The organism is Paenarthrobacter sp. UW852, from assembly GCF_024608385.1.
GTDB lineage: Bacteria > Actinomycetota > Actinomycetes > Actinomycetales > Micrococcaceae > Arthrobacter.
This window is the reverse complement of sequence record NZ_JAMSGY010000002.1, coordinates 171489-286831: the sequence shown is the minus strand read 5'-3', so window position 1 is coordinate 286831 and position 115343 is coordinate 171489. Positions and strand designations below refer to the sequence as shown.

Below are 115343 nucleotides of genomic sequence, written 5' to 3'. Positions count from 1 at the left end.
CCGCCGCGATCCTGCACCGCCGCGATCCGGAGACCATCATGGGTTCCTTCGCCGCAGACCAGGTCATCAGCCCGGACGACCTCTTCCAGGAGGCCGTGCGTGAGGCGATCCACACAGCTGCCAAGGGCAAGATCGTCACCATCGGTATTAAGCCCACGCACCCGTCAACGGGCTTCGGCTATATCCGCTCAGGCGCGGCCCTGAACGTCGAGAGTGCTCCGAATGCCATGGCTGTGGCCGAGTTTGTTGAGAAGCCCAGCCAGGAAGTGGCCAACAAGTACTTCGAAGCCGGGGACTACGTGTGGAACGCTGGCATGTTCGTTGCGCCGGTCGCACTAATGCTGAAGCACCTCGAAGCGAACCAGCCGGTGCTCTTCGCGGGCCTGCAGGAGATCGCCGAAGCGTGGGACACGCCCCAGCGCGACGAGGTCAAGGCCCGTGTCTGGCCAACCTTGCCCAAGATCGCCATCGACTACGCCGTGGCTGAGCCTGCAGCGGAAGCCGGGGACGTCGCCGTCGTGCCTGGCACTTTCCGTTGGGACGACGTCGGCGACTTCGCCGCGATCGGTCGACTGAACAACGCCGGCGACGTCGACGAAGTCACCGTTCTGGGCGAGGGCGCCCGCGTCTTCGCGGAGAATGCCAGCGGCGTGGTGGTTTCTGACACCAAGCGCGTCATTGCCCTGATCGGCATCAAGGACGTGGTCATCGTGGACACCCCGGACGCCCTGCTGGTGACCACGAAGGAGCACGCGCAACTGGTCAAGGGCACCGTTGACGCCCTTAAAGCCAGCGGCGACACGGACGTGCTGTAACGCATCTGCTTATACCGTGAGCCACCTCTTTGGTTGCCCTGCGTCTGAACGCAGCGTAACCAAGAGGTGGCTTTCGTTCTTCGGAGGCCGCGCATGGCTAGAGTTGTGACGTGCGCAATTACACGACTGAAACCGAGCCCACCCCTGTTGTCGGTCCCTGGGTTGACGAATTCCTGCCCGGACTCATTGAATTCCGGCGTGACCTCCATGCGCACCCTGAACTGTCCTTCAAGGAGTTCAGGACGACCGACAAGCTCGTAGAGCGCCTCGAGGCAGCGGGCCTGAAGCCACGTCGGCTCGAGGGCACCGGGCTCACTGTGGATGTCGGCGAAGGGCCCATTGCCACAGCACTCCGCGGCGACATCGACGCCCTGCCGATCATCGAGGAGACCGGCCTTCCGTTCGCTTCGAAGAATCACGGCGTCACCCATGCCTGCGGGCACGACATCCACACCACCACCATGCTGGGCATTGCCCTGGTGCTGCACCGGATGCACAAGAACAACCCGTTGGGCGGCACGGTACGCATCATTTTCCAGCCCGCCGAGGAAACCATGCCCGGAGGCGCTTTGTCCTGCATCGAGCAGGGTGTGTTGGAAGGGGTTCCCCGTATCCTGGCCCTGCACTGTGATCCCCGGATCAACGTGGGCCAGATCGGCACCCGCATTGGTGCGATCACGTCGGCATCGGACACCATCAAGATTGAACTGTCCGGGCGTGGCGGACACACGTCACGGCCGCACCTTACCGAAGACCTGGTCTTCGCTTTGTCGCAGATCGCCATCAACGTCCCGGCTGTACTTTCCCGTCGGGTGGATGTCCGCAGCGGTGTTTCCGTGGTGTGGGGCCAGATTTCTGCCGGATCGGCTCCCAATGCCATCCCGGCGTCGGGCTACATGGCCGGCACCATGCGCTGCTTGGACCGGGACGCCTGGCACAGCGCCGGCGAATTGCTGGACGACGTCGTCAAGCAGGTGGCAGCACCCTACGGCGTTGATGTGCACCTGGAGCACACCCGCGGGGTGCCGCCGGTGGTCAACTCCGAGCATGAGACCGCCCTGATCGAGGCTTCCGCGAGGGCGGAACTTGGCGAGAACGCCGTGGTCCTGACCCCGCAGTCCATGGGCGGAGAAGATTTCGCGTGGTTCCTCGCGGATCTTCCCGGAGCCATGATGCGGCTTGGGACGCATACCCCTGGCGGCGAGGAGTATGACCTTCACCGCGGGGACTTCATCGTGGATGAGCGCGCGCTTGGGTACGCGGTGCGGGTGCTTACCGGCGCTGCCCTGCGGACCATCCGCGACCTGGAGTCCTAACCCCGACCAAGCCGTCAAGCGCGTTCTTTCCCCTCAAAAACTCGCTTATCGGCAACCTGTTCTGCTTAGTGCCGGCCAATTGAGTTGTGCACAATTGAATTGTGCACTATCGTTTTATCCATGAGTGATGCACCCCGCCTCCGCCACCAGGTCTGCTTTGCGCTGTATTCGGCGTCCAAAGCGGCCACAGCGGTCTACCGCCCCGTGCTGGAGGACCTGGGCCTGACCTACCCGCAGTACCTGGTCATGCTGGTGCTGTGGGAGCAGGAACCGCGCAGCGTCCGCGAACTGGGCGCCGAACTGGGCCTCGATTCCGGCACGCTTTCGCCGCTCCTCAAGCGCCTTGAGGGCCTGGGTCTGGTGGAGCGTAAGCGGTCCTCACAGGACGAGCGCCGGGTTGACGTTGTGCTGACCGACGCCGGCAGGGAACTCAGCGCCCGCGCCCAGGCCGTGCCCCAGGCATTGGCCGATGCTGCGGGACTGTCCGCCGCGGAGATCCAGCAACTCCACGCCACGCTCGGCAAGCTCACCACGGCCTTGAACAGCTCACTCTAAGAATTTTCCCAAGCCACCCATTACCGAAGAGAAACGGAACCACCATGAAGACTCTTTACACTGCTGAGGCCCTGGCCTCCGGCGAAGGCCGTGACGGCAACGCCCGCACCAACGATGGCAAGCTGGACGTCGCCCTCGCCAGCCCCAAGGAGCTTGGCGGCAATGGCGAAGGCACCAACCCGGAGCAGCTCTTCGCTGCCGGTTACGCTGCCTGCTTCCACTCTGCCCTTCGCCTGGTGGGCCGCAAGGAGCGCGTGGACCTGACGGACTCTGCTGTCGCGGCCAGGATCCACATCGGCGCACTGACGGACAGTGAAGGCTTCGGCCTCGCCGCTGAACTGGAAATCGCGTTGCCCGCCCTGGACCGTGAAACGGCCGAGCAGCTCATGCACAAAGCGCACCAGGTGTGCCCCTACTCCAACGCCACCCGTGGCAACATGGCCGTAGACCTCAAGCTCGTGGAGTTCGCAGCATGAGCGCCGTTTCCACACCCGTAGAGACCCGCGAAATCCAGCTGGCATCCCGTCCCGTAGGCCGCCCGGCACAGGAGAACTTCCGCCTGGCCACGGCCGGGCTGCCTGAACTCGGCGAAGGACAGATCCTGGTCAAGAACCAGTTCATGTCCGTTGACCCCTACATGCGTGGCCGCATGAACGACGTGAAGTCCTACTCGGCTCCGTTCCAGATCGATGCAGCGCTCGACGGCGGTGCCGTGGGTGAGGTGATTGCGTCCCGTTCGGACGCGCACAAGGTGGGGGACGTCGTCGTGCATTCCCTCGGATGGCGCGAACATGCAGTGGTGGATGCCGCAGCGACCACCCCGGTTCCCGGTGGGCTTGCTCCCACCTCCGCGTTCCTCGGCGCATTGGGCATGACCGGCCTGACTGCCTACTCCGGCCTGCTGAAGGTGGCGGAGTTCAAGGAAGGCGACGTCGTGTTCGTCTCCGGCGCGGCAGGGGCTGTTGGTTCCATGGTGGGCCAGATTGCCAAGGCCATGGGCGCGTCCAAGGTGATCGGTAGCGCTGGGTCGGTCGAGAAGGTTGCCCGGTTGCTGGAATTGGGCTTCGACTCTGCGTTCAACTACAACGACGCCCCGGTGCTTGACCAGCTCCGCGAGGCGGCGGGGGAGCGCGGCATCGACGTCTATTTCGACAACGTTGGTGGCGAACACCTCGAGGCAGCTTTGGCCACCCTGACGGTGGGCGGACGTGTGGCCATGTGCGGCGCGATCGCCCAGTACAACTCGACCGAGCCGCCGGTTGCCCCCCGCAACCTGGCCGTCGCTATCGGTAAGCAGCTGACCTTGCGCGGTTTCCTGGTGGGCGGACAGCGCCAGCACGCGGCTGAGTTCGCGCAGAAGATGGCCGGTTGGCTTGCCGATGGCAGCGTCAGCTACGACGAGACGATTGTCGATGGCCTGGAAAACGCACCGCAGGCCTTCATTGACCTGCTGGACGGAGCAAACACCGGAAAGATGCTCGTCCGGCTCTAGCAACGAGGATTTACCAAGCAGTAGCCGGGTGTGACTTGCGCACCCGGCTACTGCTTGGTAACAAAAGGTCAACAATCTGACCTCGGGGACCGCGATGTGCTATCCGGGTGTGTTTTAGGACACTAGTGTTGGTTCCATCAATGCGCTTAGGCGCAGCTGCGAGCATCAGTGAAAACAGAATTTCTGCCTCAGGTATAGGAAACGGACACTCATTGACCATCCGTCGTAGCGCCAATCACTTTCTTCCTGGAGGAAAATTGAAGAAACCACTGCGTGCCACCCTGAAGCGCGGTTCAATGGCCGGTGTTGCAACCGTCGGCGCAGCAGCGCTCCTGCTGACCGGCTGTGGCCAGGCTCCCGACGCCGGATCCGGCGCGGCCACCAAGAGCGACTATGTGGGATGCATCGTGTCCGACTCCGGTGGATTCGATGACCAGTCCTTCAACCAGTCCTCGTTCGAAGGCCTCAAGAAGTCCGAGAAGGACCTTGGCATCACCATGAAGTCCGCCGAGTCCAAGGCCAACAGCGACTTCGAGACCAACCTCAACGGCATGATCTCCGCTGGCTGCAACCTTACGGTCACCGTCGGCTTCCTCCTGGGCGATGCCACCAAGGCCGCTGCAGAGAAGAACACTGACAAGCACTTCGCGATCATCGACTACACGTACGAGACTCCGATCGCCAACGTGAAGCCGGTTGTCTACGACACCGCGCAGGCCGCCTACCTGGCCGGCTACGCTGCTGCGGCCACCACCAAGACCGGCAAGGTCGGTACCTTCGGCGGCATCAAGATCCCCACGGTCACCATCTTCATGGACGGCTTCTACGACGGCGTCCAGGCCTACAACAAGGCAAAGAACAAGTCCGTCCAGGTTGTCGGCTGGGACAAGAAGACCCAGGACGGCTCGTTCACGGGAGACTTCGAAAAGCAGGACACCGGCAAGCAGGTCACCATCAACCTGCTGGACCAGGGTGCGGACATCGTGATGCCCGTTGCCGGCCCGGTCGGCAAGGGTGCAGGCGCTGCGCTGAAGGAAGCCAAGGCAGCCGGTAAGGACGTCAAGCTCATCTGGGTTGACTCCGATGGCTACCTCACGGCTCCCGAGTACAAGGACCTCATGCTGACCTCCGTGGTCAAGAAGATGGACGAAGCTGTGGAGACCGTGGTGAAGGACGACAAGGACGGCAAGTTCAGCAACACGGCCTACGTTGGCACGCTGCAGAACGACGGCGTTGCCATTGCTCCGTTCCACGATCTCGACTCCGCTGTTTCCGCTGACACCAAGAAGGAACTCGATGCCCTGAAGGCGGACATCGTCTCCGGCAAGCTGGTTGTCGAATCGGCAGCGAGCCCCAAGAAGTAAACAATTCCTGAACGCGCCGCCAGTACCGTGCCCCGGTACTGGCGGCGCGTTTTTGCCCTGACTAGGCTGAACCCAAGCCACGGCTTGTGGGCAGTAAAGTCCCTCGGACTCACAGAACGGTGGAGTTGTGAAACTCGAATTGAAGGGGATCTCGAAAGCCTTCGGGACCTTCTACGCCAACCAAGACATTGACCTCGTGGTCGAATCCGGACAGATCCATTGCCTCCTGGGCGAAAACGGGGCCGGCAAATCGACCCTCATGAACGTGCTCTACGGGCTCTACGAGCCCACTGCCGGCCACATCCTGGTGGATGACAAACCCGTCAGCTTCCGCGGCCCCGGCGACGCCATGGCGGCGGGCATTGGCATGGTGCACCAGCACTTCATGCTGGTTCCCGTCTTCACGGTCGCAGAAAACGTGGCCCTCGGCGCTGAACCAACAACATTCGGCGGCGTCCTGAGCATCGACGAAACCCGCAGGAAGATCCGGGAGATCTCCGACAGGTACGGTTTCGATGTTGATCCCGACGCCCTCGTCGAGGACCTCCCAGTAGGGGTCCAGCAGCGCGTTGAAATCATCAAGGCACTGGTGCGCGAAGCCAAGGTGCTCATCCTCGACGAGCCCACGGCAGTGCTGACACCCCAGGAAACCGATGAACTCCTGGACATCATGCGGCAGCTCAAAGCGGGCGGCACGTCCATTGTCTTCATTTCGCACAAGCTCCGCGAAGTGAAGGCTGTTTCGGACGTCATCACCGTCATCCGCCGCGGCAAAGTGGTGGGCGACGCCCCTCCCACGGCATCCGCTACCGAGCTGGCCTCCATGATGGTGGGCCGGCCTGTCAGCCTGAGCCTGGACAAAGCACCGGCACAGCCGAAGGAAACCACGTTCGTCGTGGAGAACCTGACCGTGCGTGCAGCCAACGGCACCAACGTGGTGGATGGCATCAGCTTCGACATCGCCCAAGGTGAGATCCTCGCCGTCGCCGGCGTCCAGGGCAACGGCCAAACCGAACTGACGGAAGCGATCCTGGGCGTGCAGGAGCACGTGACCGGATCCGTGACACTGGACGGCAAGCAGTTGCTTGGCTTGCCGGTCAAGGATGTGCTGCGGTCCGGCGTCGGCTTCGTCCCGGAAGACCGCACCGTGGACGGACTCGTAGGTCCGTTCTCGGTGGCCGAGAACCTGGTTCTTGACCTCTACGACCAGGCCCCGTTCGCCAGTGGCATCAGCATGAAGCCCGCCAAGGTCGCAGAGCACGCCAAAGCCAAGATCGAGGAGTTCGACATCCGGACCCCTTCGGCCGGTTCGGCGGCAGGAACACTGTCCGGTGGCAACCAGCAGAAGGTCGTCATGGCGCGGGAACTGTCCCGCCCGTTGCGCCTGTTCATCGCAAGCCAACCCACCCGAGGCGTGGATGTGGGCTCCATCGAGTTCCTGCATAAGCGCATCGTTGCCGAGCGGGATGTCGGAACACCGGTGATGATCGTATCCACTGAGCTTGATGAAGTCATTGAGCTCGCAGACCGAATCGCGGTGCTGTACAAGGGCAAGCTCGTGGGCATTGTCCCCGCGGGCACTCCCCGGGACACCCTCGGCTTGATGATGGCCGGCGTCGGCCCGGAAGGAGGCTCAGATGACTGAGAAGGATCAGGCTCAGAGCGATCAGACCCCCGCTGAATCCACGGCGGAAGTACGTGCCGCGGACGTCTCGCTTGATACTGCCGGCGGAATGCTGGAACCGTCCATTGTTCCGGTGTCCTCCCAGAGCGGAGACTCGGGCCACCAGCAGGGCAGCGTGTTGCGTCGCATCGTCATGGGCAACGGCTTCGTCTCCGTCCTGGCGGTCATCGTCGCGCTCTTCCTGGGTGGCCTGCTGATTGCCAGCACAGACAGCCAGGTCGCCAAGACCGCCGGCTACCTCTTCGCGAGGCCCACGGACTTCCTGAGTGCCTTGTGGGCTGCAATGACCGAGAGCTACGGCGCACTCTTCCAAGGCTCCGTTTTTAGTCCTCGCGAAGGCTTCAAGCCCATCCTGGAAACCATGACCGTTGCCACCCCGCTGATCTGTGCGGGCCTCGGCGTGGCCTTGGCGTTCCGTGCGGGCCTGTTCAACATCGGTGCCCAGGGGCAAATCATTATCAGCGCCACCCTGGCGGCTTACGTGGGCTTCGCATGGCACCTGCCGTTCGGCCTGCACCTGCTGGTGGTCCTCATCATGGGTGTCCTGGGCGGCGCAGTGTGGGGTGCGATCGTTGGCATCCTCAAGGCCCGGACCGGTGCGCATGAGGTGATCGTGACCATCATGCTGAACTACGTGGCGTTGTTCCTGTTGGACTTCCTCCTGAACACGGCGGCATTCCGCCGTCCGGGGGACAATAGCCCCATCTCGCCGCGACTTGACGAGTCGGCTACCTACCCTGTGCTCATCCCGGGCTCCAGGCTCCACCTTGGCTTCCTCGTGGCAGTGGCACTGACCTACGGCGTGTGGTGGCTGCTCAACCGGTCAACCATCGGCTTTGAATTCCGTGCCGTCGGTGCGAACCCAATCGCAGCAAGGACCGCCGGCGTCAAGGTATCCCGCGCCACCATCCTGGTGATGGCCATGGCCGGCGCGTTGGCTGCGTTCGGCGGCGTCGCCCAGGTTGCCGGTACCGAAAAGGTACTGACAGGGGGCGTTGCAGCCCAGATCGGCTTCGATTCCATCACCGTGGCCCTGCTTGGCCGCAGCACGCCGTGGGGGACATTCTTCGCTGGCCTGCTGTTCGGTGCGTTCCGCGCTGGAGCCGTGCAGATGCAGATCCAGACTGGCACACCCATCGACATCGTGCTGGTGGTGCAATCGCTGATCGTCCTGTTCATCGCGGCGCCGCCGCTGATCCGGTCCATCTTCAGGCTTGAAGCCAAGAAGAAGACCAAGACACCCAAAGCGGCCCCCGAAGGCTGCCCTTGCCAACGCCACCGGAGGTGCCAAGTGAGCGCTACGACCACCGCTCCCAGGGCGGGAGCAACAGCCCTGCCCGCGTTCAGGCCGTCCATGAAGGTCCCCATCTCACTTGGCGTCCTGGCGCTGATAGCCCTGGTCTTCTTCGGATTCCTGGGCCCGGACAAGACCGCCGAGATGAAGATCAGCGACTCCGGGGATGCCGTAGTCGTACCGGCTTTGATGATCCCGGGCCAGGTGGGCGGGGTTGTCCTGGGCATTCTCCTGCTCGCCATGGCGGCCTACTCGATCTATTTGTGGACGCGGGGCGAGCGGTCACCAAAGTGGCTGCCTATCGCGTTTGCCGTGGTGTTTGTGTTCGCGTTGCTGGTGTGGATCGTGGCCGGTGCACGCCAGCCGTCCATCTCGTTGGCCGGCCTCGTCGCCGGTTCGGTGACGCTGGCCGTACCCTTGGTTTTCGGTTCGTTGTCGGGCGTCCTGTGTGAGCGGGTCGGCGTGGTCAATATCGCCATCGAGGGCCAACTCCTGGGTGGCGCATTCACCGCGGCCTTGGTGGCAACCATTACCGGCAGCCCCTACATCGGCCTGATCGCCGCCGCTGCCGCAGGTGCCGCAGTGTCCATGGTCCTGGCCGTGTTCAGCATCAAATACCTGGTCAACCAGATCATTGTTGGCGTGGTGCTGAACGTCCTGGTCTCCGGGCTCACCGGCTTCCTTTTCGGCACCCTGATGGTGCCCAACAAGGAGCAGTTCAACACCCCGGGCCGCCTGGACATCCTTCCGATCCCGCTGCTTTCGGACATCCCCATCATCGGACCGATCCTGTTTGAGCAGTCCATCGCCGGCTACCTGATGTATGTTGCGGTGGCCGTGGTCTGGTTCGGCCTGTTCAAGACCCGGTGGGGGCTTCGCGTCCGCGCCGTCGGCGAACACCCGCAGGCGGCGGACACGTTGGGCATCAACGTCAACGCCACCCGGTTCTGGAACGTCACCCTGGGCGGTGCCATCGCCGGTATCGGGGGTGCCGTGTTCACGCTGGTCACCATCGATTCCTTCACCAAGGACATCTCCGGTGGCCGTGGCTTTATCGCCCTGGCCGCGCTGATCTTTGGCCGGTGGAATCCGATCGGTGCCTTCCTGGCTTCGCTGCTGTTCGGCTTTGCCTACAACCTGCAGTCCATCCTGGGCATCATCGGTACTCCCGTTCCGAGCCAGTTCATGGCCATGCTGCCGTACCTGGTGACCATCTTCGCCGTCGCCGGTTTGGTGGGTAAGTCGCGGCCACCGGCCGCAAGCGGCATACCGTACGTGAAGGGTTGACCATGCCGGCAAGCAACGTCGACTGGGCCGCCCTTGAAGATGCCGCGAAGCGGGCCATGGAGCATGCCTACGCGCCGTATTCGAAGTTCCCGGTGGGCGCTGCGGCCCTTACCGAGGACGGGCGGATTGTCAGTGGCTGCAACGTGGAGAATGCCAGCTATGGCCTGACCCTTTGCGCAGAATGTGCTCTCGTGGGACAGCTCCACATGACCGGTGGCGGCAGGATCGCCGCGTTCTACTGCGTGGATGGCGAGGGCAACGTCCTCATGCCGTGCGGGCGTTGCCGCCAGCTGCTCTACGAATTCCGGGCACCGGGCATGCAGCTCATGACAACGCAGGGCATCAAATCCATGGACCAGGTGCTGCCTGACGCCTTTGGTCCCGAACATTTGGAGGAAACCGCGTGACCACAGAAGCGTTTGACGCCGTCCAGATTATTTCCATCAAGCGGGACAAAGGGACGCTCACTCCCGAGCAGATCGACTGGACCATCGACGCCTACACCCGTGGTGTGATCGCCGATGAACAGATGGCGGCCCTGAACATGGCCATCCTGCTCAACGGCATGGATCGCGCCGAGATTTCGCGGTGGACATCTGCCATGATCGCCTCGGGCGAACGGATGGACTTTTCGTCGCTGACAACGCCCGACGGCGGCCGGAAGGCTACCAGCGACAAGCACTCCACCGGTGGGGTGGGGGACAAGATCACCCTGCCGCTGGCACCGCTTGTCGCGGTCTTCGGCGTCGCGGTCCCGCAGCTCTCGGGCCGCGGCCTGGGCCACACCGGCGGCACGTTGGACAAGCTCGAGGCCATTCCCGGCTGGCGGGCCAACTTGAGCAATGACGAGATCATGGCGCAGCTCCAGGACGTGGGTGCGGTCATTTGCGCGGCAGGTTCCGGACTCGCGCCGGCGGACAAGAAACTGTACGCGCTGCGCGACGTCACGGGGACCGTGGAAGCCATTCCACTGATTGCCTCGTCGATCATGAGCAAGAAGATCGCGGAAGGCACTGGCTCGCTGGTGCTGGACGTCAAGGTGGGCTCGGGTGCCTTCATGAAGGATGAAGCACGGGCACGGGAGCTGGCTGAGACCATGGTGGCCCTGGGGAAGGATGCCGGAGTCCACACCGTGGCACTGATCACCGACATGTCCACTCCGCTGGGCCTGACCGCGGGCAACGCGATCGAGGTCGAGGAGTCGGTGGAGGTCCTTGCCGGCGGCGGTCCGGAAGACGTCGTCGAACTGACTGTCCGGTTGGCCGAGGAAATGCTCGCCGGTGCGGGCATCCACGACGCCGATCCGGCAGCCGCCCTCAAGGACGGCCGGGCCATGGACGTGTGGAACAGGATGATCGAAGCCCAGGGCGGGGATCCCCGGGCTGCGCTGCCTGTGGCCAAGGAATCCGAGGTTGTCTACGCACCCGCTGACGGCATCCTGATGGAGCTGGATGCGCTCTCTGTGGGTGTCGCCGCTTGGCGCCTTGGTGCCGGACGGGCCCGCAAGGAGGACCAGGTCCAGGCCGGAGCAGGCGTCCGCTTGCATGCCAAGCCGGGTGCCCTGGTGCGCGCCGGCGAGCCCCTGATGACGCTGCTCACAGACACCCCGGAAAAGTTCGACCGCGCCAAGGAAGCACTCCAGGACGCGGTGGTGATTGCGCCCGAGGGATCACGTCCGGCGCATCAGCTCATCATCGACCGCATCGCCTAGGCTTAATTGTTCCGGGCTGGCCCTCAGGATCAGCCCGGACAATTGAGTCATCCGGCGCTACGGTGAGCCGGCTACCTTAAGGACACAGTGCAGGGCATCAACGATTTCATCCTCGCCGCGGCAGGGCAGCCTTGGGTGTTGTTCCTGGTGTTGGCCTGCTGCGTGATCGATGGCTTCTTTCCACCGATCCCCAGCGAGTCGGTGGTGGTGGGCCTGAGCGCCGTCTCCGGCAGCAGCGGCGTGCCCAATGTGTGGCTGCTGGCCTTCATGGCGGCCCTGGGGGCTTTCGCGGGGGACAACATCGCCTACCTTATTGGCCAACGCATTGGCGTCCAGCGCTGGCGATGGATGCGTACGCCGCGCATGCAGGGCGCCTTCCTCTGGGCGGGCAAGGAACTCCGACGTCGGGCAGCCTCCCTGATCATGGTGGCGCGGTTCATCCCGATCGGGCGGGTGGCGGTCAACCTGACAGCGGGTGCCACGCAGTTCAACCACCGGCGCTTCGTCGGCCTGACGGCTATGTCCGCGATCCTGTGGGCCTCGTATTCTGTGGTGCTTGGCTACTTCTTCGGAGTGTGGTTCGAGCACAACCATCTGTTGGGCGCTGTCATAGCGATCGTCGTAGCCGTGATCCTGGGCGTCATTATCGATCGCATCATCAGCAGGGTCCGCGGATCCGTGCCGCTGGACCGGAAAAACATCCCCGGGGAAGGCGCTCCACCTCCACCCACGGTATGACGTTGGCGGCTCCCCAAGATCAGTCCCGCGGCTGACGCAGGAACGAGCAGCCCACCGGTAGCGTTAAACGCGTGATCCCAAGGCTGGGACGTAGCGAACGACGTCCCGGCCGTGGGACACTAATAGCGACTTTGGTCACAGTGTCAAGTCATATTCATCTAGGAGCTACCACCGCGTGGAGTCTTTGAACCAAATGCTCGAGCATGCAGCCGGGCAGCCCTGGATTTACCCGGTACTCCTTGTCTTCTTCTTTATTGACGGATTTGCCACCATCCTCCCCAGTGAAACGGCCATCGTTGGCCTCTCGGCGCTGTCCCTTCACAGCGGAGAGCCCAACCTGTGGATCCTCGGGGCTACAGCACTGATCGGTGCCATGGCGGGCGACAACATGGCCTACATGCTGGGCCGTAAAATCGGCCTCACCCGCTGGAAGTGGATGCGACGACCCAAAGTCCAGAAGATGTTCGCCTGGGCCCAATACGAGCTGGATAAGCGCGGAGCGGTCCTCATCTTCACGGCCCGCTACATTCCGTGGGGACGCGTCGCGGTGAACTACGTTGCGGGACAGACCGGCTTCCGCCACCGGACCTTCTTCCTCCTGGACGCCTTTGCGTGCGTCACGTGGGTGGGATACTCCATCGGCATCGGCATCCTCGCGGGCCAGTGGGTACACAACAACCCGCTGCTCGGTGTGGGCATTGCCGTGGCATTCGCGGTGGTCCTGGGCATCGTGGTGGACCACGCATTGCGCTGGTGGCACAAGTACTTGGAGAAAAAGGATCATGCCCGCGAGGCAGCGGCACCTGCGCAGGCACCCAAGCCGGACTCACAACACAACGCGGTTGCCGGCGTCGACCTCTCCAAACCGACCGGCTAAGCGGCCTGCGCTTGCCGGTGGGACTAGTCTTAGTACGTGACTGAGCCCATACTTGACGCCGCCCCTGCCCTTGACTTCGACCTGAAGAGCCTGCCAAAGGTTTCCCTCCATGATCACCTGGACGGAGGACTTCGCCCAGGCACCATCATTGAACTGGCCGAAGCCGTCGGCCACACCCTGCCCTCCACCGATCCCGTGGCATTGGGCGCCTGGTTCCGCGAGTCCGCCGACTCCGGCTCGCTGGTCCGCTACCTTGAAACGTTCGACCACACCATTGCCGTCATGCAGACCAAAGAGGGCCTGTTCCGGGTCGCCAAGGAATTCGTGGAGGACCTCGCCGAGGACGGCGTGGTCTACGGTGAAGTCCGGTGGGCTCCTGAGCAGCACCTCCAGAAGGGCCTGACCCTCGACGAAGTGGTGGAGGCCGTCCAGACTGGACTCGAAGCCGGTGTTGACGCGGCCGAGGAGCGCGGGCAGCAGATCCAGGTGGGACAGCTGATCACCGCCATGCGCCATGCCGACCGCGGCCAGGAGATCGCCGAACTCGCCGTCCGCCACCGGGCCAACGGCGCCGTGGGCTTCGACATTGCCGGCGCGGAAGACGGTTTCCTGCCGTCCCGCTTCAAGGACGCCTTCACCTACCTCGCCGAAAACAACTTCCCCGCAACCGTCCACGCCGGTGAAGCTGCAGGCTTGGACAGCATCCAGTCGGCACTGGTTGACGGCCGGGCCCTGCGCCTCGGCCACGGCGTCCGGATCGCCGAGGACATCTCGGTTGAGTTCGAGGACAACTCCGACGACGACGGCGAGGACGTGATCGGCATGGTCACCATCGGCAGCGTGGCCGCCTGGGTCCGCGACCGCGGCATTGCCTTGGAGGTCTGCCCGTCATCGAACCTGCAGACGGGTGCGATCGCAAGCTTCGGAGAGGGCATCGAAAGCCACCCCGTGGACATGCTGTTCCAGCTCGGTTTCAATGTGACCATCAACACGGACAACCGGCTCATGAGTGGCGTCACCCTGACGGACGAGTTCGAGCTCCTGGTGGAAACGTTCGACTACGACCTCGACGATTTGCTCGAGCTCACCCTCAACGCAGCGGAGGCAGCTTTCCTGCCGCTGGACGAGCGTGAAGCCCTGGTCGAGTACATCAACGATGCCTACGCCAACCTCGCCTGATTCTCCCCTGAACCAGCTGCTGGGCAGCGTCGCCGCGCTCCGGGAGCATTGTCCCTGGATGGGGGCGCTGACCCACGAGTCGCTGGTGGAGTATTTGATCGAGGAAGCCTATGAAGTGGTGGACTCGATCGAGGCCGGCGACTCACCTGTGAGGGACAGCGAACTCCGCGGCGAGCTGGGCGATGTACTGCTTCAGGTAGTACTTCACGCCCGGCTCGCCGAGGAGCGCGGCAGTTTCACCTTCGACGACGTAGCCCGGTCCATCAACGCCAAGATGGTCCGGCGCAACCAGCACGTCTTTAAGGCCGACGGTTCCCTGCAGGAGAGTTTCCCGGCCAGTGTCGAGGAAATCATCGTGAAATGGGACGCCGCAAAACGGGCCGAGAAGCCCGAAAGGAAGGACCCCTTCGAGGGCATTCCGCCGCACCTTCCTGCGTTGGCAGCGGCGCAGAAGTCCTTGGACAGGGCTGTCCGTGCGGGGCTGGACGTCGACGCGGAAGGCGCGCTGGCCGCCGTCGGACTTCCTGTTGTCCCGGCCTCGGAAGAGGCGCTCGGTGAGTTGCTGCTCGCCATCGTCACCGCGGCCCGGGAGCAAGGTCTCGACGCCGAACGGGCCCTCCGCGCCACGGTTCGATCGTTTCAGAACAACCAGGCCCAGGGTTCATGACGTGAAAGGTTGGAAGTCGTTCCGTAACCTGAGCCACTCTGGACTACGCTAGTAGCGACGAGGACGTTGAGAATTTCCCTCCTCATTCCTGTAATTTGCCCATAAGGAGCACATCCATGGCGCTTATCGATGCCATCCACGCACGCGAGATCCTTGATTCCCGCGGAAACCCGACCGTTGAAGTTGAGGTCCTGCTCTCCGACGGCCAGATCGGCCGCGCAGCAGTTCCGTCCGGTGCTTCCACCGGCGAGCACGAAGCTGTCGAACTCCGTGACGGCGACAAGGGCCGTTACCTCGGCAAGGGTGTCCAGAAGGCCGTTGACGCGGTCATCGACGAGATCTCGCCGGCCCTGATCGGCTTCGACGCCACAGACCAGCGCAGCATCGACCAGGCCATGATCGACCTGGACGGCACCCCCAACAAGGGCAAGCTCGGCGCCAACGCCATCCTGGGTGTCTCCCTGGCCGTGGCCAACGCCGCAGCAGCTTCGGCCGACCTGCCGCTGTACAAGTACCTCGGCGGCCCCAACGCCCACGTACTGCCCGTTCCGCTGATGAACATCCTCAACGGCGGTTCGCACGCCGACTCCGACGTGGACATCCAGGAATTCATGATCGCCCCGATCGGTGCCGAGACCTTCTCCGAAGGCCTGCGCTGGGGCGTTGAGGTCTACCACAACCTCAAGTCCGTCCTGCAGGAAAAGGGCCTCTCCACGGGCCTCGGCGACGAGGGTGGCTTCGCTCCCAACCTGCCGTCCAACCGTGCGGCCCTGGACCTGATCACCGAAGCCATCAAGAACGCCGGCTACACCCCGGGCACGGACATCGCCCTGGCCCTGGACGTCGCCTCTTCGGAGTTCTACAAGGACGGTGCCTACCAGTTCGAGGGCAAGGCCCTCTCGGCCACCGAGATGAGCGCTTACTACGCCGAGCTCGTTGCCGACTACCCGCTGGTTTCCATCGAGGACCCGCTGGACGAGAACGACTGGGAAGGCTGGAAGACCCTCACCGACACCATTGGTGACAAGGTCCAGCTGGTGGGCGACGACCTCTTCGTCACCAACCCGGTCCGCCTGCAGCAGGGCATCGACGCCGCAACGGCCAACTCCCTGCTGGTCAAGGTCAACCAGATCGGTTCCCTGACCGAAACGCTCGACGCCGTTTCGCTGGCTCAGCGCTCCGGTTACACCACCATCACCTCGCACCGCTCCGGCGAAACCGAGGACACCACTATTGCTGACATCGCCGTTGCCACCAACGCGGGCCAGATCAAGACCGGTGCCCCGGCCCGCTCCGAGCGTGTCGCCAAGTACAACCAGCTGCTGCGCATCGAAGAAGAACTCGACGACGCCGCACGCTACGCCGGCCGCAGCGCGTTCCCGCGTTTCAAGGGCTAGCATTCCGCGAAAACAGCTGACCGGTGGCTATGGTGGAAAGACCATGGCCACCGGTTCTGTTTAACGCTGGCCACCTCAAACAAGCAAGCGCAGCAACCCGCCAGGCAAGCACCGGGCATTACAGGAGTGTCATGGCTACCCGTCGACCGAAGGTACCCAGGGCCGACGCCTTGGGCTCCGGCTCCAGCGCAACCCGGCCGTCCACCCCGGCTCCCCGTCCCGAGGCGGCCGGGGCAGCAAGCGCGGACAAGGGCGGGGCCGACGTCATCAAGGCAGAGTTCGGTGCCACCCGCACCGCTTCGAAACCGACGACGGCGGCGACGCCCGCCAAGGCGGCCGGCAGTGGCAGCAAGAGCCCAAAGAAGCCCACGGAGTCCGGGAAAGCCCCCGCCACCGGAAAGAAACCGGCTGCCTCCACCAAAGCTGAGTCCGGCGGCTCGGGACGGTCGACTCCGTCTGCCCAGGACGGGCGTGAGGCCGATCCCGTTCCTGCGAAGGCATTCTCCGGTCGAATGCTTGCGTTGGCCGTGGTCATGATTGCAATCACCATCATGTTGGCTCCTACGGTGAAGATCTTCCTGGAGAAACGTGCCGAGATTTCGGCGTTGGAGGGCGAAATCGCCAGCCGCAAGGCCGAGCAAACCGAGCTGAACAAACAGATCTCACGGTGGCAGGACCCCAACTATGTGAAACAGCAGGCCCGCGACCGCATTAACATGGTTATGCCGGGTGAAACGGGCTATTGGGTGTTTGGCGGGCAGGAAGCCGCTGGCACGCCGGGTGGCCGCACCGGCTCCGGCTCGTCTGCAAACCCGGAGAATCTGCCCTGGGTGGATGCTCTTTGGGAGTCAATCAGACGGTCGGCAACTGACTAGACGCGGCGCCCACCGCCGTCGTTCCCGCCTGGGACACGACTAACGGGCAGGAAGGTTGGCAACGCACGTGGAAGAGTACACGGCAGCCCTGCCCCAGGAATCCCGCCAGCCGTCGGCACACGATCTCGAGGTCCTTAGCCGCCAGCTCGGCAGGCCGGTCCGGGACGTCGTTGAGATCCCCGCGCGGTGCGTCTGCGGCAACCCACTGGTTGCAGCCACAGCGCCCCGGCTGAGCAATGGAACACCGTTTCCCACGACTTTCTACCTGACCCACCCGGTCATCACCTCCGCGGTGTCGCGGCTGGAAGCGGGCGGGCTCATGAACCGGATGAACGACCGGTTGACCGTGGACGGGGAACTCGCCGAGTCCTACCGCGGGGCACATGAGGCGTATCTCCAGGCACGCAACGATATTGCCGACCGTTCCGGAACCGGGGCCGTGCCCGAAATCGATGGAATCTCCGCCGGTGGCATGCCCACGCGGGTCAAGTGCCTGCACGTGCTGGTGGGTCATTCCTTGGCTGCCGGATCCGGCGTGAACCCCTTGGGGGACGAGGCTTTGGAAGCCATCTCCGAGTGGTGGACCAAGGACCGCTGCTACTGCGATGGCGCCTGGGATACGGCGGGGGAGGCCCCTTCCCGTGATCTCAGCCGCCATGGTCCGCAGGGCCTGCCCGACATTGTGGGCCGGCCGGCACCCGTGCGGAAGCCGAAAACCGACACTGCCGGCGAACAGGCCGGCAGTGAGCAGTCCGGCAGTGAGCAGGAGGGCACCGCATGAGCCGCGTCGCCGCGATCGACTGTGGAACCAATTCCATCCGCCTGCTCATCGCGGACACCGCGGCCCAAGGAGCTCCGGGGCCCTTGACGGACGTTGTGCGCGAAATGCGCGTAGTGCGGCTCGGGCAAGGCGTTGATGCCACCGGCGAACTCGCCCCGGAAGCCCTGGAACGCACGTTCGCTGCAGCTGCGGACTACGCAGGGCTCATCAGGGAACACGGTGCCGGACGCGTCCGTTTCGTGGCCACATCGGCAACCCGCGATGCCCGCAACCGCCAGATTTTCGTGGACGGGATCCGGGAGCTGCTGGGCGTCGAGCCTGCAGTGATTTCCGGAGATGAGGAAGCTGCGCTCTCGTTCGCGGGGGCCAGCAGCGTCCTTCCCGCAACGGGTGAGGACGCCATCCTGGTCGTGGACCTGGGCGGAGGCAGCACAGAATTCGTCCTGGGGGATTCCACCGGGGTGATTGCTGCCCGTTCCGTGGACATTGGATGCGTGCGTCTGACTGAACGCCACCTTCGCAGCGATCCGCCCACTGCCGCGCAGATCGCCGCAGCAGAGGCCGACGTCGATGCCGCCCTTGCGCTTGCGGCCCAGGCTGTGCCGCTGAACCGCGCCACCGCCGTCGTCGGCGTTGCCGGGTCGATCACCACCATCACCGCGCACGCGCTTGGCCTGAGCGAGTACCAGCCAAGCCGGATCCACGGTGCCTCCCTTGACCTGGAAACGATCAGCGACGCCGCCACCAACTTGCTCGAAATGACCCGTGCCGAACGGGCAGCGCTTCCCTACATGCATCCCGGTCGCGTAGACGTCATCGGTGCCGGCGCCTTGGTGTGGCGCCGCATCCTGGCGCGGCTGGCCGAGGTCAGCGACGGTGCCATCAGTGCCGCTGTTTCCAGCGAGCACGACATCCTGGACGGCATTGCGCTGAGTATCCGGGGAGCCGAATGACGTTGCGACGCCGCTCCCTTTCGGTTGCGCTGGCCAGCACCCTGGCTGGCGGGACCCTCGCGGGTGCGCTGCTCACGGCTCCGGCCGCCAACGCCGATGCCTGGCGTGACAAGGAGTTCTGGCTCAAGGACTCCGGGATCACCAACGCCTGGCAGGTTTCCAAGGGTGCAGGCGTCAAGGTCGCGGTCATCGACAGCGGCATCGACGGCAGCCATCCCGACCTCAACGGCGTCGTGGTCGGAGGCACCGATGTATCCGGTGCCGGGGCACCCAACGGGCAGAAGAGCATTGGCGCCAAGGCCGAGCATGGGACGTTGGTGGCAAGCATGTTGGCTGGCCGGGGACACACTACGCCCACGGCCTCGCCTTCAGCATCCGCCTCCGCGCCTCCCGCTGCGCCACCTACCACCCCTCCCGCAGGCGGGCCTGACGGAATCGTAGGTGTCGCGCCTGAGGCGCAGATCCTTTCGGTCTCCACCTGGCTCGGCTCCCCGAACCCTGGCGGCAAGACGGACCAGGAACAAATCCCGGACGCCGTTCGCTGGGCCGTGGACAACGGCGCCAAAGTCATCAACATATCGCTGGGCAGCACCTCGCCTGACTGGCCACAGAGCTGGGACGCGGCGTTTCTTTATGCCGAGCAAAAGGATGTTGTCATTGTGGCTGCCGCCGGTAACCGGGTTGGCGGCAACATCCAGGTCGGCGCCCCCGCCACCATTCCCGGTGTCCTGACCGTAGCCGGGCTTGACGGCGAGGGACGCGCCAGCGTGGACTCCTCCTCCCAGGGGATCAGCATTGGGGTGGCGGCCCCTGCCGAAAAGCTGGTGGGTGCGATGCCGGGCGCGGGCTACGCCGAGTGGGCCGGGACGTCCGGGGCGGCACCGATCGTCTCCGGTGTTGCCGCACTGATCCGTTCCAAGTGGCCTGAGATGAGCGCCAGCCAGGTCATCAACAGGATCGTCAGCACGGCAAAGGACGCAGGTGCTCCGGGTAAGGACCCGCTGTACGGGTACGGCATCCTCAACGCAGAAGCTGCCCTCAAGGATGATGTGCCCGCAGCGGCCAGTAATCCCTTGGGCTCCATCGCGGACTGGATCCGCGTCCATCGCCGCGGAGATCTCAGCGTGCCGTCGCAGGCACCGGTCGCGAGCCCTACCAGCGCCGCGCCCACCTTGGCTGATCCCACCGTCCCGGTAGCCAAGACGCCGGCGACCATGGATGACGCACTCCCTGCCGCCGTCGTCCTGGGTTTTGGCGGCCTTTTTGTCGCACTGATCGTTGGTGCCGCCATTCAACTCCGAAGGGTTTCCAAGCGTCCCAATCCGGTGGTGGAGGAGGCTGAAACCGGAGTGATGGAAGCGGTGGATCCACCCGGCAAGAAGTAGTTAGTGAAGATTTTCACAAAGTGTTGTACTCTGGACTCATGGCAACCACCCCTGAGCTCATTGACCGTCCCCGGGTCCTCGTCGTCGGCGGCGGTTACGTCGGCCTGTACGTAGCCCTCAAACTGCAGAAGAAGATCGCGAACGCGGGCGGCATCGTCACCGTCGTCGATCCCCTGCCGTACATGACCTACCAGCCCTTCCTTCCGGAAGTTGCAGGCGGCAACATCGAGGCACGCCACGCCGTCGTCTCGCACCGTCAGCACCTCAAGCAGACTGAGCTCATCCAGGGCCGCGTCACCAGCATCGACCACGCCAACCGCACCGCGGTCATCGCCCCGGCCGATGGCGGCGAGAACTTCGAAATCCCGTACTTCGACGTCGTTATGGCCGCTGGCGCCATCACCCGTACGTTCCCCATCAAGGGCCTCGCGGACAAGGGCATCGGCCTGAAGACCATCGAGGAAGCTGTTGCACTGCGCAACAAGCTCCTCGAGCGCATCGAAGCCGCTTCCACCATGACCGACCCCGCAGAGCGCGCCAAGGCCCTCACCTTCGTGGTTGTCGGTGGCGGCTTTGCCGGCATCGAGTGCCTCACCGAAATGGAAGACCTCGCCCGCGCCGCAGTGCGCAACAACCCGCGCATCCGCCAGGAAGAAGTCCGCTTCATCCTGGTCGAAGCCATGGGACGCATCATGCCCGAGGTCACCGCCTCGCAGGCAGAATGGGTTGTGGAGCACCTCCGTAGCCGCGGCATCGAAGTTCTGCTCAACACCTCCCTGGACAGCGCCGAGGGCACCCTCAAGCTCATCAACCTCCCGGACAAGACTCCGGCACAGGAAGTTGAAGCTGACACGCTGGTCTGGGCTGCCGGCGTGCAGGCCAACCCGATGATCCGCTCCACGGACTTCCCGTTGGAACCCCGCGGCCGCGTCCGCGTCCTCCCGGACCTGCGCATCGCAGGCGACGAAGGCATCGTGGAAAACGCCTGGGCCGCTGGCGACATCGCCGCTGTTCCGGACCTCACGGGCAAGGGCCTGCCGGACGGCACCTGCGTCCCCAATGCCCAGCACGCTCTTCGCCAGGCCAAGAAGCTCGCCAAGAACCTGTGGGCTTCCCGCTGGGACAAGCCGCTGCACGACTACAAGCACAAGAACCTTGGTGCTGTGGCCGGCTTCGGCGAGTGGAAGGGTGTTGCAAACATCAACCTGCTCGGCCGTATCGGCCTCAAGGGCGGCCTCGCCTGGCTGGCACACCGTGGTTACCACGGCATGGCGATGCCCACCGTGGAGCGCAAGTTCCGCGTGGTCTTCGGCTGGATCCTGGCCTTCTTCGCAGGCCGCGACACCACGCAGCTGATCGACCTCGACAACCCGCGCGGTGCCTTCGTGGCCGCAGCAACGCCGGCCCCGAAGCCTGCAGCTGCCCCGGCACCCGCCGAAGCCAAGCCTGCTGCCGAGGAAACCAAGACTCCGGTAACGGCTGACGCCAAGTAGTACACGCACGACGGCGGCCACCCCCTTAGCGGGAGTGGCCGCCGTCGGCGTTTAAGCGGTCGCGATTTCGCGGCCCCTAGACTGGTGGCATGCCCGGTGAATCCGACCTGAAAACCCTCCTGCAGTCCCTCTATCCCGTGGTCCGCGACGGTGAGTACGTGTACGCGCTGTGGCCGCACGGGCGTCCCCTGGAGGGCGGGGTGGAGGCGGCCGTGCGTGAGGCCGAAGGACTGACCGTCGTCCTGCGAAGGGACGAGGCCGATCGCCTGGGCCTCACCTACGATTTCGTGGCCTCGTGGATCACCCTCCAGGTCCACTCCGCCCTCGAAGCCGTAGGTCTCACAGCAGCTGTCAGCGCGGCCCTGACGCGCGCGGGAATCAGCTGCAACGTCCTCGCTGGATTCCACCACGACCACCTGTTGGTGGCGGTTGCTGATACGGGCCGTGCCATGGAGGTGCTCCAGTTGCTGTCCAAGGGAGTGGTGCTGCGTTCGGAAAGGCCGGGGGACAGGGCTGAGATCCTGGACCTGACGGCCCGCGCATTCTCCGTCTCTCCCGTGACGGGTGAGCCGGTGGAGGGAACGCCCGTTGAGGTTGGCTTGCTGCAGGAGCTTTTCGAATGCAGCGGGTACATTCCCGAACTCAGCATTGTTGCTGAGATCGGTGGGGAGATCGTGGGTCACGCCATCTCAACAAGGGCTTGGATCGACGGCCTGCCGGTCCTGGGTTTGGGCCCCATTGGCGTGCTGCCCACGTTCCAAAGGCGCGGCGTCGGATCGGCGTTGATGCGTGAAACGACAGCGCGGGCAACAGCCCTGGGGGAGCGCGGTATAGCGTTGCTCGGCAGCACCGCCTACTACCCTCGTTTCGGTTACGTGCCGGCCTCGTCACTGGGCGTTCAAGCGCCGGAGGCGGCGTGGGGCGAGCACTTCCAGTTACTCCCCTTGCCGGAATGGCCCGACGGCGCCCGGGGCACCTTCCGCTACGCCGACCCCTTCAACAGGCTGTAGCTGGGATACCATGGTCCGGGCGCCCCAGTAGCCCAATTGGCAGAGGCAGCGGACTTAAAATCCGCGTGTTGTGGGTTCGAGTCCCACCTGGGGCACTGCGGAAGGTGAGAGCTGTTTCTCCCTTCCGCGACGCGGGTGCCGGGTTCGGCGCCATTTCCCAGCAACCTCGTAGATTTCCCACAGGCAACGAGTGTTATAGGGATGTGACCTGAATCACTTATGTTCGCCGATCAATTGCATTAGTTTGAGTCTTAATCAGGAACACCTGAGTAATCGCATCAAAGGCAGTTCGCACCTTTCGATCGAGGAGACAACGAATGTTTGATCTTTCCCCAGCGGCGCCCCGAGCCGCCAAGCTAACCGCGCTTGGCATTGGGGTCGCTCTCTTGGCCACAGCTTGTGGTGGGTCTTCGACGCCAACACAAACTGGGTCTTCATCCGCCGCGGCCGCAGCAGGAATCTCCTGCCCGGCGCCCAGCGCGGGGGCGGGAGCCGGCAACAGCGCGGCTGCCACCAACTCTGGACCTGTACCTCCCTCGACCACTACTACTTCCACGCCGCTCAAGCTTGGATCGCTCCTGCCGACAACGGGGTCGCTGGCGTTCCTTGGCCCACCGGAAATCGCCGGTGTGAACCTCGGCATCAAGGAAGTCAACGACGCTGGCGGCGTCCTGGGTGCTCCCGTATCCGTGGTCCACCGCGACTCCGGTGACACCAAGACCGACATCGCCACGCAGTCCACCACGGCACTCCTTGGACAGGGTGTCAGCGCCATTATCGGTGCTGCCTCCTCCGGTGTTTCCAAGACCGTCATCAACCAGATCACCGGTGCCGGTGTCATCCAGTTCTCGCCTGCGAACACGTCGCCTGACTTCACAACGTGGGACGACAAGGGCCTCTACTGGCGTACTGCACCGTCCGACGTCCTGCAGGGCAAGGTGCTCGGTAACTACATGGCCACCTGTGGAGCCCAGACCGTTGGCATGATCGTCCTCAACGACGCTTACGGAACCGGCCTGCAGAAGAACGTCAAGGAAGCCTTCGAGGCAGCCGGCGGAAAGGTTGTGGCCGAGGAACTCTTCAACGAAGGCGACTCGCAGTTCAGCAGCCAGGTGGACAAGGTACTGGCCGCCAAGCCGGACGCCATCGCACTGATCACCTTCGACCAGGCCAAGAGCATCGTCCCGCTGATCACCGGCAAGGGCATCAAGCCCACGCAGCTGTTCATGGTCGACGGCAACACCTCTGATTACAGCAAGGACTTCCAGCCGGGTACCTTGAAGGGCGCGCAGGGAACCATTCCCGGCACGTTCGCCAAGGATGACTTCAAGAAGAAGCTCCTGGCAATCGACCCGGCCCTGAAGGACTACAGCTACGCAGGTGAATCCTACGACGCCGTGAACCTGATCGCCCTGGCCTCCGAGGCGGCCAAGAGCACCAAGGGCACCGACATCGCAGCCAAGCTGAAGGAAGTTTCTGAAGGCGGCGAGAAGTGCAACAGCTACGCAGCCTGCGTTACCTTGCTCCGCCAGGGCAAGGACATCGACTACGACGGCCAGTCCGGTCCAGTCACGTTCTCCGACGCCGGTGACCCCACCGAGGCGTACATCGGTATCTACCAGTACCAGGATGACAACACCTACAAGCCGGTCCGCGAAGAGTTCGGCAAGCTCTAAGCTCTGAGACGGTAGCAAACGCAACAGGTCCCCTTCCTCCCGGAGGAAGGGGACCTGTTCCCGTTAAGCCATCGTGAGGACTCTTTCCACCATGGCGACTCCCTGCTGTTCAAAGGATTCGTCACCTATGCTGTGAGCCCAGACCACCGTTCCCACTGCTTGGTCGAGGTTTTCGAGCCGCCATGCAGAGGCCTCCTCAGGGTTTGTGACAGCCCTTCCCAAACCTTCCTGAAAGGCTGCGGCCAAGGCTGCATCCGCCAGGAACTGTTGGTGGGTGAGCCGGACCAGATCGTGTACCCACGGGCGCAGGTCGGCGCGGCCGAAGTCTATGACTTTCACCTCGCCGTCGTCGTACAGCCAGTTCCTTGGTTGGTAGTCACCGTGACTGGTCACCAACTCAACCGGTGAAAGCTCGACGGCGGCAACCTCCTCTGTCAGGCGCCGTACCAGGCCTCCAGCCAGGAGGCCCTGCGCTTTGCCGATCACGGCCCTGGTTCTGGCCGCCAGCGAACGCATGTAACTCCGGGAGACCCCGGCCGGACTATGCAGCCGTGCCAGAAGCGCTCCGGCCTGCCGGTAGGTATCGGGAACGTGCTCCGCCGGACTCCCTGCCACCAGAATGCCCGGCAAGAAGCGCGTCACCAGAAGGCGGGCGTCCGTGGAAGCGTGTACAAGTGAAGGCACGCGGCCTTCCAGACCTGGCATTCCACGGGAATAGGCGGCGATCTCACGGCGGATGTGGTGGCTGGTTTGGCTGGCCTTGACGATGTAACGCCCGCCATCCGGGGTGCCGAGCTGCAGGACCGTGGTGTCCTGCATGGGCCAGGAGTGGTCGCTGATGACCTCGAAGGGGCCCAGCCACGAGGACAGAAGCCGCTGCTGCTCCTCGCTGATCCCGTCTTTCACCAATCCAGCATGCCACGGGTTGCTGGCGACGCGGGTTGTGAGGCCTGCTCTGCGCGCCATGAGGGGAGTATGGGGCGCAGAGCGGGCCCCACAACAAAGCGTGGGCCCCGGCTCAGTAGCCGAGCTGGGGCCCACGTGGTGTTGGAGCGTCGTGGATCTACTAGACCTCGTCCGCCAGGGTGCCCAGGTACAGCTGGATCACCTTGGGGTCCTTCATGAGCTCACGGCCCGTACCCGTGTACGCGTCCTTACCCTGGTCCAGGACGTAGCCGCGATCGCAGATCTGAAGGCAGCGGCGTGCGTTCTGTTCCACCATGATCACGGAGACGCCGGCACGGTTGATCTCGTGGACGCGCAGGAACGTCTCGTCCTGCTTGACGGGGGAGAGACCGGCCGACGGCTCATCCAGCAGCAACACAGCCGGGTCCATCATGAGGGCCCTTCCCATGGCCACCATCTGGCGTTCGCCACCCGAAAGGGACCCGGCGCGTTGTGCGCGCCGCTTGCCCAGTTCCGGGAACAGGCTGGTGACAAAGTCGAAGCGCTCGGCGAAGACCTTGGGCCGCTGGAACATGCCCATCTGGAGGTTCTCTTCGATGGTCAAGGTAGCGAAGACGTTGTTGGTCTGCGGAACGAAGCCCACGCCTTGGGTCACCAGCTTGTTGGCCTTCAACCCGGTGAGGTCCTGCCCGCGGACCACAACAGTGCCGGAGTGCACCTTTACCAGGCCGAACATGGCCTTGAGCAGGGTGGACTTGCCGGCGCCATTGGGTCCGATAATCCCGATCAGTTCACCCTTGCGCGCCTCGATGCTGCAGCCATTAAGGATGTTGACGCCCGGGATGTAGCCCGCCACCAGGTTGGTGACTTTGACGACGGAATCGCTTGCCGGGGCGGCTGCCGAGGCGGGCATTGCAGCGGGACTGCTCATTTCCCGTCCTCCTTCTTGGGTTCTTCGATGTCGGACAGAATGCCGGCATCTTCCGTTCCGACAACCGACTCGTCATCGGCTACGAGTTCCGCTTCGAGTTCCTTGATGCCTTCAGCGTCGCCAAGATCGACGTCGTGGTGGGCGCCAAGGTAGGCGTCGATGACGGCGGGATTCTTCATCACTTCTCCCGGAGGTCCCTCAGCCACCACCTTGCCTTCGGCCATGACCACCACCCAGTCAGCGATGTGGCGGACCATGTTCATGTCGTGCTCAACGAACAGCACGGTCATGCCTTCGGCTTTGAGGTTCTTGATGTGATCCAACAGCGACTGTGTCAGGGCCGGATTCACGCCTGCCATGGGTTCATCGAGCATGACGAGCTTGGGCCGGACCATCAGCGAGCGTGCCATTTCCAGGAGCTTGCGCTGGCCGCCGGAGAGTGACGCAGCGTAGTCGTCCTTCTTGGCATCAAGCTTGAACTTCTGCAACAGGATGTCAGCCTGGGCGGTGATTTCCTTTTCCCGGCCACCCCACATGCCTTTGAAAAGGGCCTTGGAGAGTCGTTCGCCGGGCTGGTCGGCAGCGCCGAGGCGCATGTTTTCCATGACCGTCAGCTTGCCCATCACCTTGGTCAGCTGGAAGGTGCGGACCATGCCCATACGGGCCACCTTGTAGGAGGAAACACCTGCGAGGCTGTTGCCCTCGAACTGCCACTTTCCCGTGTTGGGGGTGTCGAAGCCCGTGAGCAGGTTGAACAGCGTGGTCTTGCCTGCGCCGTTGGGCCCGATCAGAGCCGTGATCTTGTGGCGGGGAATTTCGAGGTACTCGACGTCCACGGCATTGATGCCGCCAAAGGAACGGGTAACGTCCTCTGCCACCACGATCGGGTCGCGCTTCTTGCAGCCGGGCAGGTTCTCCCCGACGGCGATCGGCCGCGAATCGGTCATATAGTCGATGTCTTGTTCGTTCATTTCACTCATGCGAATGCAAGCTCCTTCTTATTGCCGAAGACGCCTTGCGGGCGGAAGATCATCAGGAGCATCAGTGCCACACCCACCAGGATGTAGCGGAGCTGGCCTGCCTGGACAGTGGTCAGCCACGTGATGACCCCCGATTCGATGAGGCCGTAAAGAAGGCTCTGGGTCAGCGAGAGCACTACCCAGAAGATCATGGCTCCAATGACCGGCCCCAGGACAGTGGCCATGCCACCGAGCAGGAGGCAGGTCCACAGGAAGAACGTCAGCTCGGTGCCGTAGTTGGATGGTTGGACAGCGCCGCGGGGCAGGGTGAAGATCATGCCGGCAAGTGCGCCAAGCACACCGCCAATGACCAGCGCCTGCATCTTGTAGGAGTAGACGTTCTTACCGAGTGATCGAACGGCGTTCTCGTCTTCGCGGATGCCCTTCAGTACGCGGCCCCAGGGGCTGCGCATGAGGAGCCAGACCAGCAGGCAGCAAACGATGACCAAGGCCCAACCCACCACGCGGATGAAGAAGTCCCTGTTGTTCATGCCCATGTAGGAGCCTTCGGGGAAAGGATTCATGGCGTAGAAATCGCCCTCGAAGGCGGCCAGGCCGTTTGCCGAACCAGTGACGCTGGTCAGCTGATTGGTAGTGACGACGTACCGGACGATTTCCGCGGACGCGATGGTCACGATGGCCAGATAATCGGCCCGTAGCCTCAGCGTCGGAATGCCGAGGATGAAGGCGAAGATCACCGAACACAGGATGGCGATCAGCAGGCCGATGAAGAACGGAGCCTTGAACGTCAGGGTGGAGATGGCAAAGCCGTAAGCACCCACGGCCATGAAACCTGCCTGGCCGAAGTTCAGCAGGCCTGAGTAGCCGAAGTGGACCGCAAGGCCCAAAGCGGCAAGCGCGTAGGCCGCCGTCGTCGGACTGAAAAGTTCGCCAAGGGCGCTGGAGAGAATAAATCCGAAATCCATGGCCCGCTCCTAACCCACACGCTCACGCCGGCCGAGGATACCCTGCGGTCGGAACAGAAGGACAACAATCATGATGAACAGGGCACCGACGTATTTGAGGTCGGCGGGGAGGCCGAACACGGTTGTCAGTTCCACGAAGACGCCGACGACGATCGAGCCGATCAGTGCGCCGAAGACGGTTCCCAGGCCGCCCAGGGTCACGCCGGCGAAGATGAGAAGCAGGATCTGCGAGCCCATGTCGAAGGTGACGCCTGGCCGGTAGTACGCCCACAGGATGCCGCCGAGGGAAGCAAGGACACCGCCAACGATCCACACAAGCCTGATCACGGAGTCGACGTCGATGCCGGATGCCGCTGCCAGTGCGGGGTTGTCCGCCACTGCGCGTGTTGCTTTGCCGAGGCGTGTTTTCAGCAGGACGATGCCCACCAGTGCGATGACCACGGCACTGATGATCAGTGACCAAAGGTTGTTCGGCGTGATGGACACGGGGCCGATCTGGATCTCGGCACTTTGGGCTCCGGGCAGCTGCTGTGTGGCACCGCCGAAGAAGAACTGGATGACATACCGGATTGCCAAGGCAAGGCCGATGCTGACGATCATCATGGGGACAAGGCCTGAGCCACGTTTACGCAGCGGGCGCCACAGTCCAGCGTCCTGGACGTAGCCGAAGACTCCGCCGCCGACCAGTGCCAGCAGGATGGCCAACCAGAAGGGCAGACCCATGCCGTTGAACATGAACACCAAGACCGCGCCCAGTGTGACCATCTCGCCGTGGGCGAAGTTGGTGAGGCCGGTGGTTCCGAAGATCAGGGAAAGGCCAACAGCGGCAAGGGCCAGGAGCAAGCCGAAGCTCAGGCCTGCGACGAGGCGGTTGAGCAGGTTCTGGCCGAAGTCCTGTTGCTGGATCACAATGCCTTTGCCGAAGGCGAAGATCACCGACAGGTTGGAGGTCTGGCTGAAGGTGACATCGCGGGGATTGTCCTGGCCTTCAGCGAGCTTGATGCCGTCCGGCAGGGTGGAAGTGTCCAGCTCTACCCTGTAAGTGCCCTGGACCGGGACGCCGATGCTCCAGGCACCGTTGGCTCCTGAAGTGGCTTCGCCCTGGAAGCCATTGCCTGAGGCCTTGATTTTGACGCCGGGTATGGGTGCCCGGGCATCATCGCGGAGGAATCCGCTGATGTTGTTTTGGAAATTTGTTGCTGATGGCGAAGGCGAGGGGGTGGTTGCCTCCGCCGCGGGGGCGGCGATCAACAGAACAGCAATGAGGGAAGCGAAAAGCGCCCCCACTACTCTCTGCAGTCCCTTGGACCGTCTGATGGACGGGTCGCGCAGTGTGCTTCTCAAAATGGAAACCTCCACAGTGGGGGTGGTCCCGGCTGCGCCATTGCGGCCGGTGCGAACGGTCATGGGGCTTGTGAACAACTCTTTTCCTAGCTGCCTCGATGTGATCTAAGTCACCCATGTGTGGCCTATGTTACCGCTCGTGGGGAGTAATGAATGCCCAGTTCGGCGGTGCGAAGATCGCGATCAGGTAACAACTGTGAAGCTGGAGGCAACAAGCAATGTAGTGCTTCTTAAGTAAACCTTTGTTGTTTGACGGTGCTACTAAACGTTCGGACGAACGCCTACGCCCATCACTGTTCCAATTCCGTGTCACGGTTGTGTTTCGGCCTCGTGAACAAGGGAACTTTCGCTGCCGGCCGGGCGTGGTAATTGGTACCGTGAACTATCACTTAGCCCTTTTTCAGGAGGACACCCGTAATGGCACTTGGCGGAAACCCAGTCTTCAACGGAAAGAATTTCCGTGGAGCAAAGCAGGCCCCGCCTGTACCGCAAAATCCCTACGGCCAGCAGTTTAACCAAGCCGGTCGAGCGCCCTCGCAGGTCATGGATGGCCAAGCCGCATGGTCGGCCCAGCAGCAGAACATGACCAACGAGCAGCTGCAGCAGATGTACAACCAGCCCTCGGCCGGCCCCGCCGACACCGGGCGCATGACGTATGACGACGTCATCATGAAGACTGTCGCCTGCCTCGTGGTTTTGGTCATCGGTGCAGGTGTAACGCTCTTCGTTGCCCCGGCGCTCTCCAGCCTGCTCATGATCGTTGGCGCGCTGGGCGGTTTCGTCCTGGCCCTCGTCAACACGTTCAAGAAGCAGCCCTCGCCCGCGCTGATCCTGGCTTACGCCGGCCTCGAGGGCCTGTTCCTCGGCGGCCTCACCCGCATCCTTGATGGCATGTTCCCGGGTGTCGGCCTGCAAGCAGTCATCGGCACCCTTGCTGTTTTCGGTGTCACGCTGGTCCTGTTCAAGAGTGGCAAGGTCCGTGCGACTCCCAAGATGGTCCGCTTCTTCATGATCGCCACCATCGGTTACGCGGTCTTCGCGCTCATTAACCTGGTCATGATGTGGACCGGCGCCGTGCAGGAGCCGTTCGGTCTCCGCACCAGCATCACGATCGCGGGCATCCCGTTGGGCGTCTTCATCGGCATCCTGGCCATTGGCCTGGCAGCGTTCTCGCTCATCATGGACTTCACCAGCATCGAGCAAGGCGTCCGCGCCGGTGCCCCGGAACGTTATTCCTGGATTGCCGCATTCGGCCTGACGGTCACCCTGGTGTGGCTCTACGTCGAAATCATCCGCCTGCTGGCAATCCTGCGGGGCGACGACTAACACCGCCGGAACAAGTAAGCGCCAAAATGCCCCTGAACAATGTTTGGGGGCATTTTTGTATTAACTGCTAGCTCAGGCGCTCGAACACCACCGCCATGCCCTGCCCGCCGCCCACGCACAAGGTCGCAAGCCCCAATGTCCCGTCACGCTCCTTCAAGCCATTCAGAAGCGTGCTGGTCATGCGGGCGCCGGTCATCCCAAAGGGGTGCCCCAATGCGATGGCACCGCCATGGACGTTGAGCTTGGCCGGGTCGATCCCCAGTTCACGGGCGCTGGCGAGAACCTGGACCGCGAAGGCTTCGTTGAGCTCCACCAAATCGATGTCGTCCATTGTCAGGCCGGCCAACGCGAGTGCCCGGCGGGAGGATTCCACCGGTCCCATGCCCATGAGCTCGGGGGAGAGAGCGCTCACTCCGGTCGAAACGACGCGCGCCAGGGGCTGAAGTCCAAGGTCGCGCGCCCGGGTGTCGCTCATGACCACCACGGCGGCGGCGCCATCGTTAAGGGGGCAGGCGTTCCCCGCTGTCACTGTCCCTGATGCGCGGAACACTGGTTGCAACGCGGATACCGCTTCAAGGGTCACCCCGGCCCGGGGCGAATCGTCGCGGTCCACCATAACCCCGTCCTTGCGTGTGTACGGTGTGATGTCGCGTGAATAGAACCCCGAGGCAATGGCGGCTTCGGCACGGTTTTGGCTTAGGACGCCCCACTGGTCCTGTTCGGCCCTGCTGATGCCATAGCTTGTGGCGACGTTCTCGGCGGTCTGGCCCATGGAGATGTAGATGTCCGGCAAACGGCCGCCCAGCCTGGGGTCGGTCCACGGGATGTTTGAGGCCGCACGGGCAGCTGTGCGCTGTGCGGCAGACTCGAAAAGGGGATTGTGGTTGGCGGTATCGGTTTCACCCGCTCCGGCCCAGTTCTGGTACCGCGATACGCTCTCCACCCCGGCCGAGACGATCGCGTGGGCTTCTCCGGATTTGATGGCGTGGAAGGCCATTCGCAGCGTTTGGAGGCTCGAGGCACAGAAACGGTTGATGGTGGCCGCCGGTACGCGGTCCAGCCCGGCCAGGACAGCAACCACGCGCGCCATGTTGGAGCCGGCCTCGCCGCTGGGCTCTGCACAACCGAGCAGGATGTCATCGAGTCCCTTGCCACCATCGGCACCAGGATCGAAGCCGGGCAGCTTGGCCAGGGCAGCCTGGACCATGGCGGTTGCGAGGTCATCCGGACGTTCGTCCTTGAGCGAGCCTTTGAAGGCCCGGCCTATGGGACTCCTTGCGGTGGAAACGATGACAGCCTCAGTCATGGCCCCAGCTTACGCCCGGCATCCGGGAGGAATTGAGGGCGCCAGCGGAGTGGAACGTCAGGCCAGGCGCCGGGCGCCCTCTGCCGGTGTAACGGTGAAAATGTCCGGTGCGGTGAAGCCCGCCTCCGCGAAGGAACGCACGACGGCGTCACGCACCTGCTGCTCCTGGCCCACCGGAGTCAGGGCAATGGCCGAGCCGCCGAAACCTCCACCGGTCATGCGGGCACCAATGGCGCCGGCGGACCGGGAAGTGTCCACGGCGAGGTCCAGCTCCGGGCAGGAGATCTCGAAGTCATCCCGCATGGAGACGTGGCTGGCATCCAGCAGTGCGCCGATGGAGGCAGGACCCTGGGTGCCAAGGAATTCAACAGTTTGGAGGACCCTGTCGTTTTCAGTGACCACGTGGCGGACCCGTCGAAGGGTGGTTTCGTCCAGCAAACCGGACGCCTCCTCCAAACGCTCCACACCGACGTCGCGCAGTGCTTTGACACCGAGGATCTCGGCACCCAATTCGCAGGACGCCCGCCTGGAGGCGTAACCGCCGTCGGCATGGGAATGCGACACTTTCGTATCGATGACCAGCAGGACCAAACCTGAAGCCTGGGCATCGAAGGGGACCAGCTCCACGTGCTGGTCGCGGCAGTCCAGGAAGACGGCCTGACCCTTGGCTCCCCGCAAGGAAGCCGACTGGTCCATGATTCCCGTGGGCGCGCCAACAAAGACGTTCTCTGCACGCTGGGTAGCCAAGACCAGTTCCTCGGCGGCGAAGCCTGCTCCCGTGAGCTCGTTGAGGGCGGAAATGACGGCGCACTCAATCGCATGGGAGGAAGAAAGGCCGGCGCCCAGGGGAACATCGGAGTCGAGGAGCAGGTCGAATCCGGGGACGTTCACGTCCCGGTCCTTCAAAGCCCAGGCCACCCCCAGCGGATACCGCGACCAGCCGTGGCCTGAACCCGGCTCCAAACCGTTGAGGTCCGCCTCCACGAGGCCGTGGCCACCAAACGTGGAGAGCAGGCGCACCGTGGAATCGCCGCGGACGCGCAGGGCCACTTTTGCCGTCTTGTCGATCGCGAAGGGCAGGACGAACCCTTCGTTGTAGTCGGTGTGCTCGCCGATGAGGTTGACCCGGCCGGGAGCCTGCCACACGCCGTCGGGAGCGGCACCAAAGACTTCCTGGAAGCGGGCGGCGAGGACGCTGGTGTCGGTGGCGGTGCTCATGCTGGGGTGCCTTCCAGGGTTTTGGCGGAGGCCGGGGCGGCAACGTTGCGCATCCGTTCGGCGACGGCCTCCGGCGTGGTGTCGTTGATGAACGCTCCCATGGCCGCTTCTGAACCGGCCAGGTACTTGAGCTTATCGGCCGCGCGGCGGGGCGAGGTCAACTGCAGGTGGAGTTGGCCCGCAGGGCGCAGGGCCGGATCCAACGGGGCCTGGTGCCATGCGGAGATGTACGGCATGGGTGTTGGGTAGAGCAAGTCCAGCCGCTTCAACAGGTCAAGGTAGACGTGCGACAGTTCGTCCCGTTCCTCCCCGGTCAGTGCAGCCAAATCAGGGACGCTGCGGTGCGGTACCAAGTGGATCTCCAGGGGCCAGCGCGCAGCGAAAGGGACGTAGGCGCTGAAGTGCTTGGCCTCCAGGACCATCCGGCTTCCATCTTCACGTTCGGCTTTGAGGAGCGAGGCCGCCAGGGTTTCCTTCGCGTCGACGTCGTCGTAGTACTTGCGGGCGACGGCGCCCAGTTGGGCCGCACGGGGCGTCACGTAGGGGTAGGCGTAGATCTGGCCGTGGGGGTGGTGCAGGGTGACGCCGATGTCCGCACCACGGTTTTCGAACGGGAAGACCTGTTTGATCCCGGGCAGGGCGCTCAGGGCTTCCGTGCGCTGGGCCCAGGCTTCGATCACGGTGCGGCCGCGCGTTTCACCCAGTTCGGCGAACGAACCGGTGTGCTGCGGGGTGAAAGCCACCACTTCGCAGCGCCCGTAGGCCACTCCCTTGGTGCCGTGGCCGCTGAGGCCCGGTGCCGGCAGGGGAGGGATGTCACCTACTGCAGGTCCGAGCGACGGGAAACGGTTTTCGAAGACCACCACGTCATAATCCGGTGCTGGGATCTCGGACGGGTTCGCAGGCGTGGTCGGGCAAATAGGGCACTGATCTGCAGGGGGCAGATGCGTCCGGGCTTGCCGATGGGCCGCTACGGCTACCCAGTCACCGGACAACGCGTCATACCTGACTTCCCCGGGCTCGCCTCGGGCGGGAAGCCCGCGGTGGTCAACCAGAGATTCGGGAGCTCGTTCCGGAGTTCCGGGGTCATCGAAATAGATCAGCTCTCGGCTGTCCGCGAGGCGGGTGCTGGTGATGCGACTCATGAATCCATCATTCCACAAGTAACCAAAAGCGCATAGTTTCTAACAAAAGCAAACATTGCCGATCGGTCCGGACCTTCTGGGATGCAGTACGGTAATGCCATGCCTGCCTCATCTGCGCCCGTTGACCAAACCGACCAGCCAGCCTCCCGTCGATTCGCCACGGGCCGGCAATTCGAGCTCCGCAGGGACGACGCGCTCGCCGTCATCACGGAGCTCGCGGCCGGCCTTCGCCTGTACTCGCGCAAGGGTATCCCGCTGACCGAAAGCTACGGCGATGACCAGATTCCGCCCGGCGCAACAGGCATCACCCTGGCTCCCTGGGCGAACCGCATCGAAGACGGTGTCTGGTACCTCGACGGAAAGAAACAACAGCTCGACATCACCGAAGCCTCCCGCAACAATGCCAGCCACGGACTCCTCCGGAATACCGGATACACGCTGGTGGATGAGTCCGAGTTTTCCGTGACCCTGGAAGCCACCGTTTTCCCGCAACACGGGTACCCGTTCCTGGCGCGGCACCAGGTTCGTTACGAGCTGGACGAAGCCTTGGACCTCCGCGTATCGCAGACCTTGCTCAACGACTCCCCATCAGCGGCCCCCTTCGTCCTGGGCGCCCACCCGTACCTGCGCATCGGCGACGTCGCGCCGGAGGACCTGACGCTGACCGTCCACGCAAGAACCCGTCTGGTGGCTGATGACCGGCTCATCCCCAGGAGCGCCGCTGCGGCAGGCGGGGAGTACGACTTTTCCGCCGGGCGCACACTGGGCGGACTCCTGGTGGACGTCGCCTTGACGGACTTGGCGTTCGACGGCGGTGTGGCCCGCCACACGCTGACGGCAGCCGACGGCCGAAGTGTGAGCCTGGAGCAGGACGAAAGCTGCCAGTACGTGCACGTCTTCGTCACCGACACCTTCCCCGGCCGTACCAGGGCGGTGGCCATAGAGCCCATGACCGGACCGGCCAACGCGTTCAACAGCGGCGATGGCCTGCGCTGGCTGGCCCCAGGCGAAGCATTCACCATGAACTGGGGCATCACGGCGTCCCTTTAGCCAGGCCCTGCCACGGCGCGGTTCGGTTTCCCATACGGCGCGGGCTGCGGAAGTATAGGTTCATGACGCCAACACCTGACGCCAGATCACGTTCTGACCGCCAAATCGCCGAAGACATCCCCTACGGGGTGCGTATTGCCGCCGCGTGGTCGTGGCGGGCAGGGTTGATCCTGCTCATGATCGGCGCCCTCGTGTGGCTGCTGGGCAAGGTCAGTTTCCTCATCATCCCCGTGATGGTGGCAGCCCTCCTGGCAGGCCTGCTTTATCCGGTGGTCGCTTGGCTGCGTCAACGGAGCATGCCCAACGGTGCTGCCGTGGCTGTCACGGTCCTGGGCTTCATCGGCGTGATCGTAGGTGCCTTGGCCCTTGTGGGCAGGCAGCTCATATCCGGCTTCGGCGAGCTTTGGCAAGAGGCCCTGATCGGAATCCAGCAGATCCAGACGTGGCTGGCAGATGGGCCGCTCCATCTCACGGCCGACCAGATCGACCAATACATTGCCGATGGTGCCAATGCCCTGCAGAACAACAGCAGCAGCATCCTGAGCGGTGCCCTGTCCTTTGGCAGCACCGCCGGGCACTTTGCGGCAGGCCTGGTCCTGGCACTGTTTATCCTGATCTTCTTCCTGCTTGAAGGCAGCCGGATCTGGGGATTCCTGGTCCGTCTGTTGCCCAAGACGGCACGCCGGGCCACGGACGGCGCAGGCCGCCGCGGCTGGACCTCGATGGTCAGTTACGTCCGCATCCAGATGTTCGTCGCGTTCGTGGACGCAGTGGGCATTGGTGTGGGTGCTGCCATCATCCAGGTTCCGCTTGCCCTGCCCCTCGCCGTCCTGGTGTTCATTGGATCCTTTATCCCCGTGGTGGGTGCCCTGGTCACCGGTGCCATCGCCGTGCTTCTCGCACTGGTAGCCAACGGACCCATCAACGCGCTGATCATGCTGGCCATCGTCCTGCTTGTCCAGCAGCTCGAAAGCCACATCCTCCAGCCGCTGGTGATGGGCAAGGCCGTAGCCCTCCACCCGGTGGCCGTGATCCTCTCGGTGGCCGCAGGCTCCTACTTGGCAGGAATTCCCGGCGCGCTGTTCGCGGTGCCGTTGCTCGCCGTAGTAAACACGGCAGTTCGCTACATTGCGGGCCGGACGTGGGAACATGATGAAGTACTGGGCGGCGTGGAGCTCCAGCAGGGCACTGCTGCAACGGCCCCGGACGCGGACGCCAACTTCAAGGACGTCAGCGTCCAAAAGCCCTCATCCCGGGCCGGTAACGGCGTCGGTGGCAAGACCAAGGTTTCAGGGAGTACCTCCGTAGAGGACCCTGCGGCCAACACCAACAAAGGAGAATAGTCAGTGAATACCCTCGAAACCCTGCCCGTCACGCTGGACGATGTCCTCAAGGCGCAGGAGCTGCTCGAGGGCATTATTACCAAGACTCCGGTGGAGTCGTCCCGTGCGTTGGGCAGCCTTGTAGGCGGAAACGTCTTTTTCAAGTGCGAGAACCTCCAGCGTGCAGGCTCCTTCAAGGTCCGTGGCGCCTACGTCCGGATGGCCCGCCTGACCGAAGACGAAAAGAAGCGCGGAGTGGTGGCGGCCTCCGCCGGAAACCACGCGCAAGGCGTGGCCGTAGCCGCTAAGAGCCTTGGCATCAATGCCAGAATCTACATGCCGCTCGGCGTTGCCCTGCCCAAACTGGCAGCAACCCGCAGCCATGGCGCCGAAGTGGTCCTGCACGGGCACAACGTGGATGAGGCACTCGCCGAGGCCCAACGCTACGCCAACGAAACCGGCGCAGTGTTCGTGCACCCCTTCGACAACGTGGACGTCGTGGCCGGCCAAGGCACCATCGGGCTCGAAATCCTGGACCAGATCCCCAACGTGGACACGATCCTCATGGGTGTCGGCGGTGGTGGACTCCTGGCCGGTGTGGCAGTGGCCATCAAGGCCCGGGCCAAGGAACTTGGCCGGGAAATCCGGGTTATCGGCGTGCAGGCGGAAAACGCCGCAGCCTACCCTCCCTCCCTTGCAGCAGATGCACTGGTGCCGCTCAAGAAGGTCACTACGATGGCGGACGGTATCGCCGTGGGCCGGCCGGGTCAGCTTCCGTTCAGCATCATCCGGGAACTCGTCGACGACGTCGTCACCGTCAGCGAAGACTCGTTGGCCCGCGCCCTGATCTTCCTGCTCGAACGGGCAAAGATGGTGGTTGAACCTGCCGGTGCCGTCGGAGTAGCCGCACTGATGGATGGCAAGATCGAAAACCCGGGGAACACCGCCGTCGTGCTTTCCGGCGGAAACATCGATCCCATGCTGATGCTCAAAGTCATCCAGCGAGGCCTGTCGGCCGCCGGCCGGTTCATGACGGTGCGCATGATGCTGGATGACCGTCCCGGTTCGCTGGCGACCATCGCGCGGATCATCGCCGAAAACGATGCCAACGTCACCGGACTCGACCACACCCGCCTGGGTGGATCCATCAGCATGGGCGATGTCTCCATCACCATCAACCTGGAAACCAAGGGCCACGAACACGGAGAACAGGTTCTCGGTGCGCTGCGTGCCGAGGGCTTCCAGCCAATCGTGGTGCACTGACAGGGGGAGCCATTGGTGCTGGGAATGCCTGAGGGGACGCCGGTAGAGGCGAAGGATTCGTTGGCCGGGCGGGCGAAGGGCGGCCTGTTGTTCATGGGCGGCTTCGTGATCCTGCTCTACGTCATCGAGTTTATTAACACGCTGATGCTTCACAGCCTCAACCGCACCTTTGGCCTGCGTTCCCGGACCCTGGATGGCGTCCTGGACATCCTGACGTTCCCGCTCCTGCACGCCAACTTCAATCACCTGCTCTCCAACACGCTGCCGCTGATCATCTTCGGATTCCTGGCGTTCATGTCCGGATTCCGTGTGTTCATCACCGCCCTGGCGTTCAGTTGGCTGGGCTCAGGACTGGCTGTGTGGCTTATCGGCGGGGGAGGGGTTACGGTGGGCGCCTCCGGGCTGGTCTTCGGACTCTTCGCATTCCTCCTTGTGCGGGGCTTCTTCAACCGCAACTGGTGGCAGATCCTGCTCTCCGTGGTGCTCTTCATGGCCTACGGCAGCATCCTTTTGGGGGTGCTTCCCACGGTCATGGGGTACATCTCCTGGCAGGCACACCTCGGCGGAGCTGTCGGCGGCGTGATTGCGGCCGTCCTGTTACGCCCTAAAGCGCAGCCCGCAGCAACTTTCTGACCGCCGGCAAGGTGGCAAAGGAAACGCCGGGCCGCCCCGGGAAGGGGCGGACCGGCGTCGTTGGTTAAGGCGTTGCAGCTTAGCCGGCGTAGGGCTTCGCGGAAACGATCTCCACCGGGATTTCCTTGCCGTTGGGGGCAACGTAGCTCAGTTTCTCGCCCTCTTTGTGGCCGATGATGGCAGCGCCCAAGGGGGACTTTTCGCTGAAAACATCAATATCCGAATCCCCGGCGATTTCGCGGGAGCCGAGCAGGAACTTCTCTTCGTCGCCGGCAATGCGGGCAACAACCAGCATGCCGGGTTCAACGATGCCGTCGTCGGCAGGTGCTTCGCCCACCTGGGCATCGCGCAGAAGTGCAGTGAGCTGTCGGATGCGGGCCTCAATCTTGCCCTGCTCCTCCTTGGCTGCGTGGTAGCCGCCGTTCTCCTTGAGGTCGCCCTCCTGGCGGGCAGCTTCGATCTTCTGGACGATATCCGCCCGGCCAGCGCCGGAAAGGTGGTCCAGCTCAGCCGTCAAGCGATCGAATGCTTCCTGGGTAAGCCAAGCTGCAGTGGCGCTGTTGGTGGTAGACACGGATTTCTCCTCTTGATCTGACAATGCAAAAGACCCCGCCTAGGTGGCCACTCGTGGAACTCAGTAACCAACTTAACGGGGTGAAGGTTTCATCCATTGTAGTAAATCCTCTGGACGAACCCAAACCGGTTGAGTCGTGGGTCACACGATTGTTATTTTCCGCTGTCCACGATCCAGCAATTATCCACGACGCCGGACACCGCCGGGGACTCGGTGCGCAGGATGGTCCGCTGTACGGTGGTCCGGCCGCCATCGGCGCTTTGCTCGGGCTGGTTGGGGCCGATTTCCACCACTTTCCACCCCACTACGGCGAACTTGGAATCCATGGCCTTGATGGCGCACTTTGCCGTGGCGCCCGGACTCTTGGTGACCTGGTAGTCCACCTCTGCCTGGGTCCCATCCACCGTGCTGTACCCGATATCTTTGAAGGTGACGGGGGCTGTGGCCGAGGACGTGGCAACCCACGCCGCGAACGCAATACCAACGATCAGTGCCACGAGGACGATGATCCGCTTGGTTTTGCGGGTCATGGCGTGCTTTTGGCCGCCGTAGCGATTGGCTAGGCTGGTGCTTGCCGGTACGTGGGTGGCCGATAGGTCCTCTGAAGTCACCCATCCAGTTTAGTGCCGATCCCGGCGCCCGCTCACCGCCCACAAGTCCGTACCACAAACCCGTTATACGAAAGAGGAGCCGTCACGTGACAGCGTCCAGCAGTTCCGACCACCAGCTGAGGCTGCTCGCCGTCCACGCCCACCCGGATGATGAGTCCAGCAAGGGCGCGGCGACCATGGCAATGTATGCCGCGGCCGGAGTGGACGTCATGGTTGCCACGTGCACGGACGGCTCGCGGGGAGATATCCAGAATCCCGCCATGGAGGATGCTCCGCACCCCAAGCGCGACATGGCCGGTGCGCGGCGCCTGGAAATGGCGAACGCAGCGGCAGTCCTCGGCATCAAGCAACGGTGGCTGGGCTTCGTGGACTCAGGCTTGCCTGAAGGTGACCCGCTTCCTGCGCTCCCTGCAGGGTGCTTCGCCCTGCAGCCTTTGGAGCGGGCCACAGCGCCGCTGGTCCGCCTGGTCCGGAATTTCAAGCCCCACGTCATCCTCAGCTATGACGAAAATGGAGGGTACCCGCACCCGGACCACATCATGGCCCACAAGGTGGCTGTGGAAGCCTTCGAAGCCGCAGGCGACGCTGACCGGTACCCGGGGCTGGGGGAGCCGTGGGCGCCGAGCAAGCTCTACTACGACCGTGCATTCAGCCCCGAACGCTTCCGGGCATTGCACTTCGCCCTGGAAGAGGCCGGCCTGCAGTCCCCGTATGCCGAGCGGCTAGCTGCTTGGCTGGAAGCTGACGCCGAGGGGCACACCCCGCCGGTACCGGCCCACCAGACAACCACCCAGGTGGATTGCGGGGACTTCTTCGAGGCCCGGGACGACGCCCTGCGCGCTCACCGAACCCAGATCGACCCGCTGGGGTTCTTCTTCGCTGTGTCACCGGAGCTGCAGCGAAAGGTATGGCCGTGGGAGGACTACACCCTGGTCACTTCGCGGGTCCCGTCCGAACTGCCGGAGAAGGACCTCTTCGCGGGGATAAGATAGGAACGCCGCCAGTTTCTATCGCTCGTAGAAATTGCATCTGCTCCCATAGAAGGTTTGAACGTGCACCACTTGCTACTCGCCCTGACCGTTACTCCGTCGCCCGATCCTACGGGCACGCTGCGGCCTGGTCTGTCCGAGGATCAGGTGACGCCGGGTACTTGGGGCTTCGTCCTGACGGCCTTCATCGTGATCCTCACGACCTTCCTGATTGTGGACATGGTGCGACGTATCCGCCGTGTCCGCTATCGGGCGCAGGTGGAGGAAGCCCGCATGGCTGCCGAGGCCGGCGACCAGGCGGACGAGAACGGCGACGCCGGGCCCGGTACCCGCTGACGCGGTAATCGCTGACGCAGGGCTTCAGGTGGTCAAATCGGGTGGCTGCGCAACCAGCTAGCTCAGTACTGCCATCATGATGGCGATGAAGTGTGCCGCGAAGGCCAGCACGGTGAAAGCGTGGAAGAGTTCGTGGAACCCGAAATGGGTGGCGCTGAAGTTTGGCCGTTTGATGCCGTAGAACACCGCTCCGGCGATATACAGCGCACCACCGACGCAGATGAGGACCGCCGCGGCGGCATTTGCCGCAAAAAACTGCGGCAGGTAGAACAGTGCGCCGCAGCCCAGGGCGATGTAGACGGGGACGTAGAGCCACCGTGGAGCTCCGGTCCAGAGGATCCGGAAAAGTACCCCGACTATTGCCCCGGACCACACGAGCCACAGCAAGGTGATGGCTTCGGAGCGTTCAAGGAGCGACCAGGCCAGTGGGGTGTAGCTGCCTGCGATCACCAGCATGATGTTGGTGTGGTCCAAACGTTTAAGGACCATCTTGACCCGGGGTGACCAGTTTCCGCGGTGGTAAACGGCGCTGACGCCAAAGAGCAGGAACCCTGTCAGCGCATAGATGGCCGAGGTGACCTTGCGGTCGGGAGTGGGTGCGACTGCCACCAAAATGATCCCGGCGGCCAACGCGAAAGGAGCGGCGACGGCGTGGATCCATCCACGCCAGAGGGGCTTGGTTTCGACGAGCTCAGCCATGGTTCAAGAATAACTTACGTTCCGGTAAGTTACCGCAGGGTAACCTGCGTCGGAGGATTTTGACCCGAGACTGCACCGGCTCGACGGCTGGGGCGGGTAGCCTTGGATGTGCGTCGTCGTCGTACAAGCAAGGAAGTCAGGTGAGAGTCCGGTGGAGCTGCCCGGTTTCCTCTATGGCTTTTACGAGCGCAAGTTGCTGCGCTCACTCAAGCAGGACCAGATCCCGCGGCATATTGGCGTAATGGTGGACGGTAACCGCAGGTGGGCCCGCCAGTTCAACGCTCCAACGAGCCAAGGGCATCAGGCTGGGGCGGACAAGATCCACGAATTCCTGGGCTGGTGCCAGGAGCTCGGCGTCAAGGTCGTGACGCTCTACATGCTCTCCACGGACAACATGAACCGCTCCGGTGAAGAACTGGACCTGCTCATGGGCATCATTGCCAACACCATGGACCGCCTCGACGAGGACGAAGACGTCTCGGTCCACGCCATGGGCGCACCTGAGCTGCTCCCGGACTACCTTGCCGAACGACTCAACAAACTGACGTCCCGGACTCCTGTCCATGAAAAGATCCACGTCAACGTAGCAGTGGGTTACGGTGGTCGACGCGAAATTGTCGACGCCGTGCGGGAACTGCTGCACGATGCTGCCGCCAAGGGACGCACCATGACGGAGGTCGCAGATGAACTTTCGGTGGACGACATTTCACGCTTCCTCTACACCCGCGGCCAGCCCGATCCGGACCTGGTGATCCGCACGTCCGGCGAGCAGCGGCTCTCTGGCTTCCTCATGTGGCAGAGCGCTTACAGCGAGTTCTATTTTTGCGAAGCCCTGTGGCCTGCTTTCCGCAAGGTCGATTTCCTGCGTGCGCTCAGGGATTATGCCGGGCGCCAGCGCCGGTACGGAACCTAGCCGCCGTCGGGTTCACCGAAAATTAACGAGACGGACATGCGACTTGCCGACGACGGATTGCGGAAATGAATGTGTCCGGGATTACGTTAATCCCATCAGCAGGCAAAACCGCCCGCTGATCGGGGAGGCCAGTACATGGAGCGGAACATCGCACCAGTTACATGGGAGGCCACGCCCGGCCTTCCGGCCGAGCCGCTTCACCATTAGGCCGGGCGACCGCCCGGGGCTGGAGTCGATGTGGCTATTTCTGAGCAACTGCCCGCAATGGTTTCCGACGGGGAAAGTGCAGCTACCTCTCGCGCCAAGCGCGTCCCACAAAAAGCGCAGACCGTCACGTCCGCCACAGGCCGCAGCTACGTGATCGACACGTCAGTCCTGCTTTCGGACCCACACGCGTTATTGCGCTTCGCTGAACACGAAGTCATCGTCCCGATTGTTGTCATCAGCGAACTCGAAGGCAAACGCCACGATCCCGAACTGGGCTACTTCGCCCGGAAAGCGCTCAGGCTCCTGGACGACCTCCGGATCGAACACGGCGGTTTGGACCACCCCATTCCGATCGGGTCCGACGGCGGAATCCTCCGGGTGGAAATGAACCACATCTCCCCGGATGTCCTGCCGGCAGGGTTCCGCGGGGGAGACAACGACAGCCGCATCCTGGCGGTGGCGAAGAACCTGGCCAACGAAGGCCACAACGTCACGGTTGTCTCCAAGGACCTGCCCATGCGCGTCAAAGCGTCTGCCATGGGCCTGAATGCCGACGAGTACCGCAACGAGCTGGTCAAAGATTCCGGCTGGACTGGCATGGCCGAGGTGGAAGCCAACGACGACGAAATCACCACGCTCTACGGACACGAGCCCGTCTTCATCCCTGCCGCGGCCGAACTCCCGGTCAACACCGGGTTGGTCCTGCTCTCCAACCGCGGCTCCGCCCTTGGCCGCGTGGGGGCCGACAAGCAGGTCCGCCTGGTCAAGGGCGACCGCGACGTCTTTGGACTCCACGGTCGCTCAGCCGAACAACGGCTTGCCATCGACATGCTCATGGATCCATCGGTGGGCATCGTATCGATCGGTGGCCGGGCAGGCACTGGTAAGTCGGCCTTGGCGCTCTGTGCGGGCCTGGAAGCCGTCCTGGAACGCCGCGAGCACCGGAAGGTTGTAGTGTTCCGGCCCCTGTACGCGGTGGGCGGACAGGAACTGGGCTACCTCCCGGGCTCCGAGTCCGAAAAGATGAACCCCTGGGCGCAGGCTGTGTTCGATACCTTGGGCGCACTGGTCAGCCAGGAAGTGGTGGAAGAAGTCATGGACCGGGGCATGCTCGAGGTCCTTCCCCTCACCCACATCCGCGGACGCTCACTGCACGACGCCTTCGTGATCGTCGACGAAGCCCAGTCCTTGGAGAAGAACGTCCTGCTCACCGTGATGAGCCGGATCGGCCAAAACTCCAAGATCGTCCTCACCCATGATGTGGCCCAGCGCGACAACCTCCGTGTCGGCAGGCACGACGGCGTTGCGGCCGTCGTCGAGACGCTCAAGGGTCATCCGTTGTTCGGCCACATCACGCTGACGCGCTCCGAACGCTCGCCGATTGCTGCCTTGGTGACGGAGTTGCTGGAAGGGGCTGAAATCTAAGTCCTGGGGCCGCGCCGTGGTTGCCAACGCGCGGCAACTGCCTCCCGCGGTCGCTTAGACACAACGCAAAAGGCCCCTTCGGTCGCTGGGCGACCTTAGGGGCCGATGCGTCCCGATGCGCTCCTTTCCGGGAGGCCGTTGCCGCGCCGTCGCGCCGTTAGAGGCCCAGGTACGTTTTCAGTGTTTCGTGGCCTTGGACTTTGAGGGTCCAATCCGGGCGTTTGAACGTGGTGGGAGTGAGCCTGACTTTTTGGACTTCCTCGACCTTCTCGCCCCAGGCATGGCGGAAGGTGCCGTTGGGTTCGTAGCCCAGGCTCGTCGAGACTCCCAAGGACTGCTTGTTCCAGACGGCGGCCTCGGACTCGGCGATCTCCGCGTTCAGGTAGTCAAAGGCATAACCCACGACGGCGGAACGCATCTCCTTGCCGAAGCCGCGGCCCTGCGCGGACTGCTTGAGCCACGAGCCTGTGCTGACTGTCCTCAGGGTGGCGAAGTCCTTGGCACCAAGGTCCTGGACGCCGAGGAACTCTTCCTCGTGCCAGACGGCGAGCAGCATGGTCCACGAATCCGGCGTGAAGTTGGCACGGCACCGCCAGTACCACTGGGCCATATTGGGTGCCAGTTCGTCCTTCGGCAGTTCGGCCCACGGGGTGCTGAACGGGCTCTTGCCGGCCTCGTGGATTCCGGAGCGGGCGGCAGCCACAGCGGAGGGGATATCCGCGTCCATAACGGCGCGCAGGGAGAGCCTCGGGGTGGTGAGGATGAGTCCGAACGGGGGCCAGATGTTTGCCAGCGATGTCATCGCCGTAGCTTAGCCCGTCGGCAATGCGTGGGCGAGTCAAGCGCTCGGATCAGGCGGCGGGGCCGATGTCCCAGGGAATGTGGCGCCTCACGTCGGTGAGGTTCATGGATTCCGCAAGGAAGAGATCGTCCAGCATGTACTCATCGACTCCCAGGATCCGGAGCCAGTGGCCCTTGCCGGATGTCTCCCCGTCGAGGCTCTGGCTGGCAACACAAACTCCCGTACCGACGTCGATCCTTAGCAGTGTCCGTCCAGGGTGGACCAGCGGCTCCTTGGGGTCCGAGGGGACGTAGGTCCGGCTGGGCGTAACGATCGTTTCCAGTGCCGGCCGGCCCTCATGGTCCACCTCCCGCGGCTCGTCCAGGAACACCCTGTTGGTATCGGGAAATTCGATCGGGACCGGAGCGTTACCGGCAAGTTCCACGGGGTCGAGCGCAGCGGCGAGCCGGCCATTGCCAAACGCAGGCTCGCCGTAGGCGGCCTCGGGGCGGCGCCGGACCAAACCGGCGTCGTCATAGACCGGCGTGACAAGGTGCGGCGGGAGCAACCACGAACGGCGCGTAGCGCTGACGTAGAAGTCATCACGGGAATCGTTGATGCCTGTGGTGCTGTGCAGCAGTTGGCCGTCAGGAGTTTCAAGGCGGAGGGCACCCGGACGCCGAAGCCAGGCCCGGACCATGGTGGCCCCGGTCCCTGGCCGCTCGAGGTATTCGAAACGGAGGGTGGTCCACCTCCACGGCGAAGAACGGCAAAGGTTCCGGAATGTGGAGGACAAGTCAGAAGCCTGTCCGCCTGCACTGAATCGCCCCATATCCACAGTTTACCTAGGTGTCCAAGCGGTCCGGGAAGCCAAAGCGGGATAGCATCACGAAGGTGATCCGACGACTCTCCGACCTCTGGGACGACAGCCCGCTGGCCTTCTGGCTGGTCGCCGTGGCATGCCTGTACTTCCTGGTGATGGCCGTGCGGCTCACGGTGATTGACGTCCGGAGCCACCTGCTGCCCAACCGCATCGTGTTCCCGTCCTACGCAGTGGCCGGGTTGCTCCTGCTGGGGGCAGCCCTCGCAGCATCCATTACCGGCACCGACCCGCATCCCACGGGCGACCTTCTTGGAGTTCCCGGCCTCGGCGTACTTACCGGGGGAGTTGGGCTATGGCTGTTTTACTTTGTGCTCCGGCTGATCCACCCGCCCGGGATGGGGTTCGGGGACGTCAAACTCGCGGGGGTACTGGGCCTGTACCTGGGGTACCTGGGATGGGCGCACCTCTTTGCCGGAACGTTTGCGGCATTCCTGCTGGGTGGGCTGTGGAGCCTGGCCATCCTGTTGAGCCGGAAGGGAAACCTGCGGTCGGCCATTCCCTTCGGACCGTTCATGCTGGCTGGTGCCGCGGCCGCCATGGTGCTGTTGCCCGCCTAAGGCTAGCCTGTCAGCAAAGACAACGGGCCTTGATGACTAAAGAAGACTGAGACCTGCTGAGGAGGATGCTGGGACAATGGGTGCACCCGAGTTCGTGCTCAAACTAAGGGAAAAGATCGGCAACGATGCCCTCTGGCTGCCCGCCGTCCGCGGAGTGGTCTTCAACGATGATGGACAGGTGCTGCTGGGCCAACGTGCCGACAATGGCCACTGGGCGCTCATCACCGGCATGCTGGAGCCCGGGGAACACCCTGCACCCGGTTTGGTCCGAGAGATCTTCGAGGAAACGGCGGTAGTGGCACGGACCGAGCGAATCATCGGTGTAGGAGTCGTGGGGCCAATAACGTTCCCGAATGGCGATGTCTGCGACTTTTTGGACATCACGTTCCGCTGCAGATACGTGTCGGGAGAAGCGCGGGTCAACGACGACGAATCCCTTGCCGTCGGCTGGTTCGGCCTGGACGAACTCCCCGAAATGAGCGCAGGGAACCTTGAAGCCATCAGGCTTGCCACGGAGCCCGAAGGCCCCGTGGCATACCAGCCGGAGGATGAGGGCTACTGACGCCCAGCGTCCGCGGTGGGACGATCGTCGTCGAGCTCTGTGGAAGCCGCCAGGCTGGCTTCGAGCTGCGCAGTCTCCAAGCGCTCCGCTTCAAGCCTCTCAGCCTCGGCGCCACCCACGGCCTCTCCACGGGCCACCATTCCCGCGGTGTCAGAGAGGGGAATCTGCTTCAGTGTGATGGCCAGGAGCAGTGCGATGGCGATGAAGGGCACGAGGTACCAGAACACGGGGGCCAGGGAGTTCGCATAAGCGTTGACGATCGCGTCCCGCAGTTGCTCAGGCAGTTGTGCCAGAGCCTGCGGATCCAGGGTGCTGGTGGACTGGGACGCTTGTTCAGTTGACGCGCCTGCGCCCTTGAATGCGTCCGTCAGGGACTCTGCCAGGCGGTTGGTGAAGATCGAACCGAACACTGCAACACCCAGCGAGGCACCCACTTCACGGAAGTAGTTGTTGGTGCTGGTCGCGGTACCGATTTGGTCAGCCGGAACGGAGTTCTGCACCACCAGCACGATGACTTGCATGATGAGGCCCAGACCTGCACCGAAGATGAAGAGCTGGACGCAGATCACCCAGATAGGCGTGGCAGCGGTCAACGTGGTCAGCCACAACATGGCCGCAATGGTCAACGACGCACCCAGGATGGGGAACATCTTGTACTTGCCGGTCTTGGAAATGCGGATACCGGAGTAGATGGAAGTGCCCATCAGGCCCACCATCATGGGCAGCATCAGCAGGCCGGACTCGGCAGCGGACGTCCCGGAGGACATCTGCAGGAAGGTGGGCACGAAGGCGATTGCTGCGAACATGCCCAAGCCCAAGGTGAATCCGATGGCCGTCGCATTGATGAAGATGGGGTTCTTGAAGAGACTGAGCGGAATGATCGGGTCCTCCGCGCGGCGTTCAGTCATCACGAAAGCCACTGCTGCCAGGACCATGCCGGCACCGAAAGCCCAGGTGAGCGGGGAATCCCAGCCTTCATCCTTCTTGCCGCCAAAGTCCGTGAAGAAGATCAGGCAGGTGGTGGCGGCGGAAAGGAATACGACACCGAGGATGTCGATCTTCTTTTCGGCCTTCTTGTTGGGCAGCGTCAGGGTAAACCAGGCGGTGATGAAGGCGGCGATGCCAATGGGGATGTTGATGTAGAAGGCCCATTCCCAGGTGAGGTGGTCCACGAAGAAGCCGCCCAGGAGGGGCCCTGCAACGGCGGAGAGGCCGAAGATCGCGCCCAGGGGTCCCATGTACTTTCCGCGTTCCTTGGCAGGAACAATGTCAGCGATGATGGCCTGCGACAGGATCATCAAACCGCCGCCGCCCAATCCCTGAATGGCGCGGAAGACCACGAAGCCCCAGAAATCCGTGGCGAACGCGCAGCCTACGGAAGCCAGGGTGAACAGGGCGATCGCAACCAGGAACAGGTTTCGGCGCCCAAGGATGTCACCGAACTTGCCATAAATGGGCATCACGATGGTGGTTGCCAGCAGGTAGGCGGTGGTGATCCAGGCCTGGTGTTCCACGCCGCCCAGCTTGCCCACGATGGTGGGCATGGCCGTGGAGACGATGGTCTGGTCCAGGCTGGACAAGAGCATGCCGGCGATGAGTGCGGAGAAGATGATCCAGATGCGTTTCTGGGTCAGCAGCAGTGGCTCTGCCGCTTTCGATAAGGTGCTCATGCGGGGTCCTTTGAGGTTTCAAGGGGGTTGGGTCCCAGCTGGTGGCTCGTGGCCAGCGGCTGGGCAAAGAGTTTGCGTGCGGCGTTGAGGTTCTGTTCGAGGATCGCGCGGTACGGGCGGGTGTTGTCCTCCGAAAAGAACTGCTGGGCTGTCTTCTTCGAGACAGCCCCGAACAACACGGTGGCCGTCATGACTTCGGGATGATCGGGTTCCAGCCCTTCACGGGCGGCAACGAGCCCGGCGAATTGGCGCTCGCGGGCTTCCCCTTCAAGGGTGAGCCGGGCCAGGAGCTGGGGCTCGGCCGTGATGGCTGCGATGAACTGTTGAACCTCGGTGCGGCTGATGGATGAACGCTCCATCAGGGTCACGGTGAGGACATGCAGCGCAGCGAGGAGCGTTTCCGAAATGCTGTCCGGCGTTCGGGACGGATTCTGGTTGAACGCGGCCAGGGCATCCGTCGGCAGCTCGTCGGAAAACGAACCGATCACAGCGTCTTCCTTGGAATGGAAGTAGTTGAAGAACGTCCGGCGCGATATCCCGGCCGCTTCGCAGACCTCTTCGACCGTGAAACCGTTGAGGCCATGCTCAGCGGTCAAGGAACGTGCGACGGCGGTGATCGCCGTCCGCGTGGCAGCCCGCTTGCGCTCGCGGAGGCCGCCGTCGATATTTGCACTATTGCTCACAAAGTAAAGTTTTGCACTCTTGTATCAAGAGTGCAAAATGTTTTCCTGTGTCATCTCCCACACGTGGTTAAACTTCCGGGGACGACGACGGCCGGTACCCTTCGTGCGGAAGGGTACCGGCCGTCGTCGTACTTCAGGGATGAACCGGAAGGCTATGCCTTGTGTGCAGGCGACGTCATGGTGGTGACGTCCAGGGCCTTGTCGAGGTCAGCCTCAGAGACCTTGCCTTCACCCTCGCCAACGAAGCCGAGCTTCTCGGTTGCCTGGCGGATGGTCAGGCCTTCCTTGACGGCGATCTTGGCGATCTTGGCTGCGTTCTCGTAGCCGATGTACTTGTTCAGCGGCGTCACGATGGACGGGGAAGCCTCAGCGAGGAAGCGTGCGCGCTCCACATTGGCGGTGATGCCGTCGATCATCTTGTCGGCCATGACGCGGCTGGTGTTGGCCAGCAGGCGGATGGACTCGAGCAGGTTGGCGGCCATGACGGGGATACCGACGTTCAGTTCGAAAGCGCCGTTGGTGCCGGACCAGGCGATGGCGGTGTCGTTGCCGATGACCTGGGCGCACACCATGATGGAAGCTTCGCAGATGACCGGGTTGACCTTGCCCGGCATGATGGATGAGCCCGGCTGGAGGTCCGGGATGGCGATTTCGCCGAGACCCGTGTTGGGGCCCGAGCCCATCCAGCGGAGGTCGTTGTTGATCTTCATGAAGGAGATCGCGATGTTGCGCAGCTGGCTGGAGCCCTCGATCAGGCCATCGCGGTTTGCCTGGGCTTCGAAGTGGTCGCGTGCCTCGGTCAGCGGAAGGCCGGTGTCGGCTGCGAGGAGTTCGATGACGCGCTCAGGGAAGCCGGCCGGGGTGTTGATGCCGGTGCCCACGGCGGTGCCGCCCAGGGGAACCTCGGCGACGCGGGGGAGTGCGGCGTTGATGCGCTCAATGCCGTAGCGGACCTGCGCGGCGTAGCCACCGAATTCCTGGCCCAGCATGACCGGTGTTGCATCCATGAGGTGGGTGCGGCCGGACTTGACGACGTCCTTGAACTCAACAGCCTTGCGGTCCAGGGATGCTGCCAGGTACTCCAGCGCCGGGATCAGGTCATTGATCAGGGCCGAGGTGGCGGCAACGTGGACCGAGGTCGGGAAGACGTCGTTGGAGGACTGCGAAGCGTTCACGTGGTCGTTCGGGTGGACAACTTTGTCACTCCCGGCTGCTGCCAGTGCACGCGAAGCGAGCTCGGCGATGACCTCGTTGGTGTTCATGTTGGAGGAAGTACCCGAACCGGTCTGGAAGACGTCGATCGGGAAGTCGCCGTCGTACTTGCCGGATGCAACCTCATCGGCAGCTGCGGCGATGGCCTCGGCGAGCTCGCCATCGAGCACCCCCAGTTCGGCATTTGCCAGTGCGGCCGCCTTCTTGACGCGGGCAAGGGCTTCGATGTGGGTGCGCTCAAGCGTCTTGCCGGAGATCGGGAAGTTCTCCACAGCACGCTGCGTCTGGGCGCGGTACAGGGCGTTCACGGGGACGCGAACTTCGCCCATCGTGTCATGTTCAATACGGAACTCAGTGGTGGAAGTCATGGGGCTAGCTTATGGCGATTGGCCGCCTCACTGAAAACCCGGGGGACAGTGCTACGTGCCCCGGCCGCATGGCCGGGGCACGTCCAACTACAGCTCGCCGATGGCGGAAACAAGGGCCGCCTGGCCCTCGTCAAGCTTGTACGAAAGGCCAATGACGGCAACTCGACCATCTTCAATGGCGTCCGAAATCACACGCGAGCTGTCCGCCAGTCGCTCGGCAGTCTGCTTGACGTGTTCCACCACCATGTCGTTGACGTCCTCCTGGCCGTTGCGCTTGGCCGTGAGCACCGAGGGGGTGATGCGCTCCACGAGGTCCCGGATGAAGCCCGGCGGCATCTCGCCGGTTTCCACCGCACTCTTGGTAGCCGTGACAGCTCCGCAGCTGTCGTGGCCCAGGATGGCGATCAGGGGAACCTTGAGTTCGCTGATGCTGTACTCGAGGGAACCCAGGACGGCATCATCAATCACCTGCCCGGCCGTGCGGACCACGAAGGCATCGCCAAGGCCGAGGTCGAAAATGATTTCGGCCGCAAGCCGGGAATCCGCGCAGCCAAAAATGACAGCAAAAGGATTCTGGCCCTCAAGGAGTGAGGAGCGACGCGAGGCATCCTGGTTGGGATGGCGCGATTCGCCCGATACAAAGCGTTCATTGCCCTCGCGAAGGCGTTGCCAAGCCAGGGCCGGAGTCAGTTTAGTAGGCACCTTATTACCTTACGATGCAGGTGCGGCGCCCTGTGAAACTGTTGCGCAGTTGTGCGCTTGTCCTACGGCTTGGGTGACCCGGTGGGAGCCGGGGCCTGGTCGGCGGACTTAACGACGGCGGCTGCCAGCGTTGCGAACTCGTCAAGGCTGGCTGTGCCGCTAAGGATCAGCGTGGTGCCGCGGTATTCCAGCACCATACTGCGCTTGTCCTTCCCGGAGTCCCGCAGTTCCCAGTCCTGGCCGCCTGCGTTGCGTGTACCGGTGACCGGCAGGTTGCCCGTCTGCTGCAAAATCCAGGTGGGGTTGGCCTGTTTGGTCTGGGTGAGGCCGATGAAAGCCTCCTTGGGAGTCAGGTAGCCCACTTCCCAAGTGGGTACTCCGCTGCCCGTACCGGACTCCCACCTGGCGTAGTTGGGAGTGAATGTGTCGCCGGTATCCGGGGTAACCGGTGTGAATCCCGCCACATCCGTGGCGTTCCTTGCGATGGAAGCCACGTCCACAGGCGGCCTGAAGCCTTCGCCTTTCGGTGCCGGGTTCATCAGGACGATCGGAAGGAATGCCAGGACGCAGACCAGCAGCGCAATGACCATACCGATGACCGAAGCGTTGGCCCGCTTGGCAGCTTTCGCCGCGATGACGGGTTTGTACGGTGCATCCGGGGCAGCCTGGTCCTGGGTTTGGTTGGCCTCTGCAGCATCGGAGGGGTTGTCCGCTGCGGGCTTGTCCTGCGTTTCACTCACCACTCAATGATCCCTTATCGGAGCAGGGAACACACATCCGGGCACCTCACCACCGTTATTGCGGTCGGTAGTCATTCAACGACCCCAAGTGGATGCGGCGACTATGATCGTTGGTAGAGGAACCCCGGGTTGCCCCGTGCAACCATGTCCGGTCCCGTGAATCGTCACTCGAAGAAGAGGTTCAAGTGTCTCCTGCACCAATGACCCAGCAGTATTCCACGATTTCGCCGTCGCTCGCCGTCGGCATCGACGAACCCGACCGCAACCTTGCGCTTGAACTCGTCCGTGTCACCGAAGCCGCGGCAATTGCCGGTGGCCACTGGGTAGGTTTCGGCGACAAGAACAAGGCAGACGGCGCGGCCGTCGATGCCATGCGTTCGTTCCTTCACACCGTCCACTTCAATGGCGTCGTGGTGATTGGTGAAGGCGAAAAAGATGAAGCCCCCATGCTGTTCAACGGTGAACAGGTTGGTGACGGCACCGGCCCCGAGTGCGACGTCGCCGTGGACCCCATCGACGGAACCCGCCTCACCGCCCTGGGCATCAACAACGCCCTGGCAGTGCTGGCAGTTGCCGAGCGCGGATCCATGTTCGACCCCTCCGCCGTGTTCTACATGGAGAAGCTCGTCACCGGCCCTGAAGCTGCCGACATGGTTGACCTCCGCCTGCCGGTCAAGCAGAACCTGCACCTGATCGCCAAGGCCAAGGGCGTGAAGGTCAACCAGCTCAACGTCATGATCCTGGACCGTGACCGGCACCGTCCGCTCGTGGAGGAAATCCGCGAAGCGGGCGCGCGCACCAAGTTCATCATGGACGGCGATGTCGCCGGTGCCATCGCCGCAGCCCGTTCCGGGACCGGCGTAGATGCCCTCATGGGTATCGGCGGAACTCCGGAAGGCATCGTTGCCGCCTGTGCCATCAAGTCACTCGGCGGCGTCATCCAGGGCCGCCTGTGGCCGACGTCGGACGACGAGAAGCAGAAGGCCATCGACGCCGGGCACGACCTCGACCGCGTCCTGTCCACCAATGACCTCGTCACCTCGGATAACTGCTACTTCGCAGCGACCGGCATCACCGACGGTGACCTCCTCCACGGTGTGCGTTACCAGAAGGACCGCGTCCTGACGCAGTCCATCGTGATGCGCTCCAAGTCCGGGACCGTGCGCTTCGTTGACGCCGAGCACCACGCATCCAAGTGGGAGACGTACGCGCGCAAGGCGTAATCCCCTCACCTAACAGAAGGACGGCGAGCATTGCTCGGCGGCTATCTCCTCGTACCTCGTCGATTTGATGCCGCTGCCGCAATACTCGCCGTCCTTCTTTGTGCGTGGAGGCTCCGGCTTCGCGCTCTTTTTGGGGGGAGGTGGAGGCTCAGCGGAGCTTGTCGCGGAGGCTTCTCGCCAGTTGGTAGGCGCTGTAGCGGAGTTTGTTCACTGGGAGGTCCCAGGTTCCGGGGTAGGAGACTTCGCGGCCTCCGAAGGATTTCTTGAAGGACGTGAAGCCGGCCCATTTGTGGTCCGGCTGGTCCTCCGGTGCCACGCCCCACAGGTCCACGTGCTTGAGGCCCTTCTCCTTGGCGTCGGCCATCAGGGTGACTAAGAGCGGGATCCCTGCGCTGAGTTTGCGGTGGGTGTCGTCCAAGGCAGCGTGGGCGTACACGCGGGTGTCCGACGAATCGTACGCGAAAGCAGCAGCGATCGGCTCGCCCTCCAACTCCGCGATGAACAGCGTACCGGCGCCGGCGGGGAGCAAAGAAGCTGCCACCTGGGTGAGGTACTCATCGCTTTGGGGCTTGAAGCCGTTGCGGGCTGCCGTCAGGTGGAGGAAGTGCAATAGCACCGAAATGTCGGCGGGATCCTGGGACGCCCGGAAGGTGACGCCCTTCTTGTGGATGTTCCGGTACAGGTTCCGGTTGGTCGGCTTCATCCCTGCCAGGACATCCTTGAAGTCACCCTCGAGGTCCACAATCCAACTCAGCTCGGGCTGCTGGTTGACCGGAGCGGGCCGCAGGCCGCGTGCGCGGAGGAGGGGGCCGGCGTCGGACGCTGTGAAACCGGCGGCAGCGGGCTCCATCCGCACGAAGACCGCACGTTCCCTCTTGGCCAGGGCCACCAGGGCTTCCGTTGCGGCATCGAAAGCTTCCACCGACTCAGCGACCGGACCGTACGGGGAGTAGATGACTTTGCCCGCGGGGTTCTTCTCCTCGATGGCGAGGAAGCTCCAGCCCGGGCCGGACTGTTCATGGACGCGACGGCCCAAGGCACGCTGGACGTCGGCCCACGCTGGGGTTTGCAGGAAAAACTCCATGGATCAGTTCCCCAGCCCCGTGGTAACGGCGAAGGCAACGCTGGTTTCCGTGGCACCCTGGATCGGGTGCACGTTCACGGGCGCCTCAATGTCCGGAATGAAGGCCGCGCCACCGCGCTGGAGCTGCAGATCGCTCTTGGGGGAATCCAGCAGTACCTCACCAGAGACCACCACGACGACGGCGGGTCCGGTCTGCGCCAGCGGCACCGGTTCTGCCCCGGGAGCAAGTTCAATGCGCTGCAACTGGAACTCCGTGAACGGCGGGCGATAGAGCTCCTGCCCGAATTCGGTGCCGCTCGCCTCGACACGGGGAACCCCCAGTGCCTCGAAGCGGACGGTTTTCAGCAGTTCCGGGACATCGACGTGCTTGGGTGTCAGCCCGCCACGCAACACATTGTCCGAGGACGCCATCACTTCCACACCCAGTCCATGGAGGTAGGCGTGGACGTTGCCGGCGGGCAGGTAGACCACTTCGCCGGGCTCCAGTGAAACGAGGTTCAGGAGGAGCGAAATGAGCACTCCAGGATCCCCTGGGAAGGCTTCGTTGATGTCCAGGAGCGCACCCAGCACGTCCTCATGGGGTTCCTTGGGCGCTCCCGAGCGGAGGACAGCTTCGACCTCGACAACGGCCTCCGAGACCTTCCGGCCACCCTCGATCAAGCGGGTAAAGGCTGCCTTCAGTGCTGCCGGTTCCTCGGACTGCCCCAGGTCGGCGATGACACCGGTGATGATGTCCGGGACATCCATGGCGGCGGAGTCCATGCACGCCGCAAGGTGCTCGAAAACCTGTCGTGCGGAGGCAGCGGACCTGAATCCGCACAACGCCCGGAACGGAGTCAACGCAAAGATCAGCTCCGGCTTGTGGTTGTCATCCCGGTAGTTCCGTTCAGCGGAATCGGCAGGCAGCCCGGCCGCGTTCTCACGCGCATAGCCCTCACGCGCTTGCTCAAGGCTGGGGTGCACCTGGAGGGACAGCGGTTGCTCGGCGGCCAGGATTTTGGTCAGGAACGGAAGCCGCGGCCCGAACGCTTCGAGGCTTTCACTCCCGAGGAAATGCCGGGGATTGGAGGCAATCAAAGCATCCAGCGGCTCGGTCACACCGTTGGGGTGTATCGCCGTCGAGGGTGAATCCGGGTGCGCCCCAATCCACAGTTCCGCTTCCGGCCCGCCCGAGGCCGGCCGACCCAACAAGTCTGCGATCGCCGTCGTAGAACCCCAGACGTAGGGCCGCAAAACATTCTCAATCTGGTACACGGAAGAAGGTCCTTATCGTTGCGCTGGACGTGGTGGTTGAACGACAGCCGGGCTTAGAGCGGTGCGCATTGCCCGTTGGTGGCCACGAGGTCGCGGATACCTTGCTCATCGCCCTGGGCCTTGAGGCCGTTCAACAACTCAATGGTGATGGGCGTGCCGTCCGGAGTGGTGGTCACCGGGGTGAAATCCGCCGACGGCGACGGCAGTTGGCTTGCCGGGAGGCGCGCCGGTACCGGGCCCGCGGCGGCGGCACCGGCAGGCGTGCCGGTGGGGGAGACGACGGCGTCATCCGCTTTGGGGCTGTTGGAGGACTTCAGGAGTTCCTGGACCTTGGAGTGGATCAGGTCGAAGTCGGGAACGGTGGAGAACGACGCATCGAAGTCCGGAGGTCCGATGGTCAGCCGTTTGACGGGCTGGTTCTTGGACTTCAGGGCAAGATCGACAAAGCTGCCGAGCTGGTTTGAAGAAATGTTCGAGTCAACCACTTTGGTGCCGGCGTTGGCGATGTCCTCGAACTTGGTCAGCAGGGTTGCAGGATCCAGTTGCTTGAGCATGGCTTGCTGCACGCACTGTTGGCGTGCGATCCGGGCGTAGTCGTCCACGAATTCGCGGGACCGTCCGTACCACAGGGCATGGAAGCCGTCCAGGTGCTGGTCACCGGCGGGGATCCAGCCGTCGGGCATGCCGTGGATACCGTGGGCCTCGTCAGTGACAGGGCCGCTGATAGGTACCCAGCCCCCGGCCTTGATGCGGATTCCGCCCATGGCGTCGATGAGTTTTGCGAAGCCGTCCATGTCCACCAGGACGTAGGCCTGCACCGTGATCCCCAAGGTTCCGGAAACGGCCTCAAGGGTGGCTTGTGCACCTGGGTCGGATACGCCCGGGTACAGGTTCTGGTAGTTGTTGGTGACCTCGGTGTTGACGGCGTTGATGAGGCATTCATCGCCGCAGTTGTAGCCGTCGGGGTAGATCTTGCGCATGGGCGAGCCCTCGCTGAACTGCGCATTCTGGAGGTTTCGGGGGACCGAGATGATGGCGCTTTCGCCCGTCTTCGCGTCGACACTGATGACGGAGAGGCTGTCCGGTCGACGGCCCGTCCGGTCATCGCCGGCGTCCCCGCCCATCATCAGAAAGTTGTAGCGCCCGTCCACGGGATCGATGGCGGGACCGGCGTCGAAGATGCTGCCGATCGCATTGCGGCTCACGTTCAGGACGTACGCGATGTATCCCAGCGAGCCACTGGCCACCACCGTGGATGCGACCAGCACGACGGCGATGATGGGCCGCATCCCCGGCGCCAGGAGGTTGGGCCTGATGATCCTCAACGTGTTGAGGAACAGATAGGCCCAACCCAGCGCCAAGACCACCAACACCACAATGACCAGCAGGGAACCAACGGGGTGCGTGACGATGCTGAGCAGCAGGGTCCGGTTTACCAGGGCGATGACGAGGGTCAGCAGCGCCACGGCCCACACAGTCAGGGTGACGCGCAACGCCATGCGGCCCAGCTTGCGGTCGCCGGCAACGATCTGCGCGCTGCCGGGGATGAAGAGAGTCAGGAGTACCAGCACGAAGGCGCGTTTGGTCCGCACCGGAGCGCTGGCTCCGGCGGGGTAGCGGACAGGATCAGTCAGTGCGTTACCCGGCTGATTCGGTGTCTTGTGCATGGTAGTCATCCGCTGCCTTCCTAGCGGATGCTCCGTGCGGAAGCGTTGGCAGGCGAGAAAACCTCTTCCACTTTGTGGCGCAGGTTTTCGCCCTTCTTGGTGGCAACGTCGTTCAGCTCCTGGGCGAAGGCCAGCAGGTCCGCGCGGAGCTTCGAGGCGAGGTCGTCCGTGCCCGATGCCAGCATTCGCACCGCAAGGAGTCCGGCGTTGCGGGCTCCAGCGATCGATACCGTGGCTACGGGAACGCCCGCAGGCATCTGCACGATGGACAGCAGGGAGTCCATGCCGTCGAGGGTTTTCAGGGGGACGGGCACACCGATCACAGGCAGCGGCGTCACCGATGCCAGCATGCCGGGCAGGTGTGCAGCGCCACCAGCGCCGGCAATGATGACCCGGAGGCCGCGTTCGTGGGCCGTCTGCCCGTACCGGATCATTTCGGTGGGCATTCGGTGCGCCGAGACGACGTCTGCCTCGAAGGGAATGCCGAATTCGGCAAGGGCGTCCGCGGCGGCCTCCATGACGGGCCAGTCCGAGTCGGAGCCCATGACGAGCCCTACCAGCGGGGCAGTTGTACCGGAGGTCATACGGTCTCCTCAAGAGTGGTCTGTTCAGGCTTGCGGCCGTCACGGATGATGTTTGCCACGGCTGTGGCACGCTCGCGGACGGAGTCGACGTCGGAGGTCGACGTGCCGACCAGGTTCACATGCCCGATCTTCCGGCCGGGCCGGACGGACTTGCCATACGAGTGGACCTTGGCGGCAGGCTCGTAGGCGAGGGCCATGGGGAAGGCGTTGAAGAGATCCTGGTTGTCGCCGCCCAGGAAGTTCTTCATGACCGTGACGGGGGCCAAGGCATCCGTGGCGCCGAGGGGAAGATCCAGGACAGCCCGGAGGTGCTGTTCGAACTGGCTGGTGATGGATCCATCCTGCGTCCAGTGCCCGGTGTTGTGGGGGCGCATGGCCAGTTCGTTGATCAGGAAGCCTGCCCCGACGCCGGGCGTTTCAAACAATTCGGCTGCCATGACGCCGGTGACGCCGAGCTCGTTGGCTATGCGGAGGGCAGCTTCCTCTGCGGCGGCAGCCACCTCGAGGGAAATGTTCTGGGCCGGTGCGATCACTTCATCGCAGACGCCATCCACCTGGATGGTGTGCACCACGGGCCACGCCCGGGACTCGCCGCTGGGGGTGCGGGCCACCAGGGCTGAGAGTTCGCGGCTGAACTCCACCTTGGCTTCGGCCAGCAGCGGGCTCATGGCCTGGAACCAGTCGCCGGTCTCCTGCGCTTCGTCCGCGGAGTCGATGATCCTGACGCCCTTGCCGTCGTATCCGCCCCTCGGCGTTTTCAGCACCACGGGCCAACCGATGCGGTCGCCGAAGGCCACCAATTCGTCAACCGTGTGCACGGCGGACCACTCGGGGTTGGGCAGTCCAAGCCGATCGATGGCGGCCCGCATGACCAGCTTGTCCTGGGCGTTCACCAGGGCATCCGGCCCGGGCTGGACATTCACGCCGGCATCCAACAGCGCCTGGAGGTGCCCGGTAGGAACGTGTTCGTGGTCAAAGGTCAGCACGTCCACGCCACGGGAGAACTCGAGGAGCGTGTCCAGATCCTTGTAGTCGCCGACCGGGGCCGAGGCCACCGCGGCAACGGCGGAAACGTCCTCGGCTTCAGCCAAAACGCGGAGTTCGAAGCCCAGTGCGGTAGCGGGCGGAGCCATCATTCGTGCGAGTTGGCCGCCGCCAACAACGCCAATTACTGGAAAAGTCACAATGTTCAGCCTACCGAACAGGCAGCGGGATCACTGATTCTGGCGCTCTATTGCCTGCCTTTTGGTGGCGCGCACGGTCTTCTATGGGTGTTCTCACAGGCTGTTCCCGGGCACCGCCGCCAAATCGGCGCTAAAATAAATTTGGCCCATCGGCCCATCTTCAACGGCCATGGAGGGTCATGATAACCACACTTGCAGATCGCATCCGCGGACTTGCCTCGCTTTTCTGGCGCGAGGTAGCCAAGTTCGGCGCCGTCGGCGGTGTTGCCTTCGTCATTGACTCGGCCGTCTTCATCTGGCTCTTTTCGGGCCCTATGCACGGCAGTGAGGTGTGGGCCAAGGCTCTCGCGACCATTGTTGCAAGCGTGTTCTCCTGGGTAGCCAACCGCTTCTGGACTTTCCGCCACCGCAAGCAGGCCAATGTTGTCCGCGAAGCCGTGTTGTTCGCCGTCATGAACATCGTTGGGCTTTTGATCGCTTCAGGATGCGTGTGGTTCGCCAAGTACATCCTGGACCTGAACGACAAGCCGTCGTTGTTCATCGCCGGCAGCGTCGTGGGCCTCATCCTTGGCACCATCTTCCGCTTCTTCGCCTACCGCTTCTGGGTCTTCAACGAGGAACTGGATGCCGAGCCGGAGTTCTCGCACGATCACGAGATCATCGAAGGACACCCCAAGCAGAGGAACGGCGAGACCGCCAGCCCTGCGACCGGCGAACTTCCCATCAAAAAAGCCTGACCGCTAGTCCTCGCGTTTCAGCGTTGTGTGACGCGTTCGTTTTCCAGCAGGTGTTCGGTGACGTCCACTGCCGGGTGAACCAGGACCACTGATCCGTCCTGCTTCCATGCACCCAACGATGCGGACAAGCCTTCTTCCAAACCGTCGGCCGCGCGTACCAGGAGGCGGACCCCCGGCTCCTGGGTGGCAGCAAATCCGTCGATCAGTTCGGCGTGCGCGTGTGCCGTTGTGCTGCGGACCGCAGGCAAATCACCGTCGGGTTCGTTATGTGCCATGAAGACGTCACCGTGGGAGCGGACTTCCGCGGCGTAGTCCACGACGCCGGCGGGCAACTCGCCGGGCCACCGCATGGCGAGTGCCGCAAGCGGGACCGCCACGACCGCGTCGAAGCCGGCCTCGGCGCCGTCGTCGGGCTTGTCCGTAACAAGAAGGTCAGCTGACGAATCGTCAAACACGACTTCCAGCCCGAGCTGCCAAGCAGCCAAGGCCCACACGAACGACTTCCAGTGGGATGGGAGGTCCAGCCGGACGGCCATGCCCGGTTCGGCGTCCAGCTCGTCCTGCAGGAGGTTGCTGGTCTTGGCCACCCAGTTATCCAAAACGCGGCCCGAAAGTTCCACGCGCTCGGAGTCCGGTCCGTACCAAGTGAGTCGGGGTGAGGTTGCGTGGCTGGACCTCAGGGCGGTCATCAGGTTCGCTGCCGGGATAGTCATAGGCCCATCTTGCCACGCTGCAATTATGTGGACGCGGGGCGTTGTGAATTGAAGCACACCACACGCGGCCGGGCTGAAGGACGGCCCTCCTTCGGTGGTCAAATTTCCGCAGAAATTCAATGAACGTTCACGTAAATCGATCCGACACTCCCAGTTTTTCGCCGCGAAACGCCGCGGCGCGGAGAAAATCTTGGGCGTGGCGCATCCCACGTTTCTACAGATTCTTGATTATTATCCCGGCGCGGCTTGACTGTCGGTAGTTACACGCGTGTAATTAGTAATCAACGCCGCTGCACAGAGGACCGGAACGCCACCGGGAATCGGAAATACATCCAAGCAGCAGCTGCAAACTCAGGAGGGACGCCATGGGGCAAGCGTTGCGTATCCAGGAAGATGCAGTCGTCGCAGAACATGCGTCGGTGAAATACCGTTCACGGGAAGTACCGGGAGACTGGTACGTCGATCCCGCAGATCCGGAAGCGGCAGACCGCTACAACCAGAATGTGCAGCAATCCCTGGAGGACCAGGCAACTGCCCTCCTGGCCGCACATGAAGCACTGATCGGGGACCTGCCTGCTGGGCCGGACGATGACGTTGACGACCCTCCTATGGAGTTGCGTCGTCCGCTGGAGACCCCGGGGCAACCCGTGTGGATCGGCCTCCCCAGCCAGGGTGACTTCGATGACGAAGGTGAGCTCGGCTGGCAGACAGATGCGCTCTGTGCGCAAACCGACCCTGAAGCGTTCTTCCCCGAGAAGGGCGGATCGACGAGGGATGCCAAGAAGGTCTGCGGGGCGTGCAATGTCCGCTCGCAGTGCCTTGAGTACGCCCTGGCAAATGACGAACGGTTCGGTATTTGGGGCGGCCTCTCTGAGCGGGAACGTCGTCGGCTAAGGAAGCGAGCGGTCTAATTCTCAAGGAAGTGCATGTTACCGCCGTCGTGGTTGCCCACGACGGCGGAAACTATCTCCCCAGGACCTTGGCGGCATTGTCGAACCAGACGCGTTCGGCAGATGCCGCCATTGGCATTGATACAGGTTCCACGGATAACTCGCAGGCGTTGCTTCGCGAAGCGTTCGGAACCGGCAACGTCACCACTTTCACGCAACCGAAGTCCGGCTTCGGCGCGGCCGTCCAGGCGGGCTTGAACGAACTTGCCCCCGCTCAGGACGCAGCCGAAGGCGGCACGCAGGGATCCGTCCAATGGATCTGGCTCCTTCACGACGACGCTGCACCTGCGCCGGACGCGCTGGCGGAACTGCTCCACGCCGTCGAACGTGCTCCGTCCGTCACGGTAGCCGGCTGCAAGCAGCTCGGATGGGATAACGAACGGCACCTTGTTGATGTGGGTCTGTCGACCAGCCGCTGGGCCGAACGCCTGACGTTGATCGACGCCGATGAAGTGGACCAAGGACAATACGACGCGCGGACTGACACGTTCGCCGTGAACTCTGCGGGCATGCTGATCCGACGTGACATCTGGGAGCAGCTGCAGGGCTTCGACCCCGCCCTTCCAGGCAGCGGCGACGACGTCGACTTCTGCTGGCGCAACTGGCTCGCGGGAAACCGTGTGGTGGTGGTCCCCAGCGCCCGCATGTTCCATGTGGAGCACAGGCCGCACGGTTTGGGTACCTCCTCCGCGGCCAGGAAAGCGCAGATTCACTTACGGCTCAAGCACACCCCGTGGTGGAACGTGCCCTTCCAGGCAATCGGTGCCTTGTTCGGTGCGGTGGTCCGGTTGCTGCTCAGCATCCTGGTCAAGGAGCCGGGTTACGGGTTCTCCCAATTCACCTCCACGGTGGCTGCCCTGTTCCGTCCCGGCGCAATCGCCAGGGGCCGCCGGGTAGCGGCCAGGACACGGCGTGTACACCGCTCCGTGATCCGTGGCCTGCAAACCTCCACGCGAGACGTGAGGGCCAACCGGCGCTCCCTGCTGGAGGCCATACGTCCCGGCGATGAGTCCTCCGCCGTCTCCGACCTCCTGGCTCCGGAGCCGAGTGGAGATGCCGCCGATGACTTCGCGGCACTGGCAACCAATGAACGCGGCTGGGTGGGCACGGGTGCCGTCGCTGCTGCGGTCCTGGCCCTTGCCGCGGCCTTGGTAGGCCTTCTGGGATTGCTGCGCTCCGGCGCGGTGGCCGGTGGGGGACTCCTGCCCCTTTCTGCGCTCCCCGGAGACATCTGGGCCAATGCGTCCACCTGGTGGATCTCCTTGGGGGCAGGGCTGCCCGGCCATGGTGATCCGTTTGGATACGTGCTGTGGCTGTTGTCGCTGTTCGGCGGTGGGGATGGAAATTCCGCCATGGTTTGGCTGCTCATCCTGGCCATGCCGCTCTCAGGGCTTGGGGCTTGGTTCGCCGCAGGCGCACTGACCACGAAACGGCGTTTCCGCACCGTTGCCGCCCTTGCCTGGTCCGCCGCGCCTGCGCTCCAGATCGCCATCAACCAGGGACGACTTGGTGCCTTGGTGGCGCACATGATGATGCCCCTGCTGCTCCTGGCGCTCTTGCGCGCCTCCGGATCCGCTATCGGTCAAGGACCGGCCTCTTGTAACTCCGCACTCACTCGGAAGCCTGCTCCGATCCTGGGTAAGCCCGGTATCAACGGAACGCCGTCCTGGACGGCCGGCGCTGCGGCTGGCCTTGCGATGGCAGTGGTCACCTCGGCTGCGCCGTCGCTGCTTGGCCCGATCGCCGTCGCAGTGATCCTCTCCGCCGTGGTTCTCGGACAGCGGGGCAAGACGCTGTGGTGGTCGCTCCTGCCCACTATTGCCTTGTTCCTGCCGTACGGAATTTCCGTACTGGACAGGCCGCGTTCGTTGCTCGCTGACCCGGGCCTGCCCCTCACTTTTGAAGCGGCACCGCTGTGGCAGCAGTTCCTGGGGCAACCGCTGGCGTTCAGTATCGACGGCGGCCTGAACGGTTTGGCCTTCTTTGGTCCGGGTTCTGTGCCATGGGCGCTGATCCTGGCTTTGCTCATCAGCGCGCCCATCCTGGTCCTGGCCGTGACCGCCCTGTTCCTTCCCGGTAAACGCAGCGCAATGGCCAGGGTCTTCTGGCTGGCGGCCTTGGCTACCTTGGCGGCCAGCTGGCTGGTCGGTCACGTCGCCACTGGCGTCAACGGCAACGTGATGGTGGGCCCTTTCACCGGCCCGGCTGTCTCCGCTGCTGGGATGTTGCTGCTCGGTGCCGGGATCATCGGTGCCGACAAACTCTTTACAGCGCGCCGCCGGACTCCTGATTCACAGCGGGCGAAGCTTCCGCTGCGCCGGATTTCCTCAGCCGTGGTCATGACGCTCCTCGTCGCCGGCCCCTTGGCGGGCCTGGGTGCCTGGGTTTCCCAGAACGTCCTGCAGCCTGCACCCATAGCAGGCGGGGCGGTCCCTAACACGGCTACACATCCGACGTCGGCCCTTGGCTCCGCTCGCCTGGTCCGGCCCGTGGACACCGGCACGCTGCCGGCCACCGCCGTCGACCGCGGGATTGGTCCGGAACGGACGCGGACGCTGGTTGTCACCAGTGGTGAGGAGGGTGCCTTCACATCATCCCTGATGCGTGGATCGGGAACCACCTTGGACAGCCTGTCCACCATTGCTTCCGCACGGACAATCATTGGTGCTCCGGGACGTGAGGAGATCACGGCTGACGACGCCGCAACCACGTCCCTCCGCAGGGCAGTAGCCACGATTGTGGCGAGCACCGGTGTGGACCCGCGGCCGGACCTGGAACAGCTTGGCGCGGGTTTCGTCGTCCTCAAGGCGGCCGACAATGCCGCCCAGCTGACTGCCAGCAGGATCGACGCCGTTCCCGGCCTTGTTGCTGTGGGGCAGACCGACGCCGGATGGTTGTGGCGCGTAACGCCGCGGAACCAGCCGGCGGCTACTGCTGCGGACACGACACACCGCGTAAGGATTATCGACGCCAAGGGGGCAGTAGTCAGTTCCTTGCCCTCCGAAGAAGTCTCCGTTGACGCCGACGTGGCGCCAGGGGACGAGGGCCGCAAAGTGGTGCTGGCTGAACGTGCCGATCCAGGCTGGTCCGCATCGCTGGATGGCCGCCAGTTGACCTCCACGACGTCCGGCTGGGCGCAGGCTTTTGAACTTCCTGCCACGGGCGGAAACCTCGAAGTGCGTTATACGAATCCGTGGGCTGTATGGTTCGGCATACTGCAGGCAGTGGTGATCGGTTTGACGCTCCTGCTGGCCGTTCCAATGCCTGCGCGCCGCACCCGAACCGGCATGTCGAGGGACGAAGTTTCCCTCCGTAAGGAGTACAGCAGTGTCTGACGACCGGAAGAAAGTGCCTGACGAAGCCACTGATGTCCCGGTGCCCAGGAAGTCCCGCGCCGATAAGGACGGCGACGCCGGCAGTTCCCGAAGCACCGGCAAGGGCGCCCGAAGCTCCAGGAAGGGCGTCGTCACGGGGGCGCTCTCCGCCGTGGTCATCCTGGCCGCTGGCGGCGGCGCGGTTGCTGCCGCGTCGATGATGCCCGAGCCGTCCGGTGGCACCACCCTGGCTTTCCGACAGGCAGATGTCCCGGCGGGACGTGCCCTGGGTGTCTGTCCTGAACCGGCCCGGTTGGTCAACGGAACGGTAGTCGGCACGGATGCCGACTTCAGCCCGGTATCCACCACAGCCACCAGCGCGCTCAATGCCGTGGTGCTGAGCAACCCGGCAGGTACCGTTCCCGGAAGCAAGATAACCTCGCTGGGCGGCGGCACAGTGGCGGAGATCGCCAAGGCGCCCACCAGCAGCCCCACGCCCACATCCGGTCCGCCGGTGTTGTCCGCCGGCGTGGCGTCCATCAGCCCCGTCACAGGAGAATCAGTGGTGGGCGCAGATGCGCTGGGGAACGAACAAGCATCCTTGGCTGCGAACCTCAGTTATTCGGCCACGGACGGGGACCTGCGTGGCTTGGCGTCTGCCCAATGCCAGCAGCCAGGAAATGATGCCTGGCTGTTGGGTGCGAACACCGCTGTCGGCCGCACCGCCGTCCTGAACCTGAGCAATGCCTCCGAAACTCCCGCCACCGTGAACCTGGAGCTCTTTGGCCACCAGGGACAAATCCAGGCGCCCGGAGCGCGGGGGCTCCTGGTAGCCCCCGGAACGACCCGCTCGGTCAACCTCGCCGGCCTTGCCCCGAATGAAGCGCAGCTGGCCGTCCATGTACGCAGCACCGGAGGTCCTGTGGCTGGGACCATCCAGCAGAGCGTGCTGCGCGGGCTCGCCCCGGGCGGAGTTGAGTACCTCTCGCCAGGAGCTGGCCCGTCCAACCTGCAGGTCATGTCCGGCGTCGACATCCAGGATCCTGCCGCTGCGAAAGCGCTGGCCGGGAAGTCGGGGTTTGCTGATGCCGTACCTGCACTCCAGATAGCTGTTCCGGGATCCACGGACGCCGTGGTGCAGGTCAGCCTTTACGGAGCGAATGGTGAACGCAAGGTACCCAACGGGGGAGTAGTGACGGTGAAGGGTGGTTCCGTGGCCACGCTGAACCTTGACGGCGTTCCTGCCGGAAGTTACACCGTCAAGGCCACCTCCGACGTCTCGTTCGTGGCGTCGACCAGGATCACGCGGGGTGCCAAGCCGGAGGACGCGACTGACTTCGCATGGTCGCCGGCGTCAGCCCGCCTGGGCAGCCAGCACTTGGTTGCTGTTCCTCGCGATGGCCAACGGTTCCTCAGCTTTGGCGTGCCCGACGGCCGTGCCACAGTGAGCTACGCTCCCGTGACGGCCGACGGAAAAATCGGCAAGGCCGTGGACGTGGATATGAGCGGCGGAACCACGTCCATGATCGAGCTCCCGGCAAAATCCGGCGACGCCATAGTGGCCGGATACGTTGTCTCGGCTTCCGGTGATCCCGTCTACGGCGCCCTTGTCCTGGGAAAGCAGGGACGTTCGGACGTGTCTGTGGTGGCGATCCAGGACGCAGCGGCGGGACTTGAAAAGGTTCCCGTTTCGGTGGGTTACTAGGCAGCGTTCCCGGGTCGGCCGTCGTCGTTATTGATTGCGGCGACGGTAGACCGGGTCGAGCGTTTCCGGTGGCACACCGAGCATTTCGGCTGTGTACTCCACCACGACGTCGTGGACCAGGTCCTGGAGCTCTTCACGCGTGCTGGCGCCTTGAACCACCACCCTGCGGTAAATGGTGATCATGGGCGCTTCGCCGCGGCCCCCGGGAGTGTAGGAGCCCATGGGAGCGGTGCCACCCGTAGCGAGCAACTGCTCCAGGTCCGGTGGGATTTCATCGACTGCGAAGAGCACTCCGTCCAACTGCTTGCCCCACATGTCCTGCAGGCGCTCCGCGGAGTCCAGCACCATGTCGTCAAAGCGCTCTGAGCGGGTACGGAAACCGGGCAGATTGGCAAGCATCAGTTCACCGCGCAGCCCCCGTCCGTGGCGGTTGCGCCTGCGGCGCCGAAAGCTCCGCACGCCCGTGCCTGCGTGTTCCCCGGCCTGGTCGCCATCCGCGTCAGTCCACCGGATGGTGAAACCGGGGATATGTGGCTGTGACTGCATATATCGACTTTAGTACCGGGCGACCGCCAGCGCGACATCACCGCCACCAGCGCGCCGCAGCTGTTCCCGGTAAACGGAGTAGGCAAGCCACGGACGGCCAATGCGCACTTTGGGTGGCACGAGGCGCTAATCTGGGATGTTGTGGGTGCTATTCGTCAATGTTCCAGGTCGGCCTGCCGCCAGTCCGCGGTGGCTACTTTGACGTACGTCTACGCGGATTCGACAGCGGTCCTGGGTCCTCTCGCCACTTATGCGGAACCCCATGCCTATGACCTGTGCTCGCAGCACGCCGAAAGCCTGACCGTGCCGCGGGGATGGGAAGTGCTTCGGCTGGCGATGCCCACCACTCCGCCCCAGCCCGGGCCCGACGATTTGCTCGCACTCGCCAACGCCGTCCGCGAGGCGGCCTCCGCAGCCCCGGAAGCGCCGGTACGCCACAACCATGCGCACATGGAACCGCCGGCCGGAACCGAAGGCACACGACGCGGTCACCTGCGGATCCTTCGCGAACCGTCCTGATCGGGCACCCCAAGGCAGGGGTCGCAAATCGTCGCGGTGCTCCAAACGGCACGAACGTGCGCGGTAGTCTGGAATCTGCAGATTAACCAGCCAGCGGCGCCGGGCGGCGCCACCCAGGGAGCATCATTCATGCCAAAGGTCAGTCCTGAACTGTTGTCCATCCTGCGCTGTCCCGTGACGGGTTCACCGCTGGTCCAGGAGGGCGACGAGTTGGTTGCCTCCGTCGCCGCGGCGGACGGCGAAAAGCTCCGCTACTCGATCGAGGACGGCATTCCGCTTCTCCTGCCGCCGGAATTGTTGGCCGCTGCCCACGCAGCGACTTCCGGCCAGCACGATTCCAAGGCGTAACACCCTCTTTTCACCAAACCCGCACGGTACCCAAAGGATTTCCATGACTTTTGATTTCAAAGTGGCCGACGTCACCCTTGCGGAGGCAGGTCGCCACCAGATCCGCCTCGCCGAGCACGAAATGCCCGGGCTTATGTCTCTTCGGGAGGAATTCGGTGCTTCCCAGCCGCTGAAGGGCGCACGCATCGCAGGGTCGTTGCACATGACCGTGCAGACGGCCGTGCTCATTGAGACCCTCACAGCCTTGGGCGCCGAGGTTCGCTGGGCTTCCTGCAACATCTTCTCCACCCAGGACGAAGCAGCCGCCGCCGTCGTCGTCGGTAAAGGCACGCCGGACGACCCGCAGGGTGTCCCGGTCTTCGCGTGGAAGGGCGAAACGCTCGAGGAATACTGGTGGACTGCCGAGCAGATCCTTACCTGGCCCGGCGCGGAAACCAACCCGGAGTTGGGTCCCAACATGATCCTCGACGACGGCGGCGACGCAACGCTGCTGCTGCACAAGGGCGTCGAATTCGAAGCAGCGGGCGCAGTCCCGACCGCTGCGGAGACTGACCCCGAGGAGTACGTCCTGATCCTCGACCTCCTCCGCAGGACCCTCGAAACCGACCCGCAGAAGTGGACCCGCCTGGCCGCCCGGATCGAGGGCGTCACCGAGGAAACAACCACCGGCGTGCACCGCCTCTACCAGTTGGCCGAGCAGGGCAAACTCTTGTTCCCGGCCATCAACGTCAACGACTCCGTCACCAAGAGCAAGTTCGACAACAAGTACGGCATCCGCCACTCCCTCCCGGACGGAATCAACCGTGCCACCGACGTCCTCATGGGCGGTAAGGTCGCCGTCGTCTGTGGATATGGCGACGTCGGCAAGGGTGCCGCCGAGGCGCTGCGCGGACAGGGTTCGCGGGTCATCGTCACGGAGATCGACCCCATCTGTGCCCTGCAGGCAGCCATGGACGGCTACCAGGTGGCCAAGCTGGAATCGGTACTCGCGCAGGGTGACATCTTCATCACCACCACGGGCAACAAGGACGTGATCCTGGCCGAGCACATGCTGGGCATGAAGAACAAGGCCATTGTGGGCAACATCGGCCACTTCGACAACGAGATCGACATTGCGGGCCTTGCGAAGATTCCGGGTGTGAAAAAGGTCGAGATCAAGCCGCAGGTCCACGAGTGGGTCTTCGACGCCGGGACCCACACTGAGCGCTCCATCATCGTCCTGTCCGAAGGCCGCCTGCTGAACCTGGGCAACGCCACCGGCCACCCGTCGTTCGTGATGAGCAACTCCTTCGCCAACCAGACAATCGCCCAGATTGAACTGTGGACCAAGAGGGACCAGCCGGCAGGGGAGCGCGAATACCAGAAGCAGGTCTACGTCCTCCCCAAGATCCTGGACGAGAAAGTCGCACGGCTCCACCTGGACGCCCTGGGCGTTGAACTGACCGAGCTGAGCAAGGAGCAGGCCGACTACCTCGACCTGGACGTTGCCGGTCCTTACAAGCCGGAGCACTACCGCTACTAAGCGGTGGTGGATCACAGATTCGCTGTTGAAAGGCCGGCACGCGTCCAGCGTGGCCGGCCTTTCGGCTAGAATTGGGTGTTCAGTATTGCTTGCCGGGGGACAGGAAGACAGGAACCATGACGGAAGTCGCCAAACGCAAAACGGGCAAGATCCTTGCCATTGTGGGGATCTGCGCGGCCATCGCCGTGGGCGGGATTGGCGTGGCTACCGTTCCAGGCCTGCTGGCTGGATCCAGCCAAAATGCCGGCTCCGCGGCCTCACCCACTCCCACGGTTGAAGCCAAGCCCGTTGAGCTGGGTATCACGCCCCTTGACGGTGCGGTGGAATGGAACCCCGTGGTTGGGCCGCAGATCAAGGCGGTCAACGGCAAGGTCAAGGACGTGGTGCTGACGCCGGTTGGCGGCGGTGCGCCTGTGCAGGGGAAGACCAGCCCGGACGGCAGTACCTGGACCACGCTTGAGGTGCTGAAGTTCAAGACCCAGTACTCCTATTCCTTCACCGTGGTGGATACTGCGGGCAAGGAAACCAAGAAGAACCAAACCTTCACCACAGTTTCCGCGGCATACGAGGCCGACGCCTCCATTTACCCGCGCAACGGTTCAACGGCCGGCTCCGGCCAGCCGATCGAAATCAACTTCAGCGAGCCCGTCCTCGATAAGGCAGCCATGGAGAAGCGGGTTGCCATCACAGTGTCCTCCGGCCAACCTGTCGCGTGGCACTGGTACTCCGACAAGAAAGTGCGGATCCGTCCTGAGGCTTTCTGGGCCTCGGGCAGCACCGTCACCGTCGACATGAAGCTCCTTGGCGTGGACTTCGGCAACAAGATGATCGGCAACGGGAATGTCGTGTCCACGTTCACCACGGGGCCCCAGCGCGTCGCCGTGGTGGACGACACCACCAAGACCATGAATGTCTATTCGGATGGCCAGTTGGTGCACACAGCGCCGGTCTCCCTGGGAGGCGAAGATTGGTTGTCGCCCACGGGGTACGCCGTCATCCTGGAACAGGAACGCAAATCCAACTTCAACGCCGGCAGCATCGGCCTGAAGCCCGGGGACAAGGGCTACTACGCGCCCATGGTGGTGGACTACGCCAACCGCCTCACCTGGTCCGGAGTGTACGTACACCAAGCCCTTGAACCTGCTTGGGGCGCCATAGGTCGCGTGAACGTCTCCCACGGCTGCGTGGGTTTGTTGCCGGATGATGCCGCCTGGTTCTTCAACAACATGAAGACCGGAGATGTTGTCCAGATCCTGAACACCGGGGCACCTGCCGTGGAGCCCCTGGAAGGCTTCGGGGACTGGAACATCCCGTGGGCCAGCTACGCCCAGCGATAGTTCCGGTTGTAGGATCAAGTCAGTGATTATTTCCTGCATGCTTTGACCCATTCCTCAGGCGCCCACCCAGTGTTGGTCCTCCATTTTGTGCTGCCCTTTGTGGTGATTCCGGGAGTCCCTGAGGGGAACCCGTAAACGGGTTCCCCGGCCTTTCCCACCGGATCCCTTTTCCCTTTGGAGCACATGTGACTATTTCACCAACCCTTCGCCCTGATTGCGGCAGTTGTTTCGCGCTTTGCTGTACCGCCCTTGGCTTCGCCCGCTCGGCGGATTTCGCCATCGACAAGCCCGCGGCTGCGCCCTGCCCCAACCTTGCCGGCGACTTCTCCTGCACCATCCATCAACGCCTGCGTCCCCGTGGCTTCCGAGGATGCACCGTGTTTGATTGTTTCGGTGCGGGCCAAGCCGTCTCCCAGCACACCTTTGGGGGTGTCAGCTGGGCCGACGATCCGTCGTCCAGGCACTCGATGTTTGCCGTATTCAAAACAGTCAAGCAACTCCACGAGATGCTCTGGTATCTGGAGGAAGCCGGGTTGCGGACTTTCGACCCTGAACTTGCCGACGAAGCGGGGCTCCTGTCCAGCCGCATTGCCACGATCGCCGGAGGCGACGCGACGACGGTACTGGGTGCCGACGTCGGACTCCTCCATGGCGAGGTGCGGAACCTCCTGATGGAGGTCAGCGGGGAAGTCCGCGGTGCTTATGGCGCCGAAGGAACTGAAACGCTCGACGGCGGCCTGCGCCCGGGTGCCGACCTCATGGGTGCGGTACTGGCCAACCGGCGTCTTTGTGGAGTGGACCTCCGTGGCTCCTATTTGATTGGGGCCGACCTGAGGGGGAGTGACTTGGCCGCGGTGGACCTGTTGGGCGCCGACCTCCGCGGAGCTCAACTCCAGGCTGCGGACCTTTCGCGTGCTCTTTACGTGACCCAGCCGCAAGTGAACGCCGCTGAGGGCAGTTCTGACACACGCTTACCAACACGGCTTTCAAGACCCGGGCACTGGGTCTAACCAGGATGCGGCTAACCGGCCCCGGGCACCGTCCGGGCCGGTTAGTTGCCGGTAAAGGGCAGCTTGCGGAGCCTTTCGCCGGTGGCGCGGTTCCGTATTTCGGCCTGCCGGAGGCGTGCCAGTTCCCGGTTGCGCCGCTCGCCAAGAACCGCGCCGATGTAATCCTCGGGGATGGTCCCGGCGGGCGGTGGCGGGGCCACGTACCGGGCGAGTTCGGAGGCCAGGGACGCGGCCATGTTGATGCGTGATGCAGGCGCCATGAGGTATGCCTGCTGTACGAAGGTTCCGGCACGGCGTGCCGTGGCGTCGGGCACCCTTCCGATGTCTGCCATGGCGATCCATGCCTGCAGGTAGGGCGGGGCGAGGGGCATGATGCGCGGCTTCGAGCTGACACGTTGCCGGAGTGAGTAGGTGCCGGCGACGATGTCCCCGAGGCGTTTGGATTTCTCGTTGAACAGGGCCACGAAGATGGCGAGGCCCCCGAAGGTCAGGTAGATCTCCAGGAAGCCGAGGAGCCCACGGATGAGGGCGTGCCGGAACCGGATGGCGCCGCCGTCGTCGCGCACTATGCGTAGTCCCGCTGCGAGCTTTCCCAAGGACCGCCCACGGGTGAGCGTTTCGACGGTGACGGGTACAACGATGACGGAGAAGATCACGCTGCTGAGGATCAGGGCCCGGACGGCAGCTTCGTCGAGGTCCCTGGCGGCGGCGGAGACCAGGATGATGAGGAGGATAGCGAGGACCACCTGTGAGATGACGTCCAGGATGAGCCCCAGCGCTCGGGAGGCGAAGGACGCCGGGCGCAACTCAAGGACAACTGCCTCACCAGTAATGATGGAACTCAAGATCGCCCCCCATGCTGCGGGCGGCGTGCCCGCACCAATGAGTCTAGCGGCGGTTCTGGCCCGGTGGGCGGATAAGGGCGTTAGGGTGGTGGCGTGGACATAGATGCCTTCTCGGCCGTGCATGGGGACAAATGGTCGCGGCTTCACTTCCTGGCGCATAAACGCCGGATTACGGGGGCTGAGGCGGACGAATTGCTTGGCCTGTACCAAACCGTGTCTGCGCACCTGTCACTGATCCGGTCCGTGGCGCCCGAGTCCGGGTTGTCAGCGTCCCTTTCTGCCGCCTTGGCGCAGGCCCGCACCAGGTTTACCGGTGCCCGCTCGAATTTCATGGAAGACCTGGCGCGCTTTTTCGTCATTTCCCTGCCGGCCGCCTTCTACCGGATCCGTTGGTTGACAGTGTGGTGCGGGGTGGCCTTCGTGCTGGTGGCAGGGGCGTATGCGCTCTGGATCGGCACCTCCCCGGAAGCGCTGAGGGCTGTGGCAAGCGACGCGAAAGTGAAGCAGTACGTCGAGGAAGACTTCATTGACTACTACTCGGAGAATCCCGCGGCGTCGTTCGCCGGCGCGGTGTGGACCAACAATGCCTGGATTTCCGCCCAGGCAGTGGCATTCGGAGTAACGGGTTTTTGGGTTCCGTTCATCCTTTTCATGAATGCGCAGGGCGTGGGCATCGCGGCTGGGCTTTTCCTGGCGACGGGGAAGTTGGACATCTTTTTCAGTTACATCCTCCCGCATGGGCTCATGGAACTCACGGCCGTTTTCATTGCCTGCGCGGCGGGGCTGAAGATCTTTTGGGCCATGGTGAGGCCCGGTCCGCGGACACGGCTGCAGGCGGTCGCCGATGAGGCCCGCTCCCTGATCACTGTTGCCCTGGGCCTGGTGCTGGTCCTGTTGGTATCCGGCATCGTTGAAGGTTTTGTAACGCCGAGCCAACTGCCGGTGTGGGCCAAAATCGGCATCGGCGCGTTCGTGCTGGCTGCCTACTGGACTTACACCCTGGTTTTGGGCCGGAAGGCGGTCCGGTCCGGTGTGACCGGAGACCTGGACGCCCACGACGCCGGCTACCGGAGTATTGCGGCATAGACCTTACGGTTGCGTTGCGATCTGGTCGCAGGCGGGGTGGCTCCGCGTGTCTGCGTCATGGCGGGCGGTAGGCTCGAATGCAGACAAGAGAGCCGGCAGTCCCCAACCGCCGCCGGTGCATGCCTACGGAAGTGAACCCGCTGTGAGCGACAAGAGCCCAAAACCACAAGAGCCTGACACGGACGTCCCTGAGGACCCCAACGAACCGGCCTTCGACTGGATGAAGCCAAAGACGTCCTCCGGTGCTTCGGCAGCGACCCCCGAACCCGCGGCAGGCCCCACTCCCAAGGCTGCCCAGCCCGCGCCGGCAACGACGACGGGCGCGACTCCCACGGCTTCAGAAAGTACCGGACAGCCGGAAACCCGCGCCGACCGGAAAGCCGCTGAAGCGGCCGACGCCGAGCCTGAACCGCCGCTTTTCGCAGACACACTTGCAAGTACTTCAGCGGATAAGGAACCGTCGCACTATTCGGAGCCTTTGCCGACGTCGGCCCTTCAGGTCCGCCCGCCTGAAGACGAAGTAGCCCGGCGCAATGCCGAACGCGAGCAAGCGGCGAAGGTCAAGCCGGTGGGTCCCCGGATCTTCCAGGTGCTGTTGGCGGTGTTCTACCCCGTGATCCTCCTGGTGCTCGCTGTCAGGGCGGTCACCAGCCCGCTGTTCCTCTGGGTGGAGTACAACCGTCCCGGTTTCCCCGGCGATGGCTACGGTTTCAGCACCGATGACCGCATGACCTTCGGGTCGTACGCGGTGGACTACCTCAGCAACTGGGCCGGTCCGCGGTACCTGGGCGGCTTGATGAACCAGGACGGGACCAAGCTGTTCAAGGACAGCGAAGTGGCACACATGGCCGATGTGAAAGTGGTCATCCTGACTTCTTTCGCGGCTGGTCTGTTGCTGATCATCCTCAGCATCATCGGCATCCTGTACCTGCGTAAGCGAAGCAACGGCGGAATCCGCCGCGGCCTGTTCGCGGGATCCATCGTCACCTTGGTCATCATCATCGGCCTCGCTGTCCTGGCCGCGTTGAGCTGGCAGCAGTTCTTTACCGAGTTCCACAGGATCTTCTTCGCCAACGGGACGTGGACGTTCTCCCTGGATGACACCCTCATCCGACTCTTCCCGGGACAGTTCTGGGTGGATGCCGGGATCGTCATCGGTGCCCTGGTGTTCCTGGTGGCGACGCTGACGTTCATCTTCACGTGGCCGACAAAGCGGCGTCGCGCGGGCATCGCTGGCCGTCAGGGCGTCGAGGCTGACGCGTCGATGCCGGAAACCGATGAGGACTCTGGCTCAGCCGGAGTACACGATGCTGAGGCGGAGTCCCGCCGCTAAGGGACCGCTAAGCGGGCACTAGCTCTCTGCTTCGGTCAGAATACGAATGAGTTGTTCAGGGCGGTTCGTGCTGGCGATGACGGTCTTGCCGCTTTTCATCTGGATATTGATCTCCGGACCTCCCACGAGGTAGCCGACCGCGCCAGGTCCCATGTACCGGACCCCGTAGCCGCTTGGACCAGCTGCATTGTCCGTGGTCACCGTTGCGATTTCGTCGCGACGCAGTGTCCGTTTGAAGATGTCGCAGAACGCGATGACCACGCTGTGTTCGTCCACTTTCACGGTCGCCGTCATGAATCCGACGAAAGAGCCCAACGGAAAGGCGATCAACGGCAGAAGTAGAAAATCGAGGCGCCGTTGAGTCAGTGAAAGCGCTATGAAGAGCACCCCGAATGCGATGATCGTGAACCCGATGGATCGGGGCAACAATGTTGCCCGCGCGCGGGAGTAGTAGAGCGCCTGTCTCGGTCCTGTTGATGGAACTGCCATTAATCCCCCCCTAAACGTCTGGTTCGTCGGGCCAACGTTATGAGGGGAGGAGGAGCCCTTAGATTGTAAATGGCTCAATTAGGTGGCAAATACGGCCGAATTAGGTGGTAGAACGGTGCAACTAGGTGGTGGTTTGAGCCTGCCTAGGTGCCGGAGCTACTTTCCGTAGAGCTTCTCCACGATGGGCGCGAAGTCGCTGACGACGGCGGCCCGCTTGAGCTTCAACGACGGCGTCAAGTGCCCGGACTCGACGCTTAAGTCGGCAGTGATGAAGGCGAACTTCCGGATGGACTCCGCTTCGGAGACGAGTTTATTCGCTTCGTCCACTGCGGACTGAACCGCGGCCTGCACCCGGCTGTCCCCGGCCGCTTCCTCGACGGAGAGGGACACCTTGTTTACGGCACACCAGTCGGCGAGCCCTTCAGGATCCAGGCTTACCAGTGCTGCGACAAACGGCCTGCCGTCGCCCACTACCACCGCTTGGCCCACCAATGGGTGTTCGCGGAGCTTCTCCTCCAAGGGAGCCGGAGCCACGTTCTTCCCGCCGGCCGTGACCAAGAGGTCCTTCTTCCGTCCCGTGATGGTCAGGAAGCCGTCGCCGTCGAGTTCGCCGAGATCGCCCGTCCGAAAGAATCCATCGACGAAAGCTTCGGCGGTGGCGGCCGGGTTGCCGTGATAACCCTTGAACACGCCGATTCCCTTGACCAGGATTTCGCCATCCGGGGCCACCCTCACGGTGGTCCCGGGCAAGGGGATCCCCACTGTGCCGATTCTTGTCATGCTGGGCGTATTGACCGTGCAAGGTGCCGTGGTCTCGGTCAGGCCGTAGCCTTCCAGCACCGGAACGCCCGCGCCATGGAAGAAGTGGTTCTCGCGCAGGCTCAGGGGACTGGCGCCAGATACGGTGTAACCCACCTGGCCACCGAAGACCTCTTGGACCTTCGGGTACAGGAGCTTGTCGAAGGTACTGTGCTTGAGGTTCAGGAGCCAACCGGGGCCTGGCCCCTTGCCGCGCGCGGCGAGGTCGACCGCCGTCGAATATTCAACAGCGGTTGCCGAGGCTGCGGCGAAGAGCGCGGACTTGCCGCTCATGGCAGCTTTGTGTCCGGCGCCGGCGTAGACCTTCTCGAAGATGCGGGGGACTGCCAGCAGGAACGTGGGCTTGAACGTTCCGAGGTCGGCCATGAGCCCGCTGGCGCCGGCGCTGTGCCCCAGGGTGATGCCCGCCGTGAGGCACACCACCTGGACAGCACGTGCGAGGACATGCGCCAGTGGCAGGAACATCAACGTCCGGGCGTCCTGCTGCATCAGCAATTCGGGCAGGAAAGGAATGACGTTGCGCGCCACCAGGACAAAGTTGCCGTGCGTGATTTCGCAGCCTTTCGGCTTGCCCGTGGTGCCGGAGGTGTAAACGATGGAGGCGACGTCGGCGAGCGTCGCGGCGCTGCGCTGCCGCTCCAGCTCGGAGTCCATGATTCCGACGCCGACGGCGGACACGCTGGTCAGGTTGGGGGCGTCGCCGTCGTGCTCCATCCGCACAATGGTGACGGGGTCGTCTCCCAGCGACGGAGATTTGTCCACCACATCGTGGACGAGGCTGGCTTTCCCTGCGTCCTCCACGAAGATCCGGCGTGCCCCGGAATCGGCCAGTATCCACTCAATCTGGCTGGCAGAGGACGTCTCGTAGATGGGCACGGTCACACCACCGGCCATCCAAATGGCAAAGTCCACCAGGGTCCACTCGAAGCTTGACCTCGACAGTACCGCCACAGGGTCGCCAGGGTTCAGGCCGCCGGCAATCAACCCCTTGGCCAAGGCCGTGACGTCGGCGAGGAACCTGGCTGCCGACACGTTCAACCAGCCGTTAGGGGTGTTATGGGCGTAGAGGATGCCGAAGGGATCCTTGGCACAGCGTTCCAGGAGGAGGTCCGTCACGTTGGTGTCGGGATCGACCTCCACCAGAAGATCCGTGCTTGCTTCCCTCACTTCTTGCCTCCTAAATCCACGACGGCATCCACATTCTCATCCGCCACTCCTGGTAGCTGATCACCTCGGCAGTCAGCACCGGGTAGAAGAACGCGGTTGCAAGAACTGCCAACACCAACACCAAACCCACAATGTAGAGCCCCGAGCGCCTCCGCCATGGAGGGTCGCTGCTGCGCCCCAGGACCAAACCAAGCACGTAGGCCAGGGCCAGGACCAGGAACGGCTCGAAGGAGACCGCATAGAAGATGAACATGGTGCGCTCGGGGTACATGAACCACGGCAGATAGCCAGCTGCCACACCGGCAAGGATTGCTCCGGCACGCCAGTCCCGGCGCCCGGCCCACCAGAACAACAGGATGACCAACGCGATGGTTCCACCCCACCAGACCACCGGGTTCCCCACCGGGAGGATAGCCGAGGAACAGGTTTCCACGACGCAGCCCGCCGTGCCCTGCTTGGGGGACTGGTAGTAGAACGACGTAGGCCGCCCCATGACCAGCCACGTCCAGGGGCTCGACTCATACGGGTGGTCGGCACTGAGGCCTTGGTGGAATTTGAACGCTTCCAGGTGGTAGTGCGCCAGGGACCGCACAGAGTTCGGCAACCAATCCCAGCCGGGAGCCGGATTGGTGGCTGCCCACTGGCGGTAGTAGGCGTCCTTGGAGAGGAACCAACCTGTCCATGTGGTCACGTAGGTGAGGGCAGCGACGGGGATGATGGTGGCGAACGCAGGCAGTCCGTCCCTGATGATGCCGGCGCTGAACCAACTGCGGATGCCGGCGACGCGGCGCGCGCTCATGTCCCAAAGGACTGTCATCAGGCCGAACGCGGCAACGAAGAAGAGCGCTGACCATTTGGTGCCCACCGCCAGGCCAAGGCACAGGCCAGCGACGAGCCGCCACCAGCGCATTCCCAACCATGGGCCAGCGACGAGTTGGCTGGGGGTGGGCATACGCCCGGGCGAAGCAGCCGCCTGCGCGGCGAGCCGGGCAGCCAGCCGGCGTCGGCCGTCGTCGCGGTCCAGCAACAGGGCGCCGAAAGCGGCCAGAATCCAGAACGCCAGGAAGATGTCAAGGAGTGAGGTCCGGGAGAGAACCAGGTGGTGGCCGTCGATCGCAAGCAGGAGCCCGGCAACAACGCCCAGGGTGTGGGAGCGGAAGAGCTTCAACGCTATGAGCGAGACAAGGAACACCGTCAGCGTGCCCGTCAGCGCTGCGCTGAAACGCCAGCCGAAAGGATTGTCGCCGCCGAAGAGCCACATCCCGAACGCGATCATCCATTTACCCACCGGTGGGTGGACAACATATTCGGGCGTGTTGAGCAGGACGTTTGGGTTGCCGGCGTTGAATGAGTCGTTGGCCTGGGCCGGCCAGCTCCGCTCGTAGCCGCTCATCAAGTAGGAGTAAGCGTCTTTGACGTAATACGTTTCGTCGAAAACCAGGCTATGTGGCTCGCCGAGGCGGAAGAAGCGCAGGATTCCGCCCAGTACCGCCGTGATGGTGGGGATCAGCCAGAACCATAAACGCAACGACGCCGGGTAGTCGCGCCAGCTCTGCACCTCGCCGATGAGGCGGGCGCGCAGCGCGGTGGCGGTGAACGCCTCCGCGGGCCGGGCTATCCACCGGTGGCGCTCCAAGCCGCGGCCAGGCAGGTGAGCGCTTGGGTTCGGCGAAGCTGGGTTTGGCGAGGCCGACGCCAACCCGTCATGGGCTGGAGTTCCGGTGTTGTCCGCAGAGCCGGACCGCTGAGTGACGCCGAGGGCCTCGGGGCCGACTGTTTCGGCGGTCGCGGAAGACGCCTCGGGAGTGCCGGAAGCTGTGGCAGGAACGGGCGACTGGTTCACCCGCCCATGCTACCTTTCGATCCTTATGCCAGCGTTGAGGTGCGGCGCGGAGGGCCGTGCGGCATTAGGCTTGGCAGGTGGACGAAGAACGCAACACCCCGGACCTGGCTCCTTTCGGCGAAGAAGATATGGACGGGGCGCCCCTTTTGGAGAGTCCACCATCCAGCGGAACCCCGGGTGTTGGCAGGATCGTACTGGCGGCGACCCCGATCGGAAATGTTGGCGACGCATCGACCCGCCTCATTGAGCTCCTTGGGACTTCGGACATCGTGGCCGCGGAGGACACCCGGCGCCTGCACCGGCTGGTCACGGCACTGGGCGTGGAGGTTACCGGCCGGGTCATCAGCTACCACGAACACAACGAGGTGGCCAAGACCGGCGAACTGCTGGACCACGTGCGTGCAGGCAAGACCATCCTCATGGTCAGCGACGCCGGCATGCCCGCGGTTTCGGATCCTGGCTTCCGTCTGGTTGAAGGAGCGGTCGCGGCCGGACTGACTGTCACCGCGGTTCCCGGCCCCTCCGCCGTGCTCACGGCACTGGCCCTCTCCGGCCTGCCCACGGACCGTTTCTGCTTCGAAGGGTTCCTGCCGCGCAAGTCCGGTGAGCGGAACTCCCGCCTGGTCGACCTCGCCGACGAACGCCGCACCATGGTCTTCTTCGAGGCGCCGCACCGGCTCGAAGTGATGCTCCGGGCGTTGCATGAGCGCTTCGGTGCCGACCGTCGCGCCGCTGTCTGCCGTGAACTGACCAAAACGTACGAGGAAGTCATCCGCGGTAGCCTCCGTGAACTCCTCGAATGGGCTGAAAACAACGAGGTCCGTGGTGAAATTGCCGTGGTTGTCGGTGGTGCGCCTGAACAGGAACCCGGCAAGCCCGAGGACCACGTTGCAGCTGTCAACGAACTGATTTCCCAGGGTATCCGCCTGAAGGAAGCCGTGGCAGCGGTGGCAGAGGACGCCCGCGTCAGCAAACGGGAACTGTACTCGGCGGTCCTGGCAGCCCGCTGATCGACGCTGTGCAGCTGCACAAATAGGCGCCCGCTTGGCAGTGCGCGAAGGCGTAGACACTCCTTCCGGCTGGGCAGTACCGTGGCAGTAATTCAAGCCACTTCTGGCAAGGAACCCTAGTGGTGCAACACTCCAAAGCACCCAAGACGAAGGAGTCGCCATGACTGTCACGGTTGAACGCGAAAGCGAACTGCTGGCTTCCGTTCCCACCGGCCTGCTGATCAACGGTCAGTGGCGCCCGGCAGGATCCGGTAAGACCTTTGATGTTGAGGACCCCGCTACGGGCAAGGTCCTGCTCAGCATCTCCGACGCCGGTGCTGAAGACGGCGCCGCGGCCCTCGACGCCGCAGCTGCCGCCCAGGCTGATTGGGCCCGCACCGCCCCACGCGAACGCGGCGAGATCCTGCGCCGTGCCTTCGAGCTCGTCACCGAGCGTGCAGAAGACTTCGCACTTCTGATGACCCTGGAAATGGGCAAGCCCCTGGCCGAAGCCCGCGGCGAAGTGACCTACGGCGCAGAGTTCCTGCGCTGGTTCTCCGAGGAAGCGGTCCGCGTCTCCGGCCGCTACTCCGCAGCACCGGATGGCAAGAACCGCCTGCTCGTGCAGAAGAAGCCGGTTGGTCCCTGCCTGCTGATCACCCCCTGGAACTTCCCGCTGGCCATGGCCACCCGCAAGGTAGCCCCCGCCGTCGCCGCTGGCTGCACCATGGTCCTCAAGCCGGCCAACCTCACCCCGTTGACCAGCCTGCTGTTCGCGCAGGTCATGCAGGAGGCCGGCCTCCCCGCTGGTGTCCTGAACGTCATCCAGACCTCCACGGCAGGCGCTGTTACCGGCCCGCTGATCAAGGACGACCGTCTCCGCAAGATCTCCTTCACCGGTTCCACGCCGGTCGGCCAGGCACTGATCCGCGAAGCCGCGGACAAGGTCCTGCGCACGTCCATGGAACTTGGCGGCAACGCCCCGTTCGTCGTCTTCGAGGACGCTGACCTGGACAAGGCCGTTGAGGGCGCCATCGCCGCGAAGATGCGCAACATGGGCGAGGCCTGCACCGCAGCCAACCGCTTCATTGTGCACGAGTCCATCGCCGACTCCTTCGCAGAGAAGTTCGCAGCCCGGATCGGCGCATTGACCACGGCCCGCGGCACCGAAGCAGAGTCCAAAGTCGGTCCGCTGATTGACGGCAAGGCCCGCGACGGCGTGCACGCGCTGGTGACCGAAGCAGTAGAAGGCGGCGCTGAGGCAGTCACCGGTGGTGCCGCAGTTGACGGTCCCGGCTACTTCTACCAGCCCACCGTGCTGAAGAACGTGGCCGAGGACGCCCGTATCCTGCGTGAAGAGATCTTCGGGCCGGTTGCCCCGATCATCACGTTCTCCACTGAGGATGACGCGGTTCGCCTGGCCAACAACACCGAATACGGGCTGGTCGCCTACGTCTTCACCAAGGACCTCAATCGTGGCCTGCGGATCAGCGAACGCCTTGAAACCGGCATGCTGGGCCTGAACGCCGGTGTCATCTCCAACGCCGCCGCTCCGTTCGGTGGCGTCAAGCAGTCCGGCCTGGGCCGCGAAGGCGGCTCCGAAGGCATCGAAGAGTACCTCTACACCCAGTACGTAGGTATCGCGGACCCGTACGCCGACTAGGCTGCACAGGATCCGGTCTGCCGCTCTCGCAACAAGAACGGCAGACACAGGCAGGGGCCCGGCCCCGGAACCACAAGTTCCGGCGTCGGGCTCTTTGCTGTCGAACGGGCAACAGTGTGGCCGGGCGCGTCAGCGGCGCTCGGGCAGCAGCCCCCGGAGCGCCCGCCACCACCGGGCCACCGTCCACCCGAGCCGCTTTCCCAGCGCCCCAACAGCCCGGAACGGCGCACCCAGGGCGTGGACCCAGCGGCGCATCATCGACGGCGGCAGCCAGTCCGCGCGAAAGCGCACCAACCAGGTAGCGTTGTTCCGCAGCGATTCACGGACGACGGCGATGCGCGTCGCCGCTGCCGGGGCGGCCTCTGCGGGGCGACCATAGCGCTGCCGTTCGAAGTCCGAGGTGAGCGAGGCAACCGCTGCGTGCGCGGCGTCGTCCATCCCGCCAACCTCGCCCAAAGCGGGACTCGAGCGGAGCTTGGCGGAGAAGTGCCTTGGCGTCTCGCTGGGCGTTGACTCCACCCCATAGTCAGTGGCGAGGTCCTGCAGTTCATCCCATGCCAGCTGCGGTGCTGTATCAAGAGCACCCGGCGGAACGCCGGGGGACTCCTCGGCAGCCTTCCGGTTGAGGCGCCGCCGGCGAAGCAGGGACCTGCTCAGCCGGGGCGAGCACAGGAAGCCGATCAGCAGCAGGACCCCGGCAGCGATGGCAACCATGGCGGGGTACGGGTTGACGCTGGCTGTCGTCGTTGCCGGCGTGTCAACGCCGGGCAGGGGCACTGGAGCGGTTGCCGGTGGGGCCTGCGTGGTGGGGACGTCTTTTTCATCCGCGTTGGTGCTGAGGTTCCCTGCGGTGGAGCTCTCCGAGGCGTACTCCGGGACGACGCCCCGCGAAGGCGTGGGTTCGAAAGGAACCCAGCCAAGGCCCTCAAAGTACAGTTCCGGCCAGGCGTGTGCGTCCCGGGCATCAACTTCGTACTCCGGGAACGACCCTTGGCCCACCAGCGCAACCGACTCGCCGGTGAGGCGACCGGGCGCGTAGCCTACGGCGATCCGGCTTGGGATGCCCTCAGCCCGCGCCATCACGGCCATGGCAGATGCGAAGTGCACGCAGTATCCGCTCTTCACGGCAAGGAAGTCAGCCAGCACCGAGAGGCCGTTTCCGTCGTAGCCGTTTTGGACGGGCGCCTGCAGCGAGTAGGTGAACTCACCGGAGCGCAGGTATTTCTGGATGGCCAATGCCTTGGCGTAATTATTCGCCGCAGGGCGTGTCACCGCATCTGCGGTCTGCCGGACGATCTCCGGCAGGCCGTTGGGAATCCGCAGGAAGTCATCGGAGATCCCCTTGGGTGTGGGCGCAGCCTGGGCCAAAGCTTTCGCCGTGACCTTGGGTGCGGCAGAGAAAACGACGTAGCGCTGGGCGCGGGTGGTTGTCTCCGAGCTCATGATGCTGAGGGTCTGCGGATCCCAGGTCCAGTTTCCGTTGAGCCCGTTCACTGACGCCGGCGCGAAGGGCACAGGGAGGTAGGGGCTGGTGAACAGGCCCGCGTTGACTGAGGTCACGGCGTTTACGACTTCGCCCTGGACCGAGTAGCCGGTCTCGATCCTGTCGGCACCGGCCCGCCTTTGCGCTGCCCGGTCATCCGGCGCCCAGGTCTCGCCGTCGAAATGGTCAATGGTGACCGAGCGCAGATACAGTGCGGAGCCGGAACTCGTGGCATACGTTATCCGACCCGAACCAATGGGGCTGCGGAGGCTGTTGCCCAACGTGATCATGGGGTTCAGGCCGTTGGAAGTGCCCCACGGGCTTAACCTCGATCCCTGCGGGAACGTACCGGTCTCGAAGCCGGGAATGGCCAGCGGGACCACCATGGCCAAAGCGAGCGCCAGCCCGCCCGTGACAACGGATCGGCGAAACTGGCCGGAACCGCGCCCTGTCCCTGTCTGGAACCGGGCGTCGGGGGCGAACCAATGGCTGCACCCGAGGATGAGGAGATATCCCACTGCCGCGCCGAGGAACCCTGGCACGCCCACGCTCTGGGGCTTGATGGTGGCCGGGACTACCATGATGGCAATCAGCCCAATTCCGCTGGCAGCCGGCATGGCCAGCGGAACAGCCAGCGCATCCACCAGGATCACCAGAAGGCCAAGGCAGGCACACATCACAAAGACGATGCCCGCGTTGGGCGCCACCGGAGCGCTCTCGGAGACTACAGTCTCGCCGGCGCGCTTGATGAGGCGCCCGACGGCGGTCAACGTACCGGGGGTGGGGATGAAACCAGCCAGGCTGTCCTGGCGGCAGAAAATGAAGCTCAGCACCCCCGCGAGGCTCGCCAAGGAGCCGAGGGTGGCCAGGATGGGCCGGGCGCCGAGGGCCCGCAGCCCGGCCAAGGCAAGGGAAACCACCACGACGGTGGTGATGAGCGGCATGAACCAGGCCCAGCCCCTCAGCACACCGTTCAAGGACAACGCGGCTCCAAGGACTGCCACCGCGATGGATCCGGCCATGACCCACGGATACAACCCAGGCCCAGGCCGCCGTGGCTGGGTCCTCCTGGGCTGGTCCTGACCGGGTGTTCCGCCGGGTTGGGTCGCGGGTTCGGGTGAGCGGTGCGAAGTGGCAGTCATCGGGGCACCGCCGCCCCACGCCGCACGTCCATGGCTGCGCCTGCGGCCGCGACGATGCCGCCCTCATCGAAGGAAGACCATGCTGCGGCCAGGGACGTCCTGGACGTTACGGCGGCGACACGCCAGCCGGCTTGCCGCAGGATTTCCAGCACGTCGTCGTTGCTGCTGCGTGAAGAGTCGGTCATGACCAAGGCGAAAGCATTCGCGCCGTAGGCTGCGGCCGGGGCGAGGGCCCGTGCCTCGGCGGCGGTCATGGTCCCGACCAAGGCCAACAACGGGCCCCGCAGGCGGTGTGCCGCGAGCTTGTCCATCAGCCGGTCATCGAACACGGAGTCCTCTGCTGCGCTGGCACCGGTCTCGCGGTGGTCAGGACCGTGGTTGCCCTGGCTCCGCTGGTCCGCGCGGGAATGCTCCATCCGATGGTGGTCGCCCCGGACGTGCCTGGGGCCGCTGAGCTCTATGGCGGCCAGCCCCTCCGCGACCGCATGCAAGCCGCCAACACCTGCGAACTCCTCCGTGTCCGGTTCCGGCGCCGAACGGGAACGGAGGAAGGCCGGGCCGCCAAAGGAATCCAGGACCCGCAGGGAATAGTTCCGCTCCGCCAGGTGCCCGGCGATGGACATGGCAGCGGTGACCATCCACTCAAAGCTGGGGCTGGTCACCAGGTCCGAGTCGTCGTCGTGGGCTCCGAACCCGGAGCCAGGGCCGCCCGAAAACGCGGTGAACCGCTGGTCCAGGATCAGGGTGGCTTCCGGTGTGGTGACGGACTCCTCCTGCCGAACCATGAGTTGGCCATGGCGGGCGGTGGCAGCCCAGTGGACGCGGCGCATCGGGTCCCCGTGCCGGTACTCGCGGGTCATGATGTCGTCGTCGCTGGGGTTGGCCCGGATCCGTGTCGCAGTTACGCCGTCGTTGCCGCGCGCGCCTGCCAAGCCCGTGGCGGGAAGTTCGACGGCGGCCGGCGTCACCGTGAGGATGTCGCCGTCGTCAATGGAATGGCGGCGCAACGACAGGCCGAAAGGGTCACTGAACTCAGCGGTGACCGGACCGATCCGGAACTGGCCCCGCTTGCCCGACCGCAAATGGTATTCATAGCGGCTGGTGCCGCCGGAAGCCGACCGGGCCGGGAAACGGAAAGCGGGAGGTTCGCCGAACCGGGGCGGGAGTTGCTCTTCCATGATTACGTGGCCGCTGGTGTACGTGGACCGGGCAACGGCCAGGCGAACCGTGGTGGTATTGGCTGTTTCCACTGTGGAGGGATTGAACTCCCGATACACCTGGAACTTCGGCTTGAGCACCCGGACGCCTGCCAGCGAGACCAACGGCAGGATAAGGAGGAGGACCGCCAAGGTCAGCAGGTCGCGCCTGCCCATGACGTACGCACAACCGAGTGCCAGGGCGCCCGCAGCCAGCAGTCCCCAGCCGCGATTGGTGAACAAGTGCTTGGGAAGCCGATCCACGAGTGCCATATGCCCGCCTCCTAAGCGGTGTGCCGGTCCCTGCGGCCCTGGCCGGGCGTTTCCTGTGCTACCGGCAGGGAAGCGAGGATGCCCCGGAGGATGCTTTGCGGTGTGTCGCCGGAACTCGCTGCCTTGCGGTCCAGGATGATCCGGTGTGCCAGCACCGACTCGGCCACATCCACCACGTCGTCGGGGAGGACGAAGTCACGACCATCGAGCGCCGCTGTGGCTTTGGCGGCACGCAACAGCTGCAACAGGGAGCGGGGGCTTGCACCCAGGCGAAGGCGGGCGCTGTCGCGGGTAGCCCGGCCGATGGCAACCGTGTATTCCTTGATGGCCGTGGACACATACACCTGCTGGACGGCAGCAATCATGGCAGCAACCTCGTTGGCCGTCACCACAGGGGTCACGTTGACCAGCGGCGAGGATGCCTGGTGCGTCTCAAGCATCTCGATTTCGGCATCCTTGTCCGGATAACCCATGGAGATCCGGGCCATGAACCGGTCGCGTTGGGCCTCAGGCAGGGGGTAGGTGCCTTCCATCTCGATAGGGTTCTGCGTTGCCACCACCATGAAGGGAAGACCCAGCTGGTAGGAGCGGCCGTCCACTGTCACCTGGTGCTCCTCCATGCACTCCAGGAGGGCTGACTGGGTCTTGGCGGAGGCGCGGTTGATTTCATCGCCGATCACGATGTTCGCGAAAACGGCACCCGGCCGGAACTCGAATTGCCGTGAGGACTGGTTATAGATGGACACGCCCGTGACGTCCGAGGGCAGGAGGTCAGGGGTGAACTGGATGCGTGAGACCGTACAGTCCACGGTCCTGGCCAATGTCTTCGCCAAGAGTGTCTTTCCTACGCCCGGCACGTCCTCCAGAAGAAGGTGTCCTTGGGCGAGCAGGACAGTCAGTGCCAGCTTGGCCGCGTCCGCTTTCCCGTCGATGACCTGGCCGATGGAGGCCAGGATGCGTTCACTTGCGTCGTGGAACCGTTCAGAGTCCATGACCTGCGGCTTGTGTCCGTTCAGGGCAGCGCCATCGTGGGGACGTTCACTGTAGGCCTGGTCATGGAGGGGCGAGGGTTCAACAGTGACTTGTCGCTTGGACTCCATGGATTGCCCTTCAGCCGTGGCCACACAGCAGCAAACCCGCTGGTGCTGGCCGCCTTTCCGTTCCAGACTACCCAGAGTTTGGCCGTCGCTGACAGAGTGCTTCCGGAATTTATGTGCCAAGTGGAATTTATCTCCTCCGTTCCAAGGACCGCGGTCCGATTAAGGTGGAAAGATGTGCAACTCCCTCGCCCCTGCTCCGTACCGCGCGCCAGCCGATGCAACCGAACCCACGGATGCCCGAAAGGAATATCCACCGGCGCCCGAACCCCTGCCCGTGCCAGTCATGGACAACCACACCCACCTGGACTTCCGGCACGGCCTCATCGAAGTCTCCGTGCGGGACGCCATGGACGCAGCCGAGGCCGTGGGCGTGCAGGGCGCCGTGCAGGTGGGCTGCGACCTTGAGTCGTCCCGGTTCACGGTGCAGGCCGTGGAGAGCGATGCGCGTCTGCTCGGAGCCGTGGCCATACACCCCAACGATGCGCCCATCTATGCAGGCCGCGGTGAGCTGGAAGCGGCGCTCGCAGAGATCGAGGAATTGGCATCCCACCCGCGAATCCGGGCCGTAGGCGAGACCGGGCTGGATTTTTTCCGGACCCACGGCGAAGGTTTGGCCCATCAACGGTACTCGTTCCGGCGCCACATCGACATAGCAAAAAGGCTGGGTCTGACCCTGCAGATCCACGACCGCGACGCCCACGATGATGTGGTGCAGGTGCTGGGGGAGGAGGGAGCCCCGGAGCGGGTGGTCTTCCATTGTTTCTCCGGCGACGCGGAACTGGCCCGGATCTGTAACGACAACGGTTGGTACATGTCATTCGCTGGGACCATGACCTTCAAGAACGCGGGGAACCTCCGGGAGGCATTGGCAATCGCCGAGCCCAGCAGGATTCTGGTGGAAACGGATTCGCCGTTCCTGACTCCCCACCCGCATCGAGGACGGCCGAACGCGAGCTACATGGTTCCGTACACAGTCCGTTCCATGGCGGAAGTGACAGGAGATGACCTCGCCGAGCTGTGTTCGCGGTTGGCCGAAAACACGCTGCGGGCCTACGGATCATGGGCCTGATGCCTGTTTGAGGGCTGGCGGAGGGCCCCTCCAATGGATACCGGGTATGCAGATGTCTTGGTCGCTTTATAACAGATCGGTTACTGTGTTAAACAAATAGCCGGGGTCGGGGAAGGCCTTCGGACAACTGGGCGGGTTGATTCCGTGCCCACAAGTTGAATGATTTTGGCGGCGCAGATGCCGGCAGCAGGAGTGGGACCAGGCTTGTAGTCTGGCCCCTCCGTTTTGCGGCTGGCATTTCTTCTGTGCTTTTCCCCGTGCCCGGATGGTCTGAGAGTAATGGGCAATCGTGATCAAGTTCTTCACAACGGATGGCAAGTTCAGCTTCCTCAAAGTCGGGACCCAGTTGCTGGTTGTTGCAGCGCTGGTCGTAGGTGTCGTCGCCTTCGTGGGCAACAACAAGACAGTCACCCTTAACGTCGACGGCAAAGTGAGCTCCATCCAGACTTTCGGCGGCACTGTAGACCAGGTGGTCAAGGCAGCCAAGGTCGAGCTGAAGGACGCAGACCGCGTTTCCCCTGCATTGGACAGCAAGGTCGATAACGGCTCTGTGGTCAACGTCAACCTGGCTAAAGCCGTCTCCATTGAGTTGGACGGTGCCCGGAAGACGGTCAACACCACCGCTCCGGATGTGGCAGGCCTGGTGAGCGAACTCGGAGTGGCAAGCTCCGCCGTAGTGTCCCAGCCCAAGGAAGCCTCACTCCAGGTGACCGGCTCCTTCGTGTCGATCTCCACTCCCAAGACCATCAGCCTCGTCGCTGACGGCAAGGACACCAGCACCACGACGACGGCGCCCGACGTCGCCACAGTCCTCAAGGACGCCAAGATCACCGTCGGAGCCAACGACCGCGTGTCCCAGCCGGACAACGCTCCGATCGTCCAGGACATGGTCATCAAGGTTTCACGCGTGGATACCAGCAAGACCGACCAGGCCACCGAAGAAGTTCCTTTCGACAGCGTGAAGACCGACTCCGCTGACCTGTTCAAGGGCGAAGAGAAGGTCACGCAGAAGGGCGTACCCGGCTCACTGACGAAGAACTTCAAGTTGGTCATGGTTGATGGCCGCGAGGCATCCCGCACACTCGTTTCCAGCGACGTCACCACCAAGCCTGTCACCGAGCAGGTCAGCGTCGGCACCAAGGCACGCCCTGTCGCCACCCCGGCCAAGGCCACCGCAGGAGCAGCCACGTCCAGCGGTCCCACCGGCGCCCCGAACGAGGCTATGTGGGACAGGATCGCCCAGTGCGAATCCGGTGGAAACTGGTCCATCAACAGTGGTAACGGCTACTATGGCGGCCTTCAATTCTCCGGTCCTACGTGGTTGGCCAACGGTGGCGGCGCTTACGCTGCCAACGCCAGCCTCGCCACCAAAGCCCAGCAAATCGAGATCGCCAACCGCCTCTACGCAAAGAACGGCCTCAGCGACTGGGGCTGCGCGCACGCAGCCTAGGTCCGCGCAGGCGATACGATACCTAGGTGACTGAACCGAATTCCGATCCCGCCGCCGTCGCGCCTTTGCTGGGCGCCACAGACATTCGACGGCTCGCCGAGGAAATCGGTGTACGCCCTACAAAAACCCTGGGCCAGAACTTTGTGATTGACGGCAACACGATCCGCAGGATCGTGGCGGCCGCCAATATCGACGCCGGCGAGACCGTTCTGGAGGTCGGCCCGGGCCTGGGTTCCCTCACCTTGGGCCTGCTCGACGCGGCCAAGTCAGTAGTAGCTGTAGAGATAGACCCGGTCCTTGCCGGGAAGCTGCCGGAAACGGTTCGGGCTTGGCGCCCGCACGCTGAAGAGAACTTCCACCTGGTGCTTTCGGACGCCATGAAAGTTACCGAACTGCCGGTGCCGCCCACGGCACTGGTAGCCAACCTGCCCTACAACGTGGCCGTACCAGTGGTGCTGCACCTGCTCCAGCATTTCCCGAGCCTGCAGCACGGGCTGGTGATGGTGCAGGACGAGGTAGCTGACCGTTTGGCCGCAACTCCCGGATCCAAGATCTACGGTGTGCCCTCCGTGAAGGCCGCCTGGTATGGGCATATGCGCAAAGCAGGTGTCATCGGCATGAACGTGTTCTGGCCGGCACCTAAAATCCACTCGGGGCTTGTAGCGTTTACACGCCATGATCCACCGCAGACGCACGCCACCCGGGAACAGGTTTTCGCCGTCATCGATGCTGCCTTCGCCCAGCGACGCAAGACGCTCCGCGCAGCCCTGGCCGGTTGGGCCGGGAGCGCAGCTGAAGCGGAGCGTTGCCTTGTTGCAGCCGGTGTGGACCCGACGGCCCGCGGCGAGGTCCTGGATATTTCCGCCTACGTCAAAATCGCCGAAGCCCGCCACCCCGTGGACGCATGACGCCGGGGACCCGTAAGCCGAGCAGCCTGCCGTTCGTGGGGGATCGCTTCCATGCCAGGACAGTGCGGGTTAAAGCTCCCGGGAAGGTCAACGTCTCCCTGAGCGTGGGCCCCCTGCGGGCCGACGGCTACCACTCGGTGGCCAGCGTCTACCTGGCCGTTTCCCTGTACGAGGAAGTAGCGGCTACCAGTACCGAGGCTGAGGGAATCACCATCAGCATCAGCCCGGACAGCACGCTGGACCTGGACGGCGTGGACATTCCGCTGGATGAGCGGAACCTCGCCTACAAGGCCGCGGCCATCATGGCGGAAATGTCCGAAAAGCCCACGGGCGTGCACCTGGAAATCACCAAGCGTGTACCCGTTGCGGGTGGCATGGGCGGCGGTTCCGCAGATGCCGCAGCGACGCTGCTCGCGTGCGATGCCTTGTGGAACAGCGGACTGTCCCGCGAGGAACTCGCGCACCTGGCTGCCGAGTTGGGCGCAGACGTGCCGTTCTCGCTCCTGGGGGGCACCGCCGTCGGCCTTGGCGTGGGCGACAAACTCTCCCCGGCGCTGGCTAAAGCCCAGATGGACTGGGTGCTGGTCTTTGCCGATTACGGGCTATCAACTCCCGATGTGTTCCGCACCCTTGACGGACTCCGGGATTCCGAAGGGGTAGACATTCCGGAGCCCGTGGACGTGGATCCCACCATTCTCCAAGCCCTCCGCCACGGTGACCCCGAGACACTGAGCCGGGTCCTCATCAACGACCTCCAAAGGGCTTCCATCACGCTCGCTCCACAACTGCGTGACACGATCGGCCTCGGCGAAGCACGCGGGGCGTTGGCCGGAATGGTCTCCGGCTCCGGCCCCACCATTGCGTTACTGGCGCGGGACTCAGTGTCCGCCGCTGTCCTCGCCGAAGAATTGACCCACCGGGGTCACACCGCGGTCGCGGTGCACGGCCCCGTTCCCGGCGCCCGGATCATCTCCGATACCCTCCTCTAGTACCCCTCCGGCTTTTTGCACCCGCATTCCAGCAGTAGAAAGTAGTACCCATTGGCCCACCTGCTCGGCGGCGAAAACCTCACGGTTTCGTTCGCGACCCGCACTGTCCTCGACGGCGTCACCCTCGGTTTGGAGGACGGTGACCGCATCGGTATGGTGGGCCGCAACGGCGACGGCAAATCAACCCTGATGCGCCTGCTCGCCTTGCGCTCAACGCCCGATTCCGGCCGCGTGACCAAACGCGGCGACGTCACCGTCGGCTACCTTGACCAAGGGGACGTGCTAGACGGCGACCTCACCGTGGGCGCTGCGATCGTCGGTGACCGCGCGGACCACGAATGGGCCGCCAACCCCAAAATCCGCGAAGTCATGGGCGGACTGGTGGGCGACGTCGACTGGCACGCCAACGTCCACGCCCTCTCCGGTGGACAGAAACGCCGTGTCGCGTTGGCCAAGCTGCTCATTGAAGACCACGACGTCATCATGCTGGACGAACCCACCAACCACCTCGACGTCGAGGGTGTTGCCTGGCTTGCCCGCCACCTCAAGTCGCGTTGGCGAGCCAACCAAGGTGCCTTCCTGGTGGTCACCCACGACCGTTGGTTCCTCGACGAAGTCTGCAACTACACCTGGGAAGTCCACGACGCCATGGTGGACATGTTCGACGGCGGTTACGCCGCCTACGTTTTGGCGCGCGCCGAGCGTGACCGGATGGCCGCCGTCGTCGAAAACAAGCGCCAGCAGTTGGTCAAAAAGGAGCTCGCGTGGCTTCGCCGCGGTGCCCCGGCCCGAACGGCAAAGCCCAAGTTCCGGATCGAAGCCGCCAACGACCTCATCGCCGACGTGCCCGATCCCCGCGACTCCGTGGCACTCAGCAAGATGGCCACCGCCCGCTTGGGCAAGGACGTCCTCGACCTTGAGAACGTGTCCCTCGACTTCCTCGACGGCGAGGACGGGCAGAAACTCTTCGACAACATCACCCTTCGGCTCGCGCCGGGCGAACGCCTGGGACTCGTGGGCGTCAACGGCGCGGGCAAGTCCACCCTGCTGAAGCTGCTCAACGGCGAAATCCAGCCCACGTCCGGCAAAGTGAAGCGCGGAAAGACCGTGGTCACCGCCGTGCTCACCCAGGACGTCAAGGAACTCGACGACGTCTCGGACCTGCGCGTCATTGAAGTCATTGAACGTGAAAAGCGGTCCTTCAGCGTGGGCGGCAAGGAATTCACCGCAGGACAGCTCGTGGAACAGCTCGGGTTCACCAAGGAAAAGCAATGGACCCCGGTCTCCGACCTTTCCGGTGGTGAGCGCAGGCGGCTGCAGCTCCTTCGCCTCCTGGTCGGTGAGCCCAACGTCCTCATGCTCGACGAACCCACCAACGACCTCGACACCGACACCCTTGCCGCCGTCGAAGACGTCCTTGACGGTTGGCCCGGAACGCTCGTAGTCGTCAGCCACGACCGCTACCTCCTGGAACGCGTCACCGACAACCAAATGGCGTTGCTGGGCGACGGCAAACTCCGTGGCCTGCCCGGCGGCGTGGACCAGTACCTTGAGCTGCGCGAAGCTGCCCTGGCCTCAGGCGCGGTGGGCGGCGGCTCCGGCGCGCCGACTTCTGCCAGTGGGGCTTCCACTTCCTCTTCGTCCGGGGCTCCTTCAGGTGCCAGCGAAGCCGAAAAGCGCGAAGCCCGCAAGGACCTCAACAGGATCGACCGCCAACTTGGCAAGATCGCCCAACAGGAAGAAAAGCTTCACACCCAGATGGCTGCGAAGTCCGAATCCGGCGACTTCGACGCACTCAGCGATCTCAATGCCAAGCTCCGCGAATTGCTCGACGAGAAAGAGGGCCTGGAGCTCGAGTGGTTGGAGGCCGCCGAAATCTTGGGCGAGTAGTTCGGGCTGGTGGGGACGCAGCGGCGCGCATCCTCTGCGTGCTGCTCCTTCGTCGCTTTGACGCACGCTGCCGGATGCCCGCCGCTGCTCCAACGCTCGCTCACGTCCCGTAGCTTTCCCGCTGACGCTCGCTCACGTCACGCGTGCTATTCGGCGGCCTCGTAGCCTATGAGCCAGTGGAGGCCGTGACGGTCCACAACCTGGCCGTCTGATGCGCCCCACGGTTTCTGCGCCAGCGGGTCGACGATCCGGCCGCCGTCGGCAAGCTTGTCGAACCACTCGTGCAGGACCGCAGGCTCGGCCGCTCCGAGCAAGCTAAGCATGGCTCCTTCGATGCGGACGCTCTTCTCACCCGCCGCTGCGTCAGCGCCGGCCAAGGCAACAACTCCGCTGAGGACCCCATGGGCGACGGCGTCCGCGGGCCCGTCAGTGCGTGAGAAGTCCTGATACGAGTGAAGGGTTAGTTCTCCGCCAAAGATTTCCGCGTAGAAACCCAAGGCTTCGCGGGCAGTACCTGGGAAGAGGACATAGATCTGGGGTGCTGTCATGGGCAAATCCTACGAACACGGCCCGGTTTCTCCTGCGCTGACACGTCGCCAACCCGCTTCTCCGTCGTTGCCCAGCGACGCAATTGCGGGTTGGCGACGGAACTAGGGGAGAAAGGGGGGCTCAGCCCTCGGAGCGCAGCTCGGGCTCTTTCTGCAGCCCCGTGAGCCCGTTCCAGGCAAGGTTCACCAAGTGGGCTGCCACTGCGCGCTTGTCGGGTTGGCGGCTGTCGAGCCACCATTGGCCGGTCATGGCCACCATGCCCACGAGCATCTGCGCGTACATGGCACCGTCGGCTGCGCTGAAACCCCGACGGGCGAATTCGTCCGAAAGCAGGTGCTCTACGCGCGCCGTGACATGCGAGAGCAGTGTTGAGAAGGCGCCCTCTGGCTGGGAAGGTGGGGCGTCCCGCATGAGGATCCGGAATCCGTCCGTGCGGTCTTCGATGTAGCCGAGAAGGGCCAGTGCGGCACGCTCCACCAGGACGCGGGGCTTGGCGTCGGCGCTCAGTGACTCGGTGATGGAGTCCAGGAGTATCCGGAATTCGGTCTCCACGACTTGGCGGTACAGACCCTCCTTGGACCCGAAATGTTCGTATATGACCGGCTTGGACACACCGGCCGTGGCTGCGATTTCCTCGATGGTGGTGCCGTCCAGCCCACGGGCGGCGAAGAGTGCTCGGCCGATGCCAATGAGCTGGGATTTGCGCTGCTGCCCAGTCATCCGAACGCGCACTGCCGGAGTGTTGTGGGCGGCCGCAGCGGGCTCGACGGCGGCCACTGGCCGGGAGATTTCAGTGCGCTTGCTCACGTCACCATCATGCCCCAGGTGCCAGCCGGTAAGGGCGAAGGTGGTGTTCATTGGAGCGTCACCGATGGGGTGGGGGCCAGCCGAGTCGCGAACCACGCAATGGTCATGGCAAACTAGATTCTTGTGTGTGCATCCCGGTGAGCCGGGAAGCCCCCGGGCCCTGCCGCCTGGAGGTGTCAACCATGCACGGTCCGCTCTGGTGTAACGGCAGCACCCCGGCCTTTGGAGCCGTGGAGTATAGGTTCGAATCCTATGGGCGGAACGGTCGGAAAATGCGCTCCTCTCTGTACCTGGAACGGCTTAAACGGTGCCTGGGTCCATTGTTGGATGGCGGCATTCCGAAGCCGGGTTACCCGGGACATACCGAGCAAGGAGAGCCAGTACGTGAGCCCCGAAACCACCGGTCCCGCAGCGGTCATTGTTTTGGCCGCCGGCGCCGGAACGCGCATGAAGTCGCGGACTCCCAAGATTCTCCACGAAATCGGCGGGCGCTCCATGGTGGGCCACGCTCTCCTCGCCGCCCGTTCCATCTCGCCGCTGAAGTTGGCGCTTGTTGTCCGCCACGAGCGGGACAGGGTTGCGGAGCACGTTACTGCACTGGATCCCGAGGCACTCATCGTTGACCAGGACGAGATTCCCGGCACCGGCCGCGCGGTGGAAGTCGCGCTCACAGCGCTCGACGCCGAAGCTGAACTCACCGGCACGGTAGTAGTGACCTACGGCGACGTTCCCCTCCTCACAGGCGAACTGCTCGGTGAACTGGTGACAACCCACGAAGCCGAGGGCAACGCAGTGACGGTGCTCACCGCGGTCCTGGACGACGCCACCGGTTATGGCCGGATCCTTCGCGCCGAGGATGGCACCGTCACGGGCATCCGCGAACACAAAGACGCAAGCGATTCCGAGCGCAGCATCCGCGAGGTCAACTCAGGCATCTATGCCTTTGACGCGGCAGTCCTAAGGGACGCACTCAAGAATGTGACCACGGACAATGCCCAGGGCGAGATGTACCTGACCGATGTCCTCGGTTTGGCGCGCGACGCCGGCGGCCGGGTCGCCGCGGTCGTCACTGAAGACCGCTGGCAGGTTGAGGGTGCCAATGACCGCATCCAGTTGTCGGCGCTGGGCGCTGAGCACAACCGCCGGATCGTCGAGGCCTGGATGCGCGCCGGCGTGACCGTCGTGGATCCCAACACCACGTGGATCGACTCCACCGTCACCCTGGACGAAGACGTCCGACTGCTGCCCAATACGCAACTTCACGGTTCCACCACGGTGGCCCGTGACGCCGTCGTCGGACCTGACACGACCCTGACCGACGTCACTATCGGCGAAGGCGCGAAGGTAACCCGCACGCACGGTTCCGGCTCCGCGATTGGTGCCAAGGCAAGCGTGGGACCGTTCACGTACCTCCGCCCGGGCACGGTGCTGGGGGAGACCGGCAAGATTGGCGCATTCTATGAGACCAAGAACGTGACGATCGGCCGTGGTTCCAAGCTCTCACATCTGGGCTACGCCGGCGACGCCGAGATCGGTGAGGACACCAACATCGGCTGCGGCAACATCACTGCCAATTACGACGGCGAGAAGAAGCACCGCACGGTTATCGGCTCCGGCGTCCGCACAGGTTCCAACACCGTGTTCGTCGCCCCGGTGACTGTTGGCGACGGCGCGTACAGCGGTGCCGGCGCCGTGATCCGTAAGGACGTCCCCGCCGGTGCCCTGGCCCTGAGCCTGGCCGCGCAGCGGAATGCCGAAGACTGGGTCATCTCCAACCGCCCAGGCACGGCCTCAGCACAGCTGGCCCAAGCCGCGCAGGCTTCCACATCCTCCCAATCCCCGGCAACCACAGAAGAGGGCAACTAGGCATGAGCGAAATTACCGCACACGGCGAGAAGAAATTGATTCTCGCCGCCGGAAGGGCGCATCCGGAGCTGGCGCAGGAAATCGCGAAGGAGCTGGAGACCGAACTCCTGCCCATCGACGCCTACGACTTCGCCAATGGGGAAATCTACGTCCGTTCGGCCGAGAGCGTGCGAGGCACTGACGCCTTCGTCATCCAGGCCCACCCGGCTCCGTTGAACAACTGGCTCATGGAGCAGTTGATCATGATCGACTCCCTCAAGCGCGCCTCTGCCAAGAGGATCACGGTTGTTTCCCCGTTCTACCCGTACTCCCGCCAGGACAAGAAGGGCCGCGGCCGCGAGCCGATTTCCGCCCGCCTCGTTGCCGACCTGTACAAGACGGCTGGCGCGGACCGCATCATGTCCGTTGACCTGCACACCTCGCAGATCCAGGGCTTCTTTGACGGTCCCGTTGACCACCTGATGGCCATCCCGCTGCTGGCTGACTACATCCGCACCAAGGTCGAAGCCGACAACATCACAGTTGTTTCGCCCGACACCGGCCGCGTCCGCGTCGCCGAGCAGTGGGCTGAGCGCCTCGGCGGTGCCCCGCTGGCGTTCGTGCACAAGAGCCGCGACCTCACGGTTCCCAACCAGGCCGTCTCCAAGACGGTCGTTGGCCAGGTCGAGGGGCGCACCTGCGTTCTCATCGACGACATGATCGACACCGGCGGAACCATCTCCGGCGCCGTCCAGGTGCTGAAGAACGCCGGCGCCAAGGACGTCATCATCGCTTGCACGCACGCCGTGTTCTCCGACCCCGCGGCCCAGCGCCTGGCGGATTCCGGGGCGCGCGAAGTGGTTGTCACCAACACGCTGCCCATCCCGGCCGAGAAGCGCTTCCCGTCGCTGACGGTGTTGTCGATCGCGCCGCTGATCGCCCGCGCCATCCGTGAAGTGTTCGACGACGGTTCGGTCACCAGCCTGTTTGACGGCAAGGCCTGATACCCAAGCCTCATGAAACGGGCCACCTGCCGCCTCCGGGCGTGCGGGTGGCCCGTTTTCAGTTTGAAGGGTGTTCGCTGCTAAACTTTTGGGGATACCTTGGCGAGGGAGAGCACATCCGGTTCGCAGCAGTGTGAACCAGGGTTGCGGGTCTCCGTTATCGACTGGGTCTGCATCTCCTTCAACACAGGCGGAATGGCTGCACAGCGGCCAATCCCAGCCGGGCGTAGAAGGTCTCCAGACCTCCGCCCTTGCTGATAGACCTGTCCGGCCTTCGCCGGACGCCACAGTAATCAAGGAGTACACATGTCTGAGCAGAAGCTCACCGCAGAACTGCGCACCGAATTCGGCAAGGGTTTCGCCCGCCGTGCACGCATGGCCGGCCAGATCCCGGCTGTCATCTACGGCCACGGCGCAGAGCCGATCCACATCAACCTGCCGGGCAAGGCAACCACGCTGGCAGTGCGCGTTTCCAACGCACTCCTCGCGATCGACGTTGACGGCGAGCAGCACCTGACGCTGGTCAAGGACATCCAGCGCGATCCCGTAAAGCAGATCATCGAGCACGTTGACCTGCAGACCGTGAAGGCCGGCGAGAAGGTTACCGTCGACATCGCGATCCACGTTTCCGGTGAAGTTGCACCGGGTGCCGTTGCCAGCCTCGAAGCCACCACGGTTTCCCTCGAAGCTGAGGCAACCCACGTGCCCACCGCCGTCGAGGTCAACATCGAAGGCCGCAAGGCCGGCGAGAACGTCCACGCTTCGGACCTCGAACTCCCCAAGGGTTCCACGCTGCTCACCGAAGGCGACACCCTGGTGGTCCGCGTCGCTGAAGCCGCCGCCTCCGAGGAAGAAGAGACCACGGAAGCAGCCGCAGAGTAGTCTTCTGACTGCTTGAGGCTCCTGCCTTGAAATGGCCGGGTCCCCCTTGGGGTCCCGGCCATTTGCCTTTGCCCTTGAACACGGACCGTGACGCTTTCCTAGGATGGGATCATGACTGACACCTGGCTGATTGTCGGCCTCGGCAACCCCGGCAGCGAGTACAGCAACAACCGGCACAATGTGGGCCAGATGGTGTTGGATGAGCTGGCCTCACGCATGGGAGGGAAGTTCAAGACCCATAAAGCGCGGGCCCAGGTGGTGGAGGGCCGGCTTGGCATTGGCGGACCGCGGGTGGTGTTGGCCAAGCCCATGACGTACATGAATGTCTCCGGCGGCCCGGTCGCCGGATTGTGCAACTTTTTCGACATCGCCCCGGACCACGTCATCGCTGTCCACGACGAGATCGACATCCCTTTTAACACGGTCAAGTTAAAAACAGGGGGCGGTGAAGGCGGACATAACGGCCTTCGGGACATCTCCAAAGCCCTCGGCACCAAGGACTACTACCGCGTTCGAGTGGGTGTTGGAAGGCCGCCGGGACGAATGGAAACTGCCGACTACGTACTGCGCGATTTCGGCACCGCAGAAAAGAAGGATCTCCCGTTCCTCATTGACGAAGCAGCCGACGCCGTGGAGTTGCTCATGGCCCAGGGGTTGCTGGCGGCGCAGCAGAAACACCACCCCGCCAAAACTTGAGCAAATCTTGAGGAAAGCCTGATCAAAGCCTGACGGTCACCAGGACCCTAAGGCCTACACACTGTCGGCGCCCGAAGGTAGTGTGCATGGTACGCAGAAAAGCGGTGGGGGACTGTCGCGGATGTGTAGCTAAGGATGCGGATGTCGGCGGAGTTGCTAAACAGGAGCGGTGGAGGCGCAGCGAGGGCTGCGGCTCCTGATCTTGTGGGCGGCGCGACGGATCGGCAAACGTGGTCGCTCCTGGCACGAAGCCGTGATGTGTCCAAGGCAGTGCAGTTCCTTGAGTCCTCGGACTCCTCCGGCGTGGTCCTGACCGGTGATCGGGGGATCGGCAAGTCCGGCGTCGCACGCGCCGTCGTCTCCTCGCTGGGACCCAAGGTCCACAGCCTGCAACTGCGCAATACCGTGGCCGGCGCACAAACCCCCTACGGATGCCTTGGCTTCCTTCTGGCGCGTTTGCCTTCCGAGGCCGTCAGCTCGCCAACAGGCATCCTGCACGCAGTGACCAACTTGATCCGCTCAGAAGCTGCAGGTCGGGAGACAGTCTTCATCGTGGACAATGCCGGCGGTATGGATCCGATGAGCACGGGGGTCCTGTTGAACCTCATGGCCACGGGAACCGCCAAAGTGATCGCCACGGTGCAGCGCTCAAGCGAACTCCCCGCAGACTTCCACCGCCTGGTCCTTGAGGGCGAGCTCGCTGAAGTGCATTTGAACACGCTCAGCGAAGAACAGACAAAGCAGGTGCTTGGTTCCGTCCTCGGCCACTACGTTTCTTCCACCTTGGTGGGTTCGTTGCATTCTGCCGTGGGTGGTAACCCGATGCTGCTGCATGCCCTCCTGGAGGAGCAACGGCATTCAGGCAACCTGGTCCTCAATGATTCCGTGTGGACGCTCCGCGACCGGATCAAGCTTGAAGGCGCGACCGTGGTGGAGGACTTCGTCCGTTCCAGGCTGGCGCGCGAACCGCAAGCCAGCAGGACCGTCGTCGAAATCCTGGCTTGCGCTCAGCGCGCGACGCTCGTTGACCTGGCAGCCCTCGTTGATACTGACGTCCTGGTGGAGATGGAAGAGCGTGGCCTGCTCACGGTCGAACGCGGTGAGGCGCACTGGGTCTCGCTGCGGGACCCTTATATGGGTGAGGTTGTCCGTGGGTGGCTCAACACCCGTCGGATGAAGGAGCTTCGACTCATGCTCCACGGACCCAAAGAGCCCGACCTTCAGGGGCTGGCAGCGCAGGACCTGCTGACCTACGCAGCCTGGATGCACGCCTCAGAAGACGAGCCCACACCCTCTCCCTCCTTGGCATTGGCCGCAGGCAGGGCAGCTTTGGACGACTATGACCCCAACTTTGCCATCCAGTGCACGCAGTCACTTGACCCGAAGGACAGTGAGTGGGTCCCCGGACAGCGCCTGAAAGCTGCCGCCTACCTCATGCTTGACCTTCCCCTGCACGCCGCACAGGCGCTGGATGAAGTCTCAGAGCAGCATGTGTCCGCCCTGGACCCGCTGGAATTTGCCGAACTCACGGCCTCGAAATGCCAGGCCATGACGTGGATCGATGGCCGCTCGGCCTTGGTCCCCGGCGTCATCTCGGACGGACTGGAAAAGCTCGACGCCATGAACGGCGCACACCCGGCGGGGACCATGGCCAAGGCACGGAACCGGCTCCAGCTGTGCAGCTACGAGTACAACACCTTCATGGGTGAGTACGCGGCCATGATTGATTCCTTGGAAGAAGAGCTGGACAAAGACCCCGCCGAGGACATGGAGCACTGGTTGCGCTCGTCCTTGTTCCTGGTGGAGGCCCGCTGCATGATGGGCCGGGAGCTTGATGCCCAGGAGCTTGCCCGCGCCGTTTCGCGGCAGCTGGGAGATACGGACCGACCCGGCCAGCTTGAGGAAGCATTCGCCAGGCACACATTTTTGGTCTTGTTGCTCTCCGGACAATGGCGGCAATGCATTGAGCTCGTCCGCCGCACCCCCTCACGATCGTCCCGCCTGCAGTACAGGGGTGCGCTCACTGAATTGGGAATCGGATTGGCCTACGCTTACGCAGGGAAGCCAGCCAGCGCGATCGAGCCCCTGCGGTCAGCGGTTGCGCAACTGGAGCTGCGCCCGGCCATGAACATGAACAAGGTAGGTTATGCGGCCACCGCATTCGCCTACGCCCAGCTGGGCAACTCGGTGGAAGCGGGCCGGTACTTGGACCTGTACCGCACCTGCCGGGGTGTTGGCACCTACTTTTCAGAGTCCGTTGCCGAGTTCTGCGCTGAGATGGCCGGGCGGTGGATGGGTGACAGGGACGTCAAGCAGCGGCTCATAGCCCGGGTCCGCAATGACTTGGAAAACCAGCGCTACACCACGGCCGGTATCTGCCTCTTCGGCGCGACAGTGGAAGGCACGGATGAGGAATACCGGCTTCTGGAAGACATCGCCGGCCACCGTCAAGGGCCGCTGGCCAGGATCTCAGCAGACCTGGCACGCGGAGCGCTGAACAAGAGCTCCAAGTCGATGCTTGCCGCCGCTGACGCCGCCTCGGCGCTGGAACTGTTGGTCGTCGAAGCACGGTGTGTGGCCATGGCCCTGGACTTTGCACGGGAAGCCGGCGAGTCCACAGCTGCCCGGACAGCCCAGTTGAGGCTCGAACGGCTGGAGCACTCGGTTTCGGCGCTGCCCATCCAACCGCGCAGCGACGCGCCGGTGTTGACGGAACGGGAACGCCAAATTGCTAAACTCGCCGGAAAGGGTGTCAGCAATCGCGAAATCGCGATGGATATTGGGGTGTCTGTGCGAACTGTGGAAGGCCACCTGTACCAGGTGTTCACCAAGCTTGGTGTTTCGTCTCGAGGCGAGCTCAATGGGCTGCTGTGAGGTTGGACCCGGAAACCCCTTAGGGTCGACACGGATTGCCCATGCAGGCTGAGCACCTTGTAGGCCGGGACTCAGAGCTGGCCTTGGCCACGGAGATATTACGCCAGGAGGGTGCGGGGGCTGTGCTCCTGCTCGCGGACCCCGGCATCGGCAAGACTGCCCTGGCGGCCGAGATCGCCGCCCGCCTCGCAGGCGAGATGGTGGTGATGCGGATTCACGGAAGTCCCGCACTGTCCGCTGTTCCCTATGGCGTCCTGGCGCCCTACCTGCTGGATCTTCCGGTGGAGCAGGCGACGTCCCCCGTAGCGATACTTCGTGAGTTCTGGTCGCAGTTCGAGAGGCGCCGCGGCGGAGAAGGTGCCCGCCTGCTGCTGATCGTCGATGATGCCCATGACCTCGATGAAGGCAGTACCCAAATCCTGGCCGAACTGGTGACGGCAGGCTGGGCCCGGCTGGTGGCGACCAGCAGGCCTCGTCCTGGCCTGCCGCCGGCTTTGCTCCAGCTGTGGTACGACGGACTGGCCGAACGGCTGGAACTACACCCCTTGGAGAAGGACAAGGTCACTGAACTCGCTGAGAAAACCCTTGGCGGAACGGTCATGGCGAGCGTCGCTGAGGTGCTGCACACCCTTTCCGAAGGCAACCCCTTGCTGCTGCGTTGCTTGCTGGACGATTCACGGGCCGATGGGAAGCTGGTGCGCCGGAACGGCATCTGGTTCCTGACAGGTGCCCTCACCGGGACGGGCGAAGGCCTGGCCGAGGTCGTGCGGAACAGGGTCCTGCGGACCAGCGAGGCCGAACGGGAGGCCATGTACGTCATTGCCCTGTCCGAACCCGTCCCCGCCTCGGTATTGGACGCCCAGGTTGGCAGAGACACTGTAAGGGCGTTGGTGGACAACCGCATGGTCGTATCAACCAACGGTCCCGGCAGCCCCCTCAAAATGTGGCATCCGCTGTACAGCGAGGCTCTTCGCCAGATCGTTTCGCCAGCCCGCAGCCTGCAAATCCGCCAGAGGATGGTGCAGGACCTGCTCTCGGAGCCGCCAACGGCGGAGGGGTTGCTCCGCATGGTGAGCTGGGCGCTGGACTGTGGCGCCGACGTCGAGGATGAACAGTTGCTCCAGGCTGCCTTCCTGGCCGCCAGGCTGCTCCAAAATCCGTTGGCCATGGCGGCAGCCCGCAAAGTCCGTTCGGATGCGCTGCAACCGCGGGCACGTGCAGTGATGGCGATGGTGCATTATCACGACGGCGACTTCCGCAGTGCCGCGCGCTTGTTGGAGGTGGACTCCGGGTTCCTGGACGCCGACCCGTCGGGACCCCTGGGGACCGGCTTGTTGTGGGCCGCGGCCAGGACCGCAGCCGGGGATTCATCCGGAGCGATCGTGGCCGAGGCCCAGGCCGCTGCGGAAGCCCTGGTGGAGGGGCTGCCGGAGGCCATGAGCGGGCACGTGGGCAGGCAAGCCCGGGTATTGGAGTTGGCCGCGTTGGCCTACGACGGCCAGTACGGGGAACTCCGCGAAGGTTTGGAACTCTTTGCTGCGGACCTTGACCCGGAACAAGCGGATTTCGTCACAAACCGGATCTCCCTGCTGGCCATACAGTGTGAACTGCTCACCGCAGAAGGCCAGCCTGTGCAGGCAATGGAGGCGGGCCGGGAGGCGTTGTCGCTCCTGGACGGGCGCACGGAGGACCTGCTCTACTTCCGCGACTTCGTGGTGGTCCGCTATGTGTTCGCAGCCCTGGAGTCCGGGGACTGGGATGCAGCCAACTCCGCGCTTGACGGATACGCCGCAAGCTCGGCCATGGGCCTCATTGTTTTCGGTGGAGGTATCCAGGCACTGAAGGGGTTGTCGCTGCTTCGGCAGGGCCGGCTGGAGCAGGCCACGGAGATGCTGACCCCCGCCGTCGAAGCCCTCGGGGTCACTGATCCTCAACGCTTGCGTGGTCTGGGCGCCGCACTGGCGCTGTACGCCGCGGCCAGGTCCGGTGATGCCGCCCTCGCCCACCGGTTGGCAGGGGAGCAGGACACCAACGGCTCTGGCGGAGCATATGTGGATTCCCTGGCCGAGATCTTCAGGCTGGCCGGCATGGAACTCGTTGAGGAGGGCTCCGGTTTGCCGGCACTGAGGCAGATCCCTGCGTCCCGGCCAGTGCACGGCCTGCCAGGTCTTTTGCTCCAGAACCTTGTCCTCAGGGCCGAACTCGGTGAAGCGGAAGCCATGGAGTCCATCAGGGCAACGGCGTCGTCGATGGCGGGGGCCTGGGCGGCCGGCTGGCATTCTTTTGCCGCAGCCGACGTGGCCGGTACGGGCCAAGGGTACGTCAACGCGGGCAACCTGTTGGCCGCTGCCGGAATGCCGGGCCCCGCAGCTGTGACTTTTGACAAGGCTGCGGCAACTTTCGATGCCGAAGGAAAGCGTCCCGAGGCCAGGCAAGCGGCGGTCCTGCGGGACGTCAGCGAGGCGAACCTGGGTGACGCACTGGTCCATGATCCGCAGGCCGACGCGGACCGGTCCGTCCCGTTGACGCGACGCGAGCAGGACATTGTTGCGTTGGCGGTCTCGGGACTGACTGACCGGCAGATTGCCGAGAAGCTGATGGTTTCGGTGCGTACCGTGGAAGGGCACCTGTATCGGAGCTACGCCAAACTGGGTATCCGCCGACGCGAAGACCTTGGGGCTGCGGTCCGTCCCTGAGAGGACCAAACCGAGTACCTGCATGCAGGATCCCGCGCTACTTGTGCCGGGATCCTGCGGTGTTTAACCATTCACTGGAGTAATCCCCGGATGTCCCGAGCCCAAACCAAGTAGTGCCCGCCCAAGGGACTGAGTACAACACAGTATCGGGGTCCCGAAAGCCCCGAACTATTCGAGTACCAACTACTGATGTACGGAATTTCCGGTCCCGGCAATATTGATCTTGGAAGAACGGTTCAGCCCCAAGCATCACCGGGATTCCGAAAGTCGCATCATCCGCATCGGTGGTCTCCAGAACCGATGCTCCGGCCACCGCAAGGTGATCCGGCCCTGGACGAAGCCGGCGGCGACAGAGTCTTCTGAGACCGAGACTCTCCCCCCAGCCGTCGCCGGCTTCTAGGCCAGGGACCCGCGAATCGCGGACCCCCCAAATTCCCGGACCATGGGACTGCTTCTAGTGGAGTGTGCATGCTGCCGGATCCTTGGCTGGACGAAGACACCGTCACAGCCGGACTGCGGCCATCGCCCCTCCCGGACCGGACACAGCTTCTGGACATCATTCTTTCCTCAGTACCATCGCCATCCACCAGCGGGATCGTGGTTGCAGGTGACAGCGGATCGGGAAAGACCCACCTGTTGCTCTCCATCAAAGCAGGACTATCCGACACCATGGACGTCCGCACCTTCGCGGGCACCCCCGAATTGAAGGCAATCCGGTATGGCGCGTTGGGGGCCTTCGAAGCCGACGGCGGTGATTCCGTTCTGCCGGGCCTGCATGTCCTCCGCGCCCTCACCAGTTCGCTGGGGCCCGCCGCGCACCTGTACACCCCACCTCCCGGACGACGCCGCAACAGGAAGCCGACCCCGCCGTCGCGACCACCGCTGGTCCTGCTGGTGGACGACATCCACGACGTCGACCCGGCGTCGTTGGCTGTCCTGTTGCAGCTCATTCCGGGCTTCGGGGCCACCCTGGTGGCAACCGCCGACAGCCGCCGGCCCCTGCCCCAGGATCTCTACCAGCTCTGGGAGGAAGGCTTCCTGGACCAGTACTTCCTTCCCCCTTTCACGTTCAGAGAGGCGCACGCCCTGTGCGAAGCGCTGCTGGGCGGGCAGGTCCAGCGACGGGCCAGCAGCCTGCTCTCGGCCATATGCGGCTTCAATGCTGCCCTCCTCTGCCTGGCGATCGCAGACGCCCGAAGCGCCCGTTTGCTGGTGCAGCGGGAGGGCTTCTGGACCATTGACGTCCGCGCACACTGCGATTGGCCGCGGGTTGTTGAGCGTGTCCGCACCGAAAACGCTGCGAGGACGTCGGAAGAGCGGCAGGCCCTGGAACTCGTTGCGCTCGCCGAACCGATAGGCCTGGACGTCGTGGAGCGCCACTTTGGCCAAGGGGCCGTGGAACACCTCCTTGCTTTGCAACACGTCAGGATGCTCGGCGGCAGCCCGCCTCTGCTCCGGACAAGTCCGTGGCTGCGTGGCGAGGCGACCCGACTGTCGGTTCCCCGGTCCAGGAGCGTGGCTTTGCGTCTGGGAGTCGAGGATCCGGCGCTCACCAGGGAGTCCGCGCCTACCTTGCTGCGATGGATGACGTGGACACTGGAGTGTGGACTCTCCCTTTCGGATGAACTTCTCCTGGCTGCAGCGCCCGCCGCTGACAGGCCGTCGACGGCGGAACTTGCCATGCGGGCAGCGGCGGCCGTCTCGGATCCGGGCCACCGGGACGAAGCGAGGCTCCTCCGGGCCCGGGCGCTGCTCGCCGAGGGCCAACTTCGCGAAGCAGCCCCCGAACTTCGTGGCCTGGCTGTAGGCGGAGAGTCGCCGGCCGTGAAGTCAGATGCCACGCACCACCTCATGGCGCTGGAGCTCCTCGGGGCCGTTCCAGGTGTCGAGCCGGATGCCGCGGAACCGTGGTCCCTGGTGGCCGGCAACGTCCGGGACGCCGAACGCCTCTTGCTCGCCGGCGCCGTGCCGGAGGCACTGCAACGGTCCTCAGCTGCGATGGCGGCACTCGACGCGGACCCGGCCTTGGCGATGTTCCGGCCGGCAGTTCTGCTCCGCCACGCCATCTGCCTGAGGTACAGCCTGGCGTGGGACACCATGGACGCACTCCTGGATTGCCCCGCCCCCTACGCACTGCCGGCGAACCTTGCCGTGTGCATGGATGTCGCCCGCGGATATGCCGAGCTGGTCCAGGGGCTCGCCAGGGCAGCACGACGCACCTTGAGGCCGGTGCTGGCAGAGTTGCACGACGCCGGCCTTCCGCAGGTACTTTCGCTGGCGGCCGCGTTGTTGGCCTACGCGGAGGCCCTGTGCGGAAATCCGGAGGCCGCCCTGGAATGTGCCCGGCAAAGCGGTTCCGCACTGACCGGACACGATCCCGGGGCGCTGCTGTCCAGGCTCAGCGCGCTCTACGTCGCGGCGGCCCGGGATTGTGTCGCCGGGCGGGATGGCTCCTCCGGCCAGCCGGCCCATTTGATCCAGCTCGCAGGAGAGAGCCGTGGGGACCGGACCTTTTTGATCGAAGCCGAGGCGCTCTCCCTCATCGCGCTGGACCCCCACGCGGCCGCCGTCGACGATCCCGCCAGCCAGCGGCAGCTGGCTGAAGCAGCCGCAGTCCTGCAGGGTGGGGCCGGGGCTTCCCTCGCGATGTTTGCCAAGGCGTTGATGGGAGATGAGCCAAAGTCGCTTGAGGCCGCGGGCCGGAGCCTAGCGGAGGATCGGCTGTTCGCCCACGCCGCCATGAGCTACTCCCGCGCCGCGCGCGGCTATGAGGCCAAGACCCGGAGCGCGGCAAGCCGCCGCGCCACGATGCTTGTCAACAAGTTGCTCACCGCTTTCGACAGCGGCGCTGTTCCGCCGCTGGGGTGGGCCCCCGGGCGGGCCGGCAGCTAACGTGCTGTAAGGCACACCCCCTGCTCCGCACGCCGGAGGTCTCCGTGGGATAATAGGGAGTCCCTGAAGGATTTCCAAGGAGCGTCCCTTGACTGCCGTATCAACCCCCGCCTCACTCCTACGGTCCGTGCCTGCCATGGACAATGCGGAGGTGTTGCGGATCCGGAACGACTTCCCGGTGCTGGATCAGTTGGTCAACGGCAAACCGTTGATCTACCTCGATTCCGGGGCTACGTCCCAGAACCCGCTCAGCGTGATCGAGGCCGAGCAGGAATACTACGAGCAACGCAATGCTGCGGTTCATCGTGGGGCGCACCACCTGGCCGTCGAAGCCACGGAAGTGTTCGAGGACGCCCGCCAGACTGTTGCGGACTTCATTGGCGCCAATTACGAAGAAACAGTATGGACTTCCAACGCCACCGAAGGCCTCAACCTGGTCAGCTACGCGCTCTCCAACGCCGCGCTGTGGGCCGCGCAGGGCCGTGGTGGCGCCGCGTTGAAGGATCTGGCTCTTGGCGCAGGTGACGAGATCGTGGTCACCGAAATGGAGCACCACGCCAACCTGATCCCGTGGCAGGAACTCGCTTTCCGGACCGGTGCCACGCTCAAATACATCCCCATCACGGACGACGGCGCGCTTCGCCTGGATGTTGCGGCGGAAATCGTGGGGGAACGGACCAAAGTGTTGGCGTTCTCGCATGCCTCCAACGTCCTGGGAACCATCAACCCCGTGGCGGAGCTCGTGGCCCTGGCTCGTCGCGCCGGCGCTTTGGCGGTGCTGGACGCCTGCCAGTCCGTGCCGCACATGCCGGTCAACGTCAAGGACCTGGACGTCGACTTCGCTGTGTTCTCCGGCCACAAAATGCTGGCACCTACGGGTGTGGGCGTCCTGTACGGCAAGCAGGAACTCCTTGATGTCCTGCCGCCGTTCCTGACCGGCGGTTCCATGATCACCACGGTCACCATGGAACGGGCCGAGTACCTGCCCGCCCCGCAGCGGTTCGAAGCCGGGACCCAGCGCATCTCGCAGGCAGTGGCCCTGGCAACTGCCGTGAACTACCTCGCCGAAACCGGCATCGAGCGCATCCATGCATGGGAATCGACCCTGGGCCAACGGCTGGTCAAGGGGCTGGAAAGCATCGACGGCATCCGCGTTGTAGGGCCTGCTTCGGGCTCTGAACGGATCGGACTGGCTGCGTTCGATGTCGCCGGCGTGCATGCCCATGACGTCGGCCAGTTCCTGGACGACCGCGGAATCGCGGTTCGTGTCGGCCACCACTGTGCACAGCCGCTGCACCGTCGCCTGGGCCTGACGGCCACCACCCGCGCAAGCACATACCTCTACAACACCACGGACGACGTCGATGCTTTCCTTGACGCCGTTTCCGGGGTCCGGGCCTACTTCCAGGCCTGAACACCGGGTTCCCCCCCAGATACTTAGTTAGGCATCAGCGCATCATGAGTCTTGACCAGTTGTACCAACAGATCATCCTGGACCACTCCAAGCAACGGCACGGCAGCGGGCTCGCGGAAACTCCAGCTCCGGCCGGCGCCACCACCGGACAGTCGCATCAGCTGAACCCGGTCTGCGGGGACGAGGTCACGTTGCGGCTCGCTGTGTCGGACGGAACCGTTCAGCAGATCAGCTGGGACGGCGCGGGTTGCTCCATCTCGATGGCGTCCGCCTCGGTGCTCAGCGACATGGGTGAAGGCATGTCGGTGGAGGAACTGCACTCGGTGATCGAGAACTTCCGCGAGGTCCTCCGATCACGCGGAAAGGTCCATGCCGACCCCGAGATCCTCGGGGATGCCGCCGCGTTTGAGGGCGTCGCCCGCTACGCGGCCCGCGTCAAGTGCGCCATGATCTCCTGGGTCGCGGCCGAGGACGCCCTCAACCAGGCCACAACCACCTAGCAGCCGGGCGCAGCAGCGCTCCGGTCGGCTTCGGTCAGCTGCGGGCAAAGACGTCAGGCACGCCGTCGCCGTCGTCGTCCCGTTCTTCGTCCGCCTGGACCTGGCGGTACCGCCGGTTACGGGCCTTAAGGACGACGGCGGCCAGCAGCGCCGAGATCAGGGAACCTGCCAGGATGGCCACCTTGGCGTGGTCGTTGTGCGCGGATCCGGCGCCGAAACTGAGTTCGCCGATCAGGAGCGAGACTGTGAACCCGATGCCGGCCAGCAGGGCGAGCCCGAAGAGGTCGATCCACGCAATGCCTGAGTCCAGGCTGGCGCGCGTGGTCTTGGTGACCAGGAACGTGGTTCCGAAAACGCCCACGGCTTTGCCCACCACCAAAGCCGCCACGATGCCCACGGCAACGGGGTCCGTCAGTGCTGCACCCATCCCATCGAATCCGCCCAAGGCTACGCCAGCGGAGAAGAACGCAAAGACGGGGACCGCGAATCCTGCGGAGAAGGGCCTGAGCTTGTGTTCGATGTGCTCGGCCAGGCCCTCGGCGGGTTCCCCTTTCTTTCCGTTGGCCAGGACAGGAACGGCGAAGCCCAGCAGGACTCCGGCGACGGTGGCATGGATACCGGAGGCATGAACGAAGCCCCAAGTAGCGAGGGCCAGGGGGAGCAGGAGGTACCAGCTGCGGATCCGCTTTTGGACGAGGAACGCGAACAGGCCCAAGGGAACCAGGGCGGCCAGCAGCATGAGTGGCTGTAGCCCGGTTGAGTAGAAAAACGCGATGATGCCGATCGCGATGAGGTCGTCCACCACGGCAAGTGTCAGCAGGAAGGTCCGCAGCGCCGCGGGGAGGTGCGTGTTGATCACGGCGAGCACAGCCAAGGCGAAGGCAATGTCCGTGGCTGTGGGGATCGCCCAGCCCTTCAGGGTATCCAGGCTGTTGAGGTTGAAGAGGACGTAGATCAGGGCGGGGACCAGCACGCCACCGATGGCTGCTGCAACCGGGACCACCGCCCGGGCCGGTTTGCGGAGCTCCCCGGCGACGAATTCGCGCTTGAGCTCAAGTCCGGCGAGGAAGAAGAACACCGCCAGCAGCCCGTCCGAGGCCCAGTGGCCGAGGCTGAGTTCAAGGTGCCACGGTTCGTAGCCGATCCTGAAGTCGCGGAAGGCGAAATAGGCGCCCGCTGCGGGGGAGTTAGCCCAGATGAGCGCAACCACCGTGGCTGCCAGGAGGAGGGCCCCGCCGACGGTCTCGGTGCGGAGGATGGAGAGGATGCGGCGATATTCGGGGTAGCTGGACCGGGCAAAGACTTTGCCGGGCTGCTTGGTGGCTGCGGGGGGCTTCTGGGCCACGAAGGGCTCCTAACTCGCGGAAATCAGTCGGTCAAAGGGGAGCACAATGACTCCGCCGACCAGACTTCCCGGCACACCAGTATCCATCTTACCCAACCAGGGGACAGCAGGTGCTGTCCCCTGGTTGGGTGGGCGCAGCGTCAGGCGACGAGGCCCGCGACGCCGATGGCCGCCGTCGCGAGGCCAAGCACCATGGAGATGGTGACCAGCACGACGTGGACCGTAAGGAACTTGGTGGCCTTGCCGGCAGCGTCCCGGGCGCGGGGATCCTTCATGACCCGCTTCAGGAACTGCGGCCACACCGCCAAGGACCAGACGCCGGCAACGATCAGGACGACGGCCAGGATCGCCGGAATCTCCACGCTAGTGGCTTTCGAGCCAGGCCTGGGCCTGCTGCGACTGGATGTTCAGGGCCTTGCCCACCATGGGCTCCGCGGCGTCAGCAATCTTTCCGCCAAGGAAGGGCACCGAAGAGGACACCGCGCCATCGAGTTCGATGCGCGTGCTGGTGCCGTCTGCCACCAGGCGCTGTACGGCAGTCACATCAAGGGGAGCACCCGAGATCTTCAAGGCGATGTTGCTGGAGCGTGAGCCGTCAGCAGCAGGTGCTTCCCACTGTTCCTTCTGGGTGACCGTCAGGGTTTCGCCAACGAACTTGCGGGCAATGTCCGGCAGGCGCGTGGTGGGCAGGGTACGGACCGTGGTGGTATTGAACGCACCTGCAGGGTCGCCTTCGATGGTGAACGATTCCAAGGAACCGCCCACCAGTTCGCTGGTGTGGCGCAGGAAATCCTCGTCGATGAAAACGGCCGCTACGCGGTCGACACTGTGCGGCAGGGTGGTGGATGCACTCAGGGCCATGGGTCCTCCGTGGATGGTATTGGTGAAGCTTCTTAGCTCCCAAACATCCTACGGGGTCTGGGTGGGCACCCCTGAACCCTGCTCCTGGCCCGCGTCCTGGAGCGTGATAGCCGCCGCTGAAATGTTGCGGGCCATGGACGGGAAGATGAATCCGTGGAAGGGGTACACGCCCAGCCAGTACAGCCGGCCGGCCAAACCGCGGGGGAAGAAGATGGCACGCTGCTTATAGAGGCTGCCCTCGCCGTCGGGCTCAACCCCCAACTCCAGCCAGGCGCCGCCCGGGGCCCGCATTTCAGCCCGCAGGCGGAGCAAATGTCCGCGGTCGATGGCTTCGACGCGCCACCAATCCACCACTTCGCCCGTGTTCAGCGTTTTCGGATCCCGACGTCCCCGCAGGAGCCCGGCCCCACCTTGCAGCTTGTCCAGCCACCCGCGGATCCGCCACGCCAGAGGCAGCGAGTACCAGCCGTTCTTGCCGCCGATGCCCTCAATGATGGTCCAGACGTGTTCCGGTTTGGCTTCGCTGTGGAAGGTGCGCTCATCAACGTAGACCTTGTAGCCGGCCCAGTCCGGGTCGCTCGGCAGCGGGTCGGCGTCGATACCTGCGTTGGCCCAAGTGGTTTCCACCTGGCCGTCCCTTTCCTTCCCCAGCGCCAAAGCGACGGCGCGCCGGTAGGACGTCAGTCCGCCGTCGGGCTGGGGGATGTAATGGTCGACGTCGTGCTCCCGCGACACAGCGTCGTGCTGGAGTGACTGCACCAACGGCAGGGACATGGACAGGGGGATGGGGGTGACCAGCGCAACCCAGAGCCCGGCAAGTTTTGGTGCCGGAACAGGGAGCGCGATGACCAGGCGCCGGGGGAGTCCGCGTTCCACCGCGTACTCGTTCATCATCTCCTTGTATTTCAGGACGTCGCGGGAGCCGATGTCGAAGGAACGGTTAAGTTGCTCCGGCAGGGCCGCCGCTGCCACCAGGTAGTGCAGCACATCCCGCACAGCGATGGCTTCAATCCTGTTGTTGACCCAGCTGGGCGCGGGCATGACCGGCAGGGTGTCGGCGAGGTGCCGGATCATTTCAAAGGACGCAGAGCCCGAACCGATCACCACACCGGCCTGGAACACGATCGCATCAACAGGGGATTCGAGGAACACCTTGCCCACGGTCTCGCGTGAACGCATGTGGGTGGAAAGTTCGGTGTTCTCAGGGTGCAGACCGCCCAGGTACACGATCCTGTCCACTCCGGCATCCGCAGCGGCTCCTGCGACGAGCCGCGCCATGGCTTCTTCCTTGGCTTCGAAACCGCTGCCCGACGCCATGGAATGCACCAGGTAATACAAGACCTCCACACCGCTGAAGGCATCGGCCAGGCCTTCGGAATCAGACAGGCTGCTTTCCACGATCTCGACGTCGTCATGCCACGGTACGTCCGCGATCTTCTGCGGCGTACGGACCAGGACTTTGACCTTGTGGCCGGCTTCGAGGAGCCGGGGGACCAGCCGCCCGCCGATGTAGCCGGTAGCGCCCGTGACCAGCACGGTCCTGGGCTGCCGGGGATTGTTGGAATGCGTCGCTTCGGAAGGTTGCAAGAGAACTCCTGTGGCTGGGGGGAGGGGTAGGCTGGAATGACCCGGCATTCTGACGAATTTCCGGGCATTTGTGTTGCCTGCCCTTGGAACCACCCTAGGAGTTTCAGCCATGAGCCTCAACGGTCTGCGCCGCGCACTGGCGGAGGACAAGACTTTCGCGCGCGTCCGAACGGAGGCTCAGCGGGAGTTTTCCGACCGCAACAGCGACTACCAGATCAGCGCACCTACGGGTATGCGGGCTGTTCTGCTTGCCGAAATGGCTGATGCCCTGGCCCAGGCTGGTGCCGACGGTGCGGGCGCGCCGGTGGTCCTCGCTGTCACCGCAACGGGCCGCGAAGCCGAAGACCTCACCGCAGCGCTGGCTTCCTACCTTCCCGCCGACACCGTGGCTACCTTCCCCAGCTGGGAGACCCTCCCGCACGAGCGGCTTTCGCCACGATCGGACACCGTGGGCCGCCGGTTGTCGGTCCTGCGCCGCCTGACCCACCCGGAAACCTCGACGGCGGCCCCCTTGCGTGTGGTGGTTGCCCCGGTCCGCGCCGTGGTCCAGCCCATCGTGGCCGGCCTGGGTGACCTGGTTCCCGTGACGCTGCAGGTGGGGCAGGAGCGCCCCTTCACCGAGGTGGTCCGGGCGCTGTCCGACGCCGCCTACGCCCGGGTGGACATGGTGACGCACCGGGGCGAATTCGCCGTCCGCGGCGGCATCATCGACGTGTTCCCGCCCACGGAGGACCACCCCATCCGGGTGGAGTTCTTCGGCGACGAGGTAGACCAGATGCGATGGTTCGCCGTAGCAGACCAGCGCTCGCTGTCCGCCCCCGGTGTCCACCACCCCACCGAACTTCACGCGCCCCCATGCCGCGAAATCCTGATCACGCCATCGGTGATGTCCAGGGCTGCCAAGCTCAAGGCGGACATGCCCGCCGCGGCAGACATGCTGGAGAAGATCGCCGGCGGCATTGCCGTGGAAGGCATGGAGTCGCTGGCCCCGGTGCTGGTGGATGCCATGGTTCCGTTCGTGGACCAGCTCCCTGCGGGGTCCCTGTCGGTAGTCATCGAACCGGAGAAGGTGCGTACCCGCGCCCACGACCTCGCGGCCACCAACGAAGA

101 protein-coding genes, 2 tRNA genes and 1 pseudogene (2 of these 104 cut by a window edge) are annotated in these 115343 nt (G+C 64.0%); 66 read left to right on the top strand and 38 right to left on the bottom strand.

Features of this window, described 5'->3' with window-relative positions:
- From NEK97_RS04430 to NEK97_RS04315, 24 genes and pseudogenes are all read left to right on the top strand, one after another.
- On the top strand, nucleotides 1–815 hold the 3' portion of the coding sequence (locus NEK97_RS04430) for a mannose-1-phosphate guanylyltransferase (protein ID WP_257368735.1). It extends 319 nt beyond the left edge of the window; only the last 815 of its 1134 coding nucleotides appear in the window; the start codon falls outside the window, past its left edge; it ends in the stop codon at nucleotides 813–815.
- 110 nt (nucleotides 816–925) lie between these two features.
- Nucleotides 926–2131 (top strand): amidohydrolase, encoded by a 1206-nt coding sequence (locus NEK97_RS04425; RefSeq protein WP_235519243.1) that lies wholly within the window; start codon nucleotides 926–928, stop codon nucleotides 2129–2131.
- A 120-nt stretch (nucleotides 2132–2251) separates the two neighbouring features.
- A complete protein-coding gene (locus NEK97_RS04420) occupies nucleotides 2252–2686 on the top strand; it encodes a MarR family winged helix-turn-helix transcriptional regulator (protein WP_257368734.1) in 435 nt (144 codons plus the stop codon).
- A gap of 44 nt (nucleotides 2687–2730) precedes the next feature.
- Entirely contained in the window at nucleotides 2731–3162 is a 432-nt protein-coding gene (locus tag NEK97_RS04415) for an organic hydroperoxide resistance protein (protein WP_062066863.1), read from the top strand.
- Complete coding sequence (locus NEK97_RS04410; protein WP_257368733.1) at nucleotides 3159–4178, top strand: NADP-dependent oxidoreductase; 1020 nt, start codon at nucleotides 3159–3161, stop codon at nucleotides 4176–4178. The genes NEK97_RS04415 and NEK97_RS04410 overlap by 4 nt, the downstream gene beginning before the upstream one ends.
- 125 nt (nucleotides 4179–4303) lie before the next feature.
- On the top strand, nucleotides 4304–5542 hold the full coding sequence (locus NEK97_RS04405) for a BMP family protein (RefSeq protein WP_257368732.1): 1239 nt from the start codon (nucleotides 4304–4306) through the stop codon (nucleotides 5540–5542).
- A 127-nt stretch (nucleotides 5543–5669) separates the two neighbouring features.
- Entirely contained in the window at nucleotides 5670–7187 is a 1518-nt protein-coding gene (locus NEK97_RS04400) for an ABC transporter ATP-binding protein (RefSeq protein WP_235519248.1), read from the top strand.
- Nucleotides 7180–8346 (top strand): annotated as a pseudogene (locus tag NEK97_RS04395) (ABC transporter permease); the annotation flags it as partial. The gene NEK97_RS04400 and the pseudogene NEK97_RS04395, both read left to right, overlap by 8 nt.
- Before the next feature lie 171 nt (nucleotides 8347–8517).
- A complete protein-coding gene (locus NEK97_RS04390) occupies nucleotides 8518–9807 on the top strand; it encodes an ABC transporter permease (RefSeq protein WP_235519257.1) in 1290 nt (429 codons plus the stop codon).
- 2 nt (nucleotides 9808–9809) lie between these two features.
- On the top strand, nucleotides 9810–10214 hold the full coding sequence (locus tag NEK97_RS04385) for a cytidine deaminase (protein WP_257368729.1): 405 nt from the start codon (nucleotides 9810–9812) through the stop codon (nucleotides 10212–10214).
- Nucleotides 10211–11518 (top strand): thymidine phosphorylase, encoded by a 1308-nt coding sequence (locus tag NEK97_RS04380; RefSeq protein ID WP_235519259.1) that lies wholly within the window; start codon nucleotides 10211–10213, stop codon nucleotides 11516–11518. The genes NEK97_RS04385 and NEK97_RS04380 overlap by 4 nt, the downstream gene beginning before the upstream one ends.
- A gap of 87 nt (nucleotides 11519–11605) precedes the next feature.
- The gene (locus NEK97_RS04375) at nucleotides 11606–12256 is read left to right on the top strand and encodes a DedA family protein (protein WP_257368727.1); all 651 of its coding nucleotides are present in this window, start codon (nucleotides 11606–11608) and stop codon (nucleotides 12254–12256) included.
- A 193-nt stretch (nucleotides 12257–12449) separates the two neighbouring features.
- Entirely contained in the window at nucleotides 12450–13133 is a 684-nt protein-coding gene (locus NEK97_RS04370) for a DedA family protein (protein ID WP_235519744.1), read from the top strand.
- Nucleotides 13134–13169: 36 nt separating this feature from the next.
- Complete coding sequence (locus NEK97_RS04365) at nucleotides 13170–14312, top strand: adenosine deaminase (RefSeq protein ID WP_235519261.1); 1143 nt, start codon at nucleotides 13170–13172, stop codon at nucleotides 14310–14312.
- The gene (locus tag NEK97_RS04360) at nucleotides 14290–14979 is read left to right on the top strand and encodes a MazG nucleotide pyrophosphohydrolase domain-containing protein (protein WP_257368725.1); all 690 of its coding nucleotides are present in this window, start codon (nucleotides 14290–14292) and stop codon (nucleotides 14977–14979) included. The genes NEK97_RS04365 and NEK97_RS04360 overlap by 23 nt, the downstream gene beginning before the upstream one ends.
- A 116-nt stretch (nucleotides 14980–15095) precedes the next feature.
- Nucleotides 15096–16376: a phosphopyruvate hydratase gene (eno, locus tag NEK97_RS04355; RefSeq protein ID WP_235519264.1), complete on the top strand. Its 1281-nt coding sequence runs from the start codon at nucleotides 15096–15098 to the stop codon at nucleotides 16374–16376.
- 131 nt (nucleotides 16377–16507) lie between these two features.
- The gene (locus NEK97_RS04350) at nucleotides 16508–17251 is read left to right on the top strand and encodes a septum formation initiator family protein (RefSeq protein WP_257368722.1); all 744 of its coding nucleotides are present in this window, start codon (nucleotides 16508–16510) and stop codon (nucleotides 17249–17251) included.
- A 67-nt stretch (nucleotides 17252–17318) separates the two neighbouring features.
- The gene (locus tag NEK97_RS04345) at nucleotides 17319–18032 is read left to right on the top strand and encodes a DUF501 domain-containing protein (protein ID WP_257368720.1); all 714 of its coding nucleotides are present in this window, start codon (nucleotides 17319–17321) and stop codon (nucleotides 18030–18032) included.
- Nucleotides 18029–18985, top strand: coding sequence for a Ppx/GppA phosphatase family protein (locus NEK97_RS04340; protein ID WP_257368718.1), 957 nt, complete (start codon nucleotides 18029–18031; stop codon nucleotides 18983–18985). The genes NEK97_RS04345 and NEK97_RS04340 overlap by 4 nt, the downstream gene beginning before the upstream one ends.
- The gene (locus NEK97_RS04335; protein ID WP_257368716.1) at nucleotides 18982–20370 is read left to right on the top strand and encodes a S8 family serine peptidase; all 1389 of its coding nucleotides are present in this window, start codon (nucleotides 18982–18984) and stop codon (nucleotides 20368–20370) included. Before NEK97_RS04340 ends, NEK97_RS04335 begins: the two co-directional genes overlap by 4 nt.
- Before the next feature lie 38 nt (nucleotides 20371–20408).
- Entirely contained in the window at nucleotides 20409–21863 is a 1455-nt protein-coding gene (locus NEK97_RS04330) for an NAD(P)/FAD-dependent oxidoreductase (RefSeq protein WP_257368714.1), read from the top strand.
- An 89-nt stretch (nucleotides 21864–21952) separates the two neighbouring features.
- A complete protein-coding gene (locus NEK97_RS04325; RefSeq protein ID WP_257368712.1) occupies nucleotides 21953–22873 on the top strand; it encodes an N-acetyltransferase in 921 nt (306 codons plus the stop codon).
- 21 nt (nucleotides 22874–22894) lie between these two features.
- Nucleotides 22895–22968 (top strand) — tRNA-Leu (locus NEK97_RS04320).
- A 222-nt stretch (nucleotides 22969–23190) separates the two neighbouring features.
- A complete protein-coding gene (locus NEK97_RS04315) occupies nucleotides 23191–24549 on the top strand; it encodes an ABC transporter substrate-binding protein (RefSeq protein ID WP_257368711.1) in 1359 nt (452 codons plus the stop codon).
- A gap of 63 nt (nucleotides 24550–24612) precedes the next feature.
- Here NEK97_RS04315 and NEK97_RS04310 read toward each other — a convergent pair whose 3' ends face one another.
- The 5 genes from NEK97_RS04310 to NEK97_RS04290 all read right to left on the bottom strand — a co-directional run bounded on the left by NEK97_RS04310 (nucleotide 24613) and on the right by NEK97_RS04290 (nucleotide 29738).
- Nucleotides 24613–25515, bottom strand: a complete 903-nt coding sequence (locus NEK97_RS04310; protein WP_257368709.1) for a phosphotransferase family protein — start codon at nucleotides 25513–25515, stop codon at nucleotides 24613–24615.
- A gap of 100 nt (nucleotides 25516–25615) precedes the next feature.
- Nucleotides 25616–26386 carry an ABC transporter ATP-binding protein gene (locus NEK97_RS04305; RefSeq protein ID WP_211713109.1) on the bottom strand — a complete coding sequence of 257 codons (771 nt, stop codon included), beginning with the start codon at nucleotides 26384–26386 and terminating at the stop codon, nucleotides 25616–25618.
- The gene (locus NEK97_RS04300; protein ID WP_257368706.1) at nucleotides 26383–27366 is read right to left on the bottom strand and encodes an ABC transporter ATP-binding protein; all 984 of its coding nucleotides are present in this window, start codon (nucleotides 27364–27366) and stop codon (nucleotides 26383–26385) included. The genes NEK97_RS04305 and NEK97_RS04300 overlap by 4 nt, the downstream gene beginning before the upstream one ends.
- Nucleotides 27363–28331, bottom strand: coding sequence for a branched-chain amino acid ABC transporter permease (locus NEK97_RS04295; protein WP_235519291.1), 969 nt, complete (start codon nucleotides 28329–28331; stop codon nucleotides 27363–27365). The genes NEK97_RS04300 and NEK97_RS04295 overlap by 4 nt, the downstream gene beginning before the upstream one ends.
- Nucleotides 28332–28340: 9 nt before the next feature.
- Nucleotides 28341–29738, bottom strand: a complete 1398-nt coding sequence (locus NEK97_RS04290) for a branched-chain amino acid ABC transporter permease (protein ID WP_257368703.1) — start codon at nucleotides 29736–29738, stop codon at nucleotides 28341–28343.
- Nucleotides 29739–30092: 354 nt separating this feature from the next.
- On the opposite strand from NEK97_RS04290, the gene NEK97_RS04285 reads away from it, so the two are divergent.
- The gene (locus NEK97_RS04285) at nucleotides 30093–31001 is read left to right on the top strand and encodes a Bax inhibitor-1/YccA family protein (protein WP_257368702.1); all 909 of its coding nucleotides are present in this window, start codon (nucleotides 30093–30095) and stop codon (nucleotides 30999–31001) included.
- A gap of 67 nt (nucleotides 31002–31068) precedes the next feature.
- On the opposite strand, the gene NEK97_RS04280 is transcribed toward NEK97_RS04285, so the two are convergent.
- Genes NEK97_RS04280 through galT form a run of 3 tightly spaced genes read right to left on the bottom strand, consistent with a single transcriptional unit; the run spans nucleotide 31069 to nucleotide 34670 of the window.
- Entirely contained in the window at nucleotides 31069–32307 is a 1239-nt protein-coding gene (locus tag NEK97_RS04280; protein WP_257368700.1) for an acetyl-CoA C-acetyltransferase, read from the bottom strand.
- A 57-nt stretch (nucleotides 32308–32364) separates the two neighbouring features.
- Nucleotides 32365–33525, bottom strand: a complete 1161-nt coding sequence (gene galK / locus NEK97_RS04275) for a galactokinase (RefSeq protein ID WP_257368698.1) — start codon at nucleotides 33523–33525, stop codon at nucleotides 32365–32367.
- The gene (galT, locus tag NEK97_RS04270; protein WP_257368696.1) at nucleotides 33522–34670 is read right to left on the bottom strand and encodes a galactose-1-phosphate uridylyltransferase; all 1149 of its coding nucleotides are present in this window, start codon (nucleotides 34668–34670) and stop codon (nucleotides 33522–33524) included. The genes galK and galT overlap by 4 nt, the downstream gene beginning before the upstream one ends.
- A gap of 99 nt (nucleotides 34671–34769) precedes the next feature.
- On the opposite strand from galT, the gene NEK97_RS04265 reads away from it, so the two are divergent.
- The 4 genes from NEK97_RS04265 to NEK97_RS04250 all read left to right on the top strand — a co-directional run bounded on the left by NEK97_RS04265 (nucleotide 34770) and on the right by NEK97_RS04250 (nucleotide 38938).
- Nucleotides 34770–35720, top strand: a complete 951-nt coding sequence (locus NEK97_RS04265) for an aldose 1-epimerase family protein (RefSeq protein WP_257368695.1) — start codon at nucleotides 34770–34772, stop codon at nucleotides 35718–35720.
- Nucleotides 35721–35782: 62 nt separating this feature from the next.
- Nucleotides 35783–37063 (top strand): AI-2E family transporter, encoded by a 1281-nt coding sequence (locus tag NEK97_RS04260; RefSeq protein ID WP_257368694.1) that lies wholly within the window; start codon nucleotides 35783–35785, stop codon nucleotides 37061–37063.
- Between the two features lie 3 nt (nucleotides 37064–37066).
- A complete protein-coding gene (gene ilvA / locus NEK97_RS04255; protein ID WP_026542826.1) occupies nucleotides 37067–38305 on the top strand; it encodes a threonine ammonia-lyase in 1239 nt (412 codons plus the stop codon).
- A gap of 24 nt (nucleotides 38306–38329) precedes the next feature.
- On the top strand, nucleotides 38330–38938 hold the full coding sequence (locus NEK97_RS04250) for a rhomboid family intramembrane serine protease (protein WP_257368693.1): 609 nt from the start codon (nucleotides 38330–38332) through the stop codon (nucleotides 38936–38938).
- Between the two features lie 79 nt (nucleotides 38939–39017).
- Here NEK97_RS04250 and greA read toward each other — a convergent pair whose 3' ends face one another.
- A complete protein-coding gene (gene greA, locus NEK97_RS04245; protein WP_257368692.1) occupies nucleotides 39018–39512 on the bottom strand; it encodes a transcription elongation factor GreA in 495 nt (164 codons plus the stop codon).
- Nucleotides 39513–39664: 152 nt separating this feature from the next.
- Complete coding sequence (locus tag NEK97_RS04240; RefSeq protein WP_257368690.1) at nucleotides 39665–40123, bottom strand: DUF4307 domain-containing protein; 459 nt, start codon at nucleotides 40121–40123, stop codon at nucleotides 39665–39667.
- Nucleotides 40124–40209: 86 nt separating this feature from the next.
- On the opposite strand from NEK97_RS04240, the gene mca reads away from it, so the two are divergent.
- Nucleotides 40210–41115, top strand: a complete 906-nt coding sequence (mca, locus tag NEK97_RS04235) for a mycothiol conjugate amidase Mca (protein ID WP_257368689.1) — start codon at nucleotides 40210–40212, stop codon at nucleotides 41113–41115.
- Nucleotides 41116–41175: 60 nt separating this feature from the next.
- Nucleotides 41176–41448, top strand: a complete 273-nt coding sequence (locus NEK97_RS04230) for a hypothetical protein (RefSeq protein WP_257368688.1) — start codon at nucleotides 41176–41178, stop codon at nucleotides 41446–41448.
- Between the two features lie 57 nt (nucleotides 41449–41505).
- On the opposite strand, the gene NEK97_RS04225 is transcribed toward NEK97_RS04230, so the two are convergent.
- Nucleotides 41506–42147 carry a hemolysin III family protein gene (locus NEK97_RS04225; protein WP_257368686.1) on the bottom strand — a complete coding sequence of 214 codons (642 nt, stop codon included), beginning with the start codon at nucleotides 42145–42147 and terminating at the stop codon, nucleotides 41506–41508.
- A gap of 106 nt (nucleotides 42148–42253) precedes the next feature.
- Between NEK97_RS04225 and NEK97_RS04220 the strand changes: the two genes are divergently transcribed.
- Entirely contained in the window at nucleotides 42254–43060 is an 807-nt protein-coding gene (locus NEK97_RS04220) for an isoprenyl transferase (protein WP_257368684.1), read from the top strand.
- A 237-nt stretch (nucleotides 43061–43297) separates the two neighbouring features.
- Nucleotides 43298–44692 carry a PhoH family protein gene (locus NEK97_RS04215; protein ID WP_257368683.1) on the top strand — a complete coding sequence of 465 codons (1395 nt, stop codon included), beginning with the start codon at nucleotides 43298–43300 and terminating at the stop codon, nucleotides 44690–44692.
- 157 nt (nucleotides 44693–44849) lie between these two features.
- On the opposite strand, the gene NEK97_RS04210 is transcribed toward NEK97_RS04215, so the two are convergent.
- On the bottom strand, nucleotides 44850–45494 hold the full coding sequence (locus NEK97_RS04210) for a GNAT family N-acetyltransferase (protein WP_257368681.1): 645 nt from the start codon (nucleotides 45492–45494) through the stop codon (nucleotides 44850–44852).
- A gap of 49 nt (nucleotides 45495–45543) precedes the next feature.
- Nucleotides 45544–46305 (bottom strand): hypothetical protein, encoded by a 762-nt coding sequence (locus NEK97_RS04205; protein WP_257368679.1) that lies wholly within the window; start codon nucleotides 46303–46305, stop codon nucleotides 45544–45546.
- A 62-nt stretch (nucleotides 46306–46367) separates the two neighbouring features.
- Between NEK97_RS04205 and NEK97_RS04200 the strand changes: the two genes are divergently transcribed.
- Nucleotides 46368–46913, top strand: a complete 546-nt coding sequence (locus tag NEK97_RS04200) for an A24 family peptidase (RefSeq protein WP_257368678.1) — start codon at nucleotides 46368–46370, stop codon at nucleotides 46911–46913.
- Between the two features lie 76 nt (nucleotides 46914–46989).
- On the top strand, nucleotides 46990–47475 hold the full coding sequence (locus NEK97_RS04195; protein WP_257368676.1) for an NUDIX domain-containing protein: 486 nt from the start codon (nucleotides 46990–46992) through the stop codon (nucleotides 47473–47475).
- Here the strand turns inward: NEK97_RS04195 and NEK97_RS04190 are convergent.
- The gene (locus NEK97_RS04190) at nucleotides 47469–49145 is read right to left on the bottom strand and encodes an MDR family MFS transporter (protein WP_257368674.1); all 1677 of its coding nucleotides are present in this window, start codon (nucleotides 49143–49145) and stop codon (nucleotides 47469–47471) included. The genes NEK97_RS04195 and NEK97_RS04190 overlap by 7 nt on opposite strands.
- Entirely contained in the window at nucleotides 49142–49828 is a 687-nt protein-coding gene (locus tag NEK97_RS04185; protein WP_257368673.1) for a TetR/AcrR family transcriptional regulator, read from the bottom strand. Before NEK97_RS04185 ends, NEK97_RS04190 begins: the two co-directional genes overlap by 4 nt.
- 37 nt (nucleotides 49829–49865) lie before the next feature.
- Here NEK97_RS04185 and NEK97_RS19945 point away from each other — a divergent pair, with 37 nt between their 5' ends.
- The gene (locus NEK97_RS19945; protein WP_374111508.1) at nucleotides 49866–50015 is read left to right on the top strand and encodes a hypothetical protein; all 150 of its coding nucleotides are present in this window, start codon (nucleotides 49866–49868) and stop codon (nucleotides 50013–50015) included.
- On the opposite strand, the gene NEK97_RS04180 is transcribed toward NEK97_RS19945, so the two are convergent.
- The 3 genes from NEK97_RS04180 to NEK97_RS04170 all read right to left on the bottom strand — a co-directional run bounded on the left by NEK97_RS04180 (nucleotide 49981) and on the right by NEK97_RS04170 (nucleotide 52850).
- Nucleotides 49981–51408: a class II fumarate hydratase gene (locus tag NEK97_RS04180; protein ID WP_211713145.1), complete on the bottom strand. Its 1428-nt coding sequence runs from the start codon at nucleotides 51406–51408 to the stop codon at nucleotides 49981–49983. The genes NEK97_RS19945 and NEK97_RS04180 overlap by 35 nt on opposite strands.
- An 87-nt stretch (nucleotides 51409–51495) precedes the next feature.
- A complete protein-coding gene (locus tag NEK97_RS04175) occupies nucleotides 51496–52110 on the bottom strand; it encodes a carbonic anhydrase (RefSeq protein WP_235519330.1) in 615 nt (204 codons plus the stop codon).
- Between the two features lie 62 nt (nucleotides 52111–52172).
- Nucleotides 52173–52850 carry a DUF4245 domain-containing protein gene (locus NEK97_RS04170; protein ID WP_257368671.1) on the bottom strand — a complete coding sequence of 226 codons (678 nt, stop codon included), beginning with the start codon at nucleotides 52848–52850 and terminating at the stop codon, nucleotides 52173–52175.
- A gap of 200 nt (nucleotides 52851–53050) precedes the next feature.
- Between NEK97_RS04170 and glpX the strand changes: the two genes are divergently transcribed.
- Nucleotides 53051–54073, top strand: coding sequence for a class II fructose-bisphosphatase (gene glpX / locus NEK97_RS04165; RefSeq protein ID WP_235519334.1), 1023 nt, complete (start codon nucleotides 53051–53053; stop codon nucleotides 54071–54073).
- Between the two features lie 148 nt (nucleotides 54074–54221).
- Here the strand turns inward: glpX and NEK97_RS04160 are convergent, their stop codons facing one another.
- From NEK97_RS04160 to NEK97_RS04140, 5 genes are read right to left on the bottom strand one after another with little or no spacing between them, the layout of a single operon-like run.
- Nucleotides 54222–55157, bottom strand: a complete 936-nt coding sequence (locus NEK97_RS04160; protein ID WP_257368670.1) for a peptidoglycan bridge formation glycyltransferase FemA/FemB family protein — start codon at nucleotides 55155–55157, stop codon at nucleotides 54222–54224.
- Nucleotides 55158–55160: 3 nt separating this feature from the next.
- Nucleotides 55161–56411: a mannose-6-phosphate isomerase, class I gene (manA, locus tag NEK97_RS04155; RefSeq protein WP_257368668.1), complete on the bottom strand. Its 1251-nt coding sequence runs from the start codon at nucleotides 56409–56411 to the stop codon at nucleotides 55161–55163.
- A 53-nt stretch (nucleotides 56412–56464) separates the two neighbouring features.
- On the bottom strand, nucleotides 56465–58087 hold the full coding sequence (locus tag NEK97_RS04150) for an LCP family protein (RefSeq protein WP_257368667.1): 1623 nt from the start codon (nucleotides 58085–58087) through the stop codon (nucleotides 56465–56467).
- Between the two features lie 11 nt (nucleotides 58088–58098).
- Complete coding sequence (gene purE / locus NEK97_RS04145; RefSeq protein WP_257368666.1) at nucleotides 58099–58662, bottom strand: 5-(carboxyamino)imidazole ribonucleotide mutase; 564 nt, start codon at nucleotides 58660–58662, stop codon at nucleotides 58099–58101.
- A complete protein-coding gene (locus NEK97_RS04140) occupies nucleotides 58659–59846 on the bottom strand; it encodes a 5-(carboxyamino)imidazole ribonucleotide synthase (RefSeq protein ID WP_257368664.1) in 1188 nt (395 codons plus the stop codon). The genes purE and NEK97_RS04140 overlap by 4 nt, the downstream gene beginning before the upstream one ends.
- 179 nt (nucleotides 59847–60025) lie before the next feature.
- Between NEK97_RS04140 and NEK97_RS04135 the strand changes: the two genes are divergently transcribed.
- Entirely contained in the window at nucleotides 60026–60583 is a 558-nt protein-coding gene (locus tag NEK97_RS04135) for a GtrA family protein (RefSeq protein ID WP_257368663.1), read from the top strand.
- A 17-nt stretch (nucleotides 60584–60600) separates the two neighbouring features.
- On the opposite strand, the gene NEK97_RS04130 is transcribed toward NEK97_RS04135, so the two are convergent.
- Nucleotides 60601–61296 (bottom strand): TIGR03089 family protein, encoded by a 696-nt coding sequence (locus NEK97_RS04130; RefSeq protein WP_257368661.1) that lies wholly within the window; start codon nucleotides 61294–61296, stop codon nucleotides 60601–60603.
- A gap of 365 nt (nucleotides 61297–61661) precedes the next feature.
- Here NEK97_RS04130 and NEK97_RS04125 point away from each other — a divergent pair, with 365 nt between their 5' ends.
- Genes NEK97_RS04125 through NEK97_RS04115 form a run of 3 tightly spaced genes read left to right on the top strand, consistent with a single transcriptional unit; the run spans nucleotide 61662 to nucleotide 67265 of the window.
- Nucleotides 61662–62207: a WhiB family transcriptional regulator gene (locus NEK97_RS04125; protein WP_211713163.1), complete on the top strand. Its 546-nt coding sequence runs from the start codon at nucleotides 61662–61664 to the stop codon at nucleotides 62205–62207.
- Nucleotides 62208–62218: 11 nt separating this feature from the next.
- Nucleotides 62219–65581 (top strand): glycosyltransferase, encoded by a 3363-nt coding sequence (locus NEK97_RS04120; protein ID WP_257368659.1) that lies wholly within the window; start codon nucleotides 62219–62221, stop codon nucleotides 65579–65581.
- On the top strand, nucleotides 65574–67265 hold the full coding sequence (locus NEK97_RS04115; RefSeq protein ID WP_257368657.1) for a DUF5719 family protein: 1692 nt from the start codon (nucleotides 65574–65576) through the stop codon (nucleotides 67263–67265). The genes NEK97_RS04120 and NEK97_RS04115 overlap by 8 nt, the downstream gene beginning before the upstream one ends.
- Nucleotides 67266–67292: 27 nt before the next feature.
- On the opposite strand, the gene NEK97_RS04110 is transcribed toward NEK97_RS04115, so the two are convergent.
- Complete coding sequence (locus NEK97_RS04110; RefSeq protein ID WP_257368655.1) at nucleotides 67293–67811, bottom strand: metallopeptidase family protein; 519 nt, start codon at nucleotides 67809–67811, stop codon at nucleotides 67293–67295.
- 141 nt (nucleotides 67812–67952) lie between these two features.
- Between NEK97_RS04110 and NEK97_RS04105 the strand changes: the two genes are divergently transcribed.
- The 5 genes from NEK97_RS04105 to NEK97_RS04085 all read left to right on the top strand — a co-directional run bounded on the left by NEK97_RS04105 (nucleotide 67953) and on the right by NEK97_RS04085 (nucleotide 72547).
- Nucleotides 67953–68330, top strand: a complete 378-nt coding sequence (locus tag NEK97_RS04105) for a DUF3499 domain-containing protein (protein WP_257368653.1) — start codon at nucleotides 67953–67955, stop codon at nucleotides 68328–68330.
- A gap of 129 nt (nucleotides 68331–68459) precedes the next feature.
- Complete coding sequence (locus tag NEK97_RS04100; RefSeq protein WP_257368651.1) at nucleotides 68460–68678, top strand: Trm112 family protein; 219 nt, start codon at nucleotides 68460–68462, stop codon at nucleotides 68676–68678.
- A 43-nt stretch (nucleotides 68679–68721) separates the two neighbouring features.
- The gene (gene ahcY / locus NEK97_RS04095) at nucleotides 68722–70200 is read left to right on the top strand and encodes an adenosylhomocysteinase (RefSeq protein WP_257368650.1); all 1479 of its coding nucleotides are present in this window, start codon (nucleotides 68722–68724) and stop codon (nucleotides 70198–70200) included.
- A gap of 116 nt (nucleotides 70201–70316) precedes the next feature.
- The gene (locus NEK97_RS04090) at nucleotides 70317–71537 is read left to right on the top strand and encodes an Ig-like domain-containing protein (protein WP_257368648.1); all 1221 of its coding nucleotides are present in this window, start codon (nucleotides 70317–70319) and stop codon (nucleotides 71535–71537) included.
- Between the two features lie 185 nt (nucleotides 71538–71722).
- Nucleotides 71723–72547 (top strand): pentapeptide repeat-containing protein, encoded by an 825-nt coding sequence (locus NEK97_RS04085; RefSeq protein WP_257368646.1) that lies wholly within the window; start codon nucleotides 71723–71725, stop codon nucleotides 72545–72547.
- Between the two features lie 41 nt (nucleotides 72548–72588).
- Here the strand turns inward: NEK97_RS04085 and NEK97_RS04080 are convergent, their stop codons facing one another.
- A complete protein-coding gene (locus NEK97_RS04080) occupies nucleotides 72589–73392 on the bottom strand; it encodes an RDD family protein (RefSeq protein WP_257368644.1) in 804 nt (267 codons plus the stop codon).
- Nucleotides 73393–73485: 93 nt separating this feature from the next.
- Here NEK97_RS04080 and NEK97_RS04075 point away from each other — a divergent pair, with 93 nt between their 5' ends.
- Nucleotides 73486–74478, top strand: coding sequence for a stage II sporulation protein M (locus tag NEK97_RS04075; RefSeq protein ID WP_257368642.1), 993 nt, complete (start codon nucleotides 73486–73488; stop codon nucleotides 74476–74478).
- Nucleotides 74479–74620: 142 nt separating this feature from the next.
- Nucleotides 74621–75811, top strand: coding sequence for a TIGR01906 family membrane protein (locus NEK97_RS04070; protein WP_235519368.1), 1191 nt, complete (start codon nucleotides 74621–74623; stop codon nucleotides 75809–75811).
- An 18-nt stretch (nucleotides 75812–75829) separates the two neighbouring features.
- On the opposite strand, the gene NEK97_RS04065 is transcribed toward NEK97_RS04070, so the two are convergent.
- From NEK97_RS04065 to NEK97_RS04055, 3 genes are all read right to left on the bottom strand, one after another.
- Complete coding sequence (locus NEK97_RS04065; protein WP_257368640.1) at nucleotides 75830–76300, bottom strand: hypothetical protein; 471 nt, start codon at nucleotides 76298–76300, stop codon at nucleotides 75830–75832.
- Between the two features lie 156 nt (nucleotides 76301–76456).
- Entirely contained in the window at nucleotides 76457–78286 is a 1830-nt protein-coding gene (locus tag NEK97_RS04060) for an AMP-dependent synthetase/ligase (protein WP_257368638.1), read from the bottom strand.
- A 10-nt stretch (nucleotides 78287–78296) separates the two neighbouring features.
- Nucleotides 78297–80129: a phospholipid carrier-dependent glycosyltransferase gene (locus NEK97_RS04055; protein WP_257368636.1), complete on the bottom strand. Its 1833-nt coding sequence runs from the start codon at nucleotides 80127–80129 to the stop codon at nucleotides 78297–78299.
- A 128-nt stretch (nucleotides 80130–80257) separates the two neighbouring features.
- Here NEK97_RS04055 and rsmI point away from each other — a divergent pair, with 128 nt between their 5' ends.
- Together rsmI and NEK97_RS04045 are read left to right on the top strand one after the other, a co-directional pair.
- On the top strand, nucleotides 80258–81139 hold the full coding sequence (gene rsmI, locus NEK97_RS04050) for a 16S rRNA (cytidine(1402)-2'-O)-methyltransferase (RefSeq protein WP_257369016.1): 882 nt from the start codon (nucleotides 80258–80260) through the stop codon (nucleotides 81137–81139).
- 160 nt (nucleotides 81140–81299) lie between these two features.
- Nucleotides 81300–82781 carry an NAD-dependent succinate-semialdehyde dehydrogenase gene (locus tag NEK97_RS04045; RefSeq protein ID WP_211713185.1) on the top strand — a complete coding sequence of 494 codons (1482 nt, stop codon included), beginning with the start codon at nucleotides 81300–81302 and terminating at the stop codon, nucleotides 82779–82781.
- Between the two features lie 129 nt (nucleotides 82782–82910).
- Here NEK97_RS04045 and NEK97_RS04040 read toward each other — a convergent pair whose 3' ends face one another.
- Genes NEK97_RS04040 through NEK97_RS04030 form a run of 3 tightly spaced genes read right to left on the bottom strand, consistent with a single transcriptional unit; the run spans nucleotide 82911 to nucleotide 87975 of the window.
- Nucleotides 82911–85406, bottom strand: a complete 2496-nt coding sequence (locus NEK97_RS04040; protein ID WP_257368634.1) for a DUF3488 and transglutaminase-like domain-containing protein — start codon at nucleotides 85404–85406, stop codon at nucleotides 82911–82913.
- Complete coding sequence (locus tag NEK97_RS04035) at nucleotides 85403–86875, bottom strand: DUF58 domain-containing protein (protein ID WP_257368632.1); 1473 nt, start codon at nucleotides 86873–86875, stop codon at nucleotides 85403–85405. The genes NEK97_RS04040 and NEK97_RS04035 overlap by 4 nt, the downstream gene beginning before the upstream one ends.
- An 11-nt stretch (nucleotides 86876–86886) precedes the next feature.
- Complete coding sequence (locus tag NEK97_RS04030; RefSeq protein ID WP_257368630.1) at nucleotides 86887–87975, bottom strand: MoxR family ATPase; 1089 nt, start codon at nucleotides 87973–87975, stop codon at nucleotides 86887–86889.
- A 172-nt stretch (nucleotides 87976–88147) separates the two neighbouring features.
- Here NEK97_RS04030 and NEK97_RS04025 point away from each other — a divergent pair, with 172 nt between their 5' ends.
- From NEK97_RS04025 to NEK97_RS04000, 5 genes are all read left to right on the top strand, one after another.
- On the top strand, nucleotides 88148–89044 hold the full coding sequence (locus NEK97_RS04025) for a TatD family hydrolase (RefSeq protein ID WP_257368628.1): 897 nt from the start codon (nucleotides 88148–88150) through the stop codon (nucleotides 89042–89044).
- A 289-nt stretch (nucleotides 89045–89333) separates the two neighbouring features.
- Entirely contained in the window at nucleotides 89334–90494 is a 1161-nt protein-coding gene (locus tag NEK97_RS04020; RefSeq protein WP_308292439.1) for a transglycosylase family protein, read from the top strand.
- Nucleotides 90495–90520: 26 nt separating this feature from the next.
- Nucleotides 90521–91402 (top strand): 16S rRNA (adenine(1518)-N(6)/adenine(1519)-N(6))-dimethyltransferase RsmA, encoded by an 882-nt coding sequence (rsmA, locus tag NEK97_RS04010; RefSeq protein ID WP_235519382.1) that lies wholly within the window; start codon nucleotides 90521–90523, stop codon nucleotides 91400–91402.
- Nucleotides 91399–92391: a 4-(cytidine 5'-diphospho)-2-C-methyl-D-erythritol kinase gene (locus tag NEK97_RS04005; RefSeq protein WP_257368627.1), complete on the top strand. Its 993-nt coding sequence runs from the start codon at nucleotides 91399–91401 to the stop codon at nucleotides 92389–92391. The genes rsmA and NEK97_RS04005 overlap by 4 nt, the downstream gene beginning before the upstream one ends.
- 51 nt (nucleotides 92392–92442) lie before the next feature.
- Complete coding sequence (locus NEK97_RS04000; protein ID WP_257368626.1) at nucleotides 92443–94281, top strand: ABC-F family ATP-binding cassette domain-containing protein; 1839 nt, start codon at nucleotides 92443–92445, stop codon at nucleotides 94279–94281.
- Nucleotides 94282–94427: 146 nt separating this feature from the next.
- On the opposite strand, the gene NEK97_RS03995 is transcribed toward NEK97_RS04000, so the two are convergent.
- Both NEK97_RS03995 and NEK97_RS03990 read right to left on the bottom strand, forming a co-directional pair.
- Nucleotides 94428–94829: a VOC family protein gene (locus NEK97_RS03995; RefSeq protein ID WP_257368625.1), complete on the bottom strand. Its 402-nt coding sequence runs from the start codon at nucleotides 94827–94829 to the stop codon at nucleotides 94428–94430.
- 121 nt (nucleotides 94830–94950) lie between these two features.
- Nucleotides 94951–95550, bottom strand: a complete 600-nt coding sequence (locus tag NEK97_RS03990) for a TetR/AcrR family transcriptional regulator (protein ID WP_235519747.1) — start codon at nucleotides 95548–95550, stop codon at nucleotides 94951–94953.
- A 277-nt stretch (nucleotides 95551–95827) separates the two neighbouring features.
- Here NEK97_RS03990 and NEK97_RS03985 point away from each other — a divergent pair.
- The 10 genes from NEK97_RS03985 to sufU all read left to right on the top strand — a co-directional run bounded on the left by NEK97_RS03985 (nucleotide 95828) and on the right by sufU (nucleotide 110440).
- A tRNA-Gln gene (locus NEK97_RS03985) sits at nucleotides 95828–95899 on the top strand.
- Between the two features lie 122 nt (nucleotides 95900–96021).
- The gene (gene glmU, locus NEK97_RS03980) at nucleotides 96022–97503 is read left to right on the top strand and encodes a bifunctional UDP-N-acetylglucosamine diphosphorylase/glucosamine-1-phosphate N-acetyltransferase GlmU (protein ID WP_257368624.1); all 1482 of its coding nucleotides are present in this window, start codon (nucleotides 96022–96024) and stop codon (nucleotides 97501–97503) included.
- Nucleotides 97504–97505: 2 nt separating this feature from the next.
- Entirely contained in the window at nucleotides 97506–98486 is a 981-nt protein-coding gene (locus NEK97_RS03975) for a ribose-phosphate diphosphokinase (protein ID WP_011774071.1), read from the top strand.
- Between the two features lie 306 nt (nucleotides 98487–98792).
- Entirely contained in the window at nucleotides 98793–99368 is a 576-nt protein-coding gene (locus NEK97_RS03970; protein WP_235519390.1) for a 50S ribosomal protein L25/general stress protein Ctc, read from the top strand.
- Nucleotides 99369–99479: 111 nt separating this feature from the next.
- The gene (pth, locus tag NEK97_RS03965) at nucleotides 99480–100064 is read left to right on the top strand and encodes an aminoacyl-tRNA hydrolase (RefSeq protein WP_257368612.1); all 585 of its coding nucleotides are present in this window, start codon (nucleotides 99480–99482) and stop codon (nucleotides 100062–100064) included.
- A gap of 2277 nt (nucleotides 100065–102341) precedes the next feature.
- Nucleotides 102342–102938, top strand: coding sequence for a LuxR C-terminal-related transcriptional regulator (locus tag NEK97_RS19940; RefSeq protein ID WP_374111514.1), 597 nt, complete (start codon nucleotides 102342–102344; stop codon nucleotides 102936–102938).
- Between the two features lie 41 nt (nucleotides 102939–102979).
- Entirely contained in the window at nucleotides 102980–105634 is a 2655-nt protein-coding gene (locus tag NEK97_RS03955) for a LuxR family transcriptional regulator (protein ID WP_257368609.1), read from the top strand.
- 468 nt (nucleotides 105635–106102) lie between these two features.
- Nucleotides 106103–108526, top strand: coding sequence for an ATP-binding protein (locus NEK97_RS03950; protein ID WP_257368607.1), 2424 nt, complete (start codon nucleotides 106103–106105; stop codon nucleotides 108524–108526).
- A gap of 88 nt (nucleotides 108527–108614) precedes the next feature.
- On the top strand, nucleotides 108615–109940 hold the full coding sequence (locus NEK97_RS03945) for a SufS family cysteine desulfurase (RefSeq protein ID WP_257368606.1): 1326 nt from the start codon (nucleotides 108615–108617) through the stop codon (nucleotides 109938–109940).
- 44 nt (nucleotides 109941–109984) lie between these two features.
- Nucleotides 109985–110440, top strand: coding sequence for a Fe-S cluster assembly sulfur transfer protein SufU (gene sufU, locus NEK97_RS03940; protein ID WP_235519402.1), 456 nt, complete (start codon nucleotides 109985–109987; stop codon nucleotides 110438–110440).
- A 34-nt stretch (nucleotides 110441–110474) separates the two neighbouring features.
- On the opposite strand, the gene nhaA is transcribed toward sufU, so the two are convergent.
- From nhaA to NEK97_RS03920, 4 genes are all read right to left on the bottom strand, one after another.
- Complete coding sequence (nhaA, locus tag NEK97_RS03935; protein ID WP_257368603.1) at nucleotides 110475–111785, bottom strand: Na+/H+ antiporter NhaA; 1311 nt, start codon at nucleotides 111783–111785, stop codon at nucleotides 110475–110477.
- A 140-nt stretch (nucleotides 111786–111925) separates the two neighbouring features.
- Nucleotides 111926–112147, bottom strand: coding sequence for an SCO4848 family membrane protein (locus NEK97_RS03930; protein WP_211713203.1), 222 nt, complete (start codon nucleotides 112145–112147; stop codon nucleotides 111926–111928).
- A gap of 1 nt (nucleotide 112148) precedes the next feature.
- Complete coding sequence (locus NEK97_RS03925; protein ID WP_257368601.1) at nucleotides 112149–112646, bottom strand: DUF2505 domain-containing protein; 498 nt, start codon at nucleotides 112644–112646, stop codon at nucleotides 112149–112151.
- Nucleotides 112647–112694: 48 nt separating this feature from the next.
- Entirely contained in the window at nucleotides 112695–114233 is a 1539-nt protein-coding gene (locus NEK97_RS03920; protein ID WP_257368600.1) for an SDR family oxidoreductase, read from the bottom strand.
- A 109-nt stretch (nucleotides 114234–114342) separates the two neighbouring features.
- Between NEK97_RS03920 and mfd the strand changes: the two genes are divergently transcribed.
- A protein-coding gene (gene mfd / locus NEK97_RS03915) for a transcription-repair coupling factor (protein WP_257368599.1) crosses the window boundary here: on the top strand, nucleotides 114343–115343 show its start. It continues 2632 nt past the right edge of the window; only the first 1001 of its 3633 coding nucleotides appear in the window; the start codon lies at nucleotides 114343–114345; the stop codon falls past the right edge of the window.

Excerpts from the sequence above, each read along its gene's own strand:
- NEK97_RS04420 (WP_257368734.1), top strand. The coding sequence starts at position 2,252 with ATGAGTGATGCACCCCGCCTCCGCCACCAGGTCTGCTTTGCGCTGTAT.
- NEK97_RS04415 (WP_062066863.1), top strand. The coding sequence starts at position 2,731 with ATGAAGACTCTTTACACTGCTGAGGCCCTGGCCTCCGGCGAAGGCCGT.
- NEK97_RS04410 (WP_257368733.1), top strand. The coding sequence starts at position 3,159 with ATGAGCGCCGTTTCCACACCCGTAGAGACCCGCGAAATCCAGCTGGCA.
- NEK97_RS04385 (WP_257368729.1), top strand. The coding sequence starts at position 9,810 with ATGCCGGCAAGCAACGTCGACTGGGCCGCCCTTGAAGATGCCGCGAAG.
- NEK97_RS04370 (WP_235519744.1), top strand. The coding sequence starts at position 12,450 with ATGCTCGAGCATGCAGCCGGGCAGCCCTGGATTTACCCGGTACTCCTT.
- NEK97_RS04360 (WP_257368725.1), top strand. The coding sequence starts at position 14,290 with ATGCCTACGCCAACCTCGCCTGATTCTCCCCTGAACCAGCTGCTGGGC.
- eno (WP_235519264.1), top strand. The coding sequence starts at position 15,096 with ATGGCGCTTATCGATGCCATCCACGCACGCGAGATCCTTGATTCCCGC.
- NEK97_RS04350 (WP_257368722.1), top strand. The coding sequence starts at position 16,508 with ATGGCTACCCGTCGACCGAAGGTACCCAGGGCCGACGCCTTGGGCTCC.
- NEK97_RS04340 (WP_257368718.1), top strand. The coding sequence starts at position 18,029 with ATGAGCCGCGTCGCCGCGATCGACTGTGGAACCAATTCCATCCGCCTG.
- NEK97_RS04335 (WP_257368716.1), top strand. The coding sequence starts at position 18,982 with ATGACGTTGCGACGCCGCTCCCTTTCGGTTGCGCTGGCCAGCACCCTG.
- NEK97_RS04330 (WP_257368714.1), top strand. The coding sequence starts at position 20,409 with ATGGCAACCACCCCTGAGCTCATTGACCGTCCCCGGGTCCTCGTCGTC.
- NEK97_RS04325 (WP_257368712.1), top strand. The coding sequence starts at position 21,953 with ATGCCCGGTGAATCCGACCTGAAAACCCTCCTGCAGTCCCTCTATCCC.
- NEK97_RS04315 (WP_257368711.1), top strand. The coding sequence starts at position 23,191 with ATGTTTGATCTTTCCCCAGCGGCGCCCCGAGCCGCCAAGCTAACCGCG.
- NEK97_RS04310 (WP_257368709.1), bottom strand. The coding sequence starts at position 25,515 with ATGGCGCGCAGAGCAGGCCTCACAACCCGCGTCGCCAGCAACCCGTGG.
- NEK97_RS04305 (WP_211713109.1), bottom strand. The coding sequence starts at position 26,386 with ATGAGCAGTCCCGCTGCAATGCCCGCCTCGGCAGCCGCCCCGGCAAGC.
- NEK97_RS04300 (WP_257368706.1), bottom strand. The coding sequence starts at position 27,366 with ATGAGTGAAATGAACGAACAAGACATCGACTATATGACCGATTCGCGG.
- NEK97_RS04295 (WP_235519291.1), bottom strand. The coding sequence starts at position 28,331 with ATGGATTTCGGATTTATTCTCTCCAGCGCCCTTGGCGAACTTTTCAGT.
- NEK97_RS04290 (WP_257368703.1), bottom strand. The coding sequence starts at position 29,738 with ATGACCGTTCGCACCGGCCGCAATGGCGCAGCCGGGACCACCCCCACT.
- NEK97_RS04285 (WP_257368702.1), top strand. The coding sequence starts at position 30,093 with ATGGCACTTGGCGGAAACCCAGTCTTCAACGGAAAGAATTTCCGTGGA.
- NEK97_RS04280 (WP_257368700.1), bottom strand. The coding sequence starts at position 32,307 with ATGACTGAGGCTGTCATCGTTTCCACCGCAAGGAGTCCCATAGGCCGG.
- galK (WP_257368698.1), bottom strand. The coding sequence starts at position 33,525 with ATGAGCACCGCCACCGACACCAGCGTCCTCGCCGCCCGCTTCCAGGAA.
- galT (WP_257368696.1), bottom strand. The coding sequence starts at position 34,670 with ATGAGTCGCATCACCAGCACCCGCCTCGCGGACAGCCGAGAGCTGATC.
- NEK97_RS04265 (WP_257368695.1), top strand. The coding sequence starts at position 34,770 with ATGCCTGCCTCATCTGCGCCCGTTGACCAAACCGACCAGCCAGCCTCC.
- NEK97_RS04260 (WP_257368694.1), top strand. The coding sequence starts at position 35,783 with ATGACGCCAACACCTGACGCCAGATCACGTTCTGACCGCCAAATCGCC.
- NEK97_RS04250 (WP_257368693.1), top strand. The coding sequence starts at position 38,330 with ATGCCTGAGGGGACGCCGGTAGAGGCGAAGGATTCGTTGGCCGGGCGG.
- NEK97_RS04225 (WP_257368686.1), bottom strand. The coding sequence starts at position 42,147 with ATGGCTGAGCTCGTCGAAACCAAGCCCCTCTGGCGTGGATGGATCCAC.
- NEK97_RS04220 (WP_257368684.1), top strand. The coding sequence starts at position 42,254 with ATGTGCGTCGTCGTCGTACAAGCAAGGAAGTCAGGTGAGAGTCCGGTG.
- NEK97_RS04210 (WP_257368681.1), bottom strand. The coding sequence starts at position 45,494 with ATGACATCGCTGGCAAACATCTGGCCCCCGTTCGGACTCATCCTCACC.
- NEK97_RS04205 (WP_257368679.1), bottom strand. The coding sequence starts at position 46,305 with ATGGGGCGATTCAGTGCAGGCGGACAGGCTTCTGACTTGTCCTCCACA.
- NEK97_RS04195 (WP_257368676.1), top strand. The coding sequence starts at position 46,990 with ATGGGTGCACCCGAGTTCGTGCTCAAACTAAGGGAAAAGATCGGCAAC.
- NEK97_RS04190 (WP_257368674.1), bottom strand. The coding sequence starts at position 49,145 with ATGAGCACCTTATCGAAAGCGGCAGAGCCACTGCTGCTGACCCAGAAA.
- NEK97_RS19945 (WP_374111508.1), top strand. The coding sequence starts at position 49,866 with ATGTTTTCCTGTGTCATCTCCCACACGTGGTTAAACTTCCGGGGACGA.
- NEK97_RS04180 (WP_211713145.1), bottom strand. The coding sequence starts at position 51,408 with ATGACTTCCACCACTGAGTTCCGTATTGAACATGACACGATGGGCGAA.
- glpX (WP_235519334.1), top strand. The coding sequence starts at position 53,051 with ATGACCCAGCAGTATTCCACGATTTCGCCGTCGCTCGCCGTCGGCATC.
- NEK97_RS04160 (WP_257368670.1), bottom strand. The coding sequence starts at position 55,157 with ATGGAGTTTTTCCTGCAAACCCCAGCGTGGGCCGACGTCCAGCGTGCC.
- NEK97_RS04150 (WP_257368667.1), bottom strand. The coding sequence starts at position 58,087 with ATGACTACCATGCACAAGACACCGAATCAGCCGGGTAACGCACTGACT.
- purE (WP_257368666.1), bottom strand. The coding sequence starts at position 58,662 with ATGACCTCCGGTACAACTGCCCCGCTGGTAGGGCTCGTCATGGGCTCC.
- NEK97_RS04135 (WP_257368663.1), top strand. The coding sequence starts at position 60,026 with ATGATAACCACACTTGCAGATCGCATCCGCGGACTTGCCTCGCTTTTC.
- NEK97_RS04130 (WP_257368661.1), bottom strand. The coding sequence starts at position 61,296 with ATGACTATCCCGGCAGCGAACCTGATGACCGCCCTGAGGTCCAGCCAC.
- NEK97_RS04125 (WP_211713163.1), top strand. The coding sequence starts at position 61,662 with ATGGGGCAAGCGTTGCGTATCCAGGAAGATGCAGTCGTCGCAGAACAT.
- NEK97_RS04110 (WP_257368655.1), bottom strand. The coding sequence starts at position 67,811 with ATGCAGTCACAGCCACATATCCCCGGTTTCACCATCCGGTGGACTGAC.
- NEK97_RS04100 (WP_257368651.1), top strand. The coding sequence starts at position 68,460 with ATGCCAAAGGTCAGTCCTGAACTGTTGTCCATCCTGCGCTGTCCCGTG.
- ahcY (WP_257368650.1), top strand. The coding sequence starts at position 68,722 with ATGACTTTTGATTTCAAAGTGGCCGACGTCACCCTTGCGGAGGCAGGT.
- NEK97_RS04090 (WP_257368648.1), top strand. The coding sequence starts at position 70,317 with ATGACGGAAGTCGCCAAACGCAAAACGGGCAAGATCCTTGCCATTGTG.
- NEK97_RS04065 (WP_257368640.1), bottom strand. The coding sequence starts at position 76,300 with ATGGCAGTTCCATCAACAGGACCGAGACAGGCGCTCTACTACTCCCGC.
- rsmI (WP_257369016.1), top strand. The coding sequence starts at position 80,258 with ATGGACGGGGCGCCCCTTTTGGAGAGTCCACCATCCAGCGGAACCCCG.
- NEK97_RS04045 (WP_211713185.1), top strand. The coding sequence starts at position 81,300 with ATGACTGTCACGGTTGAACGCGAAAGCGAACTGCTGGCTTCCGTTCCC.
- NEK97_RS04040 (WP_257368634.1), bottom strand. The coding sequence starts at position 85,406 with ATGACTGCCACTTCGCACCGCTCACCCGAACCCGCGACCCAACCCGGC.
- NEK97_RS04035 (WP_257368632.1), bottom strand. The coding sequence starts at position 86,875 with ATGGCACTCGTGGATCGGCTTCCCAAGCACTTGTTCACCAATCGCGGC.
- NEK97_RS04030 (WP_257368630.1), bottom strand. The coding sequence starts at position 87,975 with ATGGAGTCCAAGCGACAAGTCACTGTTGAACCCTCGCCCCTCCATGAC.
- NEK97_RS04025 (WP_257368628.1), top strand. The coding sequence starts at position 88,148 with ATGTGCAACTCCCTCGCCCCTGCTCCGTACCGCGCGCCAGCCGATGCA.
- NEK97_RS04005 (WP_257368627.1), top strand. The coding sequence starts at position 91,399 with ATGACGCCGGGGACCCGTAAGCCGAGCAGCCTGCCGTTCGTGGGGGAT.
- NEK97_RS03995 (WP_257368625.1), bottom strand. The coding sequence starts at position 94,829 with ATGACAGCACCCCAGATCTATGTCCTCTTCCCAGGTACTGCCCGCGAA.
- NEK97_RS03990 (WP_235519747.1), bottom strand. The coding sequence starts at position 95,550 with ATGACTGGGCAGCAGCGCAAATCCCAGCTCATTGGCATCGGCCGAGCA.
- NEK97_RS03975 (WP_011774071.1), top strand. The coding sequence starts at position 97,506 with ATGAGCGAAATTACCGCACACGGCGAGAAGAAATTGATTCTCGCCGCC.
- NEK97_RS03970 (WP_235519390.1), top strand. The coding sequence starts at position 98,793 with ATGTCTGAGCAGAAGCTCACCGCAGAACTGCGCACCGAATTCGGCAAG.
- pth (WP_257368612.1), top strand. The coding sequence starts at position 99,480 with ATGACTGACACCTGGCTGATTGTCGGCCTCGGCAACCCCGGCAGCGAG.
- NEK97_RS19940 (WP_374111514.1), top strand. The coding sequence starts at position 102,342 with ATGGCCGGGCGGTGGATGGGTGACAGGGACGTCAAGCAGCGGCTCATA.
- NEK97_RS03955 (WP_257368609.1), top strand. The coding sequence starts at position 102,980 with ATGCAGGCTGAGCACCTTGTAGGCCGGGACTCAGAGCTGGCCTTGGCC.
- NEK97_RS03950 (WP_257368607.1), top strand. The coding sequence starts at position 106,103 with ATGCTGCCGGATCCTTGGCTGGACGAAGACACCGTCACAGCCGGACTG.
- sufU (WP_235519402.1), top strand. The coding sequence starts at position 109,985 with ATGAGTCTTGACCAGTTGTACCAACAGATCATCCTGGACCACTCCAAG.
- NEK97_RS03925 (WP_257368601.1), bottom strand. The coding sequence starts at position 112,646 with ATGGCCCTGAGTGCATCCACCACCCTGCCGCACAGTGTCGACCGCGTA.